We start from the raw sequence: 115,343 nt of genomic DNA on the forward strand, positions 1-115,343 counted from the left end.
ATCTAACTTCCTTGAGGTGAATTTACTGTTGATTCAGCGCGCCCTTTTTAAGTCTTTCATTAGCTTTACGGCGTCGCACTATATCGATAGCCATAAAGCAGGCTTCTCTTAGTGAACGCTCGGATGCAATGCCTTTACCTACTATATCATAGCCTGTACCGTGAGCAGGAGAGGTGCGGACAAACGGAAGACCTGCTGTAAAATTGACTCCCTCATCCATGGCAAGTAGCTTAAAGGGTGCTAATCCTTGGTCATGATACATAGCTAATATGGCATCGTAATTACCTCGTGACGCTGATCCCCAAAAGCCATCTGCAGCAAATGGCCCAAAGGCAAACACTCCCTCTTCGTTGCGGAGTCGGGCTATTGCCGGAGCAATAATTCGGTTCTCCTCTTCGCCAATGAGTCCATTGTCGCCCGCATGAGGGTTGATAGACATAACGGCTATACGCGGTGAGGCAATATCGAAGTCTTGAACCAGAGCATCTCGCAAGGCAATGCCTTTTTTTACGATTAAATCGGATGTGATCTCTGTAACAACATCTGATAGTGCAATATGTTCGGTTACCAAAGCTACTCGGGTATTCTTTGCCGCTAGGATCATATGTGGTTTCGAATTGCTGCGGGCTCCTAAATAGGCTGTATGCCCTTTGTAAGGGAATAAGTCGGATGGCATTGCAGACTTATTGATGGGAGCTGTTACTAAAGCATCCAGATCCCCATTCAAGAGATCAGTTGTCGCTTCATCTAATGCTGCATAGGCAGCGCTTCCCCCTGCTGCAGTGGGTTTGCCCATCTCTACTTGAATATCATCATCGGTACAATTGATCAGATAAGGAGTCGAATCTGTATCAACTGCTTCAGAAGGATGCTTAATTCGATTCCAAGGCTCGCTTTCTATATTGAGTGCCTTTCGATAGTAACCTGCTACCTTAGCCGAGCCATATACAACAGGCGTGAATAGTTCAAGCAGGCGAGTATCTTGAAGCATTTTGAGTATTACCTCATAGCTTACACCATTGATATCTCCATGGGTGATACCGATCTTTAGTCTTTGATCCATATCTTTACCTTTCTCTACCATTCCTATTCTACACTTTGCCAGGTGATCTTCTTCAGTACAGCAGGATCAAATTCACCCTCCTCAGTATTTCTAAATGAATATAACGCAGCTTGCATGCGACGAACTAAATCGCGCTTTAATTCATTGGGATGGTATATAAATCCCTCAACATAATATAGTGTGTGGCTATCAAGGTCAATGAATGTATGTGATACGAATGGTCCCGCCATCATATCCTTTCCACTCATTTCCCATAGTCCATTTATTTCCAGACGTATATTACCTCCCGGAATATTGACAAGACGGGCTTTGACCGGTACGAGAGAATTGTGCTTCATATGGCTTTCTGGAGTAGAGCCGGGTATTTGGCTGCCTAATACTGAGTCACGCAGTTCCAGTACTCGTTCTACTGAAGGAATTTCGTTTCCTAAGTAGGGAAGTGAAAATACAGCCAAGTCCATACGCTTGCTATAAGTATTATTAGACATCCAAAGAAAACCCTCATCGGATTTATAGGATACTATGTCGTCCGGTACGTTGATATGATGATTAAAGAGCGCAGTTGCAAAGCTATCTGCTTTGATACTATATCCTTTTACGAGTAAGTCATTGGCAAGGCGATACAATTCGTGTCTAAGGAATAGATCTCTTACTACACCGGCACCGGCACCGCTCACAAAAGCTTCTAAAGAGTCTTTGCTCGGAGTCTGCAAGGTTACAACTAATTGCCCATTTGCCCAAGGATCATAAGCATATTTGAGGGAGTTTTTGCTGTAGGTTGCATCATTAGCATCCACAATAAATATATTGCGTGTATTGCGCAGAAAATCATTAAAGTCTCTTTGATCAACGGTAAGTACGCGCATCCAATGCTCAACTTGGGGAAGGGCATACACTTCTGCTTGGAGCATATCTTTAGTAGCTAAACCAGCGGAACTTGCCTGCCAGTCCTTATCCATAACCAAAAGCACCTCGCCGGGGCTTCCTGAAGCTTGCATCAACGAACCGGCTGTGTTGCCTTTGCAAGAGGTAAAGAGCGGTGCAAGGGCTATTATTAATAGAGAATAGAGGTATATCCAATTCTTTTTCATTGCTTTGTTAGCTGGCTAAGCGTTATACATTCTTTGTGTCAAGCCATTCTCCAATTGCCTCAATAAGCATTTGGTTGTGTTCTTCATTAAGGGCAGAGATGCGCATGTAGGTTTCATCCAACCCATAGTAATCACTCATCACTGCGATAGTCATATTGTAGTTTTCTTCTAAGAATAATCGGAGCTCTTCTGCAGTACCCACTTTTACCTTTACTAAAAAGAAAGTTGTTTCATTATTGATCACCTCTAAGGCGTCAAACGTGCGCAGGTGAGACATCAATTCTTGTGCATTGCGCAACCATTTTCGTATAGGTAAAGCAAACTGGGCCGGATGAATGAGAATATACTTAGCTGCCTCTTGAGCAATGCTCGTCACGGACCATGGAATCGTGTAGCGAGCTATTTGATTGGCGATAGGTTTGTCGGCTACCATATACCCAATGCGAAGGCCGGGTATTCCATAACTTTGACTAAAGCTCCAAACCAGAATAAGGTTAGGATACAGCTTTATGTCCTTTGAGCTAAGCATATTTGTTGTGGTAAATGTAGCGTATGATTGATCTATCACAAACTTAACATGTGGGAAACGCTTAATAGCTCCAACTAATTCAGAGTGGCTGACGATATGTCCATCCGGATTGTTAGGGGTAGAGAGTAGGCAGTAGTCCACTTTATCTAATGGCCAATTTGCTATCGGCTCCAAGTCGGACACGTATACAATCTCGTAGCCATAAAGTTCAAATGCTTCTTTGTATTCAGGGGGTGAAGGTACGGTAAGAAGCAGCTTACCCGGTTTTAAGCCCTGTGCTATCTGATATAAAGCTCCTGTGGGACCATTGGTAACTATTATTTCTTCATCCGTAAGGTCATGACGCCGTGCGATCATCTTGCGTAGTGTAGCTGCATCTCGCTCGGGGTATCGCCCGAGGGTGGCAGACAGATGTTCAGTTAGATGCTCGGCAAGCATTTCAGTACGTGCCCCGAACCAAACAGTCGAACTAAAATCTATCATTGGACTCTTTTTTTTGTCGGTTTGCTTCATTGTTATCTTTCCTTTACGTATGACTTTTGCTATAATTACATTCGGGTCTCTGAAGAGGTAATTTAGAGTTACAGTATCCCAATGTAGCATTTATTATTGAATGCTTAGGGATCCTTTTCGTGCTGACTGCCTTCATGCCGGCAATGCAGGGATTGGGCAAAGAGGAGAACTTGTTGATAGTCTCCTTTTTCCCCACTCGTCCCTTGGGTCGCACTATGTAGAACTTCTGTCTTGCTTCGCTATCCTTACTGAAGAAAAGTCGTGCTGCATAAGCACGCTTAGCCTCATCGCAAGATTCATAGGCACACACTACACTTTCGCTCTTATTGGTTCCTGCACGCTTGCAGTTGAAGCTATAGGGAGAGGCAAAGTGTGCATAGATCACCCTATAGTGTGAGGAAAGAGCTGTTACTAAAGCAGCATTTTGTTTCCCCTCATAGCTATTGACGAGCACTATCTCGCAACCTTTAAATTGGTTGATGATATCCTCCAAAGAGTTGTCTTCGTGTGCTACAAGTACAGCTTGTAACTTGATGCCCAATTCATTGAGTGACTTTCTGAAAGTGCCGGTAGCTCCTCCGCCTTTTCCTAACTCCAAGAGGCCGATAGGGATATGAGTTGATAGAGGAAATAGGGCAGCGTTTTTTTGTATTTGGAGTGACTCGTACCATAGTTGGTCTGCATGGGCACAGAAGCGTTCACTATTTATTTCTGCGAGTAGCTCGTTTTCACTATTGCAGTGTTTATGTTCTTGTCCGGTCTTTATGCTCCCGATAAGTGCATACTTGGCTCTTAGTACTCGCTTTACATGGGACTCAAGTAAAGATCTTGTCAGTATTCCCTGATTTACGGCTTGTACAATCTCTTTGTGCATTTGAATGGGGTCAATAGGACCCAAAAGAAGGTCATTACCGGCCAATAAGCAAGCAACACCGATAGGGTGCTTACTACCTTGCTGTACTCCTGACATCTGTAGCCCATCGGTGAATACCAATCCTTGGAAGCCAAGTTCCTCACGAAGTAGTGTGGTCACAATAGGATTGCTTAGCGAGGCCGGTTTCTTGGAGCTATCCAGTGAGGGTACAGACAGATGTCCTACCATAATACCTCCATACCCGGCAGCAATATATGCTCGAAAAGCAGCTATTTCATTTTCTCTTATTGATGAGGCAGAGCCACTGATCGTGGGAAGTGTTTTGTGGGAGTCCTTATTGGTATTACCGTGACCCGGAAAATGCTTAGCTACCGTTAATATTCCTCTGCTCTCCATACCTTGAGAAAAAGCAAGGGCACAGCGTATAACCTCGTCTTTAGTGGTGCCAAAGCTTCTCGTGCCAATAACAGGGTTAGCAGGATTGTTGTTTATATCCACAACCGGAGCAAAATTGACGTGAATTCCCATTATATTGCACTGTGCAGCAAGGTCGTTCCCCATCTGAGTGATTTGCTCTGAAGAGCAATTGGATAGAGCTCCATTACGTGGATAGCGAATGGTTGAGTGGAGGCGCATAGCTAGTCCCCATTCAGCATCTGCAGTGATCAGAAGCGGAATATCGGATACCTCGTTGAGCCGTTGGGTCATCATATACTGGGCAAATGGATCGCCCTTCTGGAATAAAATACCTCCGGCTCCGATTTGGTGTACTATGGTCTGTGCCGTCTTTATCTGAGATTCATCAGTTGAGGGATATAGGATAGGGACAATCAATTGCCCCACTAACTGCTCAATAGACATACTGCCGAGTAGTGCATCTATCTCAGATTCCTTTTCTCGACAGATGGAGAGTAATGAAGCCTCTTTACGCTTCGGTTGCTCCTTTACAGAAAAGGTAGTAGCATCCATAGATTCTGCCGCTTGACTACCGCATAGTAAGATTACTATGGCGCAAAAGAATACCTTAATGCCTATTTGCTTTGCACTACACCTCATATTACTACAAAATTACCGCTTAAAGCTGAATAATCAATCAGTGAGGTGGGAATTATAACCTACAATTAAGAGTCAGACCCTTTTCCTCGTTATTTTGGCAACGTTCATGTGTTGAATTGTGTTATGCTTCTAATAGCAGCATTCCATCGTGCTGCACGGTCTGCCTCCCGGCGGAAGTGCGTTAAGCTATCCCACGCAGCCGGGCGCATTAAGCGGCTGCTCTAGCGTAAGGCTGTCGCGGGTTTTCCCCTCGGTCTCGGGAGGTCTGACCGTCCTACAAAAAGGTATAGATCTCTCTGCAGAAAGATCAGAAACTTTCCATTAAAACATCAGAACATATTGTATGAAAGATTAGAACCTATCGAGAAAGTGCTTCGGTATATGCCTTCACCTCCCCTATGCGGAGAGTGGAGAGAATGTTGCTTTAGCGCACTCCATCCTCAGGGTTATTCTCTGCCAGGGGGTAGGGAGGGCCAGTGAAAAGGCTTGAGCCCCTAAGACAGGGCTGCAAGCCACATTGCAAATAGTAGAGGAACGATCTTTTTGAGATTTATCCTCCTATTCCCGGTTTATAGTTGTGAAATAAAAAGTCGTACTGAACAGAAATTGGGTCTGTAATTGAATCCGTAAACATGGCTATAGGAAGCACCAAGGAACATATACCATGCCGCATTAGATTTTTCCCCCGGAGTAGAAGCCCAATAATGTCCATTACTATCATTGTCGTAGATTGACTTTCCTACTTTAAAGCCGGAAGCGGGAAAGAAGCGAGTAATATCCTTTTCGGTATTAGATTCCCAAAAAGAAGTCTTCTTAATATCGTTGATAGTAACGGGTGTCGTATTATCTATATGACGGCAAGTAATCTTCATGCCGCACTGTCCTTTTTTATAAATGTACTCATATCTCCAAGCTGAAAGGAGTGCGGTGCCTTTAAAGCGAAGAGCATAGGCTACACCATCAATATTTCCTCTGTAATCACTTGTTGAAGTGAAAGTTTTCCCATTGACAACAGAAGTTTCTGAAACGTCGTTGTAAACAACACTCGTTTCAAAGTTAATGTAATCGTTCTCGGCATATAGCGGTACTATAGACAACCACTCCTCTTTTGTGGGGAGGTGGTATCGCTTGCCTCCAATGGTTATATCAGAGAATTTAGCTACTGCATCATCAAAGGTGAAGTACCCGCTCACATTGGTGGCTTGCGTTGTAACAAAGTTTGTCCCCTCCGGATTGACATTGTATTCGGTAACGTACTCCAAGGGTAAACGAGTAGTTGGTTGCGGTCCTTTATGCGCTTTGCGATGCACTGTAAGCTCTTGTGACAAGGCACCTTCGTACAATGCTTTTACTTCCAAAACGAAATTAGCTGCTGCGTCTCCCGGCTTTACTACGAAGCTCTTTTTGGCAGGATCGATACTAAACTCGGCTGCGTTGCCCGATTTCAATGAAAGTACAAACTCGGATACCGCTAATGGTGTACTCTTTATCGTCTTTCCCCCTTTATCTAATACTGTGCAGATACCGGTTACGTGTCCTTCTCCGCCCTCAGCTCCAAATGTGGAGGGCTCCGCCTTGAAACTATAAGTGAGTGACCCTTCGCGCTCTATGCGAAGCTCTTGCGCCCCGCTTCCCTGACAAGAGGCAAGTAGCTCAAATGTGGCTGCATTACCCGGAGCTACTTCAAAGCTTTTGGAGGCATCGTCTACGCTGATTCCTTTAGCATTTCCTTTGAGGGAAAGGGTGAAGTCATTCAGTGAAAGGGGCTTTTCGGATACAACTTTACCCGAAGCATCGGTAATCGTACATGCTCCGGCAATTGTGCCCTTTCCTCCCATTGCCGTAAATCGATCCGGGGTAGCAGTGAATGAGTAGCTAATTTTCCCGCCTCGTACGATGGTTAATGTTTGCTTACTATCTTTTGCTTTGTCGGCTGTAGTCGTAGCTTCAAGTTCGAAAGTTGCCGTTTCTCCTTGCTTTACGACAAATGTTTTTGTCTCGTTGTCAATGGAGATTTGTAGCGCATCACCGGATTTGAGCGCAAGGGTGAAGTCACCTTTTGCCATAGGCTTTTCGGAAACCACTTTGCCATCCGGAGAAATCTCTTGTAGAATGCCTTCCACAGCACCTTTGCCTCCTTGAGCAGAAAACTCTGCCGGAGTCGCTTTGAACATAGTCTTGAAGGAGTTCTCCACCGGTGGGGTGGGTTCAGGTTTGTTACAGGCTACTGCCAATAAGGCTACCGCCAATAAAGAAAAGATTTTTTTCATATAAAAACTATTTTAAAAGTTGATGTCAAGTGAGATATGCAATTCCCTTTCGGGGAAAGAGAGGGGGCTCTAAAGGAATTGTTGAGCCCATGCGTTCCTCTCCTTATGTTGTGAGAGAAAATCTATTTCCCAACAGAAAAAAGACAATCTGTATTTTTGCTTATTCCAATTTGTTTCCTTTCATAAATAAGAATGGAAAAGTGCTGTTTGTTACTTCTAATTAGGAACAAATTGCAATAATACGCTACAGTGTAAAAGCTATTTAAAGTTATTTCTCTCTATCCCCGAAAGAGTTATGCATTACATTAACTATGTTAAGTGGATACTAAAACCAATATTACTATTCTGACAAGAAGAGGCGTACGGAATAAGAGTGTACTTTCTTGTAGTTTCGCATAAAGGCATAATTTGAAAAGACCCTCATAAACCAGGCATAAGTAGTTCCGCTTGGGGTTGAGGACCAATAATGTCCACATTCATTTAGATAGTTAAGCTTGAGAGAGTCATCTTTCCATCCGCAAGCAGGAAATAGTCGAATAATATCATAATCGCTATTCTTACTCCAATACTCTTCATTAGCAATGTCTTCAAGCGTCACCTTGCCTTTATCTTTTATACTTCTTGCAGTAATTTTTAGTACCTGACATCCGTCTTCCAAAAAGTATTGGTACCGCCAAGCCGAGACCATGTCAGTTCCCTTGAATCGAATAGCATAGCTTGCTCCCGAAACTGCGGCAAGATAGTCATTTTTTGAAGTGATGTTTTCCTTACCTACCTTCACAGTTTCTTCAATGTCACTGAACCTATTTGGGTCCATAAAGTTGACATAATCATAGCCAAGTGGAACTATGGCCATCCACTCCTCTTTTGTAGGGAGGTGGTATCGCTTGCCCCCAATGGTTATATCAGAGAATTTAGCTACTGCATCATCAAAGGTGAAGTACCCGCTTACATTGGTGGCTTGCGTTGTAACAAAGTTTGTCCCCTCCGGATTGACATTGTATTCGGTAACGTACTCCAAGGGTAAACGAGTAGTTGGTTGCGGCTCTTTATTCGCTTTGCGATGCACTGTAAGCTCCTGTGACAAGGCGCCTTCGTACAGTGCTTTTACTTCCAAAACGAAATCAGCTGCTGCGTCTCCCGGCTTTACTACAAAGCTCTTTTTGGCAGGATCGATACTAAACTCGGCTGCGTTGCCCGATTTCAATGAAAGTACAAACTCGGATACTGCTAATGGTGTACTCTTTATCGTCTTTCCCCCTTTATCTAATACTGTGCAGATACCGGTTACGTGTCCTTCTCCGCCCTCAGCACCAAATGTGGAGGGCTCCGCCTTGAAACTATAAGTGAGTGACCCTTCGCGCTCTATGCGAAGCTCTTGCGCCTCGCTTCCCTGACAAGAGGCAAGTAGCTCAAATGTGGCTGCATTACCCGGAGCTACTTCAAAGCTTTTGGAGGCATCGTCTACGCTGATTCCTTTAGCATTTCCTTTGAGGAAAAGGGTGAAGTCATTCAGTGAAAGGGGCTTTTCGGATACAACTTTACCCGAAGCATCGGTAATAATACATGCTCCGGCAATTGTGCCCTTGCCTCCCATTGCCGTAAATCGATCCGGGGTAACAGTGAATGAGTAGCTAATTTTCCCGCCTCGTACGATGGTTAATGTTTGCTTACTATCTTTTGCTTTGTCGGCTGTAGTCGTAGCTTCAAGTTCGAAAGTAGCTGTTTCTCCTTGCCTTACGACAAATGTTTTTGTCTCGTTGTCAATGGAGATTTGTAGCGCATCACCAGATTTAAGCGTAAGTGTAAAGTCACTTTTTGCCATAGGCTTTTCGGAAACCACTTTGCCATCCGGAGAAATCTCTTGCAGAATGCCTTCCACAGCGCCTTTCCCTCCTTGAGCAGAAAACTCTGCCGGAGTCGCTTTGAACATAGTCTTGAAGGAGTTCTCCACCGGTGGGGTGGGTTCAGGCTTGTTACAGGCTACTGCCAATAAGGCTACCGCCAATAAAGAAAAGATTTTTTTCATATAAAAACTATTTTAAAAGTTGATGTCAAGTGAGATATGCAATTCCCTTTCGGGAAAAGAGAGGGGGCTCTAAAGGAATTGTTGAGCCCATGCGTTCCTCTCCTTATATTGTGAGAGAAAATCTATTTCCCAACAGAAAAAAGACAATCTGTATTTTTGCTTATTCCAATTTGTTTCCTTTCATAAATAAGAATGGAAAAGTGCTGTTTGTTACTTCTAATTAGGAACAAATATAACAATATTTTTTATGTAAGTATTATTATATGTCTATAAGATAAATGTATTAAGGTGATTCTTTGCATTATGCTGCCTAAGCATAATTCTATTGCAGTGCATGAATAAGATTTACTGCGCATGTAAAACTTATATTACACACATTGAGTTGACGCATTATTGCCGTAATAGCCTATACTTCTTAGTAATGGGGCAATGTGGTGGAATTCGAATCGCGGGGAATGGGGGAGTGTGAAATACAGAAGGAGTATTACTCTAACTGCTTGCGGTACACAACGTCCAGCGTATTTCCCTCCTTATCTTTCCAAGCCATCCAGCCGTTTTTGCTTGTGCCGGTACAGAACTCCGCTGCTGCACTGGGACTTGAGAATGTTTTGTCCGACGTGAGTACCAATACGCCCTGTTCAGTAGTAGTATAGTCCTCAATCAGCCTTTCTCGTTCTTTCCATTTTAAGGAAGCTGCAGCTTGTTTCGCTATAATACTTCCCTTCAGAATGGTGAATCCGTCCGCTCCGTAGAAGCCTTTTGCGTTGTACTCTTTCCCTTTCATATAGAAAAGATGTTTCTCCGTAACTTGCGGAACTTCAAAGATATTGCACCCAATAAATGAGGTCAAGAATACCACATCCTCAAAGAATTCATCCCCCGTATCTTGTTGAGGCTCGGGCAGATTGGGTACTTTGGGCGTCTGTTTATTGTCGTCCAATATGTATTTGTTTGCTTCTTTTGCTCTGTTGATGGCTTTGTACTCCAAATACTGTACATCTACTTTGGTCATATCCTCATCCTTTGACACAAAGACGAGTGCCTTTTGCCAAAACGACTTTTTAGTTTCGTGATCCTTTACACGCTCTCTGAAGCTTTCTGTTTGACCGATATATGCCTTGGGCTTTGTAGCACTATCCTCGCCTAATAGTATGTAGAAGGCCGGTTTCTGCAATCGTTCCTGCTCGTTCAAATAGGAGAGATTGGAGCGTGGCACCACAAACATTTGGCAAATCTTATTGCTGATGAAGGCGTATCGGGTACCCTTTGGATCGCCATCAACCAAGTATGTTGTTACTGTTTTCCCCATATATTATGTCCTATGCAGTTGTAAGCAGCTTTGCCTAAGTTTCTTTTCTGAATGTCTGTTTGAGTTGTATCCTCATAGCCCCACTCGTTGAAAATACGCTTTGCTTATGGGCGCCATCCCACATAATGCAAAAGTACCTATTTTAGCACATAAAGACCGTACGATTGTAAGGTACAATCTCCATTGCTGGTGTATTTGGTGTCACTCATCATTTACATAACAATGCCCATATGCGACGGATGACTATGAAGTTAGTGTTTTATACCAAAATGAAATGGACCAAATATAGGGACTCTTTGTCCGAAAAATAAGGTTGGTACTCTTTTTGCATTAATCAAGAGAGAAACTAAATAAAGATAATAATGGAACAACATAAACCGAATAACAAGAAGAAGTGTCAGGATGCTATGAACAAAAAGGCACAACCCACGGAGCATGATGTGAAGGGAATGCAGCAGGAGAAGGATGACGCAGATGCTCACTCTTCTGAACAGAGTACTGCAACTGCACCCGGATTGGATCAGATTCAGGAGTTGCAGACGGCAATAGAGTCGCTTCGTAAAGAGCATCAAGCATTGGAGGATAAATATCTGCGCTTGGCTGCAGAATATGATAATTATCGAAAGCGAACAGTTAAGGAGAAGAGTGACCTATTACTCCATGGCGGAGAAAAAACTCTTTTCGCTTTGCTGCCGATTATTGACGATTTGGAGCGTGCCCTACAACACATTGATGCCTCTGAAAGCATAGAGGCAGTAAAGGATGGTATCATGCTGATTAACACGAAGTTTATGGGTTATCTGAAGGCACAGGGGGTAGAGCTGATGGAACCTATTGGTAAGCCATTTGATATGACTGAACAACAGGCTGTAGCAATGGTGCCTGCTAGTGAGGAGCATCCTGCCGGTTCTGTGATTGACTGTACAAAACGAGGTTACAAGCTACACGACAAAGTACTGCGTTATGCAGATGTAGTAGTAACTCAATAATATCAGCTGAATGTAAGCTTGTAACAGAGCAGTTAACGAATAAATGGCAGAAAAGAGAGATTATTACGAAGTACTGGGTGTTAAAAGGGATGCTACTGATGAAGAGCTAAAAAAAGCCTATCGCAAATTGGCCATTAAGTACCATCCTGATAAAAATCCCGGAGATAAAGAGGCTGAAGAGCGTTTTAAGGAAGTCAGTGAAGCTTATGCAGTGCTCAGTGATAAAGATAAAAGAGCACGTTACGATAGATTCGGACATGCCGGAATGAATGCTTCCGGAGGAGGATTTTCCGGACAAGGAATGACGATGGAGGACATTTTCAGTCAGTTCGGAGATATCTTCGGGGGACACTTTGGCGGTGGCTTTGGTGGCTTTAGTGGTTTTGGCGGTTTCGGCGGTTCGTCACGTGAGAGACCTATTGTCAAGGGAAGTGATTTGCGTATTAGACTTAAGCTTACGCTGAAGGAAATATTGAATGGCGTAGAAAAACGTCTGAAGGTACGCAAAGATGTGGTATGCCACGTATGTCATGGAGCCTGCACCACAGAAGCTGATGGACGCAAGACATGTAGCCAGTGTCATGGATCGGGGATCATAACGGAGATGTCGAATACTTTCTTCGGCTCTGTGCGTACTCAGACCACTTGTCCCACCTGTGGGGGAGTTGGTACTATTGTCACAAAACCCTGTGCACATTGTCATGGCCATGGCGTTGAGAAGGGTGAAGAGGAAATTTCTTTCAGAGTACCTCGTGGGGTTGCCAAGGGGATGCACTTGACTCTTGAGGGAAAGGGGAATGCATCTCCTGAAGGAGGTATCAACGGGGATTTATACATCATAATAGATGAGGAACAAGACCCAAACCTTATCCGTAACGGAAATGATTTGATCTACAATCTTCTTATACCTGTTAATACTGCTATTGAGGGAGGAGAGGTAGAGATACCTACTGTTACCGGAAGAGCGCGAATCAATATAGAGCCCGGCACACAGCCCGGAAAGATTCTCCGTTTGCGCAATAAAGGGCTTCCCGAAGTGAATTCAAACGGCTCTATGATGGGGGATCTATTAGTGAATGTAAACGTATTTATACCTCGCTCACTAAATCAATCAGAGAAAGAAATAGTTGCCTCCATGAAGGATAAGGCTGGTTTTAGGCCTACAGAGGCGGATCGCTCTGCTTTAGATCGCAAGTATCGTGAAATGCTTCGTTAAATAAAGCATTTCAAGAGTTCTTGGATAAAACGAGTTGAGGTCCCATGTCATATCATTTGCTACCTTTGTTACGGAAATGAAAGCGCAAGATTACATAGTGGTCGGTGGTGGACTCTCGGGGCTCTACACAGCACATATATTAAGCCAAAAAGGGAATGTCCTGCTCATGGCTCGTGCGGGTTTGGATGAAAGTAATTCATACTTTGCACAAGGCGGCATGGCGGCTGTTACAGATGCAGAAGACACACCTGCAGACCATTTTCAGGATACCATTGTGGCAGGGAGAGGCTTGTGCCGTGAGGAAGCCGTCTCTCTGCTAGTGGAAGAGGCTCCCCATCGTGTGGATGATCTCATTTCTATGGGAATGCAGTTTGATGAAGAGAATGGCCATCTCGCCCTAGGGTTGGAGGGTGGACACCATCATCATCGTATACTTCATGCCGGTGGGGATGCTACGGGAAGGCTCGTTACGCAGTTCATGATTGAACAAGTACTGAAGAATGAGCGGATTCAGGTGTTAGATCACTACTTTGTTACTTCTCTATTAGTAAGAGATGGGCATTGTTTTGGGGTAAAAGTGCTCAATGAACATACTTTCAAGGAGCAAGCCTACTATGCAAAAGCGATAGTATTGGCTACGGGAGGGTGTGGAGCCTTATACATACCTACCACAAACCCACCTTTTTCCCTAGGGGACGGCATGGCAGTGGCGCATGCTGCCGGAGCAAGGTTGATGGACTTAGAGTTTATTCAATTCCATCCAACCGCACTGTATAGCGATACAGGCAATGCCTTTCTAATTAGCGAGGCTGTTCGGGGCGAAGGTGCCTATTTATTAAATAAGGAGGGCGAACGCTTTATGAAGGACAAATACCCGTTGGCGGAGCTATCTCCGAGGGATGAGGTCGCTCGAGCTATTTTCTCAGAAATACAGCGTTCAGATATTCCTTACGTAACTCTTTCTACGGCACACTTATCCCGAGAGCGACTTATGCAGCGATTCCCAACCATAGCGGCTCACTGCAAAAAGATGGGATTGGACTTTGCCACCGGAATACCTGTTGCCCCTGCGGCACACTATACGGTGGGCGGTATCGCTACCAACCTATTTGGCGAGACGAACATAACAGGCCTATATGCCGTTGGAGAAGCAGCCTCTACAGGTGTAATGGGAGCTAATCGTTTGGCATCTAATTCTTTGATAGAGTGCATAGTCTTTGGTTATCGTATCGCAAAACATATCATTGAAAACCCACAGCACGATTATAGCGACATAGCCTCTCCTCCTGATGTTGAGTTGCGTACTTTTGAGGCCCAGCGAGAGCTTCGTTGGCAGAAAGCAAAGGAAGAGCCTGCGATGCATAAATTAGGAAAAATACTAATGAAGCACTGTGGTATTATACGCACAGAAGACTCCCTAAGAAAGGGCTTACAAAAGCTTGAAAGGTTGAGAAGATCAGTAGGATGTGAAGATGATGAAACCTTGTTTTCGCAAGAAGTACTTCATCGGAGAATTACAATAGCTGAATTGATGTTGAAGGCAACTTTACTACGTACAGAGAGTAGGGGAGTGCACTATAGAGATGATTATCCTGAAACGCTACCAAAAGATAAGGCATACAGGACAGAGATTATTGGCGATAAAATTACGCATGTGACATTAGATCAATACGAATAGGTCATTGTAAGGGTATGAAAGAGAGAGAGGCAATAGATAGAATTATTCAGTTAGCAATAGAAGAGGATCAGGGGGAAAATGGAGATATTTCTTCCTTATTAATCTTTTCTGAGAATGAAACCGCACAAGCTGTTCTTACAGCAAAAGAAGATGGTATCGTTGCCGGGCTCTCTGTGGCGAGTATGGTACTTTCCCACTTTGACGAAACTGCACACTTTCAACCTTGTGTTACAGAGGGAGCTGCTATTAGAAAAGGTGAGTCAATTGCCACTATATCAGCGTCTGTACTTACTCTTCTTTCTGCAGAGCGAATTATACTTAATTTTATGCAGCGCATGAGTGGTATTGCTACCATTGCTCATCGTTATCAAGAAGCGTGCAAAGGAACTAAGTGTCGCATTTTAGATACGCGTAAGACAGTGCCCGGATTGCGTATTTTAGATAAAATGGCTGTCAGAGCAGGAGGTGCTTATAATCATCGAATAGGGCTATACGATATGGTGATGCTTAAGGATAATCATATCAAGGCTTCAGGTAGCATTACAGAGGCGGTAAAAAAAGTACGCGAATCCCTTCCTTTGTCCGTAAAGGTAGAAGTGGAAACATCAAATCTTAATGAGGTGGCCGAGGCTCTGGAGCAGCAAGTTGACATTATTATGCTTGACAACATGCCTAGTGAGATGATGGCAGAGGCGGTGCGCCTTATTGATGCTCAATGTATAACCGAAGCAAGTGGTAATATGACTCTTGAGCGAATTCCTTCGGTCGCAGCCTTGGGAGTAGATTATATAAGTGTAGGAGCACTTACTCACTCTGTAAAAGCTTTGGATATTAGTATGAACTTTACCATTGATTAAGAATAGGGAAATAAGGATAGTTATTATGGAGCAAAGTAAAAAACAAATATTTGAAGAAATTGAGTTTCTGAAAAAGAAGCTTAATGCTGTAATTCTAGCTCACTACTACACAGAGCCGGATTTACAGAAAGCATGTGATTTTTTGGGAGACTCTTTGCAACTATCCCAAAAGGCTGCCGAGACTACAGCAGACGTAATAGTTTTTTGTGGCGTTGAGTTTATGGCAGAGACAGCAAAGATTATTTCTCCGAATAAAAAGGTGCTCATACCGGTGCAACATGCCGGTTGTACTTTAGCTCAAAGTGTCACTGCCCAAGGACTTGCTACTTGGAAAAAATATCATCCTAATGGTTTGGTTGTCAGTTACGTTAATACCGGTGCTGAAGTAAAGGCTGAAACAGACTGGTGTGTAACCAGCAGTAATGCACTTAAGGTGGTAGAGCAGCTACCTCGTGATAAAGAGATCCTCTTTGGTCCTGATAAAAATCTTGGTGCTTATATTAGTCAAAAGTGTGACAGACCAATGCAATTGTGGCAAGGAGATTGTTACGTACATCGCTATATAACTCCGGAGGTTGTGTTGGACTTTATGGCTCGTTATCCTGAAAGTGAGGTGCTTATTCATCCTGAATCTGTTGCATCCACGGATGACAGAATTCTTTCTAGTGATCGTTGCCATATGGGTTCAACCTCTTTCATATTAGATTATCCTGTTAAAAGTAAAAAGAGACAGTTTATCATTGCCACGGAAAGCGGTATTCTTACGGAGATGTATAGACGTTATCCGGAGGGATATGAGTTTATACCCATTGTGCCGGAGCATATTTGCGAGTACATGAAATTGACTACCCTCGAAGATCTTAGAGATGCATTGCTTTATGAGCGTTATGAAGTTGTTGTGCCCGAGGAGATACGAGAGCGTGCTATCGTACCCATTAAGCGTATGTTGAGTGTAAGGTAAACGTTGAAAAGTTCATTTGATAGGGGGTTTCTATCAAATGATTATCCTATACAAAGCTCTGCATCATATGGTGTGGAGCTTTTTTATTATATAAAGGTATCTTTGTACCCATGGAATTTGACTTGACATCTCAGTATGAACCTTCAGGTGACCAGCCTGAAGCTATTGATGCGTTAGTTAAAGGGCTCTGCAGCGGTATGTCTTCTCAGACCCTATTAGGAGTTACCGGAAGTGGTAAGACGTTTACTATTGCCAATGTGATAGCTAAGGCAAATCGCCCTACGTTGGTAATCAGTCATAACAAGACACTTGCAGCTCAACTCTATGGAGAGTTTAAGGCATTCTTTCCTCATAATGCTGTAGAGTACTTTGTCTCTTATTACGATTACTACCAGCCCGAAGCATATATTTCTACTACCGACACATACATTGAGAAGGATATGGCTATTAATGCCGAGATTGAAAAACTTCGATTGCGTACTACCGCATCTTTGCTTAGTGGTAGGCGTGATGTAATTGTAGTTAGTAGTGTATCCTGTTTGTACGGGATGGCGGATCCTAATGTGTATGCAGCTTCCATTATACATATTAGTGTAGGGGATGAGATCCCGCGAGGAAGTTTTATGCGTATGCTTTCCGGTGCGTATTATACAAATACAAAGCTTGAATTTACAAGTGGTACTTTTCGTGTCAAGGGAGATACAATAGATATATTTCCTGCTGTAGAGGGATATGATGGTATTGCCTACCGAATACTCTTCTTTGATGATGAAATAGAGTCCATAGAGGTGATAGATCCTATTTCCGGGGTTGCTTCAAGCGAACTTAATGACCTTGATATTTACCCGGCAAATTTATTTGTCACAACGAAAGAACAAACTGCCAATGCGCTTGAGATGATAAAGCATGACTTAGGCGTACAGGTTTCGGCTTTTGAACGTGAGGGAAAAACATTTGAAGCAAAGCGTTTGTACGAACGAGTTTCTTACGATCTTGAGATGATAGGAGAGATAGGTTATTGTACCGGTATAGAGAACTATTCTCGCTACTTTGATGGCCGTAGTCCGGGAGAGCGTCCTTTTTGTCTCTTTGATTACTTTCCCAAGGACTACCTCTTAGTGATAGATGAAAGCCATGTAACCATACCACAAATAAAAGCTATGTATGGTGGGGACCGCTCTCGTAAGTTAAGTTTGGTTGAGTATGGCTTTCGCTTACCGGCTGCTTTGGATAATCGTCCCTTAACTTTTGATGAGTTTACGGCATTACGTAAGGATACGATTTTTGTAAGTGCCACACCGGCAGACTATGAATTGGAGGAAAGCGAAGGTATAATTGTAGAGCAAATTATTAGACCTACCGGACTTCCGGATCCTTCTATTGAAGTGCGTCCTACCGAATACCAGATTGATAATCTCATGGAGGAAATCCAAATTCAAAAGAAGAAGCATGAGCGTACCTTGGTCACTACATTAACTAAGAGACAGGCCGAAGAGCTAAGTGAATACCTTCAGCGCTATGGTATTGCCACTGCCTATATACATAGTGATGTGGAAACGCTGGATCGAGTTCGTATATTGGATGAGTTGCGCAAGGGGGTGTATGATGTATTGGTAGGAGTCAATTTACTTCGTGAGGGATTGGATTTGCCGGAGGTCTCTTTGGTGGCTATATTGGATGCCGATAAGGAGGGTTTTCTACGTTCCCATCGCTCACTTACTCAAACGGCAGGACGTGCTGCTCGACATGTCGAGGGGCGTGTTATTCTCTATGCAGATACGATTAGCGATGCTATGAAGCAAATGATGGAGGAAACAGCCTCTCGCCGTGAGAGACAATTGGCTTATAACAAAGCGCATCATATTACACCCCGAGCGGCTATAAAAAGTGGTATCAGCTTAGCGAAGGAGCGTAGTATAGGGGATGTAGGTACTGCCTATGTAGAGCCGGAGCAAGGTGCATTTGCCGATCCGCTTCTCAATGTGTTAGATGTAGAAGAGCTGAAAAAACTTTATGACGATACGCGTAAAGAAATGTACGAAGCGGCAAAAAAACTGGATTTTGTGCTGGCAGCTCGTCTTCGCGATGAGGCGCAATCAATAGAAGAACGCATCAATTCGGTAGATAAGAAGAAATAGTTCCCTATAAACTTGTTTGTAACAAAACTATATACTACCTTTGCATTCGCATTCGGGATGTAGCTCAGTCCGGTTAGAGTACGCGTCTGGGGGGCGTGGGGTCGCTAGTTCGAATCTAGTCATCCCGACAGAATGTTGCGAGGTACTATAGTAATTAGCACCTCGCTTTTTTTTATTCCTATCGAAACAGGGAAAATAGATTCCTATTTTTCAATCGAAAGATAGAGATCAATCAATTAAAACATCTATAACTTTCAAACTATTATCTATAACTTTTGGTGGGATACCATAACGTGATATCTTTTATCTACCTTTGATTCTGCAATGAAGGGGAGACATACAGCTACTAACCAGAGGAATGCGACTGTGTCACATACTGACAAGCGCATGATGCGTCAGCGTATTTTCCGTCTTGCAATACCAAATATTATATCCAACATTACCGTGCCGCTGCTTTCTCTCGTTGATGTGGGGCTGGCAGGACATTTGGAGAGCGATCATGCTATTGGTGCCGTTGCGATAGCCTCAGGTTCGCTTAATACAATCTATTGGCTTTTTGGTTTTTTGCGCATGGGCACTACCGGCTATGTGTCTCAGGCATTCGGTCGTAGCGATGTGCGGAGTATTAATTTGTTTCTTCTTCGCGGGCTTTTTATGGCATTTCTTTGCGGCATGCTACTGACTTTTGCCACCAATCCTGTTGCTGCCTTTGCCCGCTTTATGGCACAGCATGAGACCGGAATAGCTTTTGAGTCGGTTCACTATATTCAAATTGCCTTATTAGGGGCTCCTGCCGCACTTTTGATATATGTGCTGAATGGCTGGTTTATAGGTATGCAGAATACTCGTGCTCCCATGATGGCTGCCATTACAATTAACCTGCTCAATATTTCTGTCAGCTATGGTTTAGTGCGTTTTTATGGGTGTGGAATAGAGGGTTTGGCTATAGGTACGGTAATAGCACAGTATGTAGGGGTACTTATGTTGCTCCTCATTGCGGGTATAAAGTATAAACGTATTCTTCAATTTGCAGAATTTAAAGATATCTTTTCGTCACGGCAATTGAAAGACTTCCTATATACAGGACGAGATATATTTATTCGTTCTGCTTTGCTTAGTGCTGTAACGCTCTTTTTTACTTATGCATCCGTCAAGGAGGGAGCGCTCGTGGTAGCGGCTAATACGCTCTTATTGCAGCTCTTCTCTCTTTTCTCTTACTTTACAGATGGCTTTGCCTATGCAGCGGAAGCACTTGTAGGACGCTACATAGGTCAAAACGATAGAGACAAGGCAAAATTAATGATCCAAGAAGTTTTTAAAATAGGAGGAATCTTGGCTTTAGCTTCCACTCTGCTATACCTATTCCTTCCAAAGCAGCTAATAAGTATACTGAGCAATAAGCCTGAGATCATTGATACCGCTATGCAATATGTTTATTGGGTTGCCTTGATTCCATTGGTGGGTTTTGCTGCTTTTATATGGGATGGTATTTTTGTTGGGGCAACTTATTCAAAAGGATTGCTATGGAGTATCTTGTGTGCTTCGGTAATTTTCTTTGCGCTTTATTATTTACTTGATCCCTTTTGGGGCAACCATGCCATCTGGTTTGCCTTTGATATGTACCTTCTTGCAAGGGGAGTTGTACAGTATTTGCTTTGGAAGCAATGCGCTATTATTGAAATCGCATGATTCCGGCCGGCTTAATACGTGAGACAACGCTCGTAGGTAGGAAGAAGAGTAGTAAAATAATCAGAAAAGCGCCTATATTAACTGCCAGCCAACTATTAAAAGAGAAGGTTAAGGGTACGTACGATACATAATAGATGTCTGCATCTAAGCGGAGAAGGTGAAAGCGGTTTTGTACAAATGCTAATATCCCTGTAATCATATTTCCCCCAATAATGCCTAAAAATATAATCTTGGCAGCTAAGAAAAGGAAAATATAGCCTATAGAGCGGTTAGATGCCCCTAAAGACTTCAAAATACCTATCATACGTACTCGGCTTAGTATGAGTATAAGTAAGCCGGTCATCATGGTAAAGGCGGCTACGATGACCATAATGGTAATGAGAAGCGTCACATTACCATCCAACATATCAATCCAGTGGTAGACAGAGGGCATTAGTTCTTCACAGGTGTTGATACCTAAATGCTGGTTTTGCGAGTAGGAACTATGGCTCAATTGCTCTACAACAGAGGCAACTACTTCCTTTTTCTCAACTTGTGGCGAAGTAAAAAGCTCAATACGTGAAACGGAGTGTTCCTTCAGTCCTAATGCACGCTGTAGATAGGGAAGGTAAATAACGGAGGTGGAGCCACTGGCTAATGGTTGATTGAGAATGCCTACAACTGAGAGTTGTTTCATTACAATATCGCCCTCCTCATAAAGGTAGAGCAAAACTTTGTCACCTACCTTTTTGTCTAATTTCTTCGCCGTTTCGAGAGGAAGTAGAGCACAGTTATTGTATTGCAATACTTGGTCACGAGAGGGTACTTCTCCCTCTATGAGTAAATCTTCAACTTCACGAAAACTGTCAAAGGAGGAAACCCCCATTAGGTGCGTCGCTACAAAGGCACTATCACTTTTAAGTATACCGGTTGTCTCTAATACAGTGCGAAGTCCTTCTATATGAGGTAAGTTACTAAGAAAGTGGAGCATGTCTTCAGACGCATCTACGTAAGTGTTGCTCTCTTCATAAGGGGAAATTATCAAATCCCCTCTGGCAACTACAATGCGCTCTCTAACAGATTGCTTAAACCCTTGAGAGACAAGCAGAGTAAGCTGCACCACCGCCAAGCAGAGCGCAACTCCGGCAATTGTAAAGGCGATCAATCGTTCGACTGCAGAGTGCTCTTCACTACGGGCATACATCAGTCGATGCGCTACAAAAAAAGGAAAAAAGAGCTTCCTATTTCTCATCACGGGTAAGGAGAAGTACGTTCTCTACATGGTGTGTTTGAGGAAACATATCCACCGGCTGTGAACGTAATATTCGATAATTCCCTGCAACGAGAAGCGCAGCGTCCCGCGCTTGAGTGGCTGGATTGCAACTTACGTAAACAATTTTCCTTGGTTGGGCAGCTAAAATTGTTTTGATCACATCGGGATGCATGCCTGCTCGTGGAGGGTCGGTAATGATCACATCCGGTGTACCATGCTCTTCAAGAAAGTCCGATTGGAGGATGTCTTTCATGTCGCCTGCAAAGAATAGAGTATTGGTAATACCATTGATGTGACTATTCTCTTTGGCATCTTCAACCGCTTCAGGTACGTATTCGATACCTATGACCTTACTACACTCTCTTGCTACATAGTTAGCGATAGTGCCGGTACCTGTATATAGGTCATAGACTACATCACTACTTTGCAATGTAGCGAAGTCCTTTACCACATTATAGAGTTTAAGCGCTTGCGCTGTATTTGTTTGAAAGAAAGACTTAGCTCCTATTTTGAAGTTTAAGTCTCCTAATTGCTCCATGATGTAATCATTGCCATGAAAGCAATGTACCTCTAAATCTGCAAAAGTGTCGTTAGCCTTTGTATTAATAACCCATACAAGCGATTTGAGCTCGGGGAAGCGTGTCACTAATGTACTGAGAAGCTTATTACGAGACTCCTCGTCATCTTCCGCAAAGGCAAGCAAAAGCATAATGTCTCCCTTTGCGTTACTTCTCACCATAGCAGTACGCATCATACCATTCTGCTCTCTTAGATCGAAATAGCTGTATCCAGAGGTCTCAGAAATAGTGAGTTCTCTGATGGCATCTCTAATTCTGTTTGTGGTCTCTGTAGCTAAGTGGCATTCGTGTAGATCTAATACCTTGTCAAAGCGCCCCGGGATATGAAATCCAAAGCCTTTTTCATAACCTTCCCCATTGGAAAGTTGCATTTCCTCACTTGTCATCCAACGACGGTTGCTGAAAGTGAACTCTACCTTATTACGGTATCTAAATACATGATCAGCACCAAGAATGGGTAGTTGCTTTTCTACAGATACGCCTCCAAGTCGTGCTAAAGCATCTATTACTTGAGTCTCTTTTGCCTCTAATTGCATAGAGTAAGGTATATGCTGCCACTTGCATCCTCCGCAGGTGCCAAAGTGTGTACATATAGGATCAATTCGATGCGGAGACGGCTTTTCTAAAGCGATAATACGCCCTTCGGAGAAGTGTTTTTTCTTTTTTACAATCTGTACTGTACAGATATCTTCGGGTGCTCCAAAGGGTACGAATAGCACCTTTCCCTCCTCGTGTGCAATGGACTGTCCTTCTGCAGCAATGCCCTCAATGTGCACATTGTTGAGGATGGGGAGTGGCTTTTTTATTTTTCGGCTCACAATATATACTATTTGCTTAGTAGCTCCGCAACAATAGCTTGTGCTTCTTCAGCCAATGCTTGAGCGGCTTCTTCCGTTTTAGCCTCTGTATAAAAGCGTAATATGGGCTCTGTATTGCTTGTGCGTACATGTAACCAGCGATCCGAAAAGTCAAGCTTAAGCCCGTCTACATAGTTGGCATCACCTATTGAGAAGTGAGACTCCAGAGCATTAAAAATCTCCGGTACACGCTCTTTGTTAGGTAGAGAGATCTTCTCCTTTGCCATGTATAAGTTGGGGTAGCGTGTGCGCAGAGCACTCACTTTTATCTTTTCCTTAGCAATAAAGGTGAGAAAGAGCGCAATACCAACCAGTGCATCACGGCCATAGTGCAGTGCAGGATAAATGACTCCACCATTTCCTTCCCCTCCTATGATTGCATTCGTTTCCTTCATTTTTTCTACTACATTCACCTCTCCTACGGCAGCAGCTGAATAGCTGCCTCCATGACGCTCGGTTATCTCTTTGAGTGCTCGGGATGAGCTTAGATTGGATACTGTAGCTCCAGGGCCTTTACAGGAAAGAATATAATCAGCGACAGCTACCAGCGTATACTCTTCTCCAAAGAAGTTGCCATTTTCGTCGACTATAGCCAATCGATCTACGTCCGGATCTACTGCAAAGCCTACAGATGCTGCATGGGAGGTGACTGCCTCTGCTAATGCAGTCAGGTGCTTAGGAAGTGGCTCGGGATTATGTCTAAAGATGCCATCCGGAATAGCATTTACCGGAATAACCTCTTCTACCCCAAGCACTTGCAACAGATAGGGTAGCGCTATGCCACCAACAGAATTGACTGAGTCAAAGGCAACTCTTAGCTTGGCATCATAAATGGCCTCTACATCTACTTCGGGAAGCTCTATGATACTGCGTACATGCTGCTCAAGCCAGTCTTTTTCTTCAATAGAGCCTAATTCCTCTACATTAGCGAAAGTAAAGTCCTCATTATTAGCTCGTTGCAAAACTTCTTCTCCCTCTTTTGCAGAGAGAAACTCACCCTTTGCGTTGAGTAGCTTGAGTGCATTCCAATTCATTGGATTGTGGCTGGCAGTGATGATAATTCCTCCTTGTGCATGGAGACCTATGACTGCCATTTCCGTCGTTGGTGTTGTCGCTAAGCCTATATCGGTTACTGAGCAGCCTGATGCCATCAGAGTCCCACTGACAACTCGTAAGACAGCTTGGCCGGAAAGACGTGCATCTCGGCCAATTACAATATGTGGCTTTGTAATTCCGGTACTATTTCTTATAAAAGTGGCATAGGCAGCAGTAAATTTTGCCACAGAAATGGGAGATAAGCCCTCGTTGACTCCTCCCCCAATTGTACCCCTAATCCCTGAAATGGAACTTATTAATGACATCTCAATATAAGGCTATAAAATCATGGTTTACTAAACTCGTATACTACTTCTTCACAATACATAGAAGATCCTGCATTATAAGCCATCTCCGGTCCAATTAGAAATGGAATAATAAGCTTTACTCGTGCCCCATCGCCACAAAGGGACATGGGGAACGCAAGGCCTTCGCACATCAATGAATTGAGCGAATAACCGGGAGCAGATGGAAGCAGACTATAGTGTAGAGCTCCTCTATTATAGGCTTCTATGTATAAGAATTCTGTATTTTGGAAAGATCCGTCTGTAAGGTTGTTGAAGGGAGATAAAGGCTTTTCGGCGAAGAAATATCCTTTGAATCGAACAACTATCTTCGTCTTATTGGCTTCCGGACGTGTTTTCCCGGGATCGATAACCTCCATGTAGAGTCCATTAGGAAAATGATACAAAATGTTTTTCTCAAAAGAGGTCTCCTCTCCACTGGCTTCTTTTACAGAAAAGCCTTGTTCGTTGATGAATGAGCTAATATTACCTTTCTCTTCTTTGATCAGTTGGGTAAGTGACTTCATCTCTTTTTCCTTACAACCCCCTAAGAAGAGAAGAGCAAAAAGAACGGCAATAGTGCCAAAGGTTAGTTTATTTTTCATGGTTGTCGTTACTTGAAATTTATTGTGTGGGTGTAAATATTATTTTCCTTTTTCAGCGAATGAAGTCACTTCTTGAAGAAAGAGCGAAATAGCCTCTTCCATATTACCTGAAGCTAATTCTCCACCAGCAGCATTTATGTGTCCTCCTCCTCCGTAGCAGGTACTGCATATTGCATTGACAGCAAAGTCTCCCTTACTGCGCATTGATATCTTTATACCTTCTTCTCGGCTTTCTCGAAAGAAAGCACTACACTTTATGGAGGCTATATCTAATGGTTTATTGACAAGCCCTTCCGTATCAGCAGGCGTAACCCCAAAATGTTTTAGTTCATCTAATGTGAGCGAGAAATAGGCAACTCCGAGATCTTCTCTTATGACCATATGCTCCATTACATATCCTTCCAAGCGAAGCCTTGACACCGGATGGCTGTGAAAGGTTTCATTCACGATGAGATCTTTTTGAGCTCCCAACCGCATCAAATCCGCCACTACTTCAAATAAGGCGGGATTTCCTGAAGCATGATTAAAGCGACCTGTATCTGTGATAATGCCCCATAGTAATTGAGTAGCAATTATCTGTTGTGTTTTTGGAGGAAATGAAGATATCCTTTCAATCAGTAGCAATGCCAATATATGACAGGTAGCAGAAGCTTGAGGAACACTGATGAGTATATCAAAATCCTCGTCTTGGGGATTAGTATGATGATCAATGCAGAGTACGGGACGCCGGTGCTTACTAAGGTTTTCTTGAAGGAGAGAAGTGAGTGTTTTTCCGGTTCTACTCAGCTTATTAAAGTCTAAGCAAAGAACTGTATCAGTATTGTCTATGAGTTGCTGCAATCCTTCAGGAACGTTGTCCATGTGGATGGATATGATATGATCCAGACCCTCTATATTCTTTAGCGTATAGGGAAAGGATCCATCCATTACAACGGTGTTCTTTACTCCAATGGCCATCAAATAGTAGTGCATTGCTAAAGAGCTTCCTACTGAATCTCCATCCGGCCCTTTATGTCCCAAGATTAGTACATGCTGAGACTTCTGCAATTGAGTGAAGAGAGCGGCTTCAGCTTCAGTATTTATTGGTATACTCGGGTCAATATTGTTATATATTTTCATGGTACACAAAGTTACTCTTTTCATCCAAATGTCGACTTGCATATCAAGGGCAAAATGGGGTATTTCTCATTTAGGCGTATCTGTTGACAATAATCTAATTATGGTCTAAGTGGCTACTGATCCTTATTAATATCTCTTTGATAAGATTGCAGCGGATAGATTTCTGTTTGAGGCTTCATGATCTCTCTATCGGGAGACGTGTGCTCAATAAGGATACTTATCCCTATTAGAACAAGTACGACAGCTCCCACAACTTCTGCTATCTTAACATAACGCTGCTTGATCTGGCCACCTAACCAACCTCCTACAAAGCATATAATAAATGTGATCAAAAAGAAAATAAATGAGTGTAGCCATAGAGGATCTCCCGAGAGAGAATAACTAAGACCTACCGCAAAAGCATCTACTCCAATGGCTAATGACAACAGAAGTATACGTCGTGAATTGAATTTTTTTTGAACTCCTGAAGAACTGTCATTCTTTCTCATAAGAGTAGGTTCCTTCTTACTCTTCTTGCTGAAAATAACATCATACAGCATGTGTAATGCCACAAGAAGGAGCAGACCAAATGCAACCCAATGGTCAATAGAATCGAAAGTAGAGGCGATAGATGCCCCTAACAAATATCCGATAATAAATATTGCCACGTTGGTGACACAAAAGAAGAAGGCTAATTGAAACAATTGTCTTGTTCGGTGTTTGCCGTGTATGTGTAAACCCTCTACCATAGCAACGGTGAAAGCATCAACCGATATGGCTAAGGATATGAGTATGCCTTTTATTATTATGCGAATCATGAGGTATAAAAGCTTTAGTAGTGGTAGGAAAGCGAAACGGCTCCTTCAAAGCTACTTGGTGTTCCTTTGAGTGATTTTGAGGTACTAATGTAGCCAATAGCTCCTTCAACATTCCAATTCTTAACTCGTAGTGAAGAGGAAAGACTTACTAATCCTCCTCTTCCGTAGTACATCATTTGCCCTTTTGTAAAGCGAACGCGGGGTATATACAAGTAGGTGCGAGAGGCAAAGTCAGAGGTACTAAAGAGAGCCCCGAGCAGATTCACTTTAAGAGTGTGTGACGGATGGTAGGTAGCTTGTGCGGAGAGCATAGCACCTTTAGAATTTTCACCAACTCTTTTGTATTGCCCGATAAATCGTAAATTCCATTTCGGAGAAAGAAACCAGTCAGTTCCTAAAAGCACCCTAAAGTAAGCATTGGCATCATTCTCTTTCCGATAAGTATAGGTAGTATATATTCTCCCTTGTTCATTGCGGGCGTAGGTGAGTGTAGAGGAAAGAATTAGTCCCCTTGTCTTGTCTTCTTTGTTATGCCTTGGATGGAGAGAACGATACAAATCGAGATAACTGTCAATCGTAAGGTAATATGGCAGTGGGGTAGAGTAACGAATAAAGGCACCTTGCTCATTCCCGAGAGTTGTAAAACGTGTGAGAGAATTGCCTCTTCGGGAGATGAAGTCGGCTGATAAGTGTCTTATAGCGATGAAAAGAGATCCCCTACTTCCTGCATTATAACGACCTGTAGCAACAGCAGCGAAGCCCTTACCTTCTGACAAAGCAGCTTCTGCAGCAAAGGAGAGTCGTCCATCAAGAGATATCCAATAGCTATCTGCGGAAACAAGAGAGTGCTTCTTTTTATTGTGAAAGGAGGGATGCGAAAAGTAACCAGGCATATAACTTAGGTAGGCTCCATCCCAGTTAATTAAAATCCCGTTTACCCCGATTCTGAAGGTGCTCCGCTCCCATTGTACACGTCCTGCATAGCTTTGCTCTATCACCTTGTGGCGTAGTTGTAGATCTTGCTCTGTGCGATGAGGAAGTTCGGGGCGTAGCCTTATAATAGTATTATGCCTTTGGTCATAAGCACCATCTAAATGTTGGCGTGAATAAGAAAAAGTGAGCGACACTTCTTTATGCCCGAGCTCTATGGCAGCACCTCGTAGGTGCGCATTATAATTATCTGTCAGTATGGGTAGTATCCCTTTAGAACGCTTAATTGTCTTACTGTAAGGAATAATCCCCCGCATGAAACTATTGCGGGCAATCAAACCTAAGCCCCAATCTAACCCGTAGTCTCCTATGATCATTTTTCTCAGGAGTCCTTTGTCGGAAATATAAGTTATATGAATCCCATAGGAATCAAATCCTTTCGTCCCATGTGAGAAGATAGGTTCGTATCGGTCTTTGTCTGCTATAAGCCCATACTGTACATTTGCTGCCTGTCCCCTTATACGCATCTGTGTTTCGTATGATGGACCTAAGTATTCTATGGGAGCACTAGGCTTTGACATAAAGGGAGCAGATAAACTTATGGTAGCTTCTCCCTTTACTTTGTGCTGTTGTGTGTCGGACGTATACTCGAAGGATAGATGAGGAGCTATCCGGTCAATAGTTTTCTTATCCCAATAGGGGATTAGCTTTAATTCAGAGACAGAGCGTATTCTACCCCCTTTCTGATGACGATAACTTACCAGCGCAGCCGCTTGGATACTATCAGCACCTAAGTGCTCTCTAAGCTCATCAATAGAAATAAGATTCACGTTATAGGAGGGCGTAGAAGGTGTAGGAAGCTTGCCAGCTCCGGAGAGATCCAAAAAGTCGGAGATGGCATCTTCTACCACATAGCCGTCCTCTATGATTCTCATTATTTCTTCCGTGGAAGGAGTTGGGGGCGGAGACACAGTATTTTCCTGTTGGGAAGAAGCAATTTGTATCCAACTGAACGAGAGTAGTATAGATACCCATAAGCATCGGATAGTGCCTGTCATTCTATCGCTATATTTTTTTGTTCCCTTTTTGCAAATGTAAGTAGTTGGTAGTTTCGTTATTTGCTTTAAAGATAATGGAAAACACTCTTTAATCAATTAGCAAAGCATTTCATAGCAGTGGAATTAGATCCGTTGCATCAAAGCGAGGAAGAATAGAGAGGTAATCACGTCCTTGAAAAATTTCATCGCAAAAGGTGGAAAATGTTTCACGGCACTTTTCGTGTGTATTGTTCTCTCGACTTAGATGGCAGAGCCAAACGTGTTTAAGTTTCTTGGGGTCTAATGAGGCAAGAAAGATAGCTGCGTCTTCGTTGCTGAGATGCCCATTTTTACTTGCTATTCGTGCTTTTAATTCAGGTGGATATTTACCATAGATCAACATCCCGGGATCATAGTTTGCTTCCAACACCAAATAATCTGCCATGGCCGCATACTGCCTTATGAGGGGAGTAACATAGCCCGTGTCACTAATAATCCCAATAGAGGTATGCGGAAATCGTAGGAGGTACCCCACGTTACTCAAGCTGTCATGAGGTATGTCAAACGGAATTATTGAGGCGCCCATTAGCTCAAACGGCAACTCGCTTTCTATATATACACGCTGTGAGACGGGAATGGGCTTCTGTCTTAAGCGATCTAAGGCACTGAATAGTAGCTTCTTTCCGTAAATCGGTATTTTACTTGCATTGGCAAGACGAAAAAGGGAGCGGGTATGATCACTATGCTCATGGGTCACCAATATGGCTTTAATATCATCTAATCCATAACCCTCTTTTTCTAATGTGTGTTTGATCGTGCGAATGGGTAAGCCTACATCAAGGAGTAATAACCCTTCATTCATAGCAAAGCAGTAGCAATTGCCACTGCTACCGCTCCCTATGCTCATGAATTTGACTATGCTTTGTGAATCAGTCATTACGTGTTAGCTCTCCACAGATGGAGTGCTCCATATGGAAGGCAACCTCTTGGGGAGTAAGTGATTGGGCTAATAGAAACATCAACTTGGTAATCGCTGTTTCGCTGGTCATATCATATCCTGAGGCAACCCCAATCTCTGCCAGTCTAGCTCCTGTTTCATAGCGGTTCATTTCCACACTTCCGGTTTGGCATTGCGTCACATTCACGATCACTATCTCTTTTTTTATGGCGTCTTGGAGTAGATTGATGAACCAATCCTCGGTAGGTGCATTGCCACTCCCATAGCTCTCTAATACAACCCCTCGAAGTTTGGGGGCTGTAAGAATGGAGCGCACTACCTCTTCTGTAATACCGGGAAATAGATGTAGTAAAGATATATTGCGCTCTAAAGCCCTATGTGTAGTAAAGCCGAAGCTGTCTTCCTGGTGTTGTATGTGTTTAGTGTTGAAGCAAATATCAATACCCGCATGAGCTAGAATGGGATAGTTGTACGATACGAAGGCATCAAACTGATCGGCACTGACTTTAACCGTTCTATTTCCACGCATTAGATTCGTGTTGAAGTATATGCATACCTCCGGTACCATTGGTTTCCCCTGCTCGTCGCGAGCTGCTGCTATTTGTAAAGCGGTGAGAAGGTTTTCCTTCCCGTCAGTACGCAAGCGTCCAATAGGTAGCTGGCTACCGGTAAGAATTACCGGCTTTCCCAATCCTTTTAGGAGGAAGCTGAGTGCCGATGAGGTGTAGCTCATAGTGTCAGTACCATGCAAAACGACAAACCCATCATAATCATTTTGCCTGCTCTCAATGATCTCAGCCAACTCTAACCAATGAGATATGGTGATGTTGGAGGAATCAACAGGAGGAGCGAATTGGATGCTGTCTACATTGAAGGAGAGACGCTTAAGCTCAGGCATGTTTTCCTCAAGGAAAGCAAATTTAAAAGCCTGTAGCCTCCCTGTTTCAGGATTCTCAATCATGCCAATAGTCCCGCCCGTATATATCAGTAATATGCGTGGTGTGGTTGAGTTATTTGCCTGTTTCATATACATTGAGATTCGTTAAGCGTGTACAATATGCCGTATTATTCTTGCCGGATTCCCTGCTACTACTGAGTGAGCTGGTACATCATGGGTAACCACGCTACCGGCTCCAATAACAGATTGTCTTCCTATCGTAACCCCTGCTAAGATAATTGCACCCGCACCAATCCATACATCATTCTCTATGGTAATTGGGAGCGATTGCTCGTAACCTGCATTGCGCATAGCCACGTCTTCTATAGGGTGGGTATTCGTATAGATACCTACATGTGGTGCAATAAATACATTGTCACCTATGCTTACAAAAGCTCCATCTAAGATCGTTGTATAGGCATTGATGAAGCAATGTGTTCCAATAGCGGTGTGTTGTCCTACATCGCAGAAAAAAGGTCCTACGATGGTTGTTTCCTTTCCCAAATGGTAAAGTAACTTCCTTAAGAGCTGTAGACGGTTGGTCTGATCATCCGGAGGAGTACTGTTTAGCTGAAAGCAGAGCGAACGAGCCTGATGGTATATATCCATCAAGTACGGATCACTGCTTGAACGGTACCATTCACAGCTCAGTGACTTCTTTTCTTCCTCGCTATGGAAAGGGTAGTTGTCAAACATTGAAACGGAAGTGCATTATGTCACCATCTTGCACTACATAATCTTTTCCTTCAATATTCATTTTACCGGCTTCTCGGATCGCAGCTTCGCTTCCATAAGTAATATAATCTTCATACTTAATTACCTCTGCTCGTATAAAGCCGCGCTCAAAGTCGGTATGAATAACCCCTGCACACTGAGGGGCTTTACTGCCTTTGTGAAAAGTCCAAGCTCGTGATTCATCGCTTCCTGTGGTAAAAAAAGTCTCTAAATTAAGCAGATGATAGGCACTCCTAATCAAGCGGCTAACTCCACTCTCCTCAAGTCCTAATTCCTCTAAGAAGACTTTGCGCTCCTCGTAATCCTCAAACTCAGCAATTTCGCTCTCAGTCTTAGCGGCTACGATCATCATCTCCGCTCCTTCGCTTTGCGCTGCATCAGCAATAAGTTTTGTATACTTATTCCCTTTCACTGCATCTGCATCGTTTACATTACAAACATATAGGACAGGCTTTGCAGAGAGAAGAAAAAGTCCCTTCGCTGCTTCTTGTTCTTCTTGCTTGTCAAACGTTACCGTACGGGCATTCTTTCCTTGTATGAGTACTTTATGATATGCACGAAGTACGTTAGCTAAGAGTGCAGCTTGTTTATCTCCACCGGTTTGGGCTTGCTTTTCCACCTTTGCCAACCTACTTTCTATAGTCTCCAGATCCTTTAGCTGTAGCTCTGTGTCTATAATTTCTTTATCTCGAAGAGGATCTATATTCCCATCTACGTGGGTAACATTGTCATCCTCAAAACAGCGGACTACATGCAGAATAGCATCTGTTTCACGTATGTTAGCCAAAAATTTATTGCCTAGTCCTTCTCCCTTGCTTGCTCCTTTAACGAGCCCGGCTATATCCACTATCTCTACCGTAGCGGGTATCACTCGTTTGGGCTTATCAAGCTCGGCGAGCTTATTCAAACGTTCATCCGGCACGGTTATAACCCCCACATTAGGCTCAATTGTGCAAAAGGGAAAGTTAGCCGCTTGCGCTTTCGCATTCGACAGACAATTAAAAAGTGTGGACTTACCCACGTTGGGTAACCCCACTATTCCGCATCGCAGTGACATTTTCTTTCTTCTTACTTCTCTATAACGTTGCAAAAATAGTTATTTACTTTGTCATCCACTATGTTTCTCTTACACTATGGTAGTGATTAAAGTCCCTATTTGAGAGTGTGATGCGAACAAGGAAAGAATATCATTGCACAAAATACTGTCGTTATGGTAAGTGGTATGTGCTTAGAGTATACAACAAGTCGTTAAATAGCTATTTTTGTACTGATGAAAGAAAAAAATGATACTGATCCAAACATGTTGTCTGCCATTTTGGTTAGTGTACAACAACCCGGCACCAGCGACCAACAGGTAGCTGATTGCTTAGATGAATTGGCATTTCTTGCTTTGACTGCCGGAATGAAAGAAAAGGCACGATTTGTACAAAGGTTAGATGTAGTGAATTCAGTTACCTATGTGGGAAAGGGTAAATTAGATGAAATTGCTGCCTATGTATCAGATCATGAAATAGAAATAGCTCTATTTGATGATGAACTTGCGCCCAATCAAATTCGCAATATAGAGCGTACTATTGGGATTCGCCTATTGGATAGGACTGCCCTGATTCTAGATATCTTTGCTACGCGTGCACAAACAGCACATGCCAAAGCTCAAGTAGAATTAGCTGAATACCAATATATGCTCCCTCGTCTAACCCGTATGTGGACACATTTGGAACGTCAGCGCGGAGGGGTGGGTATGAGAGGGCCCGGTGAAACACAGCTGGAAACCGACAGACGAATCGTATTGACTAGAATAGCCAAGCTAAAAGAGGAGCTGAAGCATATTGATCAACAAAAAAGTCAACAGCGAAGAGGGCGGGGTAAGATGGTGCGTGTGGCTCTTGTGGGCTATACCAACGTTGGTAAATCAACATTGATGAATAGAATAGCCAAGAGCGATGTTTTTTCGGAAAATAAACTCTTTGCTACTTTAGACACTACGGTGCGTAAAGTAGTACTTTACAATTTGCCATTCCTACTCTCCGATACAGTCGGCTTTATTCGAAAGCTTCCCACCCAATTGATAGAGAGCTTCAAGAGTACTTTGGACGAGGTGCGTGAAGCCGACTTACTGCTGCATATAGTTGATATATCCCATCCTGATTTTGAATCACAAATTGCCATTGTGGAAGATACATTGGCGGATATACTTAATGGAGAGGAGCGTCCCTCCATGTTGATCTTTAACAAAGTGGATGCTTTTTCTTGGCAACCGAAAGATGAGGATGATCTAACCCCATTCGAAAGAGAAAACTATAGTCTCGGTGATCTTCAGAAAAGTTGGATGGCTAAGATGAAGAATGATTGCTTTTTCATTTCGGCACGTACAGGGGAGGGCGTTGATGAGCTTAAACAAGCTCTCTATGAGCATGTAAAGGAGATACATGTAAAGCGATATCCCTACAACGACTTCTTATTTGAGGATTATAGCGACTTGGTTGAGGAGTAGGAATCTCTGTATACCTAATGTCCTATAATCAACACCTTTATTCAGACATAAGACATGATAAAAAATAGGTACAGATCTTTCGACGGAAAGATCTGTACCTATTAGTTGAAACTTATAGATCTTTACAGCAAAAGATCTGAACTTATTTTGGGTTTGTGTGAGAAGAAGAAAACCATTGTTCTGTGGTCTGTATAATCTCTGTGGCTATCTTTGCCGTATTCTCCGTAGTGTGTATTACCTTGCCAATGTGCCGGCCCCTCCATAGCTTCTCTGCTGACTGGTCATAAGCCTTGTCGTAGTAGTGCAAAGCTATTTGGATAGCACCTTGATAGTCTTTGGCATGTACCAATCGAATGGCTTCCTGCATCTCATTGGCACCTAATCGCTTTTTGATCTTCTCAAAAGCCTCTGTGAGCATCTCTTGGGGTAGTTGGCTGTAGCCATCCATAATTCGTTTGAAACGCTCTGTTTTGGGGGATTCAATGGTCATTAAAAAGCCATTTTGCATCTTATTAAATAGGACATCCGGTACCTCTCGAGAGCCTATCTTCTTGCTCTCGCTCTCTAAAAATATAGGATGCGACATATCCATTCTACTAAGCTGCACCACGATCTCACTGTATATCATTTCGTTCGTGGGTTGGGTGCGATCTGCGTAGTAACCAAAAGCACTTCCTTTATGATGTGCTATCCCTTCTAAGTCAATCACTTGAGCACCCGCTCTCTTCATCTCTAAGAGGAGATCTGTCTTGCCTGCACCGGTTGGCCCATCAAGCAGTACCAATTTGCTTATCTTGGCCACGTACTGAGGAAGTAGTTTCTTGAAGCCACTAAACCCTCTCGGAAATACCTCTACATCGTGGTTATATAGTTTGAATAGCCAGCCCATGGACTCACTACGCATTCCTCCTCTTGCACAGTAGACCATCACCCTGTTTTTTTTCTCTTTTTGAAGGATGGAAAGTAGCTGATTCTCAAAGGTGTGCAGCTTATTCCCTACATAGGTTAACCCCTCAGTCACGGCCTCGTTCCTACCGATTGTTACATAAGTCGTACCTACTTTCTCACGCTCCTCGTCCGTAAAGAGGGGAATATTGTGTGCCCCGGGAATATGACCGTGGGCATACTCTTCGGGAGAGCGTACATCTATCCATACACGCTCTGAGTAAGGGGGGAAGTGGAGATACTTATCTTCTGTATCCATCATATTCATTCTATCTAAAAGTAAAGATACGAAGAAGCATTAATCTGATATCTTATATGGCGAGTGATGTGAATCTTCTATTTTGCAGAATTGTGGAGTTAGATGGCAAGAAATGAGTATTTTTGACAAGAGAAAATAAACTAAACTATGCTGATAAAAGTAGATACAAGGGGTAAGGTTTGCCCACTGCCGCTGATCATGTTTCGACAAGCATTGAAGCAGAACCAGTTGGAAACGGAGTTTGAGATACTGACAGACAACGAGACAGCTTGTGGTAATCTAAGTGATTTTATTTGCCAGAGTGGCTTTTCTGTTGAGAAAAAAGAATATGAAGGATATACTTCCCTAAAAGTTAATACCAAGGGTAAAAATATCCTCTCCATCCTACCTCAACAAGAAGTCGAAGAGTCACACCCTCTAAAAGAAATGAACAGTATTAGTATCGTGCAGCTGAGAAGTGATGTAATGGGGCAGGGAGAAGATCAGTTAGGAGAAATACTCATCCTTGCTTACCTAAATGCTCTGAATGAGGTAGAAAAGCTACCGACTCACATTATATGTTACAATAAGGGTATCCGTTTAGCAACAAAGTCACACCCTGCAAACGAGGCGCTGAAAAAACTTGCTGAGAAAGGCGTGGAAATCATACTTTGTGGCACTTGTACCGACTACTTCAATCAAAAAGAGGAAATCGCAGTAGGTAAAATATCCAATATGCTTGTAATTGCCGACCTTTTGAGCCGGGCTGCACATATAGTTACTCCATAGCTGATAGGCGTGTAGTATGATATACTTTGATAATGCTTCCACCTCATACCCTAAGCCACCTGGGGTTGCTTGTCATCTTAGTCATATCTACGATGAACCATTAGGTTCATATGGGAGAAGCCGGGATACACATACCTTAGAGCTCTCGACTATGGTGGAGGAGTTGAGGGATCTGCTAGCAGCTCTGATAGGAGCGGAAGGTCAGGGAAGTCATATCGTTTTTACAAAAAATGCAACCGAGGCGATTAATACTGTTATTAGAGGACTGCATGGACTGCGGAAAGAAGAGGTATTGATCTCCCCCTTGGAACATAACGCTGTTATGCGACCGCTTGATGCGTTGGAGGGTACGCGTATGCCATGGATGTTCCCTTTCAATCCTGATGGATGTATCAATATTGAACAGAGTACCCAATTTCTTTCCCAATTAAAAGGTATCAGACTTTGTGTACTCAACGCAATGAGTAATCTCAATGGTGTGATACAGCCTATTCATGAGGTCTCGGCTCTTGTAAAGAAATATCTGCCGAATTGCCTGATACTTATTGATGGCGCTCAAGCACTTCCTTATATAGACGTTGAGGCAGAGAGACGTGAGATTGATTTTGTCGCCATTACTGGACACAAGGGCCTTATGGGACCTGTCGGTACTGGGGCTTTGTTTATTAGGGATCCGAAGAGCATTGCGCCACTTATACGAGGTGGCAACGGCTATCATTCCGAACAACTGTCGGATACAGATCATATGCCGGAGCGTTTTGAAGCCGGTACTATTAACTTATTGGGACTCTCCACTTGGTACATAGGTATGAAGGAACGCCCACAGCAACCCCTTATTTCGCAAGCAGAGTTTTATCGCTTTATTCAACGCATTAGGGGAGAGCTTCCCTACAAAGTGCTTTGTGCGGACAACGTGGAGCGGCAGGGACCGGTCTTTTCTTTGCTTCCAGATAGAGGAAGTGTAGAGCGCTTGAGTGACGAGTTATACTATAACTATGGTATTGCTACCCGTTTTGGGTTACATTGTGCAGCTATAGCACATCGTACCCTTGGAACATTACAAACCGGAGCCACACGAATTTCTCTGTCAAGGTATAATACCCCCGATGAATTAGATACATTGTTTGAAGCGCTTACAACTCTTTCTAAGAGGCACTGAGCTAATATTTGTTTTTGTAAAAAGATATATGAAACGCAGCTTCTTGGTTATATTTTCTTCTACAAGAGCCTTTATTTCTGCGAGAAAGAGCATTGTAGAGCATCAAATACCTCATGAGGTAAGAAGTACACCCCCATATTTGGATCCGGAGTGTGGAATGTGCTTGAAAGTAGAAGAAGACTATAGGCAGGAAGTGGAGAGTTTGTTGACCCATAGTGAAGAATTGTTGATAGTGGACTACAAAGAGTAAGTGATGAAGTTACAGAAAATAGAGTTGCTCAAAGAGTGCGAATATGGAGGCTGTTCCGCTAAGATAGATCCTTATGAGCTATCAAAGCTATTGTCAAAGGTCACTGTCCCTGCGAATGAAAATGTGCTTGTGGGATTATCTACTCATGATGATGCTGGTGTATATAAACTAAACGAAGAAACGGCTTTGATTATGACAACGGACTTTTTCCCTCCCGTGGTGGATGAACCCTACACTTTCGGCGTTATTGCAGCTACCAATGCGCTCAGCGATGTCTATGCAATGGGAGGAAAGCCACTAATGGCATTGAATCTTATGCATTATCCGGGTTCAAGGCTTCCTCTAGAGGGATTGCAGGAGATATTACGCGGAGGACAACAAGCCATTGATGAGGCGGGCGCTTTTACTATGGGCGGTCACACGATAGAGGATAAAACTCCTCAGTATGGCCTTGCTGTAGTAGGGGTGGTACATCCTAATAAGATAGTAACGAATAGCGGTGCTCGGAGCGGACAAAAACTGATCCTTACCAAACCACTGGGAGTGGGAGTCATGATTGCGGGACAGAGACTAAGCATGACAAGAGATCAAGAATATAAAAAGGGAGTAGATTGTATGCAACGACTAAACAAATACGCTGCCCAAGTAATGTGTGACTATGCAATCAGAGGTGCTACTGATGTTACAGGGTTTGGCCTCGTTGGTCATGGGTTTGAGCTTGCTGAAGCCTCTGATGTTACAATTGAAATTGATACCTCTCAGCTTCCTGTTTTGCCGGGAGTTCTGCAACTTTTGGACGATGGCTGTATCCCCGGTGCAGCATTTCGTAATATAAGATATGTGGGAGCAGCACTTGAGGTAAATGCTCCTCTTCTAATGAGTTATTTGGCTGCCGACCCACAAACTTCCGGTGGGTTGCTTATGGCGGTTGATTCAGATATAGCGGAGGAGGTATGCTGCAAGATACATGACGCTGGAGACATCTCTGCCGCTATTATTGGAGAAGTGAAAGAGGCTCGTAGGGATGGTATTAAAGTTGTACTAAATTGATTATTAGAGAAATATATGAAAGTTTTATTACATACCTCATTGGGTGATATAGTGCTGCGTCTCTATGACGAGACTCCTTTGCACAGAGATAATTTCGCCAAATTAGTAAAAGAAAAGTACTATGACGGAACGCTTTTCCATCGTGTTATAAAGAATTTCATGATTCAAGGTGGTGATCCGGATTCCAAAGGAGCTCCTAAAGAGAAGCAACTTGGCGTAGGTGGCCCCGATTATACGATTGAGGCAGAAATTAAGGAGGGACTATATCATAAAAGAGGAGCATTGGCAGCAGCAAGACAAGGCGATGAGGTGAATCCTGAAAGGAGGAGTAGTGGATCACAGTTCTATATTGTGTGGGGAGATATCTACAAGGATGAACAGCTTAAGCAGCTTGAAAAACAGATGCAACAGCAGTTTGTGCAGCAGAAATTCAATCATTTGGCTCTCCAGCATAAGGAAGAGATTATGCAACTGAGGAGGGAGCGCAATCATGAAGGTCTAATGGCTTTACAGGATCGTCTCATTGAGGAGGCTGAAAGGAGTAAAAAAGAGGCCGTTTTGACTGAGGAACAGAAAAATTTATACCGTTCTGTGGGGGGGACTCCTTTTCTTGACGGACAGTACACGGTATTCGGAGAAGTTGAGTCCGGACTTGAAGTGGTAGAAAAGATACAGCAAGCAGCTACTGATCAGAGCGATAGACCTAACGAGAATATTGAGCTAACCATGTCCATCATAGAGATCTGACATTATGGATAAGGATTAAAAACTCTCTTTTATCTGACCTCTTTTTGCAGATCTCTATTTTTGTAGGAAAGAAACTCATCCAGTTGGTTAGAAGGTCTATGAGAAATCATAGGGATTTGTTATCTTTGTTATAAGTCGGTAGTGACTGTACCTAATGCGAGGTTTACACAATGTTGTTTGTGTCGGACTGCCTATATTTGTATTTTGTGGATAGCTCTTTGGCACGTAATCTGCAAATATGAACCTGTGTATAGTGCACTAACGAAACAGAAAAAGATTGAAATGAATATGAAAGAAACAGACTTTAGGCGTTTTGCCACAAAAAAGATGGGGCTTAATGCCTTGGCACTTGATGAATATATAAAGGCAGAAGGACGTGAATATATCAATCCGTCTATCATTGAGGAGCGTCAGCTTAATGTTGCGCAGATGGACGTGTTCTCTCGTTTGATGATGGATAGAATTATATTTCTTGGTACACAGATCGATGATTATGCATCCAATGTGATACAGGCGCAGCTGCTTTATTTGGATAGTACGGATCCCGGGAAGGATATTTCCATTTATATAAATTCCCCGGGTGGGTCGGTCTACTCCGGATATGGCATATATGATACTATGCAGTATGTATCTAGTGATGTATCTACAATATGTACCGGTATGGCCGCCTCTATGGCTGCTGTATTGCTTGTTTCCGGCTCAAAGGGAAAACGATTCGCTCTCCCTCACTCTAGAGTGATGATACATCAACCGCTTGGTGGTATGCAAGGACAAGCAAGTGATATAGAAATAGCTGCTAAAGAGATTGTAAAGGTGAAAAAAGAATTGATTGGTATTTTATCTAAGCATACCGGTCAGACAATTGAGCAGATTGAGGTGGACAGTGATCGAGATAAATGGTTTAGTGCAGAGGAGGCTTTAGCTTACGGAGCCATTGACCAAGTACTGACCTCACGCAAAGAGTCCTAATGGGTAAATAAAAGCATTTGCTCCACAGAGGGGTATCTGTGGAGTATCTGCTTTGTGTTTTTGTGTCGAGAGAACGAATAGGATGGTAAACGAAAAAAAAACAAGAGAGCGTCATTGCGGTTTCTGTGGAAAAAAGGAAAGTGAAGTCGCACTCTTAGTTACCGGCATGTCACAAACTACTTGTATTTGTGACGAATGTATTTCCCAGATTGAGGATTTACTTATGATGCGAGATGGGGGGAGGTTGAAGCATGATCCTTTCGCTAAACAGGAAAAAAATGATTGGCTTACACCGGGTAGCAGTACCTTGACAATTGCTGATTTGCCTAAACCAAGAGAAATAAAAAATTTCTTGGATCAGTATGTGATCGGACAGGACGATGCAAAGCGCTATTTGTCGGTAGCTGTGTACAACCATTATAAGCGACTATTTCAATCACAAAAAAATACCCCTGCCGAGAAGGCTCCAGATACAGAAATCGAAAAAAGTAACGTGATAATGATAGGCCCGACAGGAAGCGGAAAAACTCTCTTGGCGCAGTCTATTGCACGCTTCCTAAAAGTGCCTTTTGCTATGGTGGATGCAACTGTACTGACTCAGGCCGGCTATGTGGGAGAAGATATAGAGAGCATTCTCACACGGCTTCTGCAAGCAGCTGATTATGATGTAGCTGCCGCTGAGAAGGGTATTGTTTTCATTGATGAAATAGATAAGATAGCACGCAAGGGGGATAGTCCTTCTATTACAAGGGATGTAAGCGGTGAAGGGGTCCAACAAGGATTGCTTAAATTGCTGGAAGGTGCGGATGTGAATGTTCCACCTCAGGGAGGGCGTAAACATCCAGAGCAGCAGTTTATTAAAGTAAATACGAGACATATACTCTTTATCTGCAGTGGAGCTTTTGTGGGTATTGAGCGATTAATAGCAAACCGATTGAATAGCAGCTATGTAGGCTTCCATACAAAGGAAAAGTCGGGAGAAAAGATAGAGCGTAAGAATCTTTTGCAGCATGTAGCACACCAAGATCTACGTGCTTATGGATTGATCCCGGAGATATTGGGCCGGTTGCCTATTCTTACTTATTTAGATCCATTGGATAAAGCGACTCTTAGGCGTATCCTAACAGAGCCCAAAAATGCTATTGTCAAGCAGTATAAAGCTCTTTTTGCTATGGATGGAATAACTCTTGAGATTGAAGAGGGTGCATTGGATTTTATAGTGGAAAAGGCAGTTGCCGAAGGCATGGGAGCGCGAGGTTTACGAAGTGTGGCTGAGACCATTATGATGGATGCCATGTACAATCTTCCGGGAGGTGACAATAAAGTATTTACTGTCACTGAGCAATATGCGAGGGAACATGCCGGTGTGTGAGTAATTCATTCATCTGCTGTGAGCTAAATTGAAGTAAGCAATGTGGAGAGTACTGCAGGGGGGAATGAGTGAGACGCTGAAGAGTTGCTTAAAAAATCTCTTCGGATTCAACTCATTTAAAGAAAATCAGCAGGCTATCATTGAGAACTTACTCTCAGGGAGAGATTCGTTTGTTTTGATGCCTACCGGAGGGGGAAAATCTCTCTGCTACCAGCTTCCTGCATTGCTCAGTAAGGGAACGGCTATTATTATATCGCCCTTGATTGCATTGATGAAAAATCAAGTAGATGCTATTCGAGGGTATGCGGGCGATGATGCCATCGCTCATTTTATGAACTCATCCCTTTCAAGAGTACAGCTTTCGGAGGTGAAAGATCATCTTATTCAGGGACGTACAAAGATGCTCTATGTAGCTCCTGAGTCATTGAATAAGGAGGAAAATATAGAATTATTACGAGGTATAGGAGTTTCTTTTTATGCCATTGATGAAGCTCACTGTATCTCCGAGTGGGGACATGATTTTAGACCTGAGTATCGTCGAATCAGAGCAATGATTGATATGGTGGGTAGACGCCCAATTATGGCTCTTACAGCGACTGCGACTCCCAAGGTACAAAGTGATATCCTCAAAAACCTCAAAATACCCGATGCCGTACTTTTTAAGTCGTCATTTAATCGTCCGAATCTTTTTTATAAGGTTTCACCTAAGACAGAGAATGTTGACTCTGATATAATACGTTTTTTACAGACACAAAAGGGGAAAAGTGGCATCATCTATTGCATGAGCCGAAATAAAGTTACTACTTTTGCTGAGCTACTCCAAGCTAATGGTATAAAAGCGTTACCTTATCATGCAGGCTTGGAGGCTAAGGAGCGTAGTAGTAACCAAGATGCGTTCCTAAATGAGAGGTGTGACGTAATAGTTGCTACCATTGCTTTTGGAATGGGTATTGACAAACCCGATGTGCGCTTTGTGATACACTATGATATGCCCAAGAGCCTAGAAGGCTACTACCAAGAGACCGGGCGCGCCGGTCGAGATGGGGGAGAGGGAATCTGTATCGCTTATTATAGCCCGGCGGACATTGCCAAGCTATTGAAGTTCATGCATGGTAAGCCTATTTCAGAGCAAGAGATAGGAAAGCAACTCCTAAGCGAGATAGAGACCTATGCGACAACCTCTATATGTCGCAGAAGCTTTCTGCTACATTATTTTGGTGAGGAGTATAAACAGGAAAACTGTGGAAATTGCGATAACTGTAGAATGGAGAAGAAAAAAGTAGATGCTACTGAGTGGCTTAAGATGGTCATTGATGCCATCCTTGAGGTGAAAGGAAAGTTCAAGGCGGATCATATCATTGACCTTCTGGAAGGTAATGCCACAGCTGAGATTGAGACACTAGAGCAAACCGAGCTTGAGTGTTTTGGAATAGGTGCTGATATAGATCCTGAGGTCTGGGAAGCTGTTATTAGTCAGGCTACAGTTGCCGGCTTTTTAGAGAAGGGAGTAGAAAATTATGGGTTACTGACCGTAACAGCAAAAGGAAAGAAGTTTCCAAAGGGAAAGAGTACATTCTTTGTCCAAGTAGAGAGTGATGAAGAGGAAGAAGAGCTTGATGAAGATGCTCGTATGGATGATACGGGAGATGCTGCTGATGCCGTGCTCTTCTCTATGATGAAAGATTTGCGCAAACAGGTTGCTGAGCGAGCCAATGTGCCTCCTTACATTGTTTTTCAAGACGTTTCTCTTAAGACAATGGCTACCCTTTATCCCACCACCATGGATGAACTACAGAATATCCCCGGTGTGGGTAGCGGCAAAGCACAAAAGTATGGCAAGGAATTTCTTGATTTGATCAAGCGTCATATTGAAGAAAATGATATCGATCCTCCCTTTGACTTCCCGATCCGAACTACCGTCAATAAGTCAAAGATCAAAACAACGATTATTCAACAGATAGATCGTCGTATTCCTCTTGAGGATATTGCTGCTTCCAATGATTTGGAGTTTGATGAATTATTGCGTGAAATGAGCGAAATAGTTCGCGGAGGTACGAAGCTGAATATTGATTATGAGTTGAAAAATCGTATGGATGATGACGAAATCGCTGAAATATACGATCACTTCAAGCAGTCTTCAACGGGTGATATAGGGATGGCGCGTGATGCCTTTGACGAGGCCTATACAGACGATGAACTGACCCTTGTGAAAATAAAGTTCTATTCAGAGCAGGCCGGTTAAGAATATCTTGTTCAAAACAATTAAGAAGACACCATGAATAAATTCAACTTTATGTATGCTGTGGCTACTTTTGTGGCTTTCCTGCTCTTTAGTACTGCTTTGAAAGCGCAAAATGTAATTGACCGAGTGGTTTGGATGGTTGGCGATGAGCCTATATTACTTAGTGATGTTGAGTATCAGAAGCTCAGAATGCGCTATGAAGGGGTAGACATTGGGGATATGAATCCTGATTGTTTTATAGCTGAAACAATAGCCACTCAGATGCTTTTCCTTAACCAAGCTAAGATAGATAGCATTACGGTTGATGAAAATATAATTAATCGGCGAGTTGATGCCTATTTGGAAAGCCTTGTAGCTCAGGTCGGATCCAAGCAAAAGTTAGAGGAGTACTTCAATAAAAAATATTCTCAGATAAAGGAGGATCAAAGGCGTATCTTTCGCAATAATGACATTGTAACCGCCATGCAGGATGCTATTGTCAAGAATATTTCGGTTACACCGAGTGAGATACGGGATTTTTACAATAAAATTCCTCAAGACAGTGTTCCCTTCGTACCGGCACGTGCGGAGGTTCAGCTGATAATACGTCGTCCTGAAATAAAACTTAGCGAGATAGATCGAATTAAGGAGCGATTGAGAGGATTTGCTGCAGATGTAAATAGTGGAAAGAGTTCCTTCTCTACCTTAGCTCGTCTTTATTCGGAAGATGCCAAAACTGCCTCTCTCGGAGGTGAATATGGCTTTGTGGCAAAGAGTTCTTTGGAGTCTGAATTCGCACGTATCGTTTTTACAATGAAGGGTACAGAAAAGGTTTCTCCTATCATTCAGACGGAAGAAGGGTTCCATATTGTACAACTTATTGAGAAACGTGGGGACCTTGTCAACTTCCGGCACATTCTTCTTCGTCCTCAGCTGTCTAATGAGGCTTTGGAGACAGAACGAATCAAACTAGATAGTATAGCAACTCTGATCACCAGTGGCACGATTTCCTTTTCAGAAGCAGTTGCTACCTATTCACAAGACGATAAAACAAAAAATAACGAGGGGCTTTTAGTCAACGAAAACTACCAAAGTGAGTCAGTGGGCAGCTCTTTGTTCCAATTGGATGAGTTACCCCAAGATATAAGTAGTGCCATTTCTTCTCTAAGAGTAGGTGAGCTTTCGAGACCTTTCGTTATGACCAATGAAAAAGGTAATAAACAGCTTGCTATAGTACGCTTGACTAATCGATACGAAGCACATCGTGCCAATTTGCAGGAAGACTTCCGAATTATAAAGAATATGGCACTCGCAGATAAGAAAAACAAGCGTATTGAAGAGTGGATTAGAGAGCAACAAAAGACTACCTTTATTGAGGTCGATCCCTCAATGCAGAGCTGTGACTTTCAGTATCCGGGGTGGATAAAGAAAAATGCTGCGACCGGAAAGTAGCGTAACTCCATGCCTGATAAGCAATACAAGAGTAAAGAATGTGTGAAATGGGGAAGGCGGCCAAATGCCATAGTTGCCTTCGCTTTATTACTCTTGTGGGGTATAACCTACTCTTTCTCCTATTCGCACACAGCACCCCCTCCAGGCAATAAGAAGCGTATCCTTTTAGAGCACTCCGATTCTCTGCATTACAATGCTATTGAGAAGCCCGGACTTCAGCAATTGAGAGGCAACGTAAAGGTACGACACGAAAGTTGGGTGATGTATTGTGATAGTGCTTTTCTGGAGGATGCTACCAATAGTTTCTTTGCTTACGACAATATCCGTATTTTAGAGGGCGATTCGCTAACTATTACAGGTGGACAGTTGGACTATTACGGGCAGGATCGTATGGCAGAGCTTCGCTACGATGTGGAGATGTCTAATCTTACCGCTACACTCTATACCGATAGTTTGAGTTATGATCGTAATTTGGGTACAGGCTATTATACCGAAGGGGGAACGATAGTAGACTCTCTCAATACACTTACCTCTATTTATGGGGAGTATACCCCTTCAACTAATGAGGCTATTTTCACTGATGAGGTGGTCTTGGAAAATCCTGACTTTGTACTTACGACAGATTATTTACGATATAATACAAAGACGAAGATAGCTTATTTCACAGGTCCTACTACGATTGTTTCTGATTCAGGACGTATTGAAAGTACTAGAGGCGTTTATGATACTGAAAAGGATGTAGGCATTCTTTTGGATCGTTCGACTGTATTTAATCGAAGGGGTACTATCACAGCCGATTCTATATTCTACGACAAGCCTCTTTCCTTTACTGAGTGTTTTGGCTCAATGGTACTCAACGATACGATCAATAAGGCTAACCTCTATGGCGAGTATGGATTTTTTAATGATAGTACAGAGTACGCTTTTTCTACCTATCATGCTTGGCTAAAGGACTATTCGAAGAAGGATACCCTCTACCTAGCTGCAGATACTATGGAAATGATCTCTTATAGAGACTCAATTCAATCGAAAAAGCCTGTTCGCATCATGCGCGGCTATCATAATGCGAAGCTCTTCAGGCAAGACCTTCAAGGAAAAGCTGACTCAGTCAGTTACTTCTCCATGGATTCTATCCTTACACTTTTCCAAGCTCCTATAGTTTGGAATGATAGCACCCAATTGGAGGGTGACACGATACGTGCTTATTTCGCGGCAGATACGCTGCACCACACTAAAGCATGGCTCAATGCTAAATCAATGCGACAGCTTTTGGATCCTGATAAGTTTGAACAGATAAAGGGGGATAGTCTTCTTGCTTTCTTTGTAGATCGTTCGGTTAAAGAGTTGCGTGCCTACGGCGAGGTTGAAATGATCTATTTCCCCCTACAAGAATCTATCAAGCATTACTTTGGTGTAGGTCGTGTAAAAAGCCCCTATGTAGTGGCGTATTTTGCTGCTGATACTATACAAAGAGCCGTTTGGCTGGGACCGGCAGAGGGAACCTTAACGCCTATTGAGCAGGCCACGGAGTCGGATAAGTCTCTTACCGGACTTACTTGGAAACCTAAAATGCGTCCATTATCTCCACAAGATATATTTACCCTAAAGAGAGACTCTATGGGGCAAGAGGTTGCCTTTACTCCTCCTTCACTAAGTGATTTATCTCATTTTAATGGTGCACAGCAGGCTCTATCTGCTTACCAGACAATTTCACAAGAAGTAGAATTGAGTCGCATACGGGCTACTTGGAAACCTGATGAAGTTGATACTGTGCGGCAAGAAGAAATGGCTCGGGCTTTGTTGCCTCTTTATATACGCCGCCCATTGCCTGAAGATGAACCATTTACCTGGCTTTTGTCCCCAGACCTAAAGCTATTTAACTCAAATCAAAATGAATCATGGCATTACTATACAGACCAAGAAAACCAATCCGACCCCATCATACCCCCATATCGTATGACCCTCGAAAGCAGGCCCTTAACGAACGACGAGAGCGCATCAGAAGGAAGATGATTGAGGATGGAGAACTCACATCGGAGAAAAGTACACAACCTATAGATGCTGCTAAGGATACAATAAACTCTGAAATTCACCTTTCCGAAAGCTTGCGTGAGTCTATGCGCAATAACATGACCCATTTGCCGACGCAAGAAGAACGGGGTAAAAGTGGGGTAGGAAGAAGAAACGAATTCTTTCGTATTTTCTTGATGCTTGTCTTACTTGGTGTTGTTGTTTGGTGGTTATATTATGGTGGCTTCTCATCGCTCACAAACGGCACCTCGTCTATTCTGAAAGATCTTATGCGAAAATAAAGCCCCCTCCTCTTTAATGTCCTTTAGGCTGTAGAGTATTGCTAAATAGTTTCTCTATCAGCCTATAGTTGAGAGTCCTTTGACTTGCAATAGAAAAAGAAGAAGCACGTCAATGAGAAATAAGTCTCATTGGCGTGCTTTTTACGTTGAAGTGTTGCTTTATTTAGTCCTTGTAGCAAATGGCTTCTATTTCTACAAGACCTCCCTTAGGAAGTGATTTGATAGCAAATGCACTACGAGCAGGGAAGTCTCCTGTAAAGTATTTTTTATATACCTCATTCATAGCCGCAAAGTCATTAATATCTGCTAAGAAACAGGTAGCTTTTACTACATCATTTAGGGTGAATCCGGCCTTTTCTATTACGGCTTTCAGATTGCTGATGACTTGTTCAGTTTGCTCTGTGACTCCTCCCTTTGCAAAGTCACCCGTAGCAGGATCTAAACCGAGTTGTCCGCTGGTGAAGAGAAAATTGCCACATGCTACGGCCTGACTGTAAGGACCTATAGCCTTAGGAGCTTTTTCAGTTGCAATGATTTTTTTCATGATAATGAATTAGTTATTGGGTTGTTATCAATACAATATTATAGTTATAGAGATAATCTCTGTTTAGTAATCTCAAAGAGGAGTATCCCGGCAGCTACAGATACATTTAGAGAGGAGATGTGTCCCATCATTGGTATGTTAACCATTTGATCTGCTAAAGCAAGAGAACGCTCACTTAGTCCATGATGCTCATTACCCATGATCAAGGCAACAGGTCCCTCAAATATGGCTTTATCACAAGATATCGTTCCTCTTTCACTGGCAGCCGTAAGTCCGATACCACTCTCCTTTAGGAAGGTGAGTGCACGAGGTAAAGAGGCTACACGAGCTACAGGAATTCGCAGCAAAGCCCCTGCAGAGGCATTTACTGCATCAGCTGTAACGGATACACTATTCCGCTGGGTAATCACAATCCCATGGCAGCCAAAGCATTCTGCTGAACGTGCAATAGCACCAAAATTTCGGGTATCGGTAAGTTCATCCAAGACAATAAGAAAAGGGATTTCGCCATTTTCATATAACATGGGAACAAGCTGCTCCAAGTTGGCATACTCAATAGGTGATGCAATAGCTACACAGCCTTGGTGTGCTTTACGTGTCAGGCGATTAAGTTTCTCAATGGGTACTTCTTTAACAGGAACTCCTGCAGTACGTGCCATTTGCTTAATAGACTGCACTTCCGGTGATATAAGGCCCTTTTTTAAATAGATTGTATCTATTGGATTTCCATTGTGGAGTGCCTCAGCTAAGGCATGTACACCATATAGGAGTTGTTCTTTAATCATTGTGATTGAGTAGTGCTTGTGCAGCTTTTAATGCTGCAGGAGTTATTTCATGTCCGCTCAGTAGACGAGCTATTTCTTGCTCCCTTTCTTCTGTGGATAGAGTCTTAAGAATGGTTTGTGGTAGAGGATCTTCTTTTTTGTAGATCATCATTTGTGTTACACTTCGTGCTGCTATCTGTGGAAGGTGCGTGATGGCGATTACCTGCATAACATGCCCCATACGTAGAAGTAACTGCCCCATTTTGTCAGCTGTACGACCCGATACACCGGTATCTACTTCATCAAATAGTATGGTAGGTAAGCTTTCGTGCTCTGCCAATAGAGCCTTGAGTGCCAGCATAAGACGGGAGATTTCCCCTCCCGAGGCAATCTCTCCGACCGGTTGTGGAGGTAACGTACGATTAGCTGAGAAGAGAAGGGTTACACTATCTATACCATCTGGCGTAGGAGTGGTCATTTCTGTGACCTCTATTTTTACAGTAGCATGTGGCATTTCTAAATCATGCAACATATCACTTAGGGAAGAAGCCATTACTTTCGCAGCTCTCAAGCGGAATTCATGGAGTTCCTTTGCCACAGATAGTAATCGTGCATGTGCTTCCGAAAGACTCTTTTCTGCCTGTTTGAGATCAAGATCTCCACTCTCATATAGTGAGATCCGAGAAGCCAATTCATTACGTAACGATATGAGTGAAGCTGTATCTTCTGTGTGGTACTTACTCATCAATCGATTGAGGAGGTCATAACGCTCTGAGGCCACTGTTAATCGGTCCGGATCAGAGTATGAATCGTCTGCTATTCTGATAAGGTCTCCTGCAATATCAGCTAAGTCAATGCGAGCACGACTAATGCGCTCCACGTATTCATTTATATCGGATGAAAAATTGCGTATGCCACCTAGCGTTTGTTCTACTGACGCTATACGAGATATGATATTATCTTCGTCTTCTTGGAGTAGACGACAAGCCTCAAGGAGTCCTTGCTTGATCTCCTCTGCATGCTCTAAGGCGTCTAATTCATCGTGTAAAGAAATTTCTTCTCCTTCAATAAGATGCGCATTGTCCAATTCGCTAAAGCGAAATGAATCGTAGTCATAGTTCTCTGCTGCTTGTCTGATTCGTTCCGCTATCTCGTCACGTGTTTGCTTGGCTTTTAGGTATGCAGAATAGGCCTCTTTATAGCTTTGAAGAGGATTGTCAGGAGGAAGTAACCGATCAATGGCTGTAAGTTGAAAATTACCATCAGACAGGAGAAGATTGCGATGTTGCGAATGTATATCAATGAGTTGCAGTGCTACTTGAGAGAGATTGGCTAATGAGGTAGGCGTATCATTAACAAATGCTCTACTGCGTCCTGATGCAGTGATTTCCCTACGGAGAATGCATTCGGAGGAATCGGTCGGTAAATCTAAAGTATCCAGTAGTTCATTGAGCCGCTTGGGAAGCTGAGAGAACGAAGCTTCTATGATACATTTTTCCGCGCCATTTCTTATTAAGCTACTATCACCCCGTTTGCCCAAAAGCATAGAAAGAGCCCCTACAAAAATACTTTTTCCGGCTCCGGTTTCCCCTGTAATCGTGGTAAAGCCGGAGGTGAAACTTACCTGTAGATGATCAATCAAGATGAAGTTACTTATGGATAAATCAGTTAGCATACGGAGAAAATGGTTAGTTTCTTAGCTTCGACAGAACATTTCCTTCAGTCGGATATAGTTTGTTCAATATCTTGCGAGCTGACTCTTTCTCGTTTTTATTTGCTTTCTCCGCAATAGCCACTAATTCAGCAAGTTTGCTTTCGGAGAAGATCATCAGTAGGGGAGAGGAGTTGCGATCTTGCCATACTTCCTCTAGCATGGATAAGGACTCCAGCATGGTAGTTCTACCACGTTGTACGTTAGCTACTAACTCATCTAAGCCTTTACGATGATAAAGGTACCAATACTGCCTGAAGGGTTCTTGAGCCGGATCATTTAAAGCTGCAGCAATTGCGTGCCGACTATGCGTACCATCGAAGGCATTCCAGCCCTTTGTATCAGGTATCTGTGCAGCTGTATTCACCAGTTGTTGAAGTTGGTTGCAGGCAACTGTTCCCCCTAATGGTGAAAAGCTATCTAAATCCAATGCTAAAACCACATAAAGCCAGTAGACAACAGTAGCTGTAAGGTTGTTATCTATGACCATAGGATTGTAGATGATTTGATCGTAGGGCTGATATTCAAAGGAGAGATCCACATCCCGAAAAGTAAGTAATGTGGTAGTGTAGGATGCATTGTACACAGGCCTTTGAGCTGTTATAAAGAGCTCGCCTTTGTACTTGCTATTGTCTTCAACAGAAATTAGGTTGAGCGCGATTTCGCAATTAATGCGTTCTATAGGTGAGAAGGTCAGAGCAGTAAAAGCATTGTCGTTTATCAAAGAGGTTAACTTACCTTCCAGATCATTGAACATGGATTTATCCGCATTGGGTAGTTGCTCCGTATTAATCTTTACGTGTGCCATAAACTCCTGTCCTCTAAGGGAGCATGAGAGTACTAAGGCACAGAGCAGCAAAAGATAGTATTTAATAGGCATGAGCTTGTTTCCCTACGACAAAGTCAACGATTTGCCGTGCTACCTCCTTTTTGTCAGTCAAAGGATATACAATAGGATCTTTCTCTTCTTTGTCAATGATGCGGATGCGATTGGTATCTACACCAAAGCCACTACCGGCCTCGCTTAGAGAGTTGAGCACAATAAAGTCTAACTGCTTACTCTTTAGCTTGCGCTGTGCTTCAAGCACATTGACCTCTGTCTCCAAAGCAAAGCCACCTGTTAGTTGATCTGATCGCTTCTGAGCAGAGAGCGTGGCTGCAATGTCGGGGTTTGGCTCTAACTCAATAATCAAAGGGTCTTGCTGCATCTCGCGCTTTATCTTGCCCTGGAAAGCTTTCTTCGGACGAAAGTCAGCTACAGCAGCTGAAAAAATGGCTATATCGCACTCTTTAAAGGGGCGCTCTGACGCAGCTAACATCTCTAAAGCAGTGGTAACCCGTATGCAATGCACACACTCAGGATCCGGTAAAGCTGAGGGACCTAATACTAGTGTTACTTCTGCTCCGGCATCTCGAAACGCTTCTGCTAACGCAATACCCATTTTCCCCGAGGAGTGGTTTCCTATGAAGCGTACTGTATCAATTGCTTCGTAGGTAGGTCCTGCTGTAATAAGTACCTTTTTGTTTCCTAATTGTTGGGATTTGGAAAAAAAAGCCTCTATGTGCTTAACAATAGCTTCAGGCTCCTCCATTCTTCCTTTCCCCTCTAATCCACTTGCTAAGAATCCATTCCCCGGCTCTATGATGGTGATACCACGACTTTTCAAGGTATTAAGATTGTCTGTAGTAGCCTCATGACGGTACATATCCAGGTCCATCGCAGGGGCTACAAAAGTCGGAGCTTTCATGGATAGATAGGTCGTGAGCAACATGTTGTCAGCTATCCCATTTGCCATCTTAGCAATGGTCGAGGCAGAAGCGGGAGCAATAAGCATAAGATCTGCCCATTGCCCGAGTGCAACGTGGCTATGCCAGGAGCCGTCGCGTCGGTCAAAGAATTCCGATACAACAGGCTTTTGCGTGAGGGTGGATAAGGTTAGCGGAGCAATGAACTCTTTGGCTGAAGGAGTCATAACGACTTGTACGTCAGCCCCCTTTTTAATAAGAGCACGCACCAAATAGGCGGATTTGTATGCCGCAATACTGCCCGTAATACCTAATACAATATGTTTCCCTACCAAACTTTCCATGATACACATAGATCAGAGTATCTTGTTGGCCGATAGCTTACTATACTCCAATCTCAATCTGGTAAAATGCTGCTTTGTATCGGCAGAAAAATCATTGTCCATTATCCAGCCGTAGTAGCCGGGATCCCTTTTCAGCACTTCTTCAACGGTTTGACCCTTGTATTTCCCAAAGTTGATGACCGGTTCATCCTTACTATTGAGCACGATGCGTCCGGCGAGATCCACATTCCTATTCTGTTGTGAGAACTCGGCCAAGAAAGCAACATCGTTTTTTAGGTCGTTAGGATAGCGATCCAATTGCCCCAAAAGAACCTCATAGGTAGCCCTTGTGTCTGCTTCTGCTGTATGTGCATCAGTAAGATCTTTGTTGCAGTAGAAGCGGTAAGCGGCCGTTAGGTTGCGTCGCTCCATCTTATGAAAGATGGTTTGTACGTCAATCATTCTCATCTTGGACAGATCTATGTCGTTTCCTACACGATGAAACTCCTCAGCCAGCATTGGCAAATCGAAGTGGGTAGAGTTGTAGCCTCCCAAATCGCATCCCCGTAACTTGTCTGCCAAACTTTTGGATATCTGCCTGAAGGTGGGGCAGTCGGCTACATCTTCGTTGGTAATGCCGTGGATAGCCGTTGATTCTGCCGGAATAGGCATCTCCGGATTAATACGTCGTGTCGTAGTCTCCTCTAATCCGTCCGGGAAAACCTTTAGAATGGAGATCTCCACAATGCGGTCTTTTACAATGTCAAGCCCGGTCGTCTCCAAATCGAAGAAGACGATCGGTCTCGTGAGGTGTAGTTTCATTATTAACTATTTTGGTTGATAGCTGAAATAATATTAATCAAGGTCGTCCCTTCCGGCATACTGCTGGGTACTACTAAGAAGGAGCGCGTAATGTCTTTGATTTGGATTAGTACGGTATCCGACTCAATGTTGCCTAAGAGCTTTTGGAACCGCATGTTGTTTAGTTCAAATCGCGTGTTAAAGCCTTTCGGGTTACTGAGCGCAATTTGCTCTTTTGCGTGTCGGTTAGTTGCCTCGGAGTGGACAAGCAACTCAATACTGTTTTCACCCGGTGTAAAGATCACTCCTTCATCCTCTTTCATAAACTTATTCATACGACGCACCTTACTGAGTAGAATAGAGCTTTTGAGTTCCAATTCGTACTCTATGTCCTGTGGTATAATCGTGTGATAGGCAGGGAAAGGGGATTCGTTAAGCGTAGAAATGATCTCCACTGTGGCAATATTGAACTTAATACTGCTTTCGTAACGTGTGATCTGTACCTCTTCACCTAAGTAACGGGGCAAAAAGCTCTTTAGATAGGTTGCACAACTCTCAGGAAGCGTAAAAGCCGTTGATTGATTGCTATCTGCCGAAGGTAGAAAATTTCCTTGTACGGTATAGAGTGTAAGTACGAATCCGTTGGTGGCAACCATCTCCAAGCGGTCAGGGAAAAAAGCAAAGTGTACTCCGGCAAAGCTTGCGTGCTGTGTGTTGCTGTCCAAGCTTGCAGAGGTATATTCCAGCCCCTTACTTAGCATGTCCACATCAAAGTGGAATGTGTCCACCAATTTCTCTTCAGGCGTAGCGATTGCATTGTATTGGTCGCTTACAGAAACAGAGAAGCTGATTTCTCCCTCATCGAATAGAATGGTGAGTTGCCCTTCTCCATTAGGAGTCGGATCAAAGATATCCTTCCTCTCCTCCGTTTCATCGTTTTGCAAAACAATGGCAGAGTCATCAAACTGGAAGGTTAGCGGCTGCTCCGGAAGGTCTTTTACATAATCAACAATGTCGGATGGGTTTACTGAAAAGAAAATATCTTTTACATTGCTTTCTGCAGAAAGGGCAATAGAATCAGTGATTTGAAAAACGCCACTTCCTCCCGTTATATAGAGTACATTATCCTTGATTTGAAAAAGGAATTCGCTCATTATAGGGTTAGTATGCGTTGGGGGAACGGCTCTTACAATGCTCTGAAGCACAGCGGAGAGATTGCCCGAAGGAACCTTGAAAGTAATCATAATTTATGCTCAATTATTCGCTTTTCTACTAAATGCAAAAGTAGCAAATAACTGCGATTAAAGAAAGTTTATTCTTCTGATATACTGCGTGGCTTAAGAGACGAGAAAATCAGTCAAAAGAAATATGCAGAATGTAAAATACTATGGGCGCACAGCTGCATTCTGTATGTATTACGTGATGAAAAAAACGCCTACTACTTGTGTGGAGTAAGGCGGAGTTACTGTGCGTGCTTTTGTTGCATGGAATGGGGCAGCCAAAAGGTTCTGATCTTTGAATGAAAAGATCAGAACCTATCAAACGATAGATCTGTAGGTTTGAATTGAAACTATAGAACTATTTGTTAGTTGTTTCTTCATACGAAGAGGTTACCTTTGTAAGACCTTTTGAAAAAGGTCTCTTGCGTAGAGTGGTTGGTAGAAAAGTATTTAAGCTTGTGAATTAGTATGTCGGGAAATAGAAGCATCAAGAGAGTTGGACTACTCACCTCCGGAGGCGATGCCCCCGGAATGAATGCAGCTATTCGTGCCGTTACGAGGGCTGCCATATATCATGGAATAGAGGTAAAAGCAATATACAAAGGTTATCTTGGGATAATAGAGGGGCTCTTTAAATCATTTCGAACGGAGGATGTAAGTAATATCATTCAGCGCGGAGGTACTATTCTCAAAACAGCCCGCTGCGATGAGTTTAGGACAGAAGAGGGAAGGAAAAAGGCTTACGCCAACCTCCGTGAGCAAGGAATAGATGCCCTTGTGGTGATCGGAGGGGATGGCTCTCTCGCCGGGGCAAGAGCATTGGCACAAGAGTACAATTACCCTATAGTAGGGGTGCCTGCCACGATAGACAACGACTTACAAGGAACTGACCTAACTATAGGCTATACAACAGCTTTAAATACGATAGTGGAGGCAGTGGATAAGATCCGCGATACGGCATCATCCCACAATCGGCTTTTCTTTGTGGAAGTGATGGGGCGTGAAGCCGGTTTCTTGGCTCTCAACGGAGCTATTGCAGGGGGATGCGAAGCGGCTATTATTCCTGAAATGCACCATACAACAGGGCATATAGAGGAGAGTATCAGCAGCGGCTTCCGCAAAACAAAGAGCAGCAGTATCGTATTGGTAACGGAAAGCAATGAGGAAGGGGGCGGTGCAATGGCAGCCGCAGCCAAAGTACAAGAGCGCTTCCCCGACTACGATGTGCGTGTAACTATATTAGGGCATATTCAGCGTGGGGGTAGCCCCTGCGCCACTGACCGAATAATGGCAAGCCGTATGGGCGTAGCTGCTATAGAGGCTCTCCTTGAGGATCAACGCAATGTAATGATCGGTTATGATCATGATGAGATTGTATATGTGCCTTTTGTAAAGGCAATTAAAGACCATAAGCCTATTCACGAAAAATTATTAGAGATAGTAAATATCCTCTCCATATAAGTCTTATGAGGTGATTCTCATGCTTGACGAAATACACACAGCACTTCTCGCTTGGTATCACGAGCATCAGCGTCTCTTACCATGGCGAGAGACGCGTGATCCCTATCTAATATGGGTTTCAGAGGTTATCCTACAGCAAACCCGTGTAGTGCAAGGATTGGATTACTATTATCGTTTTGTAGAGCGTTTCCCCTCTGTGGATAGATTGGCAGAAGCCGATATAGATGATGTACTGAGCTTGTGGCAGGGGTTGGGATACTATTCGCGTGCAAGAAATATGCACAAGGCAGCTCGCAAGGTAGTGAGTGAGCTTGGAGGCGTCTTTCCTTCCGATTATGACACATTGCTCTCCTTGCCCGGAGTGGGGGATTATACGGCAGCTGCTGTATCCTCTTTTGCAGCTAATGCACCACATGCAGCTGTGGATGGAAACCTATTGCGTGTAATATCCCGCTTGACCGCTTCGGAAATACCTATTGATACTCCACAAGGAAAACGCTTTGTAAAGCACTATGTGGAGGAATTGATCGCCCTTGGCAAATCAGCTGAGGTGAACCAATCCTTAATGGAGCTTGGCGCACTATGCTGCATGCCACGTGAGGCAAGGTGCAACGAGTGTCCCTTGGCAAATAATTGCGCAGTAGCCGGTACGGGGCATGAACTTAGCTTGCCGCAGAAGAGTAGAAAGACCGCCGTCAAAAGTCGGTATATGCTTTATCTTTTGGTGGAGTCTTCAGAAGGAAAGCTTTGGATTAAGCGAAGGGAAGGCAAAGATATCTGGCACAGTCTATATGAGTTCCCACTTTATGAGAGCAGTGAGCCTATTGATCCGAAAAGGGTGGGAGAAGTAGTAGAAAGAGTATGGGGAAGCCATACTGCAGGCTCACTTACAGGCGAGTTTCGTTCATACGTTCATCGCTTGACCCATCGAGTGCTTTACATAACGGTTCTCAAAGCAAAAATAAAGGAAGGAAAGTCACCTTTCAAAGGGTTTATTGAAGTAAGAAAAGAGGAAATAGCCAATTATGGGATGCCTATCATCCTTACAAAGGCTATGGAAGAGCTCCTCTAATGACAATAGGGACAAATGCCGGTTACTACGATGTTGTAATCGGTAGCCTTAAAATTGTCGGGAAGGTGAATAGGGGGTATGTGAACGCTCTCGACACAGTATGTTTTACCGCATTTCATGCAACTAAAGTGAATATGGCTGACAAGTGGCATCCCCTCCTCAAATGAGGTGACTGCAAACTTGAAAAGTCCATTGGCATCCGTAATTCTGTGCACGGCTCCAATAGAGCCTAATACATGGAGTGCGCGTGAAACAGTGCTCTTATCGACACCATCGGCAAGCAACTCAATATCTTGCATAGTCAAAGCCTCGTCGGAGGAGGCTAAGGTATCGTATATCAGCTTCCTCGTAGGAGTAAGACGCTTATTATGAAGGCGGAAGAGCGCCTCTAATTTTTCGGAATCGGCCATTTTATCGATAATGTAAAGTCCGTAAACTATTAAGTATGGCTAAGAGTGTTACGCCAACATCAGCCAGAATAGCCCACCATAGCTCAGCTACTCCAAAGGCAGCGCAACCCATTACAATTACTTTTACTGCTAAAGCAAAGATAATATTCTGCAAGACTATCTTGTAGGTATAGCGTGAGAGATCAACGGCAGTCACCGTCCGATAAGGATCATCGCTTTGGATCACTACGTCGGCTATTTCGATTGTGGTATCGCTTCCTATCCCTCCCATAGCAAAGGATACATCGGAGAGGGACATGACAGGAGCATCATTAAGCCCATCTCCCACAAATGCTATTCCTTTCCCTTGCTTACGAAGTGCTTCCACTTCTTTAATCTTGTCATCAGGAAGAAGTCCGCCAAGTGCAACATCTACATTGAGTTCTTTTCCTATAGAAGCTACCACTGCCTTATTATCACCTGAGAGCATTATGGTCTTGTAGCCTCGCTCTTGTAGATCCTTAATTGTTTGCTGGGCAGTTGCTTTGGGCTTATCGGAGAGTATAAGCGTCATAACATGCTCTCCTGCACAAGAGATGAGAATGTGACTACTGCTTTCCTCCGGTAGTGCATGAATGGTAACCCGATACTTTTCCAGCAGCTTTTCATTGCCTACTAAGATCTCGTTGCCCTTGTCGTCCACACCCTTCATCCCCATACCGGTTATTTCTTCAATGTCAGAGAGTGGTGCTGTCATACTGCATTGCAGCTCTTGCGCATAAGCTACCACAGCTTGGGCAATAGGGTGAGAGCTGTCTCTCTCCAATGTGGCTACAGAGGAGAGAATGCTCTCTTTGTTGATACCATCGACATGAGTTAATGCTTTACTTATGCGAAAAACACCCTCTGTCAACGTTCCTGTTTTATCAAATACAAAAGTATCAATATGCCTCAGTCTGTCTAAGAAAAGAGCTCCTTTGAAGAGTAGACCATTCCGTGAGGCAGCCCCTAATCCACCAAAAAAACTAAGTGGTACGCTAATGACCAAAGCGCAAGGACATGAAGCAACTAGTAGCACTAACCCGTTGTAGAGGTAGTCGTGAAAAGGAGCGGCATTTCCGTTGTATAGTCCGAAGAAAAATGGTACGAAAATGAGTAAAACAGCAAGAGCTACAATAATAGGGGTATATATACGGGCAAAACGACGGATAAACCGTTCTGTGTCAGGTTTTCTTTCTGCACTATTCTCTACCATATTGATAATGCGCGACAAGGTGCTATCCTCAAATGGCTTATTCACCACGCCTTCAATAGGTTTCGATAGCACAATAGCACCGGCCATCACATCATCGCCCTGCTTACAATGTACGGGGAGGCTTTCCCCGGTAAGAGAAGAGTAATCAAAATCTCCGGCACTATCCATCAAGGTTACATCTAATCCGATGCGTTCCCCCGGTAAGAAGCGGAGCTTGTCCCCTACGGAGCATTTTCTTGCCTCCCTCTCTTCTGTGCCATTGGGGGTAATCACGGTAACAGTCTTTGGACGGATGTCGATTAAGGTCTGTATGTTTTTGCGAGCCTTATCGGAAGCCCTATCTTGAAGCAGCTCTCCTATAGAGTAAAGGAGTATTAGCAAAACGGACTCATGGTACTCACCAATGACAAATGCCGCAATAGTTGCGACAGACATTAGCATGAGTTCGTTGAACACATCACGATTCTTGAAAGCAAGCTCCAAGCCTTCTCGCAGCACGTTGTATCCGATTGGTATGTAGGCTAATAGGGAAACTGCCAAGATAATAATACCCCTGTAGGGTATATCTGGCGATAGCAGCCTAAAATCAAGTAATACGCTAACGATCAGTAGAATCGTTGAAATAGAGATTCTGATGATAAGTCCCTTAGCCGACTCTTCCTCAGAGTGGTCGTGTGAATGTGATTCCTTAGCGTGTTGCTCGCAGCAACATGCGCAACCGACAGGTTGTGCCGTTGGTTTATCTTTGCTATTAGCGATGTTTTTCTCCTTCATAGGTTAATACTATCTACTTGTCTAAAGCAAAGATAATGAGCCTAAATGCAACTGTGTTGCAATGCTCCGGAGAGAGAGGGTTTAAGCGATAATAAGTTCTTCAGCAATCCGTTTGGGCACATGATGTACGCCATCGGCAGTGCGCCAATACTGTACACTCCCATCGGCTACGAGCTTTTCTATAACTATCTGCTCAATACCTTTCCCAAAAGCAATTACCGAAAGAGGAGAGAATCTCTCCGGAATAGACAAAGACGCAACTAACTTGGCGGCATTGAATGCTTGTATGATACAGCCACTCCATCCCTCTGCAGTGGCCTGAAGCATGAGTGCTTCCAATTGAATCCCCTCGTCAAAGCGGGCTGAGGTGGCTATATCCGTATCTACCAATTGAATCACAAAAGCCGTTGGACGCTCGCCTTGTGAAGGACCATCCCAATCTTTTAGATACCCCGCCCAGTGTAACAGAGGGTAAATGAGCTCCAAATCATCCTTTTCAGTTACTATTTTATATTTCAAAGGCTGTAAGTTGCGTGCAGAGGAGGTGTATCGTAGATTTCCTATCCATGTACGCAATACCTCTTCCCGAATAGGTACACTTTCATCGAAGCGACGTACAGAACGTGTTTTCTTGATTAAGTCAATTAGTGTATTATTTTCCATTTTGTGATTATGTAAGCAATTGGTTTTGTTTTCTCAATATAAGCCTTGCCTCAGGCCCCATATTAAAAATTAGATCGTATATGCTTAGGTTTGGCACAAAGTGCTTTTTCCCTTCAAATAGCTGATAGTAGGGTATGGGCACAAAGTCACTACTCATCTGAGGAGTAGAAGGGTCAAAGCACCCTCTATAGTCATCATCAGTGATGCTTTGATAGGTTTCGCATAGCTCATAGTGGAGAGGTAACTCAATTAGTCGGACTATGGTGTCGATTAGAGCCAAACAAAAGTCAAAAAGATATTGAAAGCGTTGCCTTTCATATAGGGGCGTAATGGCATCTTCATAATACTCATAGTATGGGGTTCTGCCATAGCAACTTTTTATCGCCTGTAAATGCCTTGAATACCAGTGGTCATGAGGTGAAATCTCTACCTGTCGAATAGGGCATTCTCGGGAGGCTCCCTGCTTTACCGGTATGGTAAGCTCCACTATTCCCTGAGGACTTAATATGCGACAGCGATTGCGCCAAGTCTGTTTGACATAGTGCTCTGCTGCATCTATATAGGTACCTTCACTTAATAAAAAAGAAAAGTACTCTATACTTGGAGCATAACTAATGGGCAGTAGATGCCGAATATTAGAGTGCCTGCCCATGGATTGCACGCATCATTCGCTTGAAGCGTATTTTCCCTTTGAATAGAGGCTTATCTTTGTCTATTGAAAGCCAGAGAAACGAGGGTGTTCCTACGATGTGATCCTCCGGAACAAATCCCCAGTAGCGGCTATCGGCAGAGTTATGTCTATTATCGCCCAACATAAAGTAGTAGTCCATGGCAAACGTATACTCTGTTGCCTGTTGCCCATCAATCAATATATTACCGGAAGCATCGTACTCCAGTTTATGACCCTCATAAGCTACAATGCAGCGCTTATAGATAGCGAGCGAGGCACTGTCTAGGGTGATTGTCATTCCCTTTGCCGGTATGACCACAGGCCCCCAATTATCGCGAGTCCACCCTGTGTTGGCTTCCAATGGGTAGGTAAGACTTTCTGATGCTTTCTCTACGCTGATAGCCACCACACGCGGATCCTTTGCAACCTCTTTATAGCTTTCATTCGTAAGAGGAAAGAGGTAAAGTATTCCCTTGTTATCCTGTTCTAATGGTTTCAGTCCCTGCTTGTAGAGCAAGGCGTTGTCTGCGGCTGAAATAATACTCGAGCGTTGATCTGCCTTTGAAATTCCTAAATGCTCTATCTCCTCCTCAGTAAAGCGCTCCTTGCCCATTTGAATGTAGTAATTGAGCTGCCCTTTATCAGGAAAAGCTTGTTTCTTGTCATTTATAAAGACTTCGTTGTTACGAATTTCAATCTTGTCTCCGGCAGTAGCTACGCATCTTTTTACATAATGGTCACGACGATCCACCGGCCGGTAGACAATACGTCCGTAAATATCAGGGCGGTTGTGAAGTACCTCTTCGCCATATATTGCCTTTAGTGTGTAATAATCAGGATTAGGCATATTTAGGGCTACCGTATCTCCTGCAGGAAAATTAAATACAACCAAATCTCCCCGCTTAGGCTTGTGTCCACCCTTCAATCTCCTGTATGGATAGTGAGGCTTGTCTAAGTAACTTTTATGCCCCCTAAAAGTGTTGTGTGTTAGGGGAATAGCAATCGGAGTCATAGGCGTGCGAGGCCCATAACTAAGTTTATTGACAAAGAGGTAATCACCTACAAGCAGAGTCTTCTCCAAAGAGGAGGAGGGAATAGCGAAATTTTGGAAGAAGTAGGTACTCAGGAGGGTAACCCCTATGGCTGCAAATACCAAATCGCCTAATAATGATAAGAAGCCGCGTAGAAATTTATTCTTGACCCTGCTTACCTTGGGCCACTTAATATAGTGTAAGAAGTAGTAGTCTACGATAAGCGGAAGGAAAATAAACCAACCCCATCCTGCCCAAATAGCAAAAAGGATAAATAGGAGAGTGACAAAAGAACCCCAAATAAGCTGTCTGAGCTTCCTATTTTTCTCTTTGCGACCTTTTTTTTCTTGTTCCATATTGGATGATTATTCAGTAATGTCTAACATCTGTTTCATGTCCAAGGCGCCTTTGTGTTTCGTTGCATAATCGGCTGCCAGTAGTACCCCTTGGGCTAATCCCTTGCGACTAAACGCTTCATGCTCAATAGTGATACGATCAACCTGCGAGGTAAATGTAACGCCATGATAACCGGGTATTTGTCCTTCTCGTACAGATACAATGGGAATGATATGATTATCCTCTATAGCAGGTGGAGCAGGTGCCCAATTAGTATAGCTCGGGTCAATATCGATCAAGTCGTTGGCAAGGGCGATTGCTGTACCACTTGGAGCATCTTTCTTAAATATGTGGTGTCTTTCTTCTATGGAAGGCAAGTAGCCGTTTACGTGAGTTAATAGATTGGCTAAATGCCTATTTAGTGAATAAAGTAAATTGACACCGATGCTGTAGTTGGGGGCATAGAAGAAACTCCAGCCATTCTGTTCACTGAGTGCTTGAAGCTTTTTTACCCCCTCGTTCCATCCTGTTGTGCCACTCACTACAGGATAGCCGGCTTCCAAAGCAGTAAGACAATTGTTGTAGGCTTCTTCAGCAATGGTGAATTCAATACATACGTCCGCTTGAGGTAGCACTGCAGTACGGCTAAAAGGCTTGCCTTGCTGAGTGTCAAAGCAAGCTACAATGTGATGACCGCCAAGCAACGCTTCTTCTTCTACAGCTTGACCCATGCGTCCGTGCCCAATAAGTATAATGTCCATTTTTCTATCTTTTACTTACTATCTCATGCCAAAGTTACCGATTTTACCTCATAGTGAGCGATCTTAGAGAAAAGACCTCACGCCTTATTACCCGTTACCTTTTAGTTACTGTTACCGGAAATTAAAGTACTTGTTACTATTCGTGCGGAATACATTTGAAAAGAAAGTCCCTTGGAAAAGGAATAGCTTTCTACTAAAGTCTCTGTCAATATGGAATAATAACAGCATTAATTATTTAACTTTGATGATAAATAGAAAATAAGTCAGTTGAATTGAAAAAGATTAAGATGAAAACATCTACTACATCAAGGTCTCTTATCTCATTGTTTTGCTCTTTCTTAGCGCTTTCTATGGGGTTAGTAGCCAGTGCATTGCGTGCAAATGCGGAAAGTCTCATTACCTTATCCACTGCTAAAACAGCCGGAGAGACAGTAAAAATAAGAATTGTGGGTGAAGCTCCCATCACTATGGAGGGGGTGAAGGAGGAGCCTGTTATCAACAAAAAGGGACTTGCCGTCTACACTTTGACCGCAGGTAATATAGTAATTCATGGAAAGGTTACCGAGTTGTATTGCTATACCAACTCTATTTCGGGTTTAACCCTCAAGGGGACGGATGCCTTACAATTACTGGATTGCACCACAAACCAAATTACCTCTTTAGACCTTACAGAAGCTCCTAATTTGCAGAAGCTTTTCTGCTATGACAATAGAATTTCTTCGCTTATTCTCCCCAATCAAGCGAAGTTAACTGAACTGTGGGCTTCTACCAATCAGCTTTCCGCAATAGATTTATCTCATGTACCCATGCTGGAAGAGTTGTGGTGCTCTGAGAATCTCATCTCCTCTTTGGATCTTTCAAAGGTGCCAAACTTGAAGTTTCTTTATTGCCATCAGAATGCTATCACTAAACTCGATTTGTCCGTTGTACCAGAGTTACTCCAACTCTATTGCCACAAAAATAAGCTTTCTACCTTAGATCTCTCCGGCCTAAAAAAATTAATCTGGTTAGATTGCAGTAGCAATAATCTTACTTCGCTGAGCATTGAGCCAACCCCTGTATTAGAAAAGCTCGTTTGTGCCGATAATAAGTTGACAACCTTTGACCTAACGCCCGCAAAGAGCTTGCAGGAATTCCACTGCAACGGCAATCTCTTTTCTTCGCTTGATCTATCACCGGCACGTAATCTTTTCTGGTTGCAGTGCTATGGAAATACCATAAAGGGAGAAAAGATGACCGCTATGATTGAGAGTCTTGTGAATAGAATGAACAGTAGGGGAGGGGCTGTTATAGCTGTAAAAGCAATTCCTTCGGAGCCGGATAATGTCTGCCTTACTACCGATGTAACTAAAGCAAACAATAAGAATTGGTATATCTATAATAGTGACAAAAAACCCTATGATGGCGCACCGGTTTTTGCTGCATTACATCAAAGCGAACGACTGTTATTCTATCCTAATCCTGCAAAAGATTACCTAACAATACAAGGCGCAGAGCCTAATACTGTAGTGTCGCTATACACACCTAATGGCAGACTCTGTATGCGTACTAATACCAATGAAGCAGGTGAGGCCTATTTATCGTTGACTGCCTATGATGCTGGTAATTACCTGCTGCGTATAGGTACATCTGTACAGGTACTTATGATTGCCCGATGAACTGAACTAAAGGAGATCCTTACGAAAAATATGGGGGCGCAGTATGATACACATACTACGCCCCATTATTTTATCTGCATCCTTCAGCGGAAAGCCATATCCTTTGATAGATGATACAATTATGTACCAAGCATACTCATTTAGTGATTGAGGTGGCCCTTTAATGAGAAGCTATAAGGTATCTGATAGCTTTAGCCTTCATGTGTAGAGTAAGGAAAAGACTATCCAAGGGTTATAGACGCAAAGCTATAATTGGAGTGTAAAAATACAGACGCATCATTTACAATGCGTCTGTAAGATAAAGGAAGACAGGGCCCACTTGAATAGGACTCCGGTCGAGTAATAATATTATTCGGAGAGGATGGCTTCGTGAAGAATCTCTCCCACCGTCGGATGTGGGAAACAGTTTCTACGAAAAGTCTCTACATTAGTTTCTTCAGCAATGGCAATAGCTACCGGTAGAATGATCTCACTAGCCGGATTGCCAAATATGTGGCAGCCAATGATCCTATCTTTACTATCGGTAATTATTTTGCAAAGTCCGTTTACTCCCTCAGACTCTACAATGAAGCGCCCTGCGTAAGTCATAGGTAGCTTCATTACTTTATAAGGGATACCTTCGGCTTGAAGTTTTTCCTCTGTAGCCCCCACACCGGCAATTTCAGGATGGGTGTAGACAATACCGGGAATAGCATGGTAGTTCATTCCTCCTGCTTCTGAAATGCCTAAAATGCGTTCTACTGCAACCTCTCCTTCTCGCACGGCAGTATGTGCTAAAAGCGATGTTCCATTGATATCTCCAATGGCATAGACGTGTGGATGTGAGGTCTCCAAGTAGTTGTTCGTTTTGACAGCGGCTCTATTCTTTTCTATAGAGAGGGTCTCCAAACCTAAATCATTTGCCTGTGGCCGGCGACCTACACACATCAAGATCTTTTCTGTTTCAATGGCTTCAGTACTTCCATCAGGATGCTCTACGGAAACTTTTCCCGGGGCGAGTGCTACTACTTTGGTATTCAACAGAATGTTGATCCCACGCTTTACAAGCGATTCACGCAGCATTGCAGAGGTTTCTTTGTCCATGTTACCCAGTATTTCAGGCATCATCTCAATGACAGTTACCTGTGAGCCCAAAGATTGATAGAAGTCAGCGAACTCAATTCCAATTACGCCCCCACCGATGATAGCGATGCTTGTTGGCAACTCTTTTGCTTCCAGAGCCTCACGAGAGGTAATGTATCCTGAAGTCTCAGCTCCAGGGATAGGGGGAATGACCGGTTCGCTACCGGTCGCAAGGATTACATCTTTTGCCAAATAATCAGTACCATTGGCTGTAATACGAATGGCTTCCCCTTCCGTACCATTAAGACGTGCGCGACACTCTACAACCTCTACACCGCACTCCTTTAGGCGCATAGATATACCGGCAGTGAGTTTCTTCACTATCTTATTCTTGCGTGCTGAAATACGCTTGAAGTCTACATTTAAGTCTCCTTCATATTTGATCCCCATCTTTGCAGCTCCTTGCATATCCTGTAACAGATGAGCCGAATGAAGTAGTGTTTTAGTAGGGATACAGCCCTCATTGAGGCATACTCCACCAATTGCACGCTCTTCAAAAAGAACAATCTTCTTTCCCTTAGCTGCAGCAAAAAGAGCTGCACTGTAGCCCCCGGGGCCTCCCCCGATAATCGCTATGTCATACATATGGCTATAAAAATATTTAGTCTGTTGTTATTCGTCTATTGTTGTTTAACTGTTTGTATCCGATTCTCTTGTGTGGACTAGTTTATTCTCTAGAACCCTATTCAAAAATAGTGAAAAAGTGTGACTTAGTTAAAAGGTAACCTCTTCAGTTAGAAATGAATTTATTAGGGCTTAAGGCTGTTTTTCATAAAAATAGAGCTTTTCGCTGCAAGTGCGTGCGAAAGATTAGCCTCCAATCACTTCGCGGTAGAAATCAAAGGCATTGCGTAGTTGTACACGAGATGCATTAATTTTCATGGGTTCCCCAATACGACGTAAGGCTATGATAGCAATATCGTCACCACTGTTTTTCTTGTCCTGAAGCATTAGGTTGATAATGTCGTTATACTGCTTACACTCAAAAAAGTAGGGAGAAAAGAACTCTTTTGCAAAATCTACGATTTGATGCATCCTTTCCAATGGAAAGCCAAGCAGCTTGTGCGAAATATAGAGCTCTACAATGATGCCGATCATAACTGCTTCACCATGCCTAAGGGCAGGATGTCTAAGAGGCTCTAAAGTGTGGGAAAAGCCTTCTAAGGCATGTCCTACCGTATGACCTAAATTGAGATATTGACGAATTCCTAAGTCGTAGGGATCGGCTTCGACAAAACGTTTTTTGATCGTTACGCATTGATCAATTAGTTCTCTAAGACCCATCCCATTATTTAATGGGTCAGTGGTAAGTACTTTAGCAAAGAACTGGTCATCTTCCAGCAAAGCATATTTAAGCACCTCTGCATAGCCACTGAGTATTTCTCTATCGCTTAGAGTTGTGAGAAATCTTTCATCAAGCAAGATGGCGTTGGGCTCCTGAAAAACGCCCAACAGATTCTTTATGTCGTCTGTATTAATAGCAGTTTTCCCACCATAAGCTGCATCCACCATAGCCATCAGTGTCGTGGGAACGTAAGCAATAGGTACTCCACGCTTATAGATTGCTGCAACAAAGCCACAGAAGTCTAATAAAGAGCCACCTCCAACTACATAAATAAGAGAATGACGCGTTACTCTGCATCTATTCAGCCAAAGTGCAATTTCTTTTACAAGACCTAGTGATTTGACTTCTTCTCCCCCTGTCAGGTAGAGTCTCCTATTCTCAGGTACAACCCTAAAGATGGGCTCCAAAAGAGCTCTTTGCCCATCTCTAAGGTTTGAGTCAATGATTGCTACAGTTTTGTCCGGATTAAGCCGTGTATGCAATGCCTGTAGCGTCTCCTCAGAATAATCTGTGTGGCAGAGCAAAATCTACAAAAATCAGCCTTTTGCTTCTATATTATGGATAATCTGTTGCATGGCCTCCTTAAGCCCTTCGTCTCCTTTCCCTCCGGCAGTGGCAAAATGAGGTTGTCCACCTCCTCCACCTCGTATCAGTTTAGCAGCATTGCGTACCAAATCTGATGCATTCAGACCGGCTTGGATAAGCTCTTCAGTAAGAAGAACTGTGAGTAGGCTTCTAATACCAGTATAAGTAGCTGCTACAAAAGCAAAAGGTTCCTTTACTTCGCCCTTGAGCTGGAAGGCTAAATCCTTTACAACATCAGGTTTTACATCGCCTTCCAGAGTGAATAGTCTATAGGATGCGACTGTTTGTTTTCCTTGAAGTAGTTGCTTCTTGAGCGTTTGAGTTTTCTCTGTATAGAGGGCTTTAAGTTCAGCCTGGTAGTTCTTATTTTCTTCAATAAGTCGCTGAATTGCCTTGTTAACGTCAGGGGTCCCGTTTAACTGCTCGCGTACAGATCTAAGCAAATCTTCTTGATCGTACATCCAGCGCTCTGCATTAACCCCGGTGACTGCCTCAATACGTCGTACTCCGGCAGCAATAGAGCTTTCTGAGGTGATGCGGAACATGCCGATCTTTCCTGTAGATGCGATATGTGTACCTCCACATAGTTCAATGGAATCTCCATATCGTAGGACACGTACTACCTCTCCGTATTTTTCACCGAAGAGTGCCATTGCTCCCATTTGCTTAGCCTCTTCAATTGGCACATTGCGCATTTCATCGCGTTTGATGTCTTGGCGAATAAGTTCATTCACACGTTCCTCTACACTACGTATCTCTTCCTCTGTCATCTTGGCAAAGTGAGAAAAGTCAAAGCGTAATACCTCCGGGCTAACAAAAGATCCTCTCTGCTCTACATTTTTGCCTAACTTCTCGCGAAGAGCCTGATGTAACAAGTGGGTGGCTGTATGGTTAGCCTCTGTTAAGGTGCGTAAAGAGCAATTAATACGTGCAGTAAAGGTTTGCGATACGTCCTTAGGTAACTGGGGCATAAGGTGCACCGCTAAATTATCCTCTCTCTTTGTATCTATAATGGGATAAGCCTCTCCACTTTCGTCTATAAGCGTACCACTGTCTCCGACTTGTCCTCCCATTTCTGCATAGAATGGTGAGTGAGAGAGTACGACCTGATAGAAGCTTTTATTCTTTTGCTTGATCTTTCGGAAGCGAAGTATATCGGTGGTACATTCGGTCTGATCATAGCCAACGAATAGGGTAGTGCCTTCATTTACGTTTATCCAGTCCTCTGTTTGTACTGAGGCTGCTGTGCGAGCACGCTCCTTCTGTGCCATTAATAGTTCATTAAAGCGATCCAAATCAACCGTTTTGTTGTTTTCGTGCGCTATTAATTCAGTAAGGTCCAGAGGAAAGCCAAAAGTATCGTATAGTGTAAAGGCGTCATCTCCACTGAGCTGTGTATCAGATCCAAGCTCTTCTATCTTTTTACTGAGTAATTTGATTCCAGCTTCAAGAGTTCGCAAAAAACTTTCCTCCTCTTGTAGAATGACTTTTTCTATCAGTTCGCGCTGCCCAATCAACTCTGGATAGGCATCTCCCATTACCTCAATGAGCGTTGGTATCAATGAATACAAGAACGGTGACTTAAAGCCGAGGAATGTGTATCCATAGCGCACGGCACGTCTCAAAATTCGTCGTATTACATAACCTGCTTTTGCATTGCCAGGAAGTTGACCATCGGTAATGGCAAATGCAATAGTACGTACATGGTCTGCAACAACCCTCATGGCTATATCGGTAGCTGCATTATCTCCATACTGCTTACCTGAAGCAGTACCAACGGCCTTAATCAATGGTTGGAATACATCGGTGTCGTAGGTTGATTGCTTTCCTTGCAGCACCATACACAAGCGTTCAAATCCCATACCGGTATCGATTACCTTATGTGGTAAGGGGGACAACTCGCCTGATGCATGTCTATTGTATTGCATGAAAACGAGATTCCATATCTCTACTACACGCGGATCATCCTTATTTACTAAGGTATACCCCGGTTTCGCTTTACGCTCTTCATCACTACGCAAGTCTACATGTATCTCTGAGCAGGGACCACAAGGACCTTGATCGCCCATTTCCCAAAAATTATCATGAGCATTTCCACCAATGATTCGATCCGCAGATACCCATTCAGCCCAATAGTCTGCAGCTTCTTGATCTCGCTCTAACCCGTGTGCCTCATCTCCTTCAAATACAGTGATGTACAGTCTGTCCTCAGGAATGTTAACTACTTTAGTGAGAAACTCCCAGGCATACGCAATGGCCTCTTTTTTAAAATAATCTCCGAAAGACCAATTGCCGAGCATCTCAAACATAGTATGGTGATACGTATCATGTCCAACCTCTTCCAGGTCGTTGTGTTTGCCACTTACACGGAGGCATTTTTGCGCATCAGAGACACGTTTGTAGGTCGGTGCCACATTACCCAAGATAATATCTTTAAATTGATTCATCCCCGCATTAGTAAACATCAACGTGGGGTCGCCCTTAATAACCATCGGGGCAGAAGGTACAATATGATGCTCTTTTGAGGCAAAGAAATCGAGAAAAGCCTTTCGTATATCTTGAGATGTCATCATTGTTCTATATGTTTTATGAATCGTATATTATTTTCTTTGTAAAAGGAGTCGTATCGTTTTATAATTTCAAGTGCTTCGTTTACCTGTTCGTCAAGTGACTGTAGCCCATTGATAGGATGAAGGGTAAAGCCCCGTCGTTCCATTCCTCTAAACCATGTCATTTGCCTTTTGGCAAACTGGCGAATCGCTATTTCAAGGAGACGCAAGGCCTCTCCCTTTGTGAGCTCTCCTATAAGATATTGAGTGATATAACGGTACTCCAATCCATAGTTGATCAGAGTTTGTACAGGAACCTTATTTTTAATCAGATTCTCTACCTCATTAATCAATCCTTCCTCCACACGGCTTTGTAGTCTGTTGTGAATACGCACTATGCGCTCTTCTTTGGGTATATCAATTAATAGGAGTATGTGGGGAAGAGGAGCGTTCTGTTGCTTGCTGTCTTCTTCGTGATTGGCTTCATAAGTAGCTATCTCAATGCTTCTCACAAGACGCCTCATATTGTGGGGATCTGCTACAGATCTCTCCTTGTGAAAGCGAGCTAAAATATGACATAAATCCTCTGCCGAGAGGTGCTCTTCCAACTCTGTGCGAAGGGCAGGATTGATAGGAGCTTTAGAAAGTGCAACCCCCTTGAGGGCTGTTTCTAAGTACAAGCCACTTCCTCCCACGAGAAATGCTCTTTTATGCTTCTTTATTACTGATTGGTAAGCTTCATTAAATGCCGTCTGCCAACGGAATACATCAATAGAATCTCCTGCATCCAATATATCTATTAAATGATACGATATGCAGGTTCCATCATTAAGGATGTATGAACGCAGATCTTTTCCTGTGCCAATATTCATTCCACGGAATACCTGTCGGCTGTCTGCGCTGAGGATTTCTCCCTCAAGAACTGCAGCAAGGCGTACCGCTAGCTCCGTTTTGCCGGATGCGGTAGGTCCTGCTATTGCTATAATTGGCTCAGTCAAGGTTAGTTAAGAGCGGTCTTTGAGCACAACGTCATGTGCTCCACCTTCCACTATACTGGTAGCGGATACAAGGGTTATTTTAGCTTTCTTACGCAGTTCAGCTAAAGTAGCGGTTCCGCAACTTGACATAGTTGATTTGATCTTAGCAAGTGTTTGGTCTAAATTTGTTTTGAGAGCTCCTGCATAGGGTACGTAACTATCAACTCCCTCTTCAAATTTCATATTGCCGATCTCTACGCCACCGGTATCGTAGCGCTGCCAGTTCTTGGCCCGATTAGAACCTTCTCCCCAGTACTCCTTGACAATATTTGCACCTACTTTCATTATGGGGCCGGGTGATTCGTCAAAGCGTGCGAAGTAGCGTCCCATCATAAGGAAGTCGGCACCCATGGCTAAGGCTAAAACCATATGATAGTCGTGTACAATGCCTCCATCACTGCATATTGGTATGTAGATACCCGTTTCCTCAAAGTATTTGTCTCTTTCGCGGGAGACATCAATTACGGCAGAAGCTTGTCCGCGTCCTATTCCTTTCTGCTCTCTCGTGATACAGATGGATCCTCCTCCAATACCAACTTTTACAAAATCGGCACCATGATTTACTAAGTAGCGGAAGCCTTCACCATCTACTATATTACCGGCTCCAACTATTACTTCTGATCCAAACTTTTTGTGGATCCATTCCAGTGTTTCTGCCTGCCATACAGAGAACCCGTCTGATGAGTCTATACACAGGGCATCAGCTCCGGCCTCCAAAAGAGCCGGTACACGCTCTTTATAATCGCGTGAGTTGATACCCGCGCCAACCAATAGTGTCTTGTCAGTGGGGTGTGAAAGCTCTAGTGGATTCTGCTTGTGGCTGTCATAGTCCTTACGGAATACAAAGTAGAGTAGATGGCGATTCTCATCTACAATGGGTAAGGTATTTAATTTATGCTCCCAGATGATATCATTCGCCTCGCTCAGGGTAATCCCTTTCTGTCCTACTGTGAGCTTCTCGTAAGGGGTCATAAAGTCCTTTATTTTCCTGTCTAACGAGTCTGTAGAGAGGCGATAGTCGCGACTTGTAACAATACCGAGTAACTCTCCGTTAGCAGAGCCGTCATGAGTGATCCCTATGGTTGAGTGGCTGGTTTTCTTCGTTAGAGCTACTACATCACGTAGAGTATGCTCCGGGCTGAGATTAGAATCACTTTTGACAAATCCAGCCTTAAACTTTTTGACACGGCGCACCATCTCAGCCTGACTTTCGATGGGCTGGGAACCAAAGATAAATGAAAGCCCTCCATTGCGTGCCAATTCAATTGCCAATGTATCATTCGATACCGACTGCATAATAGCAGAAACAAAAGGGATATTGAGGTTTAAGCGAGAGCTTTCTCCCTGCCCCGGCATGAAACGTGTCATGGGGGTAGATAGCTGTATTTTATCCGGAGTGGAACTTTCTGTTGTTAGCCCGGGAATAAGTAAATATTCCCCAAATGTATGACTAGTATCAGGTAAGAATATGGCCATGAGAAACTTATGAATTAGGAACTTTTTTATCGGAGCCGATTACTCATTCTGACTAATATTTCGTCTTTATGGATACCACGACGTGCCATAGTCAATAGGATAAAGGTTACAATAGGAAGCGCAATAGCAAATTTGAATCCGTAGGAAGCGTTTAATTCCTTTGTGCGCATTATAATTTCCACTATATAGTAGATAAAGTATCCTATCGTAAGCAGCATATTAAGCATCACGAGCCTCATCTGTAGCTTACGACGCTTGTAAAGGAATACAATAGCAAGGGAGAGTAGGGAGATAATTAGTGCTAGAGCAAAGAGTCCCCAGTTGCTTAGATTTGTACCCTCAACGAGTGGCTCTGTACTTATGTTGTACATTACCCATGTGCCCTGAGGTGTTGCAAAGAGCCCTATGGGTAGAAATAGAAAAACTGCCATCGCAGCAAAGGCTAGCAAGAGCCATATAGTTTGAATACGTTGCCACATAGTATCTATTCCTCTTTGTGGGTTGTCTTGTAGAAAAGTTGATCGCCAAGAAACTCTTCCGTAGCGACTATCGTCGGCTTAGGTTGCTTTTCAAAGCTGCGAGATATCTCTATTTGTTCCTCATTTTGGTAAACCTCTTGAAGAGTATCCGGCTCTTTATTGAACTCCTCTAACTTCTCCTTGATAGCTTCTTGCTGCTGAAGATCAAGTTGGTTGGCCCTTTGACCAATTACAACTACAGCTTCGTACAAATTACCGGTCTTCTCTGCCAATTTACGGGTAGATCGGGATATTACTTCATCGGGAATAATGGCATTTTTCTTTTTAGTCATATTCAATTATAAGATATGTCTTTAGGTATTATTGTTGCGTATCTAAGTAGCTGTTTATCTGCTTATGAATACGTTCTGCTTCTTTTAAATATTTTCCATTAGGATATTCATTTACATACACAAAATAGCGGTCTATCACATTGCGATAGCGTGTTTGTAGCTTGCTCTCTACACTATTAATCGCCTCTTTGTAGGAAGCGCGCAGTAGCAAGATATAGAATTCCTCTCGATGCTTATTGTAGGGATAATCTTTCAGTGCATTGTCTGCTGTAATAATGGCTGAACGATAATTGTTGCCCATATACATGCCTAAATTGTAGTAGAGTTGTGCTGCAAGCAGTTCCTTATAGGCAAGTTTGTCTTGTAGGCTAAACAGCATGTCTTCAGTCTCTTTCCTAAATTTACTTTCAGGATACATCTCAACAAAAAGTGCTAACTCCTGAATTGCATTGTAGGTTACACTCTGATCCAAACGTGCTTCCGGAGAAGCCTTATAGAGAGCCTCTCCACAACGAAACCGTGCCTCTTCGGCTTTATCTCCTTTGGGGTAATTTTGGTAATAGCGTTTATAGGCATCGGAGGCTGTCTCATAGCTTTTCTGTAACCGCTCTGATTCAGCGAATAGGAAGAGAGCTCTACTGCCCTCCTCTGTGCCCTCATAAGCCGGTACTACATCCATTAGTAACTCGGATGCTTTGCTGTATTTGCCTTGGTTATAAAACTGTTTCGCATAATCATACTTTAGGGATGCATCCTTAGTACGCTGTATGCGCATTTTTTCTCCACATCCGGTGAGTATCGGCATTATTGCAACTAAAAGCAGAGGTACTATGCGACCGTATAGAAATTTATTTTTGGTCATATATCATCTTTATTCCTTCACTTCCGAATATATACTTCAAGTGTCCAATAAACTATGTATATATCGCCTTGCAAAGATAGCATATTCTCACTATAATGCAGCAGATGGGGCCTTTTTTTGCCCTCAAGATAGTAATTGCTTTTGAGGCCAATGCCTTTTAGCCTCAATCCTTCTTGCAACGTAGCGTTATGCGTCTTCTGTATTCCGGAGAGCTCTTTCAACCGGATGTTGCATAAAGAATACTGGTAAAGATATCCGGTGGTCCGGAATCACAGATGTCTTGCCAGAGGTGGGTTTTGGGTCAATGAGTAGTTGGTGCGATAGAGCCTTCGTTGGCTTCAAAAGTGTAAGGGAAAGAAAATAATATAGTGGCGATTGCTGAATAATGTATTGCTCGGCATTTAATTGTCCCTTTGCTTTCATCAATGGATGCTCACCATACAGAGTTATTACATTATACTTCTCTCTTTCCACATTTATGATGAAGAAAGCTTGTTTAGATCTTCCTGTTTACTTATAAACTATCTACTGTAGGAGAGTCTATCCCATAGTGTTATACCGCTGGGGGTATGGATGAGAAAGACCGGAAATACACTTTCACGAAAGAATACCATCATCCATACACCCCATTTGGGCGGTCTGCTATTTGAACGGTCTCTCCGGTTTTTGTGTCATTGTCTCGAGGATAGCAGTTTTATAAAGGAAGTCATACTTGGCACGAAGCGCTTCAACCTCAGCTACGTGGAGTTTATTTTGGCTCTGTTCCAAATCCACGGCGGTGCGCTGCCCGGCTTCAAAGGCGATGCGCATGGTTTCGTAGCTCTTGCGCGCCGCTTCTACGCTCTTATTTGCCGCATCAATGCCGAGTAGTGCGGTGGTTGCATTGGTATGAGCTTCGGAAACGCTCTGTTGGAGACGTCTGGCTTCGGCGGCGCGTTCAACTTCAGCGTATTGTGTCCGAAGTCGAGCGCGGCGTACATTATCGTAGGTACGTAGACCGTCAAATAGCGGAATGGATAGGGATAACCCTACAAAGTAACGACCGTTTTGCTTCATCTGATCAGCAAAAGATGGGGTTAGTTGTCGCATTTCTTTATCCAAAGGGAGGTAATACCCGTTGGAATATCCGCCTCGGAGCGAGAGCGACGGGTACCATCCGCTTTGAGCGCTCTGCACCATCAATCGCGCTATTTCGGTATTGAGTAGGGTAGCGCGATAGGAGGGGCGGTTGGCAAGTGCCTCGCGGTAGACTTCGTCCATAGGTCGAATTTTCATTCGTCCCTCTTCAATGAGTGCATCCGTAGAGGGCTTTTCGACCTCAATAGGCGTTGGTGCATAGTAAGCTATCGCTTGCGCTAATGCTTGTTGCGCCAAAAGAAGGCTCCCTTTGGCGTTGGCTAGTGCCAATTCGTCGCTTGCAAGACGCGCTTCTACCTCATAAAGCTTGGAGACAGCCCATTTGCCGGCGTCAACCATATGCTTTGTGTACTCAAGCGTACGGCGAGTTTGCTCTATAGAAAGCTTGTTCGTTTGGAGTACCTCTGTCTGAAGTACCAAGTTGTAATATAGCCCAATCACTCTAATGGTAACCTCCTCGGTGCTCTGCTCTAAGGCGGCGATACTACGGGACTTATCCAAACGCGCCGCCTTAAGCTCGGCAATGCGCTTGAGTCCGCTAAAAAGATCAATGGAAGCGGAAGCGCCAAAGCCTGTATTAGCTGAGGATTGGTCAATCATTACGCCGCGTTTGTCCTGACTTCGACCAAAGTTAAAATCTTGCGATACCGAGGCGCCCACAAACGGCAGAAAGCTGTGCCAAGCTGATTGCAGTGCGATATGCGCCTGAAGCGTATCTAACGAGCGGCTGACAGTAGGCGTATCGAAGTAAACGGCGCGTGCAATGCACTCTTCGAGCGATAGGGGTGCTGCCGGTGCTGTGTAGAGCGTATCATACGGAACCGCTGTTGTTTGCGCAGATTGCGCCCGTGCTACCGGTGTAACGGCAAGCAATAACGCAAAAAGAACGATATATTGTTTCAAACTCATAGTACTAATTGCCCATTATTTCCAATCCGCGCACCTTTTCGCCCGGCTTGAGTCCGCTCTTAATTTCCGTACTAACTCCGTCTGACAGCCCGCATACAACGTAGCGCTCCTTAGTTTCCATTTCAGGCTTTTCCTTAGTTACAATTGACACAAAGGTGGAGTCGTTACGATAGAAAATACAGTTCTCCGGAATGGCAGTTACCTTGTAAACGCCTTCGAGGATTACTTCCGCATTGGCACCATATCCGGAGCGCAACTCGGAGGTCTTTTCGTTGTTAAGGGCAGCGCGCACTTCGTAAGTGGTACTACCACTTTCCGTTGTTCCTTTCGGGGCAATATACTCAATGGAAGCATCTATTTCCTTGCCTTGTAAAGCTCCGATTCGGACGCGGGTAGGCATTCCCAGATGGAGCTTCCCTATAATCGTTTCGTCAACTTTACCGATGAATACCATATCGTTCATATCAGCTATGGAGGCAACGGTGGTTCCTTCGTTAAATGTATTGGCTTGAATCACGCTACTACCCACCTTCACCGGCACGGTAAGTACGGTTCCGCTGATGGTAGCACGCACCAATGTGGACGAGGAGGAGGCGGTGCGGCTACTGCGTCCGGTACGAACAATTTCGAGCGCTTCCTTGCCGTTGTCTAATTGCTCCTTGGCTTTGAGGTAACGCGCTGTGGCTGCCTCGTGTTCTTCGCGTGCCACTACACCGCTTTCAAAGAGCTTTTTGCTCCGTTCGTACTGCTCTTTTGCTTCATTGAAAGCGATCTCTGCCATACGGAGGGAGGATTCGGCATTGGCGGTTTGCATCATTTCGGGCAAAACTTCTATACGTGCCAAAACGTCGCCTTGCTTTACTACATCACCAGGTTTACAGAAAACCTCGGCAATAATGCCGTTGAGCTGCGGTTTGATGAGTACTTCATCGCGCGGAGATACGGAGCCACTGAGCAGCGTCTTATTCTCAATGCTGTCCACAACAGTAGCCTTTTCCACGGCATAATGCGTTTTCTTGGGGCGCGTCCGCATAAAAAGGAATACAAAAACGCCTACCACTATGAGGGCAAAAAGGCACCATAGGGTTATTTTGATTGCTTTCTTCATAATATTGCTAATGCTTTTTATTATTTATTCTTCCTGTAAAGCCTCAACGGCACGTATCTTTAGCGCACGAGATGCAGGCAGTAAGCCGGCAAGGATACCGCTTAATCCCACAATAAGGACGCATAGTATAGCTAATTCAAATGGTATGAGTGGGCGGTAAAAGAAGTCTGTATTTCCCGAGTCCGATACGGCAGCATTGACACCGATCATAATCAATAGCGCGAGTACCATACCACCCAATCCGCTTAGGAACGTAATGGTCAACGATTCCAATGCAATTTGCAGGCGTATATCACCCGGTTTGGCACCGATAGCTCGCTTTACTCCTATTTCGCGCTTTCGTTCGTTTATGGTTACGAGCATAATATTGCTCACGCTGATGATACCCCCCATCAAAGTACCGATACCAATAATCCACACGAGCAAGAGGATACCTTTCAGCATATAGTTCACGGCAGTATAGATAACATCAAAGCTTATCATAAAGAGGGCATTCCGATCCTCAGGAGCAACCGAATGGCGCGCTTTCAGCAATTTGCCGATTCTGTCGCGTGTATCCGCAACCGATTCGCCGCGTGACGGTTGTATTTCCATTAAATAGCCGCCTATATAGTCGCCGTATCCGTTAATCTGTCGCATTTTTGAAGCCGGAATGTACATCAATTGGGCTGCATTACCGAATAAGTTCATATTATCCGAAACCTGCCTCACTACACCTACAACCGTGTAATAGGTACCCTTATTTTCGATAATCTTACCCACCGCGCTTTCGCCACCGAATAATTGATTTTTGAGTTCCTCGCCAATAATGCAGGAGGCACGTACATTCACTTCGTCCAAGGTGTTTAAGGGTCGTCCTTCCACAAAGATGAGCTTATGAATGGAAAAGAACTCCGGTGTTACGCCAACCTTATTGTTTGCTGAAACGGATTTACCCTCATACGTAAGCTTATAACTGCCCCAATTGCCCCCTTCCTGTACAATTTCGCAAACGCTAACCGCTTCCGGTACATTGTTATGTAGGTAACGCGTATCGCTTGAGGTTAGATGCCAAACGGAACCCTTTGGGAAGCCGTCGCAAGCAATAGTGCGCTGATTGGGAAAACAGATGAACGAATTCTGCGAAAGCGCGTTTAATTGCCGTACAAAACCATTCTGTATGCCGCTTCCGACGCAGAGTAGGATAATCAGTAGGAACATACCCCAAAAGATGCCCATAGCGGTAGTAATTGTGCGTTTACGATTACTCTTGAGCGTATTGAGTACCTCTTTCCGCGTATCGGTGTCAAAGATTTTTTTCAGCATAATCCTATTCCTCTCTCATTGCCTCTACCGGTGGAATCTTTACAGCACGCTTCGCTGGCACATATCCCGCAATCATTCCGGCAATAACCATAGTCAGAATGGCAAGAATACCCACCTGGCCGCTGATGAGGGGATCCTTGAACAGCGAGAGTACATCGCCGTCTCCCATCATATCCACACTGATTTGACCCAGCCCCTGTGTGTTCATTAGCCAATCCACCAGGAAAAGTAAGCCCACACCCACAAGGAACCCTACGATACCGCTTACCAATGTAATCAGTACCGATTCGGTCAGTATCATCGAAACTATATCCTTCCCTTTCGCACCGAGTGCTTTGCGTATCCCAATTTCACGGATTCGCTCGCGCACCGTTACAAGCATAATGTTGCTCACGCCCACAATTCCTATAGATAAAATACTTAGGCCGATAAACCAAAGAAAGAGATCCAATCCGGTAAAAAGCTTACCCATACTTTCCGAAGAGCTTTGGTTCCAATAGTTCATCCATAAGGCATCGTCGTCATCGGGCGCAGTATGTTTCACCGGAGAAAAGAAGGCGCGTATCCGCTTTTCGATCGTTTGCAGCTCTTTTTTGTTGTATTTCCGATCAAAGACAAGGGCTATTTCGTTCAAATAGACCTCCATATTCGGAAAAACGGTGGTCACCACGCTGTAGGGCATATAGATAATATTATCCCCCTCGTCTTGGTAAACACCCACCACGGTAGCAGTAATCTTTTCGCACAGAATCTGTTTACCGAGAGCAGACTCTCCCTTCTCAAAGAGACCGTCCGCTATCGATGAAGGAATAACGATATACTTTTGCCGCATTACTTCGTCACTTTTCCGGAGCGTACGCCCTTCGCGCATCCTTAAAGGCTTCACATAGATTGAATAGTCCGGATCTGCGCCGATAACTTTTTTCCACTGTCCGGCGGAATTGAATACTTTTCCCTCGCAACTTACCTGATCGACATAGAATGAGCATACCGGGAATGCGTGCTCAATTTCTCTAAAATGTTTCTCCAGTGCGGGTGCATCGTCACGAGAGAAGTAAATGGAGCGGCCCTCTTCATATCCGTCGTACGGCTTTTCGGTGCGCCACGCACGCAAATTACAGGCGGCATCGCTTAGCCTTCCCTTTTCGGCATTGGATACAATACCGTTGCGAAGACCGGTTCCTATGCCTAAAAGGAAAATCAGCATCAGTACACCCCAGCCGACGGCAAAGCCGGTGAGTGCGGTGCGGAGCTTGTTGCGCTTGAGCTGCGCGCCTATTTCATTCAGCGAATCCCACATTTATGCGTTGTAATTGATAATGCCGTCCTTGATATGTACCGTGCGATGGCACGCATCTGCCACACGTTGTTCGTGTGTAATTACCACTACCGTGATGCCGCGTGCATTCACGTCGCGGAGCAGATCCATCACTTCATCGGTAGTTTTACTGTCCAATGCGCCCGTAGGTTCGTCCGCCAGGAGCAAACGCGGGTTGGTAACCAGAGCGCGCGCTATGGCAACGCGTTGTTTCTGTCCACCGGAAAGCTCTGACGGCAGATGATGCCCCCAATCCTCCAGCTCCATCGTGCGGAGCATCGCTTGGGCGCGTTCATTGCGCTTCGTGCGGTTTACACCCTGATAGAATAGGGGTAGTGCTACGTTCTCCACGGCATTCTTGTAGGTAATAAGGTTGAAGCTCTGGAAAACGAAGCCGATCTTTCGGCTACGGAGGTCGGCAGCTTGATTTTCGCTGATGTCTTTCATATCGCATCCGTCCAAAAGATAGGTGCCTTCGTCATAGGTATCCAGTAATCCGAGTACGTTGAGCAGTGTGCTCTTCCCCGAACCGGAAGCACCCATGATGGCAACCATTTCGCCTTCATATACATCCAAACAGATGCCCTTCAATACGTGTAGCGGTTGTGCACCGGGGTAAGTTTTGTGTAAGTCTTTGATTTCAATTACCTTCTTTGAAGATGTGCTTTTCAAAGGCTCATTAGATGTCGTTTCATTATTCTGCATGATGCTTTATTCCTTACTTCGGGAAACAAATGTAATTTCTTTTTTTTTTTTTTTTTCTGGCAAAATGTCAGTTTATAATTCTATTTACACGATAATAGTAAATACATGTTTTCCCAAAGGCTTCTTAGCTCTGAAATATCCATTCCCTCTTTTGTAGCTCCTTTGTATGCCATGCCCATATAAATAGCATGCATGGTCTCTGCTAACTGATTGCTATCTGTGTCCAGTCGTATCTCTTTGCACGCTTTTGATTGCTCTATGACCCGAAGCCAAGATAACTTTTTTTTGCTCGTAATAGAGCAGCGCGCTCTCTTTACCCTCTTGGTAGTTGCTTGTGATGTATAGAATAAAGCGCAAATAAGCTGCTGCGGTGACAGTGCCTTTCGTCTTTTCAAAAAAGAAGTTCATGCGCTCTTCCATTTTCACAAGACTCTTATCAATGTACTCTTTGAGAGGTTTATTACTTGTTTGACACTCGTCTTCATCGTTGTTACCCAGTAAAAAAGTAAATGTGAATTTATTAGCGACCTCTTTGAAGAGTTCCTTCTTACTACTAAAATGATGAAAAATTGCCCCACGAGTAACTCCGGCTGCCTGCTCAATGTCACTGATACTCACAGCATCGTATCCTCTTGCGAGAAAAAGGCTGAAACTCTCAGTGAGTATAGCTTCCTTTTTGGGGGTGTCCTTAGTCTTCATAAAACAAACCGCTCGGTATCTTTATCGCAAAGATAGAGGATTTTTTTTGACAGGCAACCATAACTTGATCTCATTTCTATTAAGAACAGAATGTTTTTTATTCCGCTAAGCTATTATTTTATCAGAACCTGTTTAAGAAAAGGTTCTGATGTTTCATTCAAAATATCAGAACGTTTCGGTTGAAAGTTAGTGATCTTTTTCCCAATATCTTCAAAGAAAAGATCGGTTAGAAAGTTAAAGGTTCAATAAGTTACTTGAAAGTAGAGAGAAATAAGGACTCGAGAAATACTTAATAGCTTAGCGAGCAAGCTGAGGCAGCAAGGGTTGTAGGATGCTGTAGAGTACAATGCCGCAAGAGACACTTACATTGAGTGAGTGCTTCGTGCCATATTGAGGTATTTCTATGCAGCGATCGGCTATATCAACGATTTCATTACGTACACCGAACACTTCATTGCCCACTACAAGCACCACGCTTTCGTTGATCATAAGAGGGCTATGCTCAGGAGGTGTGCTGCCGGTCGTTTGCTCAAGTACCCATATTTGATGTCCGCTCTCTTTTAAGGCTTCTACGGCAGATAGGCTATCCTTTTCATAGGTCCATGGAACGGAATCTTCGGCTCCTAAAGCGGTTTTATGAATAAGCGTGGCAGGAGGTGTAGCTGTAATTCCACAGAGTATTATTCGCTCAATGCGAAAAGCATCTGCCGTACGAAAGATAGCTCCTACATTGTGCATACTCCGTACATCATCTAAGAGTAGCGTAAGCGGAAGAGTGCTACTCTCTTGATACTCTTTGAGAGAGAGACGATGCATCTCCTCTATACTAAGCTTTCGCATATTACACAAGATATAAATAAAAAAGGCAGAGTATAGAAATAAGCTACACTCTGCCTTTCGTGATTAGTTTGTTATTGCTGTTGTTGTTCTTTCAGTTCAGCAAAAAAAGCATCGCAGTCACACATAGCCGGAAGTAGATTACGATCTCCAAATCCATTGTCAATGCGTGCTACATTGATCCAGAACTTATTGTCGTTCAAGTAGGGTAGTGGGAAAGCTGCTTTACTACGTGGGTAGCTGTGCTTCCATTCGTCTGCACACACTTCGTATTGAGGGTGTGGAGCGTTCTTCAGCACGTTGTCTTCTTTATCGGCCTTTCCTTGAGCAACCTCCTGCGCTTCTTGGAAGATGCATTCCATTACCTCAATGAAGCGATCCAGCTCTGCTTTACTTTCACTCTCTGTCGGCTCAATCATGAGCGTACCATGTACAGGGAAAGAAAGCGTGGGTGCATGGTAACCGAAGTCCATAAGTCGCTTGGATACATCGTTTTCATCACATCCTGTTGCTTCTTTCAGTTTGCGACACTCGAGGATCAATTCATGTCCTACACGACCTTTTTCTCCGGAGTAGACGATCCCATAAGTGTCTTTCAGACGCTGTGCCATATAGTTAGCATTAAGAATAGCCGTTGCCGTAGCTCTCTTAAGTCCTTCGATACCCAAAAGACGAATATAGCTGTATGTGATACCTGCAATCACCGCACTTCCAAAAGGTGCTGCGGAAACCTGATTAGCTCCATTCCCATAGCGAACAATATGTTTGGGAAGGAATGGCTTAAGGTGAGACTTAACACAAATCGGACCCATCCCAGGACCACCTCCTCCGTGAGGAATAGCAAACGTTTTGTGTAGGTTCAAATGGCATACATCAGCTCCGATGAAGCCCGGATTAGTGTACCCAACCTGAGCATTCATGTTGGCTCCATCCATATATACCTGCCCTCCACAATCGTGAATTCGGCGACAGATCGCTACAATGTTGCTTTCAAAGATACCGTGTGTACTGGGGTAGGTGATCATGATGGCAGCAATATGATCCTTATACTGCTCAGTTTTCTTCATGAAGTCCTCCATGTCTACATCACCCTTATCATCGGTGTCCACAATGATGGTCTTAAACCCGGCTTGTGAAGCACTTGCAGGGTTAGTCCCATGTGCCGATGCCGGTAAGATAACTACATCTCGCTGAGTTTCGCCCTTGTCAATCAGATAGGCACGTATGGTGCTCAATCCTGTATATTCCCCTGCGGCTCCTGAGTTAGGCTGCAATGAGGTTGCATCAAATCCGGTGATAGCGGCAAGATACCCCTCAAGGTTGTGCAGCATTTCCAAGAATCCTTCTGCTTGATCGTCCGGAGCATAGGGGTGAATGTTGCCAAAATAAGGATTAGAGAGCACATCCAGCTCGGCAGCTGCATTAAGCTTCATGGTACAGCTTCCTAAGGATATCATCGAGTGAGCAAGAGAAATATCTTTCCGGTCAAGGCGTTTGATATAGCGCATCAACTCTGTTTCGGTTCGATACTTATTGAATGTATCATACTGCAGGAAAGTACTCTTGCGCTGCCACTTTTTATCTACAAAGAGGGTATCAGTGGGCACATCGCTGAGCGTGGGAGCCTCTTTGCCAACTGTTTCTGCAAAGATCTGAAGCAGTATGTTAAGATCTTCCGGAAGCGTAGTCTCATCTATGCTGACTCCAAAGCAGTTTTGGCATTCGAAATAGCGTAGATTGACACGATATTCAAGCGCAATACGGTGCAGCTCTTCAGTAGTTTTCCCTTCAGGTAGTTGGAAGAGCAGCGTATCGAAGAAATTAGCATTGTACTGCTTATAACCCAATTCTTCAGCAGCCTTTGCCAGATGTCCGGCATAAGAGTGAATGCGTCGAGCTATTTCAATAAGTCCATCAGCACCGTGATAGACAGCATAAAAGCCGCTCATAGAAGCCAGAAGTGCTTGTGCGGTACAAATATTTGATGTGGCACGCTCGCGCTTGATATGCTGTTCACGCGTTTGTAATGCCAAGCGATAAGCAGGATGCCCATAAGCGTCCTTGGATAGTCCGATGATACGTCCGGGTATTTCGCGTTTGTACTCCATACGACAAGCTAAATATCCTGCAGAAGGTCCGCCGTAATACATAGGAATACCGAAGCGTTGTGCAGAGCCGAAGACTACATCTGCCCCCCATTCACCCGGAGGAGTAAGCATCACTAAGCTCATTAGGTCTGCTGCTACGGCACAGGTGAGACCTTTCTCTTTTATAGCGGCTACAAAATCGGGGTAGTCGTTGATGGCACCTACTGAATCGGGATACTGGAGCATTACACCGAAAAATTCATCGGTAAGCTCTGTTTCCTTATAGTCTCCGACTACTAGCTCCATACCTTGGTGAACAATACGAGTGTTGATGACAGCAATGGTCGTTTCAAAAAGGCGCTTATCCACAAAAAGCTTATTCGCCCCTCTCTTTACTTGCTCTCTTGAGCGACGATTGAAGAGGAGCATGGCTGCTTCAGCTCCTGCGGTTGCTTCGTCCAACAGAGAACAATTGGTAAGAGGTAAGCCTGTTAGTTCAGTAATCACTGTTTGGAAGTTAAACAAGGCTTCCAAGCGTCCTTGCGATATCTCTGCCTGGTACGGAGTATATGACGTGTACCAAACAGGATTTTCGAGTACATTGCGACGTATTACGGCAGGAGTGATACAGTCATACCATCCTAAACCTATGTAGCTCGTGTAAGGGGTATTGCGCGAAGCTAATTCTGTCATGTGCTCTGATAGCTCACGCTCAGTCATAGGCTCTGGCAATTCAATCTCCTTCGGGAGGAAGATATCGTTGGGATACACCTCTTTTAAGAGGGCATCCACTGAATCAACGCCTACGGTGTGCAGCATCTCGGGAAGATCCTCTTTAGAGATGCCTACATGGCGAAGTGAAAAATTACGGGTATCCATACTATTCTATTGTAATAAGAAAGGGTTATTTTTCTTTTCGTGCCCAACTGATGTGGCAATGCCGTGACCGGGCAATACCAATGTATCGTTGGGAAGCGAGAATATTTCGTTTTGTATGCTTTGAATAAGTGTCTTATAGTTCCCCCCCTGAAGATCAGTGCGTCCTATGCTTTCATAGAACAATACATCTCCGGAAAGGAGAAATTTTTCTATGGGGTTGTAATAGGCTACATGGCCTATGGTATGACCCGGAACGAAGCGAGCCTCCAAATAGCTCTTGCCGTAATAAAGAGGTGTGTCCGAAGGCAATGACTTAAAAGAGACTTCCTGGTAGTCTTTGGGAAGCCCTATGCAATAGGCCCTGAGCTGCTCTGATAAAGTAGGCATAAAAGCAATTTCATCGGCATGTGCGTAGGGGGTCAGTTTCCACTGTCGAGCTACAAAGCTTGCTCCCCATATATGATCAAAGTGCAGATGTGTAAGTAATAGTAGTACCGGCTTTGCCTTTAGTTGTTCTATTGCGAGGACTAACTCGGCATTCTCTTCTTCATTCATGCACCCCGGGTCCACAATAGCAGCTTCCTGTGTGTCCTTATCAATAAGGATATAGCAGTTTTCCTCTACACTATTGAAAACAAGGCTATAAACGTGTTCAGTAATTTTTTTCATAGTTGCACATCAACCAAAAGGAATATATACTACTTGTTTCTCCAAAAAGAATTCGTCTCGAAAGACCGGGTAAAGAGGTGTTACAATCGCTTTCTTGCGGTATGCTGCCAACTCTGCAGTTAAGTTACCTCCCTTGAGAGCAATGATACCATTGGGAAGTGCATTGCGCTGCTCTTTTAGAAATAGCCGACGTGTGACTGCTTCAAGTGAAGAGAGTTGCATCGCTGCTCTACTTACCACAAAGTGGCATTTTACGTTAATGCTCTCCAAGCGATCCGCTATAAAGGTTACGTTCTCCAACCCAATAGCCTCTGCAATAGCTTTTGCAGCCTTAATCTTCTTTTGCGTACTATCCACCAGAATAAATTGAACCTCAGGAAAAAGAATGGCAAGTGGAATGCCGGGCAAACCCCCTCCAGTACCGGCATCCAATACAATGGTACCCGGAGTAAAATGAAGCATTTCGGTGATGCCTAATGAGTGTATTATATGATGGAGATAAAGACAGTCAATATCTTTACGACTAATAAGGTTTATTTTACTATTCCACTCCGTGTAAAGAGAATTGAGTTGCGCAAACTTTTCTTTTTGTGTAGAGGTCAACTGTGGAAACAGTTCGTAGAGTAGAGTTAGTTGTGCTGTTGTAGAGAGTACTTCTTCCATGGCTCTACTTAATTCAAATTAGGTGATTTACAGGAGAGTTTGCTAAGAGCGTGCTTCCCAACATTTCCCAAGGAATCAGAAGCTCGAATGTATCTGTTTGGGCATTTAACTGCGGTGCAACCTCGTTAGTAGGGAAGCTGTAAAGGAGTCCCTCGCGCATAATTGCAAAGTTCCCATTAGGTGCGAGTTCCTCTGTGATAAAATAGATGTCAGGATAGCTGTTTTTTGCTATTTCAACAAGCAGGCTATGCAAAGTCTCTTCATATCCGTCAAAGAAAAGGTTCCGCTCTCCTAATGCTTCGCCACCGGGTAAAGAAAAGCAGTAGTATCGGAGAGAGTGAAAAGCCTCTTCATCATTGAGTCGCGAAGTGATGTCTACGCGAAGGGTAGTGACAGAAGTATCTTCATAAAGAATAGAAGAAGTCATCGTAACTGTTTGCCTAGCAGGTTTTTCTATATTGGTGCTATCGGCAAGAAATGCCTGTTCAATACGGGCTACATAGCTATTCAGAGCATTTTCCGGAGGAAGTGCGGTATCCTCTTTCCCTAATACTACGCGACATATCTCGTGAGCAAGCGCCTCGTTCTCGCGAGGAAAAAGTAGCGAGAAGTCACCTACAAAAAGAGGCTTTTCCGTTCCATTACTGACCTCCTGCGCATTAGTGTTTGAGGTGTGAATGTTGACCATATCCCAAATAATGGGAGAATGCTCGGTGGCATGGTTGCTTTTGCAAGACGTACATAACGTAATGTACAGGACTGCTGTCACACCAGCAAGTAGCACACCCCAAAGGCGGATTGATAGAGTAGATCGTTTCATTGTCTTTCTTGTCCGCAGCAAATTTACTCATAATAAGGGAAAGGAGCATTTTCCCCCATACTTTTTACGAGATATTGAAAAAAACTTTTATTCTGCTTAAAGTTGTGTGGTGAGTTCTCTACTTTTCAGTAGAAAACAACAATTGACGCAATCCCAAGGGACTTGAAGTGTGTTTGATCTCTCCTAGCAACATGAAAAAATTCTGCTTGATGGTTATGATCTATCTCGAGGTTTCAACAATGACCTATGAAGCTATCCATATAGGGGTGTATGAAAAAAATCAATTGCTTATCTTTGCGAAAGAAAGTGAGGTGTCTCATGATGGTTAGGCAACTTGTCAAAGCAGGGCTTTGAATAGAGTGTATCTACCATTTTAAGTAGACGTGACAAAAAACGATAAATGAGATAAATATCCTAATGAAAGACTTCTGGAAAATGTTTTGGGCAGCGTTGCTTGCCATAGTAGTAGGTAGCATAGTCAGTATGATACTGAGTCTGTTTTTCGTTATGCTATCGGTTGTACAAATTGCGACAGCAGTATTCCCCAAAGGTGTTACTGAGTTTACAGTTCCTAAGCATAGTGTGCTTAAGCTAGACTTTACTACTTTGAGAGAGGTTGCTTATCAGAATCCGTGGGATACATATTTTCCCGAAAGTGATAACAATCAGGTAGTAACCCTTACGCAAATGCTCAATGCTATTGGTAAAGCGAAGGATAACCCCAACATAGAGGGAATTTATCTGACTACTCCTATGCCATTGGCCGGTATGGCCTCGCTTTCAGAAGTAAGGGAAAAGTTACTAGACTTCAAGAAAAGCGGTAAGTTCATTGTAGCCTATGCCGATCGTTTCGCTCAGAGTGGCTATTATCTTGCCTCTGTTGCCGATGAGTTGTATCTACACCCTCAAGGATCTATTGACCTGCACGGAATGGGCTCTACCACACTTTTCTATAAGCAAACACTGGAGAAGTTTGGGGTTGAGATGAATGTTTTCAAGGTGGGGACTTACAAAGGAGCGGTAGAACCCTATACCAATACATCTCTTTCGGATGCTAATAGAGAGCAAATGAATTCCTTTATGCAGGCTCTATGGGGGGTAATGATAAAGAATATTTCCTCGTCACGTAATATTGACCCTGAAACGCTTAATGCAATAGTGGATGAGGGCCCTATGTTCTTTACCACTGAAGAATATATAGCACGTCACATGATTGATCGTACCGTTTATGCTCGGGAAATGCAAGATATACTGAACGAGCGTTTGGGAAGAGAAAGTGGAAGTGATATCTCGTTTGTCGCTGTTAATCAGATGAACAGGACTAAGCGTATCCGTCCCAAAGGTGTTGGTGACAGAGGTCTTATAAGAGTTATTTATGCTGAAGGAAACATTGTCGAGGACATTCAATCTGGCTTCTCAAATGGGGTTATTACACAGTCTTTATCTGATAAGCTGATCAAAGCGGCGGACGATGAGGATGTAGATGCTATCGTAATGCGTGTTAATTCACCCGGAGGAAGTGCTTTTGTGAGCGATGTTATTTGGGATGCGGTAGAATATGTAAAGAGCAAAAAGCCAATAGTTGTATCCATGGGTGACTATGCTGCAAGTGGTGGTTATTATATCTCTTGTGCAGCAAACTACATCTTTGCCGAGCCTACAACTATTACCGGATCAATAGGTATCTTCGGTATGTTTCCTACTTTTGCCGGGGCGGCTAATAAGGTAGCTCTGACATACGATGAAGTAAAGACAAACAAGTATGCAAACTTCGGTAATGTGTTGCGTCCTCTTACGGAAGACGAGAAGGCTCTATTCCAGAAAATGGTTGAGTCAGGCTATGATACTTTTACTACTCGTGTTGCTGATGGCCGTAATCTCAGTAAGGTTATGGTAGATAGCGTAGGGCAGGGTAGAGTATGGACCGGAGAGCAGGCACTTGAACGCAAACTTGTGGATGGTTTGGGTGGCTTGGATGACGCTATAGTTAAAGCCGCTTCGTTGGCAAAGATCAATTCGTATCGTGTCATTTATTCGGAGAGGAATATTCGCTCATGGAAATCTATTAAGAGACAATTTGGTCTTAGTGCCACTAAGTCAGCGCTTGAAGAATTCTTTACTAAAGATGAATTAGATGCTATTAAGGAAGCTCGTATATTACGCTCTATGACAGGAGTGCAGGCTATTATGCCTTATGATGTGAGCTACTAATTACTTTACGGCTCCTTATGACAACCAAGCGTCATCGATATTTAGCACCCTTGTCCACTTTGTATGGAGTGGGCACAGGTGTGTTCCATTGGTTGTACAATAGTAATTTGCGAAAAGCAAAGGAGTATGATATACCTATTCTCTGTGTAGGTAATATTGCTGTTGGAGGAACCGGTAAGAGTCCTATGGTAGAGTACTTAGTGCGCTATTTGAAGGAGAATCACCGAGTTGCAGTAATAAGCAGAGGTTATAAAAGGAAGAGCCGAGGCATGGTCGCCGCAGGGAATGGAAAAGAAGCTTCTGCCGTTGAGGTAGGGGATGAATTACGGCAGCTTTTACTCCGACATCCCGATATTGATGTTGTTGCTGATGCCAATCGTCAACGTGCAATAGAGTACCTTCTATCGCCTCAGCGTGCAGGGCGACCCGATGTAATTATTATGGACGACGGTATGCAGCATAGAAGAGTGAAACCTTCTTTTACTCTCATGCTTACCTCCTATGATCGTCCTTTTATGGAGGATAAGCTTTTGCCGCAAGGACGTTTGCGGGAGAATGCCAAAGGAAGATTGAGAGCAGATTGTATTATTGTAACTAAATGCCCTCCCTCTATTACACCGATTCGCAAAAGCCTTATTAAACGCAATATGTCACTATTTCCTCACCAGTCGGTATTCTTTACCTCTGTTCATTATCGAGAGGTAGTTCCTCTTTTTAGTGATCATATTGTACCTGAAAACGTAGTGGATTTTCATACAGCTCAACAGCTGTATGCCATTGCCGGAATAGCACATCCCGACCCATTTTTTCGCTATCTTAAGGAAACCCATGGGGGAGTTGTAGAGACTAATCAATTTTCTGATCATCATACCTTTACAAGGTGTGATATAGCGTTATGGAACAAGCTTGCAGAATGTGGTGATAGGGTCTTTGTAACTACCGAAAAGGATGCTGCCCGACTGCATGGACTGCGCAATTTGATGAGTGATCGGCTCATTGCCTCTTTCTTTGTGTTACCTATAGAGATACACTTTCTTTTTAACGAAGAGCAGCTTTTTAAGCAACTCATAAATAAACACCTACATTAGATAGCCATATATGCCTACACCTCTTTCTGAATTGGGAGAATTTAGTCTTATCAATCGTCTTACAAGCGAGTATAAGGCTCAGAATGAGTCTACTATAAAGGGAATTGGCGATGATGCTGCCGTTCTTAAAAACAACGCCGATCAGGTACGGCTGGTCACTACGGATATGCTTTTGGAAGGGGTGCATTTTGATCTTGTATATACGCCTCTTAAGCACTTAGGGTATAAAGCCATCGTAGTCAATTTGTCCGATATATTTGCCATGAACGGACGTCCTGAAGCTGTAACTGTATCGTTGGGCATATCCTCAAAGTTTTCAGTTGAGCAAATAGAGGAGCTTTATAGTGGTATATATGCAGCATTGGAGCACTATGGGGTTGATCTCGTAGGGGGCGATACCTGTGCCTCGCAAAATGGCTTGGTTATCAGTGTGACTTGCCTTGGCTCGGCTGCAAAGGATGAGGTGGTATATCGTCATGGGGCACAAGAGAATGATTTGATTTGTTGTAGTGGCAACCTCGGTGCAGCCTATATGGGGCTTATGCTATTGGAGCGTGAAAAGCGAATTTTTCTTGCAGATCCCACTCCATACTTTTCCCCAAAGTTTGAGGAGCGTGAGTATATCATTGAGCGACAATTACGTCCGGAGGCTCGAGGGGATATCATTGAAATAATGCGCAATACAGGAATACACCCAACCTCTATGATGGATATTAGTGATGGACTTTCCAGTGAGCTACATCATATTTGTGATAATAGCCAGGTGGGGGCTGTTGTGTATGCAGAGCGTATTCCTATTGATTCGGAGACCTTTGCTATGGCTGAGGAGCTTTCAATAGATCCCTTTACTGCGGCTTTAGACGGTGGGGAGGATTATGAATTGCTTTTCACTGTACCTCTTAAGTATTATAGTGCAGTGGAGGGTATAAAAGGAATCTCTATAATTGGTCATATTACAGACAAAGAAAATGGAGTGAAGCTTATTCTTCCCAATGGAAGTGAACAAGACATTAGTTCAGGCGGATGGGAGGCTCAGAAAGCTTTGTAAGTATTATAGTATAGAAAGTATAAAATGTCGCAGCATAAGAATCCGAGCATTGCTCTCACGAGAGCATTGCAAAACATGGGTGAGTATACCTTGCTAATGCGGCGCGTGTTCAAGCGACCTGCACGATGGAGCATGTTTTTTAAGAATCTTGTAACAGAGATTGAAAAGATAGGCATTAATTCGATTTGGATTGTCGTTATCATATCTTTCTTTATTGGTTCTGTGATTACGATTCAACTCTCCATCAATATGAGTAGTCCTCTTATACCTCGATTTACGATTGGCTATGCAACTCGTGAAATTGTTCTGTTAGAGTTTTCTTCTTCGATCATGTGTCTTATCCTCTCCGGAAAGATAGGCTCTAGTATAGCAAGTGAGTTGGGAACGATGCGAGTAACGGAGCAAATTGATGCATTGGAGGTAATGGGGATTAATTCGGCAAACTTCCTTATCCTTCCTAAAATAGTGGGGTTGCTTATTTTTATTCCTGTGTTAAGTGTCATTAGTATGGTTACAGCTATTTCCGGGGGCTTTTTAGCCACTTATGTAACCCCAAATATTACTATTAACGACTTTGAGTATGGGATGCAGCTTTTCTTTAAGCCGTACAACGTCATTTATTCAATGATCAAATCGGCTGTCTATGCTTTCATTATTACCAGTGGCTCCAGTTATTTTGGTTATACGGTAAAGGGCGGAGCACTTGCTGTAGGGCGCGCTAGTACCAATGCCGTAGTCATTGGTAGTGTGCTAATTCTTCTTGCCGATTTATTACTTACAAACTTGATGCTAATTTAATGAGAGACGATGATTGAAGTCAAGGGTTTAGTTAAGTCATTTGAGGATAAGGAGGTTCTTAAGGGTATAGATGCAACGTTCTTGTCGGGGGCTACGAACTTGATCATTGGTACCAGTGGAGCCGGTAAGACTGTTTTCCTTAAGTGTTTGTTTGGACTGATGGATCCTACATCCGGAGAGATTATATACGATGGACATAAACTGTCGGATATGGATTCGCACGGTATGAAACAATTACGTTATAAGATGGGGGTAATGTTTCAAGGCTCTGCCTTATTTGATAATTTTACTGTATTGGGAAATACCATGTTTCCTTTAGACATGTTTTCTCGTGACAAGCGCAATGTGCGTCGTAAGCGGGCATTGACTCTATTGGAGCGTGTGGGGCTTCGGGATGCAGCAGATAAATATCCATCTGAAATTAGCGGTGGTATGATGAAACGTGCAGCCTTGGCGCGTGCCTTGGTAAATAATCCAAAGTATCTGTTTTGCGATGAACCTAATAGCGGACTAGATCCTAAAACCGGAGAAAAGATAGATCATCTGATACATGAATTAACTCATGAGTTCGGTATTACTACGGTGATCAATACGCATGATATGAACTCGCTGCAGAATATTGGAGAACACATCATATTTCTGAATAAAGGAAAAAAGGACTGGGAAGGAAGTTTTAGTGACATAGAGGCTACTGCCACAGAAAATTTGAGGCGTTTTGTCTCCCTTCCTTAATTACTATACAAGCAATCATCAGTCTTTTTTCAAGTGTCGTTCTCTTTTTAGAGGAACTTCGGAAGTTTCTGTTAACGACATGCTTTTAGGCGTACAGACAGAAAGGTAAATAGAACAGGACCTATTTGCCAAAAGATTAGAATTGATTAAATGATAGGTACAGATCTTTTCATGGAGAGATCTGTATTTTTTTTCTGTGGTAGATAGATCCCTTCGAATAGTTCAGTAGCAAAGTGTATTTTCCCATGCGAAAGCGTAACTTTGTGCTATGAGCGGACAAAATCTAACAAATGAAAAAGTACCGACAGAAGCAGCCATAAGCGCATTAGTCGATGGTATTATTAGTGGAGAGCATGTTATCACTGAAGCAGAGGCATTAAGTCTCTCTCAATTAGATGATAAAGAGCCCTTATACGATGGTGCACATCTCCTTACACATACCCTGATGGGTAATGGGTTTGATACATGCTCTATCATCAATGTGAAGAGTGGCAATTGTCCCGAGGACTGCCGTTGGTGTGCTCAAAGCAGACATTATACGACCGGAGCCGGAATATATCCTGTGCTGCCGGTAGAGGAATCTGTAGCCCAAGCCATTTATAATCGCAAGCAGGGTGTGAATCGCTTTTCGTTGGTGGCGAGTGGACGCTCTCAATCTAGGAAAGAGATGGAAAAGATAGTAGCTACTTTCAAAGCTATCAGAGAGGCCTGTGATGTACACTGTTGTGCATCTTTAGGGTTGCTTTCTGAGGAAAATCTACGCCAACTGTATGAAGCGGGAGTAACTACGTATCACTGTAATATGGAAACGGCTCCATCCTACTTTCTAAAGATGTGTAGCACCCATAAGCAGGAGGAGAAAGTAGCTACCATAGAAGCAGCGCGACGACAAGGAATGCGTATTTGTTCGGGGGGAATTATAGGAATGGGCGAAACTCAAGAGCAAAGAATTGAGTTCGCTTTCTTTTTGCGTTCTTTAGGTGTGCAATCAATACCTATCAATGTATTACATCCTATACCGGGCACCCCATTGGAAAAGACTTCGCGCCTTAGTGAGGAGGAGTATTTGACAACGGTTGCTCTTTTCCGTTTTATCAACCCGACAGCTTATTTGCGTTTTAGTGGAGGACGGGATCTTTTACCTATTTCTACGGTTCGCAAGGCTATGTATATAGCAATTAATTCGGCCATTACTGGTGATATGCTTACCACTGTGGGAGCACGATGCGAAGAAGATATGGCACTAATCAAAGAGATGGGTTACACAACAAAGAAAAACACTGATTGGGAGATAATAAAAGATGAATAGGATAAAAGACCTACTAGACTTTGACAGAGCGCATCTGTGGCATCCCTATACCTCAACGATAGATCCTCTTCCCACTTTCCCGGTCGCTCGTGCCGAGGGAGTTTACATTTATTTGGAAGATGGAACAGCTCTCATTGATGGTATGAGTTCTTGGTGGGCAGCTATTCACGGTTACAATCACCCACGGCTCAATGCAGCTGCGCAAAAACAGTTAGATGCGATGAGCCATGTGATGTTTGGTGGCTTCACACATCGCCCTGCAGTTGAGCTGGCGGAGCTCCTACTGAGCATACTTCCCGCTGGTATGGATAAGTTGTTTTATGCTGATAGTGGGTCGGTATCGGTAGAAGTGGCACTTAAAATGGCACTCCAGTACCAAGAGTCATTGGGACAACATAAGAGAAGACATTTTGCTACTATCAACGGAGGTTACCATGGGGATACATGGCATGCGATGAGCGTTTGTGATCCGGTGACCGGTATGCATAGTATCTTTAGTGGTACGCTGCCCATACAATACTTCCTCCCTCGTCCCCGGAGTCGCTTTGGAGAGACGTTTGTTGAGGAGGATATGGAGCCTTTACGCCAATTATTGGCTACTCATGGAGAGAGTATTGCAGCACTTATACTTGAGCCGGTAGTGCAGGGGGCCGGGGGAATGTATTTCTATAACCCCGAGTGGTTGCGAAGAGCTATTCGTATGGCACATGAAGCCGGTGCATTAGTTATATTTGATGAGATAGCAACCGGATTTGGGCGCCAGGGCACTCTCTTTGCTACAGAACGGGTTGGTGTTTCTCCCGACATAATGTGTATTGGTAAAGCACTTACCGGTGGTTACATGACCTTAGCTGCCACAGTAACTCAGGAAAGAATAGCTACCACTATTTGCAGAGGTGAAGCGGGATGCTTTATGCATGGTCCTACTTTTATGGGCAATCCGCTTGCTTGTGCCGTAGCTTTAGAAAGCTGTAGAATGCTCTTAGAGAGCCCATGGCAGGATAGAATCAGTGCCATTGAGGCGCAGTTAAGGCGTGAGCTAGCACCAGCGGCTGAGTACGACTCCGTAAAGGAAGTACGTGTGTTAGGAGCCATTGGAGTAGTGGAAATGAAGGAGCCGGTCGATATGGCTCGCCTACAGCAAGAATTTGTTCGTAGAGGAGTGTGGATACGTCCTTTTGGACATCTTTGTTATATCATGCCTCCCTATATCATTAAACCCGATGAGCTAAGCAGGCTGACAAATGCACTACTGGAAGTAATCAAATAAAAATGGAAATAGATAGCCTTTTGTACAAATTGGGTTATCTTTACCCACAAGAATAAAATTAGTACGATATAGATATGGAAAAGACTCCCAAGGCATATATTGCTGCAAATAAAGACATCTTCCTAAATGATCTTTTTGACAAACTGCGCATACCGAGCATAAGCTCCCAAAGTGAGCATAAGCCCGATATGGAGCGAATGGCTCTTCATTGGCGTGATTACCTCTTACAGAGTGGTATGCAGAAAGCAGAGGTTTTCCCCACGGCGGGCAATCCGATAGTCTATGCGGAGCGAATAATTGATCCGAAAGCGAAAACAATACTGATTTATGGTCATTACGATGTGATGCCTGTGGAGCCTTTAGAGCTATGGAAAAGTGCTCCATTTGAACCTGAGGTAAGAGAGGGACATATCTGGGCTCGGGGTGCTGACGATGATAAGGGACAAACGATGATCCAGGTACTTGGCTTTAAGACAGCCCTCGCTCTGGGATGGGTGAAATGCAATGTAAAAATCATATTTGAGGGTGAGGAAGAAATAGGCTCTACTCATCTGGAGCAATTCTGCAAGGAACACAAAGAGATGCTTCAGGCAGATGTGATTATTGTATCCGATACCGGTATGGTAGGGCATGATACTCCCACTATTACAGCCGGGTTAAGAGGACTTGCGTATTGGGAGGTAGAAGTAACCGGTCCTAATCATGATCTGCACTCAGGGCATTATGGTGGTGCAGTGGCCAATCCAATCAATGAACTTTGCAAGTTAATCGCTTCTATAGTGGATGACAAGGGACGTATCACAGTCCCCGGTTTTTATGACGATGTCGTTCCTTTGACAAAAGAGGAAAGGGATATGATAGCTCAGATTCCTTTTGATGAAGAAGAGTACAAAAAACAATTGAATATCCAGGCGGTACACGGTGAAGAGGGATATCACACCCTTGAACGTAATAGTTGCCGTCCCAGCTTTGATGTGTGTGGTATATGGGGTGGTTATATGGGAGAAGGATCCAAAACAATCTTGCCCTCTAAAGCGTATGCAAAGCTTTCATCACGATTGGTCGCTAATCAGGATCATGAAAAGATCAGCAAATTAGTCGCTGAGCATCTTACACGTATAGCTCCTCCCTATATAAAAATAAAAGTTACACCGTTACATGGCGGCCAGGCCTATCTATGTCCGCTTGATCTTGATGCATATAGAGCTGCAGAAGCTGCTTACGAGAAGGCTTTTGGTAAAAGACCATTGGCAGTGCGGAGTGGCGGTAGCATTCCCATCATTTCTACATTCGAGCGTGTGTTAGGGCTCAAGAGCGTTTTGATGGGTTTTGGACTCCCTACTAATGCTATTCATTCTCCAAACGAGAACTTTCCTTTGGATATATTTTGGAAGGGTATAGAGACGGTAGCAGAGTTTTATAATTGTTACAAATGAATCACATGCGACCAATACTAATTAGGCAGGTCCTTGCTGCGGGCAAGAAAACTGATATACTGATAGAAGGGAATCGTATTTCTTGTATGGGGCCTTCTATCGAAGCTCCAAATGCAGAAATAATTGATGGCAGAGGTTTAATAGCTGTTCCCGGTATGGCGAATCTACATACGCATGCAGCAATGACCCTATTCCGAGGGTATGGCGATGATCTTCCGCTCTTTGATTGGTTGAATAATTATATTTGGCCGGTTGAGGCACATTTAACGGAGGAAGACGTCTATTGGGGAGTACGATTGGCATGTTTGGAAATGGCAATGACCGGGACTACTTGTTTCCTCGATATGTACTCATTCCCATTAGCCACTGCCCAAGCAGTAGAGGATAGCGGCATGCGTGCCGTTGTTAGCTATACACTCTTTGATCAAGGAAATGAGGAGCGTGCCCAGTTGGATAGAGAGAATAGCTATCGGTACCTAAAAGATTTTGAGCGATTCTCCGACAGAGTGGTTTATTCCATAGGTCCTCATGCTATTTATACCGTAAGTGGTGAGCAGCTTCGCTTCTGTAAAGAGTTTGCTGACGAAACAGGAGTGCTCGTACATCTACATCTTTCTGAAACTGAGAAAGAAATTAAGGATTCTATTGAGCAATACGGTCTGAGGCCGGTTCATTACCTGAAAAAATTGGGAGCTATAAGTAATCACTTCATTTTGGCGCATAGCCTACACTTGGATGAAAGTGAATTGGAAATAATAGCTACTTCCGGAGCTGCAACTGTACACAATCCTGCTTCAAATATGAAATTGGCCTCGGGTACGCACTTCCTTTTCGACAAAATGCGTTCAATGGGTATTCCGGTAGGGATAGGTACAGATGGCTGCTCTTCAAGCAATAACTTAGATATGTTTATTGCTATGCGTTTGGCTGCTCTTTTAGGTAAAGCTTGGCAAGGAGATCCAACCGCTACAAAAGCAGAGGATATCTATAATGCAGCTACGGTGGATGGTTACCGCATATTGGGTATTGACGGAGGTCGCTTAGAGGAGGGAGCTTTGGCAGATATAGTCTTGTTGAAAGCAAATAAACCCACCATGGTGCCTTGTCATAACCTTGTTTCTAACCTTGTCTATTCGGCAGATGGATCTGTAGTAGATACCACTATCGTGAATGGTAAGGTTTTGGTGCGACAAGGTAAAGCAGAGGGAGCAGATAGCGTAATTGAAGAGGCAGCTAAGAGGGCCTATAAGCTAATTGATAAATATGGTGTAAAGCAGAAGGCATAATGTAAAAGTATAGTGAGAAGATCAAAATCTTTATTTTTTGTTGTATTTTCCTTCCTCCTCTGTGGTGTGATGCTTACAGGCCAACGGGGAATAGCTCAAGAGCTACCTCGTGAGTGGTATCGATTATCACCCGATGGACTTACCTTAGAACTTTGGAAAGGCGATACGGCTGTGGTGAATATGGCAGCGGATCCTTTCTTGAGGCGGGTGGAGTATATCGCCCCATTCGCTTTCATCAAACTGGATAGCTTGGGACAGGCTATACCTGATTATCAGATCCGTAAGCTCTATTTCTCACCTAAAATAAAGGAGATTGGACGTCAAGCTTTCTGGAGCGTTAATCTTAAAGAGATCTACTTCACTGAGGGCCTACAAACCTTAGGATATCGGAGCTTTATAGAGCCGGCACTGCAAGAACTTTATTTGCCGGCTTCGTTAAGGGAGTATGATCAGAGCTTTTATAAAGCTAACCAATTGAGAGAAATAAAGGTGGCAGAAGGGTCTCGTACATTTAGTGTGCGAGAGCACTGTTTGATCTCCGAAAGGGATAGTAAACTCTTGCTGTATCCCGGAGGAATATTAACGTTGGAGCCGCTTCTTCCGCAGAAGATAGTATCAATAGGAGCTTCAGCCTTTGCCTTCCATCCTTATATACGTACTATTTCAGTCCCAGAAGGAGTTACGGATATAGAAGAAGAGGCTTTTTATGCGGCTAATGAGCTTACCCACTTGAAGTTACCATCTACACTGCAATCTGTAGGAGCTCGCACTTGGCTCTTTAGTGGCTTAGATACTGTAAGCTTTGCCGGAGCTTTCCCTCCCAAATACAAGAGTGGAGATTTGCTTCCTAAGGGAAGTCCGATTGCTATGATAGTGGTACCGGATGGAGCCCGTTCTATTTATGGAGAAGATCGACAACTTTCTTTGATGGCTCGAGAAATCATTACGGAGAGCGAATACAAGTCGCTGCTCGAAATCTCCGAAGAGAAAGCTAATGAGATCTTTACCTTAGTAGATAGAGAGCTGACTCTTCACCTTAATGATACGAATGGGGAGGCCATGCTATTTGATAAGGATGGGCACTTAGTTGCCCATTATAGGCAGAGTGGAAGCTACCTTTTGATGCCGGGTATGTATTTGCTACAAATAGGTAGGAAAAGCTATAAGTTAGTAGTTCGTGGCTATGATATCACATTGTGAAAATGTGGATAGACAACCTATTGGTATGGTTGATTTAAAGGCTGTCTATTCATATAGAAAGGAGGAGTTTGATGCAGCGATGCAGCGAGTTGCCTCTTCCGGACGCTATATAGAAGGAGAAGAGTTAAGTGCATTTGCAGCGGAGCTGTCCGATTTCCTAAAGTGTCGTTATGTAGTGCCTTGTGCAAATGGTACGGATGCACTACAAATAGCCTTGATGGCCTTAGATTTGAAACCTGGGGATGAGGTAATAGTACCCTCCTTTACCTATTTTGCTACTGCAGAAGTAGTTGCTTTATTAGCTCTAACGCCTGTTTTTGTAGATATTTCACCGGAGTTGTACACGATGCTTCCAGAGAAAGTAGAGGAAGCTATCACACCGCATACTCGTGCCGTTATTGTGGTGCATCTTTTCGGTCAAGCAGCACCAATGGAGCCTCTTCTACATATAGCCAAGCGTTATGATTTGAAGCTGATTGAAGATAATGCACAGGCTTTGGGAACCCTGTATCAGTTTGCTGATGGACACACAGCCTATACCGGTACTATCGGAGATATCGGATGCCAAAGTTTTTTCCCAACAAAGAACCTCTCATGCTTTGGCGATGGAGGTGCCATTAGCCTTAACGACGAAAGCCTTGCCTCTGCTATAACACAGATTGCACATCATGGGCAGGAGAAAAAGTACTATCACAGTCGTATAGGAATAAATTCAAGGTTAGACGCTTTACAGGCTGCTATATTACGTGTGCAACTTCGTTACCTAAAAGAGGAATTGTTGTACCGTAAGTTGGTCGCTGAAAGATACTACAAAGCATTTCAATCAATAGATGCCATAATACTACCTTTAAAAGCAGCTTATAGCGATCATACCTACCATCAGTTTACGGTAAGAGTGCCGGAGCGTGATGCACTACAGCAAAGTCTTGCTACACAAAAGATAGGCTCAACAGTGTATTATCCGCTACCAATTCATAAACAAAAGGCGTTTCCCGCTTATAATAAGCTATCTCTTCCCAATAGTGAAGCTTGTGCCGAAAGTGTGCTCTCGTTACCCATGCACCCTTTTCTTACAGAGCTACAGCAAAATGATATAATTAGCGCTGTAAAGGATTTCTTCTCATAATGATGAACAAAGCTATGATACACCCAACGGCCCTGATTGACGAGGGTGCACATATAGGAGAGGGTACCAAAGTATGGCATTTTACCCATGTGATGAATGGTGCAGAAATAGGAAAAGAATGCATCTTGGGACAGAATGTATTTGTTGCCTACGGGGTTGTGCTAGGTGATAGATGCAAAGTACAAAACAATGTCTCACTTTACACAGGAGTAGTGTGCGATGAGGAAGTTTTCATTGGGCCGAGTGTAGTCTTTACAAATATAAAGACTCCCCGCGCCTTTATTGAACGGAAAGACTCCTTCTTGTCTACAACTATAAGTAGAGGAGCTTCTATAGGGGCCAATGCAACTATCGTATGTGGCACTCATATCGGAAGTTATGCAATGGTAGCTGCCGGAGCTGTCGTAACGCACGATGTGGGCCCCTATGAATTAGTTGCAGGTGTGCCTGCACGTGTCGTGGGATATGTAAGCAAGCGTGGCTGCGTGTTGTGCTTTGATCAGAATGGTAACGCAATTTGTCCGGAGTCAGGAGCGTTATATCAATTAGTAGAAGGAAAAATAATACCACTTCATGATGAATAGTTCTCGTAATTTCGCCCTTATGGGGTTAGCCGGTTTTGTGGCACCAAGGCATCTTCGTGCCATCAAGGCGTGTGACAAACAGCTGGTTTCCGCTTATGATCCGAGTGATTCGGTTGGCGTAATTGATAGTTACTTTCCGAACGCTGCATTCTTTACCATTCAGGAGCTGTTTGATAGACATAATAGTAAGCTCATGGAGACGGACAATAAAATCGGGTGGGTTACTATTTGTACGCCTAATTACCTACATGATGCTCATTGTCGTTATGGATTACGTTTAGGAGCAGATGTCATTTGTGAGAAACCTATTTGTCTTAATCCGTGGAATATTGAAGCCCTACAAGCCATTGAACAGCAAACCGGACACTGCATTTACAATATCCTCCAGCTTCGTCTCCATCCCTCTATAGTGGCTCTTAAGCAGGAAATAGACAAAGCCCCTAAAGATCATCGCTACCAAATAGATCTTACCTATATTACTTCTCGAGGTAATTGGTACTATGCCTCATGGAAAGGAGACGAACATAAGAGTGGGGGAGTAGCTACCAATATAGGGGTTCATTTCTTTGATATGCTACTCTGGCTCTTTGGTCCTCTTGAGAAGGAGACACTGCATATAGCTACCCATGATCGCTATGCTGGATTTTTACAGCTTAAGAATGCGGATGTGCGCTATTTCCTTTCTATTGATGCCAATACATTGCCTGAAAAAGTGAGGGCGGAGGGTGCGACTACACTTCGTACTCTAGTGATTGATGGCAAAGAAGTGGAGTTTAGTAAAGGCTTTACTGATCTGCATACAGAGAGCTATCAGGCTATCTTTGCTGGGAATGGCTTCCGTATCAACGAAGCCTATCCATCTATTGACTTGGTGCATAGGCTGCGTAATGAGACGCCTGTCGGATTTGTTGGTGATTATCACCCAATGGCTAAATTACCTCTTACGCACCATCCCTTTGGTTGGAGGCGTTAGAAAAGTACATTTAGATAAACTTGATAGTTGAGATTTCTACTGGAATTACAGAAAGAAGGCTACATATACAGGAATTGAATCTAATTAAATGCCTCCTTTTTAGGATGCTGCTGGGCTTTTAAAGTCTCTATTAAGGCATTCTAAGTAGTTTCCTAATAGCTGTTTCCAAAGCCTCCATTTGGCTACGAGGGCTGGAAGTCGCGCCGCATATACCAATAGTTTCGTTGACATCTTTGCTTTCAGGAAGCATATCACGAGTTAATTCAGAGAGATCTGAGAGAAAGTAACTTTGGGGATTTACTGCCTTACATTGAGTAAATAGCATGTGCCCATTAGAGCTCTTACGCCCTGCTACGAAGAAAATGCGCGAGTGCTGTGAGGCAAATGTGCGAATGCCGGGAATACGGAGTGCGACGGATCGGCAAATTGTGTCGTGGTAGAAGAAGGGTACTCCCTGTGCAATATTATTTTTGATATAATCAACCAAATCGCCAAAGGTGTCCAAGGGCATAGTCGTTTGGGATAGAAGCTCAATAGGCTTCATAAAGTCTAATTTTCTCGCTTGTTCAATTGAGGGAACCACAATAGCAGTTCCGTCAGTTTGCCCTACTAATCCATTAACTTCTGCATGTCCCGGTTTGCCAAAGATTACAATCTGCCACTCTTCTCCCTTATGGGCTTGATAGATTTCTCTAATAAAACGTTGAAGTTTGAGGACTACAGGACATGTGGCATCAATTATTTTTAATCCCTTTTCAGCAGCCATCAAGTAAACTTCAGGTGGTTCACCGTGAGCACGAAAGAGTACTCGTTTCCCGGGAGGCAGTGCATATAATTGTTCGTAGTCGATAGTAGTCATCCCCTTTTGCTCTAAGCGCTGTACCTCGCCTGTATTGTGGACAATATCTCCCAAGCAGTATAGATCGGGGGCGCGATTTACTTCATCCTCTGCCTTGCGAATGGCATTTACAACGCCAAAGCAAAAGCCGCTTTGCTCGTCTATTTCAATTGTTACCACGAATTCGATCTTGTGCTAAGCTTAAAAGAAGGGCGTTTTGCTCCTCTATTGTAAGAGACGAATTATCTAATTCAATGGCGTCTTCTGCCTTTGTCAATGGAGAAATAGCCCTTGTGGAGTCAATTCTATCGCGCTCTTGCACATTGTGGAGAACTGTTTCAAAATCAGTTTGTTCTCCTTTTGCTAATAACTCTTTGTAGCGACGTCGGGCACGCTCTTCCGGAGAACATACTACGAAAACCTTCAATTCAGCATCAGGGAAAACCGTCGAGCCTATATCCCTTCCATCCATTACTATACCTCTCGTCTTGCCAAAAGATTGTTGAAGTGAGGTGAGCTTGCTGCGTACAAAATCGATGGTACTAATTGGGCTAACTAACTCTGAAACAGCCATAGTACGAATATCGTCCTCTACGTCTCGTCCGTTGAGCATAGTACGTAACTCGCCATTTTCATCTCTTCGAAAAAAAATATCTATACTTTCCATAGCAGAGCGAAGAGGCTCTAAAAGAGGCTTTCCGTTTTGCCACATATTGTGCTCCATGGAGTATAAAGTAACGGCACGATACATGGCTCCACTATCTACATATATGTATTCTAAACTCTTGGCAAGTGCCTTAGCCATAGTACTTTTTCCGCAACTTGAATAGCCGTCAATTGCCACAATAATCTTTTTCTCGGGCATAAGGATATATATACTTTAGAAGTGTCTACGTGAATAGGAATTGGATTGACCAAAGTCAGTGCTTAAGGTAAGCATGATACTTAAGCCGGACGGATGGTATCTGGATGCTGCTATACTGACGCCAAGGTAGGGTAGTTGAAATCCTGTTCCTAAAGAAAACCCGGAAAGAAAATTTCCTCCCGAGACCTTCAGATCCTGTGCTAAGCGTGGATTGTAACCAAGTGCAACCCAGAAGCTCTGCTGATATTGATATTCTGCTGCCATTGTGAAATGGCGGAGTAGTTTGGAAGCAAACTTTTGGTCAGGGAGTTTCTCGTTTCTAATGGCTACCGGATTTAGTCCATATGCAGTGATGTGTATAGTAAAAGGAGCGTGGTGAAAAGTTTGGGAGTATCCCAATCGGAGATCCCATGCCGGCATAGGACGCTTTTCTCCCAAGCCTATAATAGTAGCACCTAAGTTAGTTAAGGCTGCACCCAAAGAAATCCCTTTTTCTCCATCATAGTAGCTTAGTCCTGCATCTGCTGCTATTGCAAAAGCATTGTAACGCTCTATATTGGCATAGATCATTTTGAGTGCCAGAGCACCACGTAATTTATTAGTCAAGTCGTAGCTGAAAAGCCCTTCCAAAGCTGCGTCTGTAGCTGAGAAAGTACCTGTGGATATGTTCTGTGCATCGTAAGACTCTATTTTTCCATAATGCATTGCACGTAATCCAATTGCCCAAGCCCCCCGATCGCCTACCGAAAGTCCATATAGGGCATTTACCCCATGCATAGAAAGCATGTAATTAAGATAAGAAAGAGAAAGCCGTCCTGTAACCTCCTGTCCATAGAGAGCAGGGTTATCGAATGGTAACCCATCTGTGCCATCTACTATGCTAAGAGTAATGCCTCCGGTTGCTAATGTATGGGCAGAAGCAGGTAGATTAAGAAACGTATAAGCTCCCTGTTTGCTTTGTGCTGAAAGCAGTGTGTAGGTGGCCAAACACAAAAAAAGAAATGCTATGCTTCGTCTTCCCATTTCCTTGGCATTATTGTCTTTCTTTTAGTAACGTAAATGTATTAGAATAATTGCAATAAGCACGATAGCAAGCAGTAAAACGCCTTGAGAGGTGCGCTTTAGTAAGTTGTCCAAGTCTTTTCCCTTCGTTTCTCTTAGTTGTGAGGAGAGACGTATCTCGTATAGGAAGAATATCATCATAATGAGAAAGTTCCAAATTGGACGATAGAAAGCAAGACATAGGATAGGGATAAGTACCGTATTGGTACGGTAGAGTAGAGGCAGGAGTTCTTTCCCATATATAACTGCTATAGTTCGCTTGTTTGCCCTACGATCTTCTTCTACATCTCGGTAATTGTTGACGATCAAAATATTGACTGAAGCTAAACCCATACAAGTGGCTAAAATAATCGCATCCCATGAAAGAGAGCCACACAGATAATAATAGCTCCCCATAGTGGCAGCCAATCCATAAAAAAGGAACACAGCCACATCACCTAATCCATGGTAGGCCAGTGGGAAAGGACCTGTTGAATAGGCGAATATGGCAATCATAATCGCAATTCCAAGGCCCAGGATCCACCATGAGAAATTTAGACAAAGCGCAATAATGCCAACAATAGCTGTTAGGACAACCGTTATGTATAATACTTTCTTTACTTGTCTTACAGAGAGGGCCCCCGTAGCTAAAGGGCGTGCAAAACCCACTCTATCCTCTTTGTCAGCTCCCTGCTTAAAGTCAAAGTAGTCATTTGCTACATTACATGCAATTTGTCCCATTATACCTACAAATAAAGGGAGAAGAGCATAATGCCAAGAAAGCGATGGTTCATTGGAATAAGCTAAAGCAATTGCTACTAAAATAGGACTTAACGATGCAGGTAAAGTGTGCGGTCGGCACAAATAGATAAGCTGTTTGAAGGTCATTATTTTAGTATATCTCAGGACTTTGTAGATTAATGTGTGCAAAGAGGTGATCACTAAGCGCTATCATGGCGCGCTTCTTGTCTTCAGCAGAAACAGCAATGATCAGACTACAGTTGCTGGTGCCATATGAAATAAGACGAATCGGCACATCATTAAGGGCTTCCAATATGCGTGCTTCAAAGCCCATACGCTCCCAATTCATATCCCCTACAATAGCAATAATGGTCATGTTGCGAGATAGGGTTATATTGGTTTCCTTCTGTGCTTCTTGTACAAAAGATTCAATTTGATGGGAATCTTCTAATGCAATCAGAAAAGTTTCTCCCATAGTGGCTATGTAGTCAGTTTTGAGATGGTGCTTCTTCAGTAAGTCTGCTATGTAGATGAGAAAATCTCCCAGCATGGGACGACCTACATTGGTGGGTCTACTGCTTATCGTAACGATTGAAATACCATCTTTAGCTGATACTGCCTTAATAATATCTCGATTTGTATCGTTAGATATAGTAGTTCCTTGTGCCTCAGGATCTAAAGTATAGAGCAGACGAATTGGAATACCGGCACGTCGAGCAGGCTCTATACAAGCCGGGTGAAGTATCTTAGCTCCAAAATGCGCTAGTTCTGCAGCTTCAGAAAAATGAAGTTTACGAACAGGCGAAGTTACATTCACAATGCGGGGGTCATTGTTGTGTAGACCATCTATATCTGTCCATATCTGTATTTCTTCAGCATCTGCAGCTTCCCCTATTAGTGTAGCTGAATAGTCACTTCCTCCTCGTCTTAGATTGTCAATCTCACCAAAAGCATTAACGCATATGTAGCCCTCAGCTAAGAATAGAGTATTCTCTCCCGGATTGCTGCTTAATAATGGTTGGAGATGGGTCGCAATATAATCAGGCTCTGGTTCTCCTTCATGATTGATACGCATAAAAGAGAGAGAGTTGAGATGCGTGGCAAATACTTTTTCATAATGACGAAGCGTAAGCAGCATGAGCTGAATACTCATAATTTCCCCTTTTGATAGGATACGCTTCTCATCATTTTTTGTAAAGGATTCGTTATGAGTCTGTGCTCTAAGCTCGTCAAATTGAGGACGTAACGCCAAGCGTGCTTGTGCCTTTAGATCCTCGTCATCAAAGAGTTCCTCAATAACCGTTTTATAACGCCGATCTAATAACTCCACGGCTTCGGCAGCCTCAGTCCACTTACCATCTGTAAGTAAATCAGAAAGGTGTACCAAGGCATCGGTTGTACCGCTCATTGCTGAGAGTACAACGATTTTTCTTCCCGGAACCTGCGATACTAAATGTGCTACAGACCTAATGCGTTGCGCACTACCTACTGAAGTGCCACCAAACTTGAGTACAATCATGCGCTTTGTGTATGTCTAAATGCTTTCTGTTTCATTTGCCACAGCTTCCATATCATCACCGCTGAGCAATGGGACAGATGTTGTGGATGTAAAGGCATCATTAAGCTCTGTAATAGAAGCACTCTCCCTATCTAATTGAAAAACTCTGCCGGGGAAGGAGTCAATGATATGCTGATTATGAGTTGACATAATCACAGCCGTTCCATCAGCTGTGATATCTTTGATTATTTGTCCTATTTGTACAGCAGTTTCTATATCCAGTCCTGCAGTAGGTTCATCTAAGATAACCAGTTGGGGGTTTTTAATGAGGGCCCTCGCTATACATACTCGCTCTGCTTCTCCACCTGAAAGTTCATGTGGCATTGCTGCTTTATAGGATTGCATGCCGACCTTCTCAAGAGCTTCATTGATGCGTTGCTGAAGTGTGCTCTTGCTCTCTTTACCTATAGCTTTAAGTGCAAAGGCCAAGTTGCCCTCTACATTACGGTCATAGAGTAATTGATGAGATGACTGAAAGACAATTCCCATACTGCGCCGCATCGTTTGACGCTGGCGGCGACTAATGGATTTTAGATCATAGCCAAGTACCTTAGCCTCCCCTTCTGATGAATGGGGTAACTCTCCATAAATCAACTCTAAAAGAGAGCTTTTTCCCGTCCCTACAGAGCCAGTGAGATAGACTAAGTCTTTTTTATGAACAACAAAATTAATATTCTTCAGTATCTGTCGTTGGTATCGCTCAATAGTGACACTACGCAGTACAACAGGATCTACATAAGTTGGTCTCTTCATAGTGGGTTTACAATGGCTTTTTGATAAAAGAGAGGTACTCTTTACAATCTTCAACTAAACGTATGGGGGTGTTTTCATTAAAGGTATCGTAAAAGGCATGACAACCTATATAGGTTGCATGTATGAAAGCAGCTATACCCTCGTATTGGGTCATGTAGGTCTTTAGTGGGTGGAGTTGTACCCCGCCTTCTCTGAACTCAGCTTCTTTGCCGCCACAAGAAACTGCGATGCCTAATTCCTTCCCTTCTAAGTGGTGGGCAGTGCCATAGGCCCAACCAAAAGTTAGCACTTCTTCACTCCATAGCTTCAGAATAGTAGGAGCTGAGTACCAATAAAGAGGAAATTGGAAGATAATGCGGTCGTGTTGCTCTAGGACGGCCTGCTCTGCCGATACATCTATGGACGTTCCCGATGGATAAAGCTCCGTGAGGTTACGCAAGGTTACCTCTCCACATACCGCCTCCGCCCAAGCTCTATTGACTACGGATTCCTTTAGATTGGGATGGGCTAGAATGACCAACGTCTTCTTTTTCATTTGGATAGATACTTATATCTGTGTTTGCTCTTAATGTACTGAGAGTCAGAAGGTGCTACTCCTCTATGAAAGCTATATACCTTTCGTTCAAGAGTTATATACCTTTCATTTGATAGGTATATAAGTATATAAGTATATAAGTATATAAGTATATAAGTATATAAGTATATAAGTATATAAGTATTCATCAATAGGGTATATACCTTTGGAACGCACGCTATCTCTCTTTAAATAAGGGGGGATCGGCCGAGGGCGAACCCACACGGTCAATCCCCGTAAATAACGTTATTAATGCTCCTCTATTAGAACGATACGCCTAACCCAACGTGGATAAGTGTGTTCTTAAACGAAGGCTTCAGGCTGTTCACGATACCGCCGATTCCTGAGTTGGAGTCGCTGCTGTTATCCTTAAACACTTCCAAGAAGCCGAAATCAGCTCCGGCAAACAGATAATAACGGCTATACATAGCGCGAACGTCCAAGCCCCATCCCATATCAAAGCGATTAGGCTTTGCCAGATTAGTTACGCCATCCTTAAAGAGATTGTAGCTTTCTCTTGCGCCCTTAAGGCCCGCTTTTGCCGTACCGCCCAAAGCTACTGCAAAATAGGGACCGGTTTGTAAAGCAAGCGCAACTTGCGGACTTACTTGGAACTTATAGCCTAAGTTTACAGGAATTTGGAGGTAATGTAAAGTGATGTTGGATTGTTCCGCATCCTTATCTGTTTCTTCGGTAAACGAAGTCCCCTTCATGGCAAAAGTAAGACCTGATCCTACATAAAGGCTGTTGTACACCGGTAAGTCTACATAAGCCCCAAAGTGGTAGCCGGTACGGGTTTTGTTATCAAGTTTGTAACCGGCAATGGCCATCTTTCCCAAATTAAAAGAGGCACCTGCTTCCACACGGAAATTTACGACTTGCGCCTTACCGGGGAGAATGGCGAGCAACAAGATGCTCAATGATGCAATTAATTTCTTCATACGAATCAATGTTCTAAGTTTTTTATTATTGGTTTGCGTTATGAGCTTTTTGAATCTGTTCGTACTTATCACCCATCTTAAGATTGTAATAAACGTTACCGAGTATATACCAAGCCTCTTCCGGATCATTCTGATAGGCTTTTTCCATAAGTGGGAGTGCAAGTTTGAAGTATTCTAATGCTTTGGCATCTGAAGCCGCATCAACCTTTTCGCCACTCTTTATACGAGCTCCTATGTTATAGTAGACACGTCCTAAGTTATAGATAGATTCTTTGAACGTGGGATCTATTTCTAATGCTTTCTTAAAGTACTCAATAGCTTTATTTTCATCAGAAGCTTCATAGAGCTTACCCATCACATCATAGAGCTGAGGATTGTTAGGTGACTTTGCTATTGTCTTCTCCAAAAGAGCAATGGCATCCTCTATTTTGCCCTGTTGTATGTATGTATTTGTCAGATTTACTGAAAAGTAAGGTTCATCAGGGAAAAGCTGCATACCTTCTTCCATTGTACGTACATAGCCTACTGTATCGGCTGTCTCAATATAGGTTTGTGACAGAATCTGATATAAGTCATTCTGACGATAGGGCACACTCTTTATGCTTTCAGCGAACCTGATAGCCTCTTCTTTCTTGTTTGCCTGATAGGCAGCAACAACTTGGAAGAAGTCAACCATCATACTATTGGAGTCTACTAAAGCAATGGGCTTTCCCGCAAAATCAGGAATAGCTTTAATAGCTTTGAAGTCGGAGAAAGCCTCAAGAGCTTTATCGTACTTTTGAACCTCCATGAAATACCCACCGGCATTGATGAAATAAAGTAGATTTTCTTCGTAAGCTTTCAATATGTTCTTAGTATATCGAGGGCGAATCTTTCCTTTTGCATTAGGTTGCTGATCCCTTGTGTATGCCTCTTGGTAGTACCCAAACATATCGAGCAAAGCATTGTTCATCATCGCTCTATCTTGTGGCTGTCCATCAAGGGCCTTAAGGTTTTCTTGTGTAAAGTTGCTTTCTTCTACAAAGCCGGCCACATACCATGTTTCGGCTGCATCCTTTGTCTCTACATTCTCAAGTGCTGACTTAATCAGTCCACGTGCATCATCGAACTTTGCATTTTTGCTTTTTGCGATTCTCTCTGCCTCTTTTACATTTTGCTTTTGAGCCTGCGAAACAGATACTGAGCCAAAGAGTAATGCTCCTGTAAAGAGGAATGTTATTACTGTGGATTTCTTCATTTTCTTGTTTCTTCAATTAGTTTTACTTGAGTTCATATTTATGTTAGATTCTTCTAAGCTCAGAGTGTTTAATCCTGTTCGGGTGCCATAGGGGTGTCAATAGCTCCATCCTCTTCGGTTTTGCCGAGATCTTCTTCTGGGTTGTAATCGTCGTTGTCTTCTTCTTCCTTGATCACGCTACATACCGATGCTATTGCATCATCTCCAAGATCTACCAATTTGACTCCTTGAGTAGCACGTCCTTGTACCGAAATCGTGTCTAATGATATGCGAATAGCGATGCCACTTCGCTTGATAATCATCAAATCCTCTTCGTTATTTACAGCTCGGAAGTCAACTAACTTGCCTGTTTTGTCTGTTATTTGTAGGGTTTTAACCCCCTTTGCCCCTCGCTTTGTAAGTCGGTAGGCATCCGGTAAGCTTCGTTTCCCGTAGCCGTTCTCACTAACTACTAATAGGTCCTCATCAGAGTCCTCACGAAGTACAACCATTCCGACAACGCAATCGTCGTTGTCATCGTCTAAGCGCATACCGATAACGCCTTGAGACGCACGTCCCATGGGACGTACTTGATCCTCTGAGAAATATACGGCACGACCATTTTTATTCGCTAATAGGATATGGCAATGTCCATTGGTAAGTCTAACCGTTACTACACGATCATTCTCCGCCAGATTTATAGCTTTGATGCCGTTACTGCGGGGGCGAGAGAAGTCTTCTAATATGGTCTTTTTTACTATGCCACGCTCCGTAGCGAATAATAAGTAGTGTGAGGATACAAAATCTACATCTTGATGCAGTTTCTTGATACGTATACATGCTGTAATACGATCATCGCTCTCCAAGTTAATTAGGTTTTGTATAGCTCTTCCTTGAGCTGTTTTATCACCCTCCGGAATATCGAATACTCTCAACCAGTAGCACTTTCCCTTCTCTGTAAAGAGAAGTAGGGTAGCATGCATAGAGGCTGAATAAATATATTCTATAAAGTCACTCTCTTTTGTTTTTGAGCCTTTGGCTCCCTTGCCTCCACGGCCTTGATTACGGAATTTACTGAGCGGAGTGCGCTTGATATAGCCGGCATGAGAGATTGTGATAATCATCTCTTCATCACTATAGAAGTCATAGGGGTCAAAGTCGTCTCCATAGCGTACAATCTCAGTACGACGAGCATCGGAGTACTTTGCCTTTACCTCAAGTAGCTCGTCCTTAACCACTCTCGTAAGTTCATCATGGTCGTTTAGAATTAGCTCTAATTCAGCAATTCTGATCTCAAGGTCATCATACTCGCTTTTAAGTTTATCGCGTTCCAGTCCTGTAAGGGCACGCAAACGCATATCCACTATAGCGCGCGACTGAAGCTCGGTCAAGTTAAATCTACTCTGCAAACGCTCCATAGCTTCCTGTGTATTGGAAGAGGAACGGATAATAGAAATAACTTCATCAATATTGTCCACTGCAATGAGTAAGCCTTGCAGAATGTGTTCTCTCTCGTGGGCTTTTTGTAGGTCGTAGCGTGTGCGACGCTCTACTACATCCTCACGATGCTTGACGAAGAGCTCTATCAAGCGGAAGAGGTTAAGCAATTCTGGCTTCCCGTCAACTAATGCAATATTATTTGTATTGAAGTTGCTTTGTAGTGCTGTATTCTTATATAGGTGATTGAGTACTACATTGGCGTTGGCATCACGTTTAATGTCAATGACTATACGCATACCCCCCTTACCGCTGGATTCGTCAGCTATATTGCTTATACCTTCAAGGCGTTTGTTATTCACCATCTCGGCTATACGCGTTACCAACTCAGCTTTATTGACTTGGTAGGGTATCTCCGTCACAATGATCCGTTCTCCACCCTTAGGGGTTTGTTCAATTTCGGTACGGGCTCTTAATACGATACGTCCGCGCCCTGTTCGGTAGCTTTCAGCAACACCTTCGTACCCATATATGATGCCACCGGTAGGAAAGTCCGGAGCCTTGATATGGCTCATCAATTCATCAATAGTGATGTCTCCTTTTGCGTCAATGAAGGCCACGCAAGCATCAATTGACTCACCGAGGTTATGCGGTGCCATATTAGTAGCCATACCGACAGCAATACCACTGGCCCCGTTAACGAGTAAGTTGGGAAATCGTGTGGGTAGTACAGTGGGTTCTAAGCGGGTATCGTCAAAGTTACTTTGGAAATTAACGGTTTCCTTGTCTATGTCACGCAGCAACTCGCCGGCAATTTCAGTCATTCTCGCCTCAGTGTAACGCATTGCAGCGGGCGAGTCTCCATCAATAGAGCCAAAGTTGCCTTGTCCATCTACTAATGGATAACGAATATTCCATGGTTGCGCTAAGCGCACTAAAGCGTCATATACCGAGCTATCTCCGTGTGGGTGATAATTAGCAAGTACTTCTCCTACCGGTTTTGCACTCTTTCTTGTGGGTTGATTGAATACATTGCCCATATCGTTCATCGCATATAAAACACGTCGATGAACAGGCTTCAACCCATCGCGCACATCCGGTAATGCTCGAGAAACAATAACGGACATTGAGTAGTCAATGTAAGCAGTCTTCATTTCCTGCTCAATGTCTATTTTCAATATCCTGTCTTCTCTCTCTTCAAATTCGTCCATATAGTTTTCTCTCCTTTTGTCTCAAACTGCGGTACGCGACCCGATATGGTACTCACCATTTTAGGGTCATAGGTCGGACCAGTTGATAAGCGTTGCTAAGTTACTACATTTAGTCCACATATAAGGCATTTTTACTTGTGAAAATGCTATGAGATCTTTGCAAAATACCTTATTTCTGGCATTATGATCTTGGATCTGACACGCTCATTTCCTTTTACGTATTCTACATGAGGATCTATTTTATCTGTATCTTTTGAGTAGAATATCAATATCTTTTGTTTGAAATATCAATATCTTTTGAGCAAAAGATCTGTACCTTTTGGAAATGTGTTTTTACCCGACTTGATTTTTTGATTTAAAGAAAAAGGGGCTGTCTACGTAAACAGCCCCTTTTGTAAGGTATGATCTCGAAAAGAGTGTATGTTATTCGAAATCGTAGGTCTGTACGAAGTGACAAGCGCTATTGAGCTGCTTGTACATCACCACATCCTCTTCAATGCGCGGATTGCCCTTGCGGAATGCCGTCAAGAGACGCTCTATCGTAGCGGACGACTTGAGCGGACGACGGAATTCGAGTGCCTGCGCGGCATTAACGAACTCGATAGCAAAGATTCGTTCCAGGTTTTCGATGATGAAGAGCAACTTGGTTGCCGCATTAGCACCCATCGAAACGTGGTCTTCCTGCCCGTTGCTCGATACAATGCTATCGGACGATGCCGAAAAACAGTACATCTTGTTCCTGCTAACCATAGCGGCAGCCGCGTATTGCGGTATCATCAAGCCACTGTTCAATCCGGGATTAGCAACAAGGAACTCGGGCAAATTGCGGAGTCCCAAGATAAGCTGCGCAGTACGTCTTTCGCTTATGTTGCCTAATTCAGACAACGCGATGGCAAAAAAGTCATAGACAATTGCCAGGGGTTGCCCATGGAAGTTACCGCCGCTCACAACTATATCTTCATCTGGGAAGACGGTGGGATTGTCGGTCACGGAGTTGATTTCCGTTTCAACCACCTTAGTCACGTAATCGAAAGCATCACGAGAAGCACCGTGAACCTGTGGCACACAGCGGAAACTGTAGGGATCTTGTACCTGCTTCTTAGGTTGTGCGGCAATTTCACTTCCTTCGAGGAGTTTACGCATACGCCGCGCTACGGTCAACTGTCCGGCATGCGGACGAATGAGTTGTAGGGAATCGCTGAAGGGTGCCAGCAAGCCATCATAAGCGTCCAAGGAGAGAGCAGCGGCATTATCGGCAACTTTAGCCAATCGTTTCGCCTGAATGAGTGCATAAACGCCATGCGAGCTCATGAATTGTGTACCATTAAGGAGGGCGAGACCTTCCTTGCTCTTAAGCGTAACGGTACGGATGCCGAGTTCGTCCAATACTTCTTTCGAAGCACGCTTCTCGCCTTTGTAGCGCACTTCCCCCTCACCGATAAGCGGCAAGAAGAGATTTGCCAGCGGTGCCAAGTCGCCTGAAGCTCCCAAAGAGCCCAAACTATAGACAATGGGCAGTACATCGCGGTTCAGTAGCTCAAGGATAGTTTCCACGGTTACT

General features: G+C 43.5%; 98 protein-coding genes and 1 tRNA gene (2 of these 99 cut by a window edge). 36 read left to right on the plus strand and 63 right to left on the minus strand.

From position 1 onward, the window contains the following. The 8 genes from ACLWMH_RS03240 to ACLWMH_RS03275 form a co-directional block, all read right to left on the minus strand. Positions 1-2 carry a 2-nt sliver of a UvrD-helicase domain-containing protein gene (locus tag ACLWMH_RS03240; RefSeq protein ID WP_411915310.1) on the minus strand. It extends 3,013 nt beyond the left edge of the window, so only 2 of the gene's 3,015 nt are visible here; its start codon straddles the left edge of the window (only 2 of its three bases are visible, at positions 1-2); the stop codon falls past the left edge of the window. Positions 3-22: 20 nt separating this feature from the next. Next, positions 23-1,063 (minus strand): 4-hydroxythreonine-4-phosphate dehydrogenase PdxA, encoded by a 1,041-nt coding sequence (pdxA, locus tag ACLWMH_RS03245; RefSeq protein WP_411915311.1) that lies wholly within the window; start codon positions 1,061-1,063, stop codon positions 23-25. Between the two features lie 23 nt (positions 1,064-1,086). Then, the gene (locus ACLWMH_RS03250) at positions 1,087-2,154 is read right to left on the minus strand and encodes a DUF4837 family protein (protein ID WP_411915312.1); all 1,068 of its coding nucleotides are present in this window, start codon (positions 2,152-2,154) and stop codon (positions 1,087-1,089) included. Between the two features lie 22 nt (positions 2,155-2,176). After that, on the minus strand, positions 2,177-3,196 hold the full coding sequence (locus ACLWMH_RS03255) for a pyridoxal phosphate-dependent aminotransferase (protein WP_411915313.1): 1,020 nt from the start codon (positions 3,194-3,196) through the stop codon (positions 2,177-2,179). A 13-nt stretch (positions 3,197-3,209) separates the two neighbouring features. Continuing rightward, positions 3,210-5,126: a glycoside hydrolase family 3 protein gene (locus ACLWMH_RS03260; RefSeq protein WP_411915314.1), complete on the minus strand. Its 1,917-nt coding sequence runs from the start codon at positions 5,124-5,126 to the stop codon at positions 3,210-3,212. 569 nt (positions 5,127-5,695) lie between these two features. Further along, complete coding sequence (locus ACLWMH_RS03265) at positions 5,696-7,396, minus strand: hypothetical protein (RefSeq protein ID WP_411915315.1); 1,701 nt, start codon at positions 7,394-7,396, stop codon at positions 5,696-5,698. Between the two features lie 340 nt (positions 7,397-7,736). Then, entirely contained in the window at positions 7,737-9,425 is a 1,689-nt protein-coding gene (locus ACLWMH_RS03270; protein ID WP_411915316.1) for a fibrobacter succinogenes major paralogous domain-containing protein, read from the minus strand. 484 nt (positions 9,426-9,909) lie between these two features. After that, positions 9,910-10,734, minus strand: coding sequence for a GIY-YIG nuclease family protein (locus ACLWMH_RS03275; protein WP_411915317.1), 825 nt, complete (start codon positions 10,732-10,734; stop codon positions 9,910-9,912). A gap of 362 nt (positions 10,735-11,096) precedes the next feature. On the opposite strand from ACLWMH_RS03275, the gene ACLWMH_RS03280 reads away from it, so the two are divergent. The 8 genes from ACLWMH_RS03280 to ACLWMH_RS03315 all read left to right on the plus strand — a co-directional run bounded on the left by ACLWMH_RS03280 (position 11,097) and on the right by ACLWMH_RS03315 (position 20,262). After that, positions 11,097-11,723, plus strand: coding sequence for a nucleotide exchange factor GrpE (locus tag ACLWMH_RS03280; protein WP_411915318.1), 627 nt, complete (start codon positions 11,097-11,099; stop codon positions 11,721-11,723). Positions 11,724-11,766: 43 nt separating this feature from the next. Continuing rightward, positions 11,767-12,939, plus strand: coding sequence for a molecular chaperone DnaJ (gene dnaJ / locus ACLWMH_RS03285; protein ID WP_411915319.1), 1,173 nt, complete (start codon positions 11,767-11,769; stop codon positions 12,937-12,939). A 76-nt stretch (positions 12,940-13,015) separates the two neighbouring features. Then, positions 13,016-14,617 (plus strand): L-aspartate oxidase, encoded by a 1,602-nt coding sequence (gene nadB / locus ACLWMH_RS03290; protein WP_411915320.1) that lies wholly within the window; start codon positions 13,016-13,018, stop codon positions 14,615-14,617. 14 nt (positions 14,618-14,631) lie between these two features. Further along, positions 14,632-15,474, plus strand: a complete 843-nt coding sequence (gene nadC, locus ACLWMH_RS03295; protein ID WP_411915321.1) for a carboxylating nicotinate-nucleotide diphosphorylase — start codon at positions 14,632-14,634, stop codon at positions 15,472-15,474. A gap of 25 nt (positions 15,475-15,499) precedes the next feature. After that, on the plus strand, positions 15,500-16,435 hold the full coding sequence (gene nadA, locus ACLWMH_RS03300) for a quinolinate synthase NadA (RefSeq protein ID WP_411915322.1): 936 nt from the start codon (positions 15,500-15,502) through the stop codon (positions 16,433-16,435). A 110-nt stretch (positions 16,436-16,545) separates the two neighbouring features. Then, on the plus strand, positions 16,546-18,573 hold the full coding sequence (uvrB, locus tag ACLWMH_RS03305) for an excinuclease ABC subunit UvrB (RefSeq protein ID WP_411915323.1): 2,028 nt from the start codon (positions 16,546-16,548) through the stop codon (positions 18,571-18,573). 53 nt (positions 18,574-18,626) lie between these two features. Beyond that, a tRNA-Pro gene (locus ACLWMH_RS03310) sits at positions 18,627-18,701 on the plus strand. A gap of 196 nt (positions 18,702-18,897) precedes the next feature. Continuing rightward, positions 18,898-20,262 carry an MATE family efflux transporter gene (locus ACLWMH_RS03315; RefSeq protein WP_411915324.1) on the plus strand — a complete coding sequence of 455 codons (1,365 nt, stop codon included), beginning with the start codon at positions 18,898-18,900 and terminating at the stop codon, positions 20,260-20,262. Here ACLWMH_RS03315 and ACLWMH_RS03320 read toward each other — a convergent pair. The 11 genes from ACLWMH_RS03320 to ychF form a co-directional block, all read right to left on the minus strand. After that, positions 20,246-21,493 (minus strand): ABC transporter permease, encoded by a 1,248-nt coding sequence (locus ACLWMH_RS03320; protein WP_411915325.1) that lies wholly within the window; start codon positions 21,491-21,493, stop codon positions 20,246-20,248. The two genes, ACLWMH_RS03315 and ACLWMH_RS03320, sit on opposite strands and share 17 nt — an antisense overlap. Beyond that, positions 21,483-22,910, minus strand: coding sequence for a 23S rRNA (uracil(1939)-C(5))-methyltransferase RlmD (rlmD, locus tag ACLWMH_RS03325; RefSeq protein ID WP_411915326.1), 1,428 nt, complete (start codon positions 22,908-22,910; stop codon positions 21,483-21,485). The genes ACLWMH_RS03320 and rlmD overlap by 11 nt, the downstream gene beginning before the upstream one ends. A gap of 8 nt (positions 22,911-22,918) precedes the next feature. Continuing rightward, positions 22,919-24,310, minus strand: a complete 1,392-nt coding sequence (gene glmM, locus ACLWMH_RS03330; RefSeq protein WP_411915327.1) for a phosphoglucosamine mutase — start codon at positions 24,308-24,310, stop codon at positions 22,919-22,921. A gap of 20 nt (positions 24,311-24,330) precedes the next feature. After that, positions 24,331-24,933 carry a DUF4827 family protein gene (locus ACLWMH_RS03335; RefSeq protein WP_411915328.1) on the minus strand — a complete coding sequence of 201 codons (603 nt, stop codon included), beginning with the start codon at positions 24,931-24,933 and terminating at the stop codon, positions 24,331-24,333. 39 nt (positions 24,934-24,972) lie between these two features. Then, positions 24,973-26,052 (minus strand): DHH family phosphoesterase, encoded by a 1,080-nt coding sequence (locus tag ACLWMH_RS03340; protein ID WP_411915329.1) that lies wholly within the window; start codon positions 26,050-26,052, stop codon positions 24,973-24,975. A 113-nt stretch (positions 26,053-26,165) separates the two neighbouring features. Then, a complete protein-coding gene (locus ACLWMH_RS03345) occupies positions 26,166-26,849 on the minus strand; it encodes a manganese efflux pump MntP (protein WP_411915330.1) in 684 nt (227 codons plus the stop codon). A gap of 14 nt (positions 26,850-26,863) precedes the next feature. Then, a complete protein-coding gene (locus ACLWMH_RS03350; RefSeq protein ID WP_411915331.1) occupies positions 26,864-28,714 on the minus strand; it encodes a helix-hairpin-helix domain-containing protein in 1,851 nt (616 codons plus the stop codon). A 232-nt stretch (positions 28,715-28,946) separates the two neighbouring features. Then, positions 28,947-29,753: an MBL fold metallo-hydrolase gene (locus tag ACLWMH_RS03355; protein ID WP_411915332.1), complete on the minus strand. Its 807-nt coding sequence runs from the start codon at positions 29,751-29,753 to the stop codon at positions 28,947-28,949. Beyond that, positions 29,746-30,801 (minus strand): asparaginase, encoded by a 1,056-nt coding sequence (locus ACLWMH_RS03360; protein WP_411915333.1) that lies wholly within the window; start codon positions 30,799-30,801, stop codon positions 29,746-29,748. The genes ACLWMH_RS03355 and ACLWMH_RS03360 overlap by 8 nt, the downstream gene beginning before the upstream one ends. Before the next feature lie 15 nt (positions 30,802-30,816). Further along, entirely contained in the window at positions 30,817-31,407 is a 591-nt protein-coding gene (locus tag ACLWMH_RS03365) for a sugar O-acetyltransferase (RefSeq protein ID WP_411915334.1), read from the minus strand. After that, complete coding sequence (ychF, locus tag ACLWMH_RS03370) at positions 31,400-32,503, minus strand: redox-regulated ATPase YchF (RefSeq protein ID WP_411915335.1); 1,104 nt, start codon at positions 32,501-32,503, stop codon at positions 31,400-31,402. Before ychF ends, ACLWMH_RS03365 begins: the two co-directional genes overlap by 8 nt. A gap of 213 nt (positions 32,504-32,716) precedes the next feature. Here ychF and hflX point away from each other — a divergent pair, with 213 nt between their 5' ends. Continuing rightward, on the plus strand, positions 32,717-33,940 hold the full coding sequence (gene hflX / locus ACLWMH_RS03375; RefSeq protein WP_411915336.1) for a GTPase HflX: 1,224 nt from the start codon (positions 32,717-32,719) through the stop codon (positions 33,938-33,940). Between the two features lie 142 nt (positions 33,941-34,082). On the opposite strand, the gene mnmH is transcribed toward hflX, so the two are convergent. After that, positions 34,083-35,147 carry a tRNA 2-selenouridine(34) synthase MnmH gene (gene mnmH, locus ACLWMH_RS03380; protein WP_411915337.1) on the minus strand — a complete coding sequence of 355 codons (1,065 nt, stop codon included), beginning with the start codon at positions 35,145-35,147 and terminating at the stop codon, positions 34,083-34,085. A 144-nt stretch (positions 35,148-35,291) separates the two neighbouring features. Between mnmH and yedF the strand changes: the two genes are divergently transcribed. The 11 genes from yedF to ACLWMH_RS03435 all read left to right on the plus strand — a co-directional run bounded on the left by yedF (position 35,292) and on the right by ACLWMH_RS03435 (position 47,444). Next, positions 35,292-35,912 carry a sulfurtransferase-like selenium metabolism protein YedF gene (gene yedF, locus ACLWMH_RS03385; RefSeq protein WP_411915338.1) on the plus strand — a complete coding sequence of 207 codons (621 nt, stop codon included), beginning with the start codon at positions 35,292-35,294 and terminating at the stop codon, positions 35,910-35,912. 16 nt (positions 35,913-35,928) lie between these two features. Beyond that, the gene (locus ACLWMH_RS03390; protein ID WP_411915339.1) at positions 35,929-37,071 is read left to right on the plus strand and encodes an aminotransferase class V-fold PLP-dependent enzyme; all 1,143 of its coding nucleotides are present in this window, start codon (positions 35,929-35,931) and stop codon (positions 37,069-37,071) included. Positions 37,072-37,099: 28 nt separating this feature from the next. After that, positions 37,100-37,321, plus strand: a complete 222-nt coding sequence (locus ACLWMH_RS03395; protein ID WP_411915340.1) for a putative Se/S carrier-like protein — start codon at positions 37,100-37,102, stop codon at positions 37,319-37,321. A 3-nt stretch (positions 37,322-37,324) separates the two neighbouring features. Beyond that, the gene (gene selD, locus ACLWMH_RS03400; RefSeq protein WP_411915341.1) at positions 37,325-38,371 is read left to right on the plus strand and encodes a selenide, water dikinase SelD; all 1,047 of its coding nucleotides are present in this window, start codon (positions 37,325-37,327) and stop codon (positions 38,369-38,371) included. Between the two features lie 15 nt (positions 38,372-38,386). After that, positions 38,387-39,118 carry a peptidylprolyl isomerase gene (locus tag ACLWMH_RS03405; protein WP_411915342.1) on the plus strand — a complete coding sequence of 244 codons (732 nt, stop codon included), beginning with the start codon at positions 38,387-38,389 and terminating at the stop codon, positions 39,116-39,118. A gap of 288 nt (positions 39,119-39,406) precedes the next feature. After that, entirely contained in the window at positions 39,407-40,087 is a 681-nt protein-coding gene (clpP, locus tag ACLWMH_RS03410) for an ATP-dependent Clp endopeptidase proteolytic subunit ClpP (RefSeq protein ID WP_411915343.1), read from the plus strand. An 82-nt stretch (positions 40,088-40,169) separates the two neighbouring features. Then, the gene (gene clpX / locus ACLWMH_RS03415) at positions 40,170-41,459 is read left to right on the plus strand and encodes an ATP-dependent Clp protease ATP-binding subunit ClpX (RefSeq protein WP_411915344.1); all 1,290 of its coding nucleotides are present in this window, start codon (positions 40,170-40,172) and stop codon (positions 41,457-41,459) included. Positions 41,460-41,523: 64 nt separating this feature from the next. After that, positions 41,524-43,701, plus strand: coding sequence for a DNA helicase RecQ (recQ, locus tag ACLWMH_RS03420; RefSeq protein WP_411915603.1), 2,178 nt, complete (start codon positions 41,524-41,526; stop codon positions 43,699-43,701). A 33-nt stretch (positions 43,702-43,734) separates the two neighbouring features. Then, positions 43,735-45,132 (plus strand): peptidylprolyl isomerase, encoded by a 1,398-nt coding sequence (locus ACLWMH_RS03425; protein ID WP_411915345.1) that lies wholly within the window; start codon positions 43,735-43,737, stop codon positions 45,130-45,132. Between the two features lie 9 nt (positions 45,133-45,141). After that, a complete protein-coding gene (locus ACLWMH_RS03430; protein WP_411915346.1) occupies positions 45,142-47,145 on the plus strand; it encodes an OstA-like protein in 2,004 nt (667 codons plus the stop codon). Further along, a complete protein-coding gene (locus ACLWMH_RS03435) occupies positions 47,142-47,444 on the plus strand; it encodes a hypothetical protein (protein WP_411915347.1) in 303 nt (100 codons plus the stop codon). Before ACLWMH_RS03430 ends, ACLWMH_RS03435 begins: the two co-directional genes overlap by 4 nt. 163 nt (positions 47,445-47,607) lie before the next feature. On the opposite strand, the gene ACLWMH_RS03440 is transcribed toward ACLWMH_RS03435, so the two are convergent. From ACLWMH_RS03440 to ACLWMH_RS03470, 7 genes are read right to left on the minus strand one after another with little or no spacing between them, the layout of a single operon-like run. After that, positions 47,608-47,988, minus strand: coding sequence for a RidA family protein (locus ACLWMH_RS03440; RefSeq protein ID WP_411915348.1), 381 nt, complete (start codon positions 47,986-47,988; stop codon positions 47,608-47,610). A 44-nt stretch (positions 47,989-48,032) separates the two neighbouring features. Beyond that, positions 48,033-48,773 carry a 23S rRNA (guanosine(2251)-2'-O)-methyltransferase RlmB gene (gene rlmB, locus ACLWMH_RS03445; RefSeq protein ID WP_411915349.1) on the minus strand — a complete coding sequence of 247 codons (741 nt, stop codon included), beginning with the start codon at positions 48,771-48,773 and terminating at the stop codon, positions 48,033-48,035. After that, positions 48,766-50,427 (minus strand): DNA repair protein RecN, encoded by a 1,662-nt coding sequence (recN, locus tag ACLWMH_RS03450; protein ID WP_411915350.1) that lies wholly within the window; start codon positions 50,425-50,427, stop codon positions 48,766-48,768. The genes rlmB and recN overlap by 8 nt, the downstream gene beginning before the upstream one ends. Before the next feature lie 13 nt (positions 50,428-50,440). After that, positions 50,441-51,343, minus strand: a complete 903-nt coding sequence (gene porD, locus ACLWMH_RS03455; protein WP_411915351.1) for a type IX secretion system protein PorD — start codon at positions 51,341-51,343, stop codon at positions 50,441-50,443. Further along, positions 51,333-52,553: a bifunctional phosphopantothenoylcysteine decarboxylase/phosphopantothenate--cysteine ligase CoaBC gene (coaBC, locus tag ACLWMH_RS03460; protein WP_411915352.1), complete on the minus strand. Its 1,221-nt coding sequence runs from the start codon at positions 52,551-52,553 to the stop codon at positions 51,333-51,335. Before coaBC ends, porD begins: the two co-directional genes overlap by 11 nt. Positions 52,554-52,565: 12 nt before the next feature. Continuing rightward, the gene (locus ACLWMH_RS03465; RefSeq protein WP_411915353.1) at positions 52,566-53,354 is read right to left on the minus strand and encodes an exonuclease domain-containing protein; all 789 of its coding nucleotides are present in this window, start codon (positions 53,352-53,354) and stop codon (positions 52,566-52,568) included. A gap of 2 nt (positions 53,355-53,356) precedes the next feature. Beyond that, on the minus strand, positions 53,357-54,577 hold the full coding sequence (locus ACLWMH_RS03470) for a hypothetical protein (RefSeq protein ID WP_411915354.1): 1,221 nt from the start codon (positions 54,575-54,577) through the stop codon (positions 53,357-53,359). Between the two features lie 444 nt (positions 54,578-55,021). Here ACLWMH_RS03470 and pfkA point away from each other — a divergent pair, with 444 nt between their 5' ends. Together pfkA and mutY are read left to right on the plus strand one after the other, a co-directional pair. Further along, entirely contained in the window at positions 55,022-56,014 is a 993-nt protein-coding gene (gene pfkA / locus ACLWMH_RS03475) for a 6-phosphofructokinase (protein WP_411915355.1), read from the plus strand. A gap of 19 nt (positions 56,015-56,033) precedes the next feature. Further along, positions 56,034-57,086, plus strand: coding sequence for an A/G-specific adenine glycosylase (gene mutY, locus ACLWMH_RS03480; protein ID WP_411915356.1), 1,053 nt, complete (start codon positions 56,034-56,036; stop codon positions 57,084-57,086). On the opposite strand, the gene ACLWMH_RS03485 is transcribed toward mutY, so the two are convergent. From ACLWMH_RS03485 to dapB, 6 genes are all read right to left on the minus strand, one after another. After that, positions 57,083-57,496 carry a Fur family transcriptional regulator gene (locus ACLWMH_RS03485; RefSeq protein WP_411915357.1) on the minus strand — a complete coding sequence of 138 codons (414 nt, stop codon included), beginning with the start codon at positions 57,494-57,496 and terminating at the stop codon, positions 57,083-57,085. The two genes, mutY and ACLWMH_RS03485, sit on opposite strands and share 4 nt — an antisense overlap. 1 nt (position 57,497) lies before the next feature. Beyond that, the gene (locus tag ACLWMH_RS03490) at positions 57,498-59,504 is read right to left on the minus strand and encodes a heavy metal translocating P-type ATPase (protein ID WP_411915358.1); all 2,007 of its coding nucleotides are present in this window, start codon (positions 59,502-59,504) and stop codon (positions 57,498-57,500) included. An 81-nt stretch (positions 59,505-59,585) separates the two neighbouring features. Further along, complete coding sequence (locus tag ACLWMH_RS03495) at positions 59,586-60,167, minus strand: nitroreductase family protein (RefSeq protein ID WP_411915359.1); 582 nt, start codon at positions 60,165-60,167, stop codon at positions 59,586-59,588. Between the two features lie 7 nt (positions 60,168-60,174). Further along, complete coding sequence (locus ACLWMH_RS03500; RefSeq protein WP_411915360.1) at positions 60,175-60,819, minus strand: WbqC family protein; 645 nt, start codon at positions 60,817-60,819, stop codon at positions 60,175-60,177. After that, positions 60,803-62,224, minus strand: coding sequence for a signal peptidase I (lepB, locus tag ACLWMH_RS03505; RefSeq protein ID WP_411915361.1), 1,422 nt, complete (start codon positions 62,222-62,224; stop codon positions 60,803-60,805). Before lepB ends, ACLWMH_RS03500 begins: the two co-directional genes overlap by 17 nt. A 9-nt stretch (positions 62,225-62,233) precedes the next feature. After that, positions 62,234-62,965: a 4-hydroxy-tetrahydrodipicolinate reductase gene (gene dapB / locus ACLWMH_RS03510; protein WP_411915362.1), complete on the minus strand. Its 732-nt coding sequence runs from the start codon at positions 62,963-62,965 to the stop codon at positions 62,234-62,236. 287 nt (positions 62,966-63,252) lie between these two features. On the opposite strand from dapB, the gene ACLWMH_RS03515 reads away from it, so the two are divergent. Next, on the plus strand, positions 63,253-64,623 hold the full coding sequence (locus ACLWMH_RS03515; protein WP_411915363.1) for a leucine-rich repeat domain-containing protein: 1,371 nt from the start codon (positions 63,253-63,255) through the stop codon (positions 64,621-64,623). A gap of 348 nt (positions 64,624-64,971) precedes the next feature. Here ACLWMH_RS03515 and lpdA read toward each other — a convergent pair whose 3' ends face one another. The 19 genes from lpdA to ACLWMH_RS03610 all read right to left on the minus strand — a co-directional run bounded on the left by lpdA (position 64,972) and on the right by ACLWMH_RS03610 (position 87,546). After that, complete coding sequence (lpdA, locus tag ACLWMH_RS03520; protein ID WP_411915364.1) at positions 64,972-66,330, minus strand: dihydrolipoyl dehydrogenase; 1,359 nt, start codon at positions 66,328-66,330, stop codon at positions 64,972-64,974. Between the two features lie 225 nt (positions 66,331-66,555). After that, positions 66,556-67,614: a 3-dehydroquinate synthase gene (locus ACLWMH_RS03525; protein WP_411915365.1), complete on the minus strand. Its 1,059-nt coding sequence runs from the start codon at positions 67,612-67,614 to the stop codon at positions 66,556-66,558. Positions 67,615-67,626: 12 nt separating this feature from the next. Beyond that, complete coding sequence (gene alaS, locus ACLWMH_RS03530; RefSeq protein ID WP_411915366.1) at positions 67,627-70,248, minus strand: alanine--tRNA ligase; 2,622 nt, start codon at positions 70,246-70,248, stop codon at positions 67,627-67,629. Further along, positions 70,245-71,222, minus strand: a complete 978-nt coding sequence (miaA, locus tag ACLWMH_RS03535; RefSeq protein WP_411915367.1) for a tRNA (adenosine(37)-N6)-dimethylallyltransferase MiaA — start codon at positions 71,220-71,222, stop codon at positions 70,245-70,247. Before miaA ends, alaS begins: the two co-directional genes overlap by 4 nt. Positions 71,223-71,228: 6 nt before the next feature. Then, complete coding sequence (locus ACLWMH_RS03540; protein WP_411915368.1) at positions 71,229-72,737, minus strand: IMP dehydrogenase; 1,509 nt, start codon at positions 72,735-72,737, stop codon at positions 71,229-71,231. Positions 72,738-72,763: 26 nt separating this feature from the next. After that, a complete protein-coding gene (locus tag ACLWMH_RS03545; protein ID WP_411915369.1) occupies positions 72,764-73,216 on the minus strand; it encodes a DUF4293 domain-containing protein in 453 nt (150 codons plus the stop codon). Positions 73,217-73,221: 5 nt separating this feature from the next. Then, the gene (locus ACLWMH_RS03550; RefSeq protein ID WP_411915370.1) at positions 73,222-73,548 is read right to left on the minus strand and encodes a DNA-directed RNA polymerase subunit omega; all 327 of its coding nucleotides are present in this window, start codon (positions 73,546-73,548) and stop codon (positions 73,222-73,224) included. A gap of 28 nt (positions 73,549-73,576) precedes the next feature. Further along, complete coding sequence (locus ACLWMH_RS03555; RefSeq protein WP_411915371.1) at positions 73,577-74,410, minus strand: outer membrane protein assembly factor BamD; 834 nt, start codon at positions 74,408-74,410, stop codon at positions 73,577-73,579. Positions 74,411-75,052: 642 nt separating this feature from the next. Beyond that, on the minus strand, positions 75,053-76,456 hold the full coding sequence (locus tag ACLWMH_RS03560; RefSeq protein ID WP_411915372.1) for a TolC family protein: 1,404 nt from the start codon (positions 76,454-76,456) through the stop codon (positions 75,053-75,055). Between the two features lie 4 nt (positions 76,457-76,460). After that, positions 76,461-77,564, minus strand: coding sequence for an efflux RND transporter periplasmic adaptor subunit (locus ACLWMH_RS03565; RefSeq protein ID WP_411915373.1), 1,104 nt, complete (start codon positions 77,562-77,564; stop codon positions 76,461-76,463). Between the two features lie 24 nt (positions 77,565-77,588). Then, on the minus strand, positions 77,589-78,869 hold the full coding sequence (locus ACLWMH_RS03570) for an ABC transporter permease (protein WP_411915374.1): 1,281 nt from the start codon (positions 78,867-78,869) through the stop codon (positions 77,589-77,591). 4 nt (positions 78,870-78,873) lie between these two features. Next, positions 78,874-80,169, minus strand: coding sequence for an ABC transporter permease (locus tag ACLWMH_RS03575; protein ID WP_411915375.1), 1,296 nt, complete (start codon positions 80,167-80,169; stop codon positions 78,874-78,876). Further along, positions 80,170-80,892 (minus strand): ABC transporter ATP-binding protein, encoded by a 723-nt coding sequence (locus tag ACLWMH_RS03580; protein WP_411915376.1) that lies wholly within the window; start codon positions 80,890-80,892, stop codon positions 80,170-80,172. 213 nt (positions 80,893-81,105) lie between these two features. Further along, positions 81,106-81,591: a TetR/AcrR family transcriptional regulator gene (locus tag ACLWMH_RS03585; protein ID WP_411915377.1), complete on the minus strand. Its 486-nt coding sequence runs from the start codon at positions 81,589-81,591 to the stop codon at positions 81,106-81,108. Between the two features lie 297 nt (positions 81,592-81,888). Beyond that, positions 81,889-82,431, minus strand: coding sequence for a TrmH family RNA methyltransferase (locus ACLWMH_RS03590; protein ID WP_411915378.1), 543 nt, complete (start codon positions 82,429-82,431; stop codon positions 81,889-81,891). A 71-nt stretch (positions 82,432-82,502) separates the two neighbouring features. After that, positions 82,503-85,394: an aminomethyl-transferring glycine dehydrogenase gene (gene gcvP, locus ACLWMH_RS03595; RefSeq protein ID WP_411915379.1), complete on the minus strand. Its 2,892-nt coding sequence runs from the start codon at positions 85,392-85,394 to the stop codon at positions 82,503-82,505. 6 nt (positions 85,395-85,400) lie between these two features. Beyond that, entirely contained in the window at positions 85,401-86,063 is a 663-nt protein-coding gene (locus ACLWMH_RS03600) for an MBL fold metallo-hydrolase (protein ID WP_411915380.1), read from the minus strand. Positions 86,064-86,072: 9 nt separating this feature from the next. Further along, entirely contained in the window at positions 86,073-86,726 is a 654-nt protein-coding gene (gene rsmG, locus ACLWMH_RS03605) for a 16S rRNA (guanine(527)-N(7))-methyltransferase RsmG (RefSeq protein ID WP_411915381.1), read from the minus strand. Between the two features lie 13 nt (positions 86,727-86,739). Continuing rightward, the gene (locus tag ACLWMH_RS03610) at positions 86,740-87,546 is read right to left on the minus strand and encodes a hypothetical protein (RefSeq protein WP_411915382.1); all 807 of its coding nucleotides are present in this window, start codon (positions 87,544-87,546) and stop codon (positions 86,740-86,742) included. A 417-nt stretch (positions 87,547-87,963) separates the two neighbouring features. On the opposite strand from ACLWMH_RS03610, the gene sppA reads away from it, so the two are divergent. The 13 genes from sppA to ACLWMH_RS03675 all read left to right on the plus strand — a co-directional run bounded on the left by sppA (position 87,964) and on the right by ACLWMH_RS03675 (position 102,607). After that, complete coding sequence (sppA, locus tag ACLWMH_RS03615; RefSeq protein WP_411915383.1) at positions 87,964-89,757, plus strand: signal peptide peptidase SppA; 1,794 nt, start codon at positions 87,964-87,966, stop codon at positions 89,755-89,757. 17 nt (positions 89,758-89,774) lie between these two features. Then, the gene (lpxK, locus tag ACLWMH_RS03620) at positions 89,775-90,845 is read left to right on the plus strand and encodes a tetraacyldisaccharide 4'-kinase (protein ID WP_411915384.1); all 1,071 of its coding nucleotides are present in this window, start codon (positions 89,775-89,777) and stop codon (positions 90,843-90,845) included. A gap of 10 nt (positions 90,846-90,855) precedes the next feature. Then, complete coding sequence (thiL, locus tag ACLWMH_RS03625) at positions 90,856-91,893, plus strand: thiamine-phosphate kinase (protein WP_411915385.1); 1,038 nt, start codon at positions 90,856-90,858, stop codon at positions 91,891-91,893. A gap of 24 nt (positions 91,894-91,917) precedes the next feature. Further along, complete coding sequence (locus tag ACLWMH_RS03630; RefSeq protein ID WP_411915386.1) at positions 91,918-92,691, plus strand: MlaE family ABC transporter permease; 774 nt, start codon at positions 91,918-91,920, stop codon at positions 92,689-92,691. A 9-nt stretch (positions 92,692-92,700) separates the two neighbouring features. Then, a complete protein-coding gene (locus tag ACLWMH_RS03635; RefSeq protein WP_411915387.1) occupies positions 92,701-93,423 on the plus strand; it encodes an ABC transporter ATP-binding protein in 723 nt (240 codons plus the stop codon). 268 nt (positions 93,424-93,691) lie between these two features. Beyond that, complete coding sequence (gene bioB, locus ACLWMH_RS03640) at positions 93,692-94,732, plus strand: biotin synthase BioB (protein ID WP_411915388.1); 1,041 nt, start codon at positions 93,692-93,694, stop codon at positions 94,730-94,732. Continuing rightward, positions 94,725-96,002, plus strand: a complete 1,278-nt coding sequence (gene bioA / locus ACLWMH_RS03645) for an adenosylmethionine--8-amino-7-oxononanoate transaminase (RefSeq protein ID WP_411915389.1) — start codon at positions 94,725-94,727, stop codon at positions 96,000-96,002. Before bioB ends, bioA begins: the two co-directional genes overlap by 8 nt. 74 nt (positions 96,003-96,076) lie before the next feature. Then, positions 96,077-97,438, plus strand: coding sequence for a dipeptidase (locus ACLWMH_RS03650; RefSeq protein ID WP_411915390.1), 1,362 nt, complete (start codon positions 96,077-96,079; stop codon positions 97,436-97,438). A 5-nt stretch (positions 97,439-97,443) separates the two neighbouring features. After that, positions 97,444-98,724: an amidohydrolase gene (locus ACLWMH_RS03655; RefSeq protein WP_411915391.1), complete on the plus strand. Its 1,281-nt coding sequence runs from the start codon at positions 97,444-97,446 to the stop codon at positions 98,722-98,724. A gap of 12 nt (positions 98,725-98,736) precedes the next feature. Further along, positions 98,737-99,924: a leucine-rich repeat domain-containing protein gene (locus ACLWMH_RS03660; RefSeq protein WP_411915392.1), complete on the plus strand. Its 1,188-nt coding sequence runs from the start codon at positions 98,737-98,739 to the stop codon at positions 99,922-99,924. A gap of 4 nt (positions 99,925-99,928) precedes the next feature. Beyond that, a complete protein-coding gene (locus tag ACLWMH_RS03665; RefSeq protein WP_411915393.1) occupies positions 99,929-101,050 on the plus strand; it encodes a DegT/DnrJ/EryC1/StrS family aminotransferase in 1,122 nt (373 codons plus the stop codon). 14 nt (positions 101,051-101,064) lie between these two features. Next, complete coding sequence (locus tag ACLWMH_RS03670) at positions 101,065-101,634, plus strand: acyltransferase (protein ID WP_411915394.1); 570 nt, start codon at positions 101,065-101,067, stop codon at positions 101,632-101,634. After that, positions 101,624-102,607, plus strand: coding sequence for a Gfo/Idh/MocA family oxidoreductase (locus ACLWMH_RS03675; protein WP_411915395.1), 984 nt, complete (start codon positions 101,624-101,626; stop codon positions 102,605-102,607). The genes ACLWMH_RS03670 and ACLWMH_RS03675 overlap by 11 nt, the downstream gene beginning before the upstream one ends. A gap of 130 nt (positions 102,608-102,737) precedes the next feature. Here the strand turns inward: ACLWMH_RS03675 and ACLWMH_RS03680 are convergent, their stop codons facing one another. From ACLWMH_RS03680 to hutH, 11 genes are all read right to left on the minus strand, one after another. Next, entirely contained in the window at positions 102,738-103,625 is an 888-nt protein-coding gene (locus ACLWMH_RS03680) for a 4-hydroxy-3-methylbut-2-enyl diphosphate reductase (protein WP_411915396.1), read from the minus strand. Continuing rightward, positions 103,612-104,310, minus strand: a complete 699-nt coding sequence (cmk, locus tag ACLWMH_RS03685; RefSeq protein ID WP_411915397.1) for a (d)CMP kinase — start codon at positions 104,308-104,310, stop codon at positions 103,612-103,614. The genes ACLWMH_RS03680 and cmk overlap by 14 nt, the downstream gene beginning before the upstream one ends. A gap of 15 nt (positions 104,311-104,325) precedes the next feature. After that, the gene (gene porQ / locus ACLWMH_RS03690; RefSeq protein WP_411915398.1) at positions 104,326-105,333 is read right to left on the minus strand and encodes a type IX secretion system protein PorQ; all 1,008 of its coding nucleotides are present in this window, start codon (positions 105,331-105,333) and stop codon (positions 104,326-104,328) included. Between the two features lie 24 nt (positions 105,334-105,357). Then, the gene (gene menA, locus ACLWMH_RS03695) at positions 105,358-106,239 is read right to left on the minus strand and encodes a 1,4-dihydroxy-2-naphthoate octaprenyltransferase (RefSeq protein WP_411915399.1); all 882 of its coding nucleotides are present in this window, start codon (positions 106,237-106,239) and stop codon (positions 105,358-105,360) included. A gap of 4 nt (positions 106,240-106,243) precedes the next feature. Further along, a complete protein-coding gene (locus ACLWMH_RS03700; RefSeq protein WP_411915400.1) occupies positions 106,244-107,611 on the minus strand; it encodes an aspartate kinase in 1,368 nt (455 codons plus the stop codon). Between the two features lie 15 nt (positions 107,612-107,626). Beyond that, complete coding sequence (locus ACLWMH_RS03705) at positions 107,627-108,403, minus strand: cell division ATP-binding protein FtsE (protein ID WP_411915401.1); 777 nt, start codon at positions 108,401-108,403, stop codon at positions 107,627-107,629. Between the two features lie 7 nt (positions 108,404-108,410). Beyond that, positions 108,411-108,938 carry an NAD(P)H-dependent oxidoreductase gene (locus tag ACLWMH_RS03710; protein WP_411915402.1) on the minus strand — a complete coding sequence of 176 codons (528 nt, stop codon included), beginning with the start codon at positions 108,936-108,938 and terminating at the stop codon, positions 108,411-108,413. A gap of 302 nt (positions 108,939-109,240) precedes the next feature. Continuing rightward, complete coding sequence (locus ACLWMH_RS03715) at positions 109,241-109,918, minus strand: porin family protein (protein ID WP_411915403.1); 678 nt, start codon at positions 109,916-109,918, stop codon at positions 109,241-109,243. Positions 109,919-109,943: 25 nt separating this feature from the next. After that, positions 109,944-111,155: a tetratricopeptide repeat protein gene (locus ACLWMH_RS03720; protein ID WP_411915404.1), complete on the minus strand. Its 1,212-nt coding sequence runs from the start codon at positions 111,153-111,155 to the stop codon at positions 109,944-109,946. Positions 111,156-111,223: 68 nt separating this feature from the next. Continuing rightward, positions 111,224-113,782, minus strand: coding sequence for a DNA gyrase subunit A (gyrA, locus tag ACLWMH_RS03725; RefSeq protein ID WP_411915405.1), 2,559 nt, complete (start codon positions 113,780-113,782; stop codon positions 111,224-111,226). A gap of 423 nt (positions 113,783-114,205) precedes the next feature. After that, positions 114,206-115,343: the 3' portion of a histidine ammonia-lyase gene (hutH, locus tag ACLWMH_RS03730; protein ID WP_411915406.1), read on the minus strand. Its footprint extends 359 nt past the window's final position; only the last 1,138 of its 1,497 coding nucleotides appear in the window; its start codon lies beyond the right edge, outside the window; it ends in the stop codon at positions 114,206-114,208.

The sequence above is a fragment of the Porphyromonas miyakawae genome, from assembly GCF_045865415.1.
In the GTDB taxonomy this organism is placed as follows: domain Bacteria; phylum Bacteroidota; class Bacteroidia; order Bacteroidales; family Porphyromonadaceae; genus Porphyromonas; species Porphyromonas miyakawae.

Coding starts and splice junctions, on each gene's coding strand:
- pdxA (WP_411915311.1), bottom strand. CDS start 1,063: ATGGATCAAAGACTAAAGATCGGTATCACCCATGGAGATATCAATGGT.
- ACLWMH_RS03250 (WP_411915312.1), bottom strand. CDS start 2,154: ATGAAAAAGAATTGGATATACCTCTATTCTCTATTAATAATAGCCCTT.
- ACLWMH_RS03255 (WP_411915313.1), bottom strand. CDS start 3,196: ATGAAGCAAACCGACAAAAAAAAGAGTCCAATGATAGATTTTAGTTCG.
- ACLWMH_RS03260 (WP_411915314.1), bottom strand. CDS start 5,126: ATGAGGTGTAGTGCAAAGCAAATAGGCATTAAGGTATTCTTTTGCGCC.
- ACLWMH_RS03265 (WP_411915315.1), bottom strand. CDS start 7,396: ATGAAAAAAATCTTTTCTTTATTGGCGGTAGCCTTATTGGCAGTAGCC.
- ACLWMH_RS03270 (WP_411915316.1), bottom strand. CDS start 9,425: ATGAAAAAAATCTTTTCTTTATTGGCGGTAGCCTTATTGGCAGTAGCC.
- ACLWMH_RS03275 (WP_411915317.1), bottom strand. CDS start 10,734: ATGGGGAAAACAGTAACAACATACTTGGTTGATGGCGATCCAAAGGGT.
- ACLWMH_RS03280 (WP_411915318.1), top strand. CDS start 11,097: ATGGAACAACATAAACCGAATAACAAGAAGAAGTGTCAGGATGCTATG.
- dnaJ (WP_411915319.1), top strand. CDS start 11,767: ATGGCAGAAAAGAGAGATTATTACGAAGTACTGGGTGTTAAAAGGGAT.
- nadB (WP_411915320.1), top strand. CDS start 13,016: ATGAAAGCGCAAGATTACATAGTGGTCGGTGGTGGACTCTCGGGGCTC.
- nadC (WP_411915321.1), top strand. CDS start 14,632: ATGAAAGAGAGAGAGGCAATAGATAGAATTATTCAGTTAGCAATAGAA.
- nadA (WP_411915322.1), top strand. CDS start 15,500: ATGGAGCAAAGTAAAAAACAAATATTTGAAGAAATTGAGTTTCTGAAA.
- uvrB (WP_411915323.1), top strand. CDS start 16,546: ATGGAATTTGACTTGACATCTCAGTATGAACCTTCAGGTGACCAGCCT.
- ACLWMH_RS03315 (WP_411915324.1), top strand. CDS start 18,898: ATGAAGGGGAGACATACAGCTACTAACCAGAGGAATGCGACTGTGTCA.
- ACLWMH_RS03320 (WP_411915325.1), bottom strand. CDS start 21,493: ATGAGAAATAGGAAGCTCTTTTTTCCTTTTTTTGTAGCGCATCGACTG.
- glmM (WP_411915327.1), bottom strand. CDS start 24,310: ATGTCATTAATAAGTTCCATTTCAGGGATTAGGGGTACAATTGGGGGA.
- ACLWMH_RS03335 (WP_411915328.1), bottom strand. CDS start 24,933: ATGAAAAATAAACTAACCTTTGGCACTATTGCCGTTCTTTTTGCTCTT.
- ACLWMH_RS03340 (WP_411915329.1), bottom strand. CDS start 26,052: ATGAAAATATATAACAATATTGACCCGAGTATACCAATAAATACTGAA.
- ACLWMH_RS03345 (WP_411915330.1), bottom strand. CDS start 26,849: ATGATTCGCATAATAATAAAAGGCATACTCATATCCTTAGCCATATCG.
- ACLWMH_RS03350 (WP_411915331.1), bottom strand. CDS start 28,714: ATGAGAATCATAGAGGACGGCTATGTGGTAGAAGATGCCATCTCCGAC.
- ACLWMH_RS03355 (WP_411915332.1), bottom strand. CDS start 29,753: ATGACTGATTCACAAAGCATAGTCAAATTCATGAGCATAGGGAGCGGT.
- ACLWMH_RS03360 (WP_411915333.1), bottom strand. CDS start 30,801: ATGAAACAGGCAAATAACTCAACCACACCACGCATATTACTGATATAT.
- ACLWMH_RS03365 (WP_411915334.1), bottom strand. CDS start 31,407: ATGTTTGACAACTACCCTTTCCATAGCGAGGAAGAAAAGAAGTCACTG.
- ychF (WP_411915335.1), bottom strand. CDS start 32,503: ATGTCACTGCGATGCGGAATAGTGGGGTTACCCAACGTGGGTAAGTCC.
- hflX (WP_411915336.1), top strand. CDS start 32,717: ATGAAAGAAAAAAATGATACTGATCCAAACATGTTGTCTGCCATTTTG.
- mnmH (WP_411915337.1), bottom strand. CDS start 35,147: ATGATGGATACAGAAGATAAGTATCTCCACTTCCCCCCTTACTCAGAG.
- yedF (WP_411915338.1), top strand. CDS start 35,292: ATGCTGATAAAAGTAGATACAAGGGGTAAGGTTTGCCCACTGCCGCTG.
- ACLWMH_RS03390 (WP_411915339.1), top strand. CDS start 35,929: ATGATATACTTTGATAATGCTTCCACCTCATACCCTAAGCCACCTGGG.
- ACLWMH_RS03395 (WP_411915340.1), top strand. CDS start 37,100: ATGAAACGCAGCTTCTTGGTTATATTTTCTTCTACAAGAGCCTTTATT.
- selD (WP_411915341.1), top strand. CDS start 37,325: ATGAAGTTACAGAAAATAGAGTTGCTCAAAGAGTGCGAATATGGAGGC.
- ACLWMH_RS03405 (WP_411915342.1), top strand. CDS start 38,387: ATGAAAGTTTTATTACATACCTCATTGGGTGATATAGTGCTGCGTCTC.
- clpP (WP_411915343.1), top strand. CDS start 39,407: ATGAAAGAAACAGACTTTAGGCGTTTTGCCACAAAAAAGATGGGGCTT.
- clpX (WP_411915344.1), top strand. CDS start 40,170: ATGGTAAACGAAAAAAAAACAAGAGAGCGTCATTGCGGTTTCTGTGGA.
- recQ (WP_411915603.1), top strand. CDS start 41,524: ATGAGTGAGACGCTGAAGAGTTGCTTAAAAAATCTCTTCGGATTCAAC.
- ACLWMH_RS03425 (WP_411915345.1), top strand. CDS start 43,735: ATGAATAAATTCAACTTTATGTATGCTGTGGCTACTTTTGTGGCTTTC.
- ACLWMH_RS03430 (WP_411915346.1), top strand. CDS start 45,142: ATGCCTGATAAGCAATACAAGAGTAAAGAATGTGTGAAATGGGGAAGG.
- ACLWMH_RS03435 (WP_411915347.1), top strand. CDS start 47,142: ATGATTGAGGATGGAGAACTCACATCGGAGAAAAGTACACAACCTATA.
- ACLWMH_RS03440 (WP_411915348.1), bottom strand. CDS start 47,988: ATGAAAAAAATCATTGCAACTGAAAAAGCTCCTAAGGCTATAGGTCCT.
- rlmB (WP_411915349.1), bottom strand. CDS start 48,773: ATGATTAAAGAACAACTCCTATATGGTGTACATGCCTTAGCTGAGGCA.
- recN (WP_411915350.1), bottom strand. CDS start 50,427: ATGCTAACTGATTTATCCATAAGTAACTTCATCTTGATTGATCATCTA.
- porD (WP_411915351.1), bottom strand. CDS start 51,343: ATGCCTATTAAATACTATCTTTTGCTGCTCTGTGCCTTAGTACTCTCA.
- coaBC (WP_411915352.1), bottom strand. CDS start 52,553: ATGGAAAGTTTGGTAGGGAAACATATTGTATTAGGTATTACGGGCAGT.
- ACLWMH_RS03465 (WP_411915353.1), bottom strand. CDS start 53,354: ATGAAACTACACCTCACGAGACCGATCGTCTTCTTCGATTTGGAGACG.
- ACLWMH_RS03470 (WP_411915354.1), bottom strand. CDS start 54,577: ATGATTACTTTCAAGGTTCCTTCGGGCAATCTCTCCGCTGTGCTTCAG.
- pfkA (WP_411915355.1), top strand. CDS start 55,022: ATGTCGGGAAATAGAAGCATCAAGAGAGTTGGACTACTCACCTCCGGA.
- mutY (WP_411915356.1), top strand. CDS start 56,034: ATGCTTGACGAAATACACACAGCACTTCTCGCTTGGTATCACGAGCAT.
- ACLWMH_RS03485 (WP_411915357.1), bottom strand. CDS start 57,496: ATGGCCGATTCCGAAAAATTAGAGGCGCTCTTCCGCCTTCATAATAAG.
- ACLWMH_RS03490 (WP_411915358.1), bottom strand. CDS start 59,504: ATGAAGGAGAAAAACATCGCTAATAGCAAAGATAAACCAACGGCACAA.
- ACLWMH_RS03495 (WP_411915359.1), bottom strand. CDS start 60,167: ATGGAAAATAATACACTAATTGACTTAATCAAGAAAACACGTTCTGTA.
- ACLWMH_RS03500 (WP_411915360.1), bottom strand. CDS start 60,819: ATGGGCAGGCACTCTAATATTCGGCATCTACTGCCCATTAGTTATGCT.
- lepB (WP_411915361.1), bottom strand. CDS start 62,224: ATGGAACAAGAAAAAAAAGGTCGCAAAGAGAAAAATAGGAAGCTCAGA.
- dapB (WP_411915362.1), bottom strand. CDS start 62,965: ATGGACATTATACTTATTGGGCACGGACGCATGGGTCAAGCTGTAGAA.
- ACLWMH_RS03515 (WP_411915363.1), top strand. CDS start 63,253: ATGAAAACATCTACTACATCAAGGTCTCTTATCTCATTGTTTTGCTCT.
- lpdA (WP_411915364.1), bottom strand. CDS start 66,330: ATGTATGACATAGCGATTATCGGGGGAGGCCCCGGGGGCTACAGTGCA.
- alaS (WP_411915366.1), bottom strand. CDS start 70,248: ATGATGACATCTCAAGATATACGAAAGGCTTTTCTCGATTTCTTTGCC.
- ACLWMH_RS03540 (WP_411915368.1), bottom strand. CDS start 72,737: ATGGCCATATTCTTACCTGATACTAGTCATACATTTGGGGAATATTTA.
- ACLWMH_RS03545 (WP_411915369.1), bottom strand. CDS start 73,216: ATGTGGCAACGTATTCAAACTATATGGCTCTTGCTAGCCTTTGCTGCG.
- ACLWMH_RS03550 (WP_411915370.1), bottom strand. CDS start 73,548: ATGACTAAAAAGAAAAATGCCATTATTCCCGATGAAGTAATATCCCGA.
- ACLWMH_RS03555 (WP_411915371.1), bottom strand. CDS start 74,410: ATGACCAAAAATAAATTTCTATACGGTCGCATAGTACCTCTGCTTTTA.
- ACLWMH_RS03560 (WP_411915372.1), bottom strand. CDS start 76,456: ATGAGTTTGAAACAATATATCGTTCTTTTTGCGTTATTGCTTGCCGTT.
- ACLWMH_RS03565 (WP_411915373.1), bottom strand. CDS start 77,564: ATGAAGAAAGCAATCAAAATAACCCTATGGTGCCTTTTTGCCCTCATA.
- ACLWMH_RS03570 (WP_411915374.1), bottom strand. CDS start 78,869: ATGCTGAAAAAAATCTTTGACACCGATACGCGGAAAGAGGTACTCAAT.
- ACLWMH_RS03575 (WP_411915375.1), bottom strand. CDS start 80,169: ATGTGGGATTCGCTGAATGAAATAGGCGCGCAGCTCAAGCGCAACAAG.
- ACLWMH_RS03580 (WP_411915376.1), bottom strand. CDS start 80,892: ATGCAGAATAATGAAACGACATCTAATGAGCCTTTGAAAAGCACATCT.
- ACLWMH_RS03585 (WP_411915377.1), bottom strand. CDS start 81,591: ATGAAGACTAAGGACACCCCCAAAAAGGAAGCTATACTCACTGAGAGT.
- ACLWMH_RS03590 (WP_411915378.1), bottom strand. CDS start 82,431: ATGCGAAAGCTTAGTATAGAGGAGATGCATCGTCTCTCTCTCAAAGAG.
- gcvP (WP_411915379.1), bottom strand. CDS start 85,394: ATGGATACCCGTAATTTTTCACTTCGCCATGTAGGCATCTCTAAAGAG.
- ACLWMH_RS03600 (WP_411915380.1), bottom strand. CDS start 86,063: ATGAAAAAAATTACTGAACACGTTTATAGCCTTGTTTTCAATAGTGTA.
- rsmG (WP_411915381.1), bottom strand. CDS start 86,726: ATGGAAGAAGTACTCTCTACAACAGCACAACTAACTCTACTCTACGAA.
- ACLWMH_RS03610 (WP_411915382.1), bottom strand. CDS start 87,546: ATGAAACGATCTACTCTATCAATCCGCCTTTGGGGTGTGCTACTTGCT.
- sppA (WP_411915383.1), top strand. CDS start 87,964: ATGAAAGACTTCTGGAAAATGTTTTGGGCAGCGTTGCTTGCCATAGTA.
- lpxK (WP_411915384.1), top strand. CDS start 89,775: ATGACAACCAAGCGTCATCGATATTTAGCACCCTTGTCCACTTTGTAT.
- thiL (WP_411915385.1), top strand. CDS start 90,856: ATGCCTACACCTCTTTCTGAATTGGGAGAATTTAGTCTTATCAATCGT.
- ACLWMH_RS03630 (WP_411915386.1), top strand. CDS start 91,918: ATGTCGCAGCATAAGAATCCGAGCATTGCTCTCACGAGAGCATTGCAA.
- ACLWMH_RS03635 (WP_411915387.1), top strand. CDS start 92,701: ATGATTGAAGTCAAGGGTTTAGTTAAGTCATTTGAGGATAAGGAGGTT.
- bioB (WP_411915388.1), top strand. CDS start 93,692: ATGAGCGGACAAAATCTAACAAATGAAAAAGTACCGACAGAAGCAGCC.
- bioA (WP_411915389.1), top strand. CDS start 94,725: ATGAATAGGATAAAAGACCTACTAGACTTTGACAGAGCGCATCTGTGG.
- ACLWMH_RS03650 (WP_411915390.1), top strand. CDS start 96,077: ATGGAAAAGACTCCCAAGGCATATATTGCTGCAAATAAAGACATCTTC.
- ACLWMH_RS03655 (WP_411915391.1), top strand. CDS start 97,444: ATGCGACCAATACTAATTAGGCAGGTCCTTGCTGCGGGCAAGAAAACT.
- ACLWMH_RS03670 (WP_411915394.1), top strand. CDS start 101,065: ATGATACACCCAACGGCCCTGATTGACGAGGGTGCACATATAGGAGAG.
- ACLWMH_RS03675 (WP_411915395.1), top strand. CDS start 101,624: ATGATGAATAGTTCTCGTAATTTCGCCCTTATGGGGTTAGCCGGTTTT.
- cmk (WP_411915397.1), bottom strand. CDS start 104,310: ATGCCCGAGAAAAAGATTATTGTGGCAATTGACGGCTATTCAAGTTGC.
- porQ (WP_411915398.1), bottom strand. CDS start 105,333: ATGGGAAGACGAAGCATAGCATTTCTTTTTTTGTGTTTGGCCACCTAC.
- menA (WP_411915399.1), bottom strand. CDS start 106,239: ATGACCTTCAAACAGCTTATCTATTTGTGCCGACCGCACACTTTACCT.
- ACLWMH_RS03700 (WP_411915400.1), bottom strand. CDS start 107,611: ATGATTGTACTCAAGTTTGGTGGCACTTCAGTAGGTAGTGCGCAACGC.
- ACLWMH_RS03705 (WP_411915401.1), bottom strand. CDS start 108,403: ATGAAGAGACCAACTTATGTAGATCCTGTTGTACTGCGTAGTGTCACT.
- ACLWMH_RS03710 (WP_411915402.1), bottom strand. CDS start 108,938: ATGAAAAAGAAGACGTTGGTCATTCTAGCCCATCCCAATCTAAAGGAA.
- ACLWMH_RS03715 (WP_411915403.1), bottom strand. CDS start 109,918: ATGAAGAAATTAATTGCATCATTGAGCATCTTGTTGCTCGCCATTCTC.
- ACLWMH_RS03720 (WP_411915404.1), bottom strand. CDS start 111,155: ATGAAGAAATCCACAGTAATAACATTCCTCTTTACAGGAGCATTACTC.
- gyrA (WP_411915405.1), bottom strand. CDS start 113,782: ATGGACGAATTTGAAGAGAGAGAAGACAGGATATTGAAAATAGACATT.